Source organism: Streptosporangium sp. G12 (assembly GCF_052983175.1).
This window is the reverse complement of record NZ_JBRIQO010000007.1, coordinates 1-114,587: the sequence shown is the minus strand read 5'-3', so window position 1 is coordinate 114,587 and position 114,587 is coordinate 1. Positions and strand designations below refer to the sequence as shown.

Genomic DNA, 114,587 nt, shown 5'->3' with positions numbered 1-114,587 from the left:
CCCGAGCCGTCCGAGGTCTCCGGGCCGGACGGGCCGGACGGGCCGTCGGGCCGGCGTTCCAGCAGGGTGACGGAGGCCAGCCCGAAGATCTCCCTGAGCCGGGAGAGCAGGGACGGCAGCGCCGCCTCGCCCCGGAGCACGTATCCGGCGAGGGTCGCCAGCACCTCGGCCTCCGCGCCCGCGAGGGCGGCCTCCCTGGCGCGGCGGGCCGCCAGGTCGACGACCGCGCTCACCATGATCGCGACCAGCACGTAGACGACCAGGGCGAGCAGGTTCTCCGGTCGCGTCACGGCCAGCGAGTGGAACGGCGGCGTGAAGTACCAGTTGAGGAGGGCGAATCCGGCCACCGCGGCGGTGATCGCGGGCCACATGCCGCCGGCCAGCGCGACGCAGACCACCATCAGCAGGAACAGCAGTATCACGCTCGGCAACGTCGCGTGACCGAGGCCCAGGAGGACGGCGGTGAGCAGGGGGAGCCCGAGCAGCGCCGTCCCCCAGCCGGCGAGCCTGCGGGAGCGGGTGAGCGCGGCGCGCGACGGGCCGCGGACGCCGGACCTCCCCACCCCCTCGTGGGTGACCATGTGGACGTCGACGGTCCCCGAGGCCGCGGCCGTGGTCACCCCGACCCCCCGGGACAGGGTCCGCGCGAGCCGTCCGCGCCGGGAGACCCCCAGCACCAGTTGCGTGGCGTTCACCCGCCGGGAGAAGTCCAGCAGCGCCCGCGGCACGTCGTCGCCCACCACCTGGTGGTAGCCGCCGCCCAGGCTCTCCACCAGCGCGCGCTGCCGGGCCAGGCGCGCCGGATCGGCGTTCGCCAGGCCGTCGGCCATCGTCACGTGCACCGCCAGCAGGTCCGCCCTCGGGGACCTGGCCGCGATCCGCGCCGCCCGGCGCACCAGGGTCTCCCCCTCCGGGCCCCCCGCCAGCGCCACCACCACCCGCTCCCGGGTCTCCCGCACCCCGGCGACGCGGGGCTCGGCGCGGTAGCGGCCGAGGCTGTCGCCGACCTCTCCCGCCACCCACAGCAGCGCCAGCTCGCGCAGCGCCGTCAGGTTGCCCGGCCGGAAGTACGTCGACAGTGCCGCGTCCGCTCTCTCCGGCGCGTACACGTCGCCGTGCGCCACCCGGCGGCGCAACGCCTCCGGGGTCATGTCCACCAGCTCCACCTGCCCGGCCCGCCGCACCACCTCGTCGGGCACCGTCTCGCGCTGGACCACCCCGGTGATCTCCTCGACGGCCTCCCCGAGCGACTCCAGGTGCTGGACGTCGAGGGTGGAGACCACGTCGATCCCGGCCTCCAGGATCTCCTCCACGTCCTGCCAGCGCTTGGCGTTGCGCGAGCCCGGCACGTTGGTGTGGGCCAGCTCGTCGACCAGGACGACCTCCGGCCTCCGCGCGATGACGGCGTCCACGTCCAGCTCGCCGAACACGGCCCCGCGGTGCTCCGCCGCCACCCGCGGGACGATCTCCATCCCCTCCAGCAGCCTCTCGACGCGCTCGCGACCGTGCGTCTCCACCAGCCCGACCACCACGTCCGTGCCGCGCTCCCCGAGCCCACGCCCCTCGGCCAGCATCGCGAAGGTCTTGCCCACCCCGGGGGCCGCCCCCAGGTAGACGCGCAGCCGTCCGCGTGCCATGCAGCCCGTCCCTCACCGATCGCCGAATCCCTGCCGGATGCCGGGCCGGACCCGGCCGTTCTCCCCTGAGGCCAGGCTACGGCGGGCGGTCTCCCGGCCGATCAGGTGACCCGGTGGGCGGCGGCGGACGGCGACCGGGTCAGAGCCAGTTGCGCTTCTTGAACGCCCGGTAGAGCAGCACCGTGCCCACGATGATCAGGATCGTGGACGTCCAGAACCCGACCGACTGGGCGAAACCGGGGTAGGGCACGTTCTGCCCGTAGAAACCGGTGATCATCGTGGGCACCGCGATGATGGCCGCCCAGCTGGTGATCTTCTTCATGATGTCGTTGAGCCGGAACCCCTGCTGGTTCATGTGGGCCTCGCGGACGTTGCTCACCAGGTCCTGCAGGGACTCGCTCCACTCGGCGGTGCGCAGGGTGTGGTCGTAGATGTCCTGGTAGTACGGGGCCAGCTTGGGATCCAGGACGTCCTCCCTGCGCAACAGGCTGCCCACGACATCGCGCGTCGGCACCGCCAGCCGCCGGAAGCGCACCAGCTTCTTGTGCATGTCGTAGGTCCGGCGCTGGATGTGCGGCATGTCCCCGGGGTTGTCCTGGAAGAGATCGTCCTCCAGCTCCTCGACCCGGTCGTCCACCCCCTGGAGCACCTCGAAGTAGCCGTCCACGATGTGGTCGAGCAGGCCGTGCAGCAGGTACGGCACCCCGAACCTGACCATGCCGGCGTTGGCGTCCCAGCGCCTGATCACGTCGTCGATGTCGAGCTCGGGGTTCTCTCTCACGGTGACCAGGGCGTTCTTGGTCGCGAAGATCGAGACCTCGATGAAGTCGATCCCCGTCTCCACCAGTTTCGCCGCGTAGGCGGTGATGAACAGGTGGCTGTCGTAGGTGTCGAGCTTGGGACGCTGGTGGCTGTGCAGCGCGTCCTCGACCGCGAGGGGGTGGAGACCGAGCTCCTCGCTGATCTTCGCCAGGTCCGCCTTCGTGGGCGAGCAGAGGTCGAACCAGACGACGGCGGACTCGTCCTCCACGTGTTCGGAGATGTCGTCGATGGGAAAGCCCTCGGCCTCCAGGACGCCGTTGCGATACAGGCGGGTACGGTCCATGGGCGTCAACCCTAAACCTGCCGCGGCAGGCCCGGAATCTCCGGGAGATCCGTATTGCCGCCCTGTGGCATCTCCGGCGACGTCCTGGCTCCGGCCGTGATCCCCTACGCCGCCGCGGAGGGGACCGGCTGTCCGGAAGCGGCGGGTGCGGCGAGGAGGCGGCGAACGTGCCGCACGGCGGTACGGCCGGCGCGGTTGGCGCCGACGGTGCTGGCGGAGGGACCGTAGCCGACCAGGTGAACCCGGGGGTCGAGGAGGGCCCGGGTGTCCTCGACCCGGATGCCGCCGCCGGGCTCGCGCAGGCGCAGCGGGGCCAGGTGGCCGACGACGGGCCGGAAGCCGGTCGCCCAGAGGATCACGTCCGCCCTGACCAGGCGGGCGGGCCCACCTGGCCCGGCGTCCCAGGCCACGCCCTCGGGGGTGATCCTGTCGAACATCGGCAGCCGGTCGAGGACACCCGCCGCCATGGCCGCCTCCACCTGGGGGGTCACCGGATATCCGGTGGCCCCGACCACGCTGCCCGGTACGAGCCCGGCTCGGACGCGGGCGTCGACCCTGGCGACGGCCTCGCGGCCGAGGTTCTCGTTGAGCGGCCCCCTGACGAAGGCGGGAGGGCGCCGGGTGACCCAGGTGGTCGTGGCGACCTCCGCGATCTCCATCAGGAGCTGGACGCCCGAGGCCCCGGCGCCGACCACCACCACGCGCATGCCCGCGAACTCCTCGCGGCTCACGTAGTCGGCGGTGTGGAGCTGGCGCCCCCGGAACGTCTCCTGGCCCGGATAGCGGGGCCAGAACGGGCGGTCCCAGGTGCCGGTGGCGTTGATCAGCGCGCGTGCCGACCAGTCACCGGCCCCGGTCTCCACCAGCAGCCGCCCTTCCGCGCCCTCCCGGACGGCCCGCACCTCGACCGGGCGGCGTACCGGCAGCTCGAAGGCCCGCTCGTAGGCGGCGAAGTATTCGGAGACGACCTCGGCCGAGGGCCGGGTCGTGTCGACGGCGCCCAGCGGCAGCCCCGGCAGGTCGTGCACGTGGTGGGTGGCGCCGAGGGTGAGGGACGGCCAGCGGAACTGCCACGCGCCGCCGGGCCCGGGGGAGCGGTCGAGCACCGTGAAGTCCAGCCCGGCCCGGCGCAGGAAGTAGGCGCTGGAGAGCCCCGCCTGCCCCGCGCCGATGACGACGACGTCAATGTTCGTGGCGTTTCGCGGCAGCTCGTCCTTCACATTCCCTGGCAACCATCGGCATCCGATGAATAATCCCGCTCGCCGAGGGCAGCAGTGGCTACCACAACAGCCAAAGCCTGAGGTGGTAGCCACATGATAGTGCTGGGACTTCTCTTGATCGTACTCGCGGGTGCGACCGTGATCGCGGTCTCCTGGGACGAGACCGCAGCATCGACCACCACCGCTTCGTTCACCGTGTTCGACCGCCTGTTCCAGTTCACCCAGCTGGAGCTCTTCTTCGCGGGCGTGGCCACCGGAGCGGTCTTCCTGCTCGGCCTGGGGATGATGTTCTCCGGTATGCGGCGCTCGGCCGTGAAGCGTCGCAGCCTCCGCGCCTCGCGGATGGAGGCGCGTGACCGCGTCACCCGCCTGGAGGAGGAGAAGCGGGAGCTGGAGCGCAAGCTCGAAGAGACCCCCGCGACCGCCACGACCACGGCCACGACCCCCGCGGTCGACCGCGACCGCGACGGCGTCGACGACCGCGTCGAGGACACCGCGCCCCACCCCCGGGTCGAGGTGCCCCGTCAGCCCTCCACCGACCAGCTCGTGGCCGGTCGCCACGGACGCTCGGACCACCGCTAGTCACATCCCCTTTCAGCCGGTGCGCCCCGCAGGCCGCACCGGCTGAGGCATGCCCGGACCTCCCTCGCCCGCGTCCGCGCCCGGATCCTGCCCCTGATCCGGCACGGTCTCGCCCACCGGGGCCTCGCCCACCGGCGCCCCGTCGGCCGGGGTTCGAGCGGGTTTCCCGCGACGGTGCAGGAGCGTCATGAGCCCGCCCGCGACGAGCCCCCAGAACGCGGCGCCCACGCCCAGGAGCGTCAGTCCCGACGCGGTGACCACGAAGGTGACGACCGCGGCCTCCCTGCCCTCGGGGTCGGCGACGGCCGAGACGACGGCCGAGACGAGCGCGCCGAGCAGGGCGAGGCCGGCGACGGCCTCGACGAGCAGCGGCGGGGAGAGCAGCACGAGCGCGGTGGCCAGCCCCGAGCCGATCCCAAGGACGATCATCGAGACGCCCGAGGCGACCGAGGCGATCCACCGGCGGGCCGGATCGGGGTCGGCGTCGGGCCCGGCGGACAGCGCGGCGCTGATCGCCGCCAGGTTCACCGCGTGGCCGCCCAGCGGGGCGGCCAGCGTGCTCGCCAGGCCGGTGGAGACGAGGATCCCGCGCAGCGGGGGGCGGTAGCCGTACCCGGCGAGGACCGCCATGCCCGGCACGTTCTGCGCGGCCATGGTGACCAGGAACAGCGGGAGCGCGACGCCGACCATCGCCTGGGCGTTCCAGGAAGGGACGGTGACCTCCAGTACCGGCCGTACGTCCACCGCGCCCAGCCCGGGACCGGTCAGCGCGATGGCCACGACGGCGACGAGGAGGGCCACCGGGATCGCCCACCTGCGGGCGAACCTGCTCAGCAGCGCCCAGGTGAGCACGACGGGACCCGCCATCAGCGGTATCTCGGCGAGCGCCCTGACCGGCGCGACGCACAGGTCGAGCAGGACCCCGGCGAGCATGGCACCGGCGATCGGCGTGGGGATGGACGCGATCCACCGGCCCAGGACGGGGAAGAGACCGGCGGCGGTGAGAAGGAGTCCCGAGACCGCGAACGCCCCGACCGCGGCGGGAAAACCGCCCTGCACGGCACCGGTCGCGACCAGCAACGCCGCTCCGGGAGTGGACCAGGCGATGACGATCGGGACGCGCTGCCGCAGGCTCAGCCAGACGGCCACCACGCCGATGGCCACGCAGAGGACGAGGAGCCCCGACGCCGCCTGCCGCTGGTCGGCGCCCACCGCCCTGAGCCCTGCCAGGACCACGGCGAAGGAGCTGGCGAAACCGACCACCGCGGCCACCACTCCGGCCAGCACGGGTTGAAGCACGCGTGTCATGTTCGGTCCTCGGGGGACGGCGCCGCCCGTTCCGTAAACGGAACGGTTCTTGTGCTGCACGATAGCCCCATGGACTCCGGAGCACAAAGCCCCAGGCCCCCCAAGGACACCGGCACGCCCGACCGGCCCGCTGCCGCCACCCGTGCGGCCGGCACACCCTCGGCGGACACCGACGCGCTCGACCGGCTCTCAGGGAACGCCGGCGCACCCGGCGAACCCGCCGTGGACGGCGGCACCCCCGACATCGGGCGGCGGATCCGCCGGCTGCGCGAGGAGCGCGGCATCTCCCTGTCCGCCCTCGCCCGCGCCGCCGGTGTCGGCAAGGCCACGCTCTCCGGCCTGGAGAACGGCACCCGCAACCCCACCCTGGAGACCCTCTGGGCGATCACCGCCGAGCTCGGCGTCCCCCTGGCGATGGCCGTCGGCACCCCGCCGCCGGTGGACGCGGGCGGGAGCGGGCGAGCCCAGGTGGTCCCCGTCGTCCACGGCACGGCCGTCGAGGGGACGCTGCTCCAGGTCTTCGAGGACGAGAAGGTCACGTACGAGCTCTACCGGCTGGTGCTCCGGGCGGGGACGACGCAGGTCTCGCCCGCCCACCACGAGGGTGTCACCGAGCACGTCACCGTCTTCGCCGGAACGCTGAGCGCCGGACCGGCCGGGGCTCCCCTGCGGGCCGGTCCCGGCGAGCACATCTCCTGGCGGTCGGACGTCCCGCACGCGTACGCCGTCCTCGGGGACCGGGACGTCCACGCCAGCCTGCTCATCCGCTACCCGCGCCGCTGATCCCGGCGTCCCTCGCGGACCCGATCGCATTCCTAAAACACGTAAAAAGTAATATTTCCCCCATGACACCACGGTCCATGGCGATCCTCTTCTGGGCCACGGGCGTGGTGGCCTACGTCATCGCCGTCTTCCACCGGCAGTCACTGGGCGTGGCGGGCATCGAGGCGGCGGCGAGGCTCGACGTCGGCGCGGCGGGGCTCTCGGTCCTGGCCATGTGCCAGCTGCTGGTCTACGCGGGCATGCAGGTGCCCGTCGGAATGCTGGTCGACCGCCTCGGTTCCAAGCGCATGCTGGTCCTGGGTGCCGCGGTGATGGCCTGCGGCGAGCTCGTCTTCGCCCTGGCCGGAGGGCTGCTGCCGGGGGTCGCCGGGCGGGCGCTGATCGGGTGCGGGGACGCGATGACGTTCATCAGCGTGATCAGGCTGGTCGGCCTGTCCTTCCCCGCCCGCCGCAACCCGCTGATGGTCCAGCTCACCGGCCTGCTCGGCCAGCTCGGCGCGATCGCCTCTGCGGTCCCCCTCATCTACTCCCTGCACACGTACGGCTGGACGCCGACCTTCCTGGGCGCCGCCGTCCTGGGCCTGGTCTCCGCGTTCCTGCTGGTCACGGTGCTGCGCGACCCCCGCCCCGAGCGTACGGGGGAGCCACCGAGCCTGAAGGCCGCCTGGGCCGAGCCGGGCACCCGGCTGGGCATGTGGACCCACGCCGCCACCCAGTGCTCGGGCGCGGCGTTCCTGCTGCTGTGGGGATATCCGTTCCTGGTCCAGGGCCAGGGGCTGACCCCCGCGACGGCGGGCGTGCTGCTGACCACGCTGACCCTGTGCGGCATGGTGTGCGGGCCGCTGCTCGGCTATCTCGCCGGGCGGTTCCCCTTTCACCGCTCCCGGATGGTGCTCATCGTGATCGGCACCACCGCCGGGGCGTGGACCGCCGTGCTGGTCTGGCCGGGACGGGCGCCGTTCTGGCTGCTGGTGGCGCTCGTGGTGGTGCTGGCGGCGAACGGCCCCGGGTCGATGATCGGCTTCGACTACGCCAGGACCTTCAACCCGGCCACCCGGATCGGCGCGGCCACCGGCATCGTGAACGGCGGCGGCTTCGTCGCGTCCGTGGTGGTGATCGCCCTGATCGGCGTCACCCTCGACCTCCTGGGCGACACCGGCCTGGACTCCTTCCGGTGGGCGTTCGCCACCCAGTACCCGATCTGGGCACTGGGTGCCGTCCAGGTCGTCCGCTACCGGGGCAAGGCGCGGCGCCGCCTGCTCCCGGCCGCCGCCGTCCGGACGAGCTCCTGACGACCCCGGCTCAGACGATCCTGGTGAAGGGCTCGGCGAAGTGGGCGGTGCCGATCATCCCGCCCTCCGCCCTGACCCGGTCGAGCAGCTCCACGCGCGTGGTGGCGGCCAGCTCGGGGTCGGCGTCGTAGAGGTAGGGCACCCGCGGGTCCTCCAGCTGCACCGGATGCAGCACCACGTCGCCGGTCAGCACCAGATCGCCGACCTGCACGACCTGGTGGCCGGGAGTGTGCCCCGGGGTGAGCAGCACCCGGATGCCGGGCAGCACCTCCGCCCCGCCGTCCACCGCCTGCACCCGCTCGCCCAGCGGCCGGACGACGTGGTCGAGGACCGCCTCGCCCGCCGCGTCGATCTCGGCGCGCTGCAGGACGTGCCGGGCGTCGGCGAAGACCGGCGCCCCCGCGACCACCGCACCGCTCGCGTGGTCGCTGTGCAGGTGCGTGATGACCACCGCGTCCACCTCCTCGAGGGCCGTCCCCACCCGGGCCAGCTCCGCGCCCAGGGCGCCGGGCACCGGCGCCCAGCTCGCCGCGGGCGAGTCGCGGGGACCGATGCCGGTGTCGACCAGCACCGTGCGGCCCGCCGCGTCGCGCAGCAGGTAGCAGTGGAAGTGCAGGATCCACTCGTCCGACTCGCCGTGGCGGCCACCGGGGAACATCTGCGGCATCGGGCGCCGGATCGCGTCGCCCATCGGTCCCACCGCGTCGCACAGCGGGAACACCTCGACCCCGGCGACCGTTATGGGTTGATGTAGCATCCGCTCTCCTGTTCGGGATGGGGCAACGGTGCTACCGTGATACCGGGCGTGACGCACCGCTGGCTAGGCCGCGTGCGATGATCCGCCCCCGTTTCTCGCTTTTCTCTCTCGGCACCGCCCCTGTCCCAGGCGTGCGGTCCCGATCTCCCGATCTCCCGTGAAAGGTCATTCATGACCGCCGAACCCGTTTTCAGAGAACCCACCGTCGAAAAGATCACTGCCAAGAAGGTGCCGCGTCCCCGTGGAGGCGACTCGGGCACCATCAGGAAGGCCCCTCGGGGGAACGGCGCGACCACGGCCGGACGGTCCCCCGGACGCGACGCCCCCGCCGAGACCGTGACCGGCCTGCTCGACGTCCGCGACCGGACCGGACACCTGCGGACAGGCGGTTACCTGCCGTCCCCGCGCGACGTCCGCGTACCCCCCTCCCAGATCTCCGAGTACGGCCTGCGCCCCGGCGACCACGTCGTGGCCACCGCACGCGCCCCGTACGAGAGGCTGGAGGGGGTGGAGAGCGTGAACGGCGCCGCCGCCCGGCGGCACCGGCCCGACTTCGCGGACATGACCCCGATCCACCCGCGCGACCGGCTCCGCCTGGAGACCGGATCGCTGACCGGCAGGGTCGTCGACCTGTTCACGCCGGTCGGCAAGGGCCAGCGCGGGCTGATCGTCGCCCCGCCCAAGGCGGGCAAGACGATGGTCCTGCAGGACCTGGCCGCCGCGATCACCGCCAACCACCCGGACTGCCACCTCATGGTCGTGCTCGTCGGCGAGCGCCCCGAGGAGGTCACCGAGATGCGCGAGTCCATCCACGGCGAGGTCGCCGCGTCCACGTTCGACCGTCCCGACCGCGACCACACCGCCGTCGCCGAACTCGCCGTCGAGCGCGCCAAGCGCCTCGCCGAGGCCGGGCACGACGTCGTCCTCCTGCTCGACTCCCTCACCCGGCTCGCCCGCGCGTACAACAACCTCGCCCCCGGTGGCGGGCGCACCCTCGCCGGAGGCATCGACGCCACGGCGCTGCTCCCCCCGCGCCGCTTCTTCGGCGCCGCCCGCAACCTGCGCGACGGCGGCTCGCTCACCATCCTCGCCACCGCGCTGGTCGAGACCGGCTCACGGATGGACGACAGCCTCTTCGAGGAGTTCAAGGGCACCGGCAACATGGAACTGCGCCTCAGCCGCGCCCTCGCCGACAAGCGCCTCTACCCCGCCGTCGACCTCGACGCCTCCGGCACCCGCCGCGAGGAGATCCTCCTCGACCCTCAGGAGCGGCAGCTCACCTGGCGGTTGCGCCGCACGCTGGGCGGCCTGGAGCGGCAGCAGGCCCTGGAACTCCTCACCGGCAGGCTCAGTGAGACCCCCTCCAACGCGGCCTTCCTCCGGCAGATCCAGCAGACCGCCTGATCCGCCGTCCCCGAACCCACGAAGACCTCCGAAGACCCCGAAGACCCCGAAGACCCCCGCAGACCCCCGCGGGTCCGCGTCCGTCGGGACGATTCGGCTTCGGCGGGACGCGAGATGATGGGGAGATGCTGGACGATGTCGTCGAACACCTCGCCTGCCCGGTCTGCCGCGGCTCCCTGGAGCTCGGGGAGCGGGTCCTGCGGTGCGCCCTGGGGCACGGCTTCGACGTGGCCAGGCAGGGATACGTCAGCCTGCTGACGGGGTCCCGGGTGCCGGGAACGGCCGACAGCGCGGCCATGGTGGCGGCCAGGGACGCGTTCCTCGCCGCCGGGCACTACGCCCCGCTGGCGGAGGCGGTCGCCGGCGCCTGCCGTACCGACGCGAGGGTGGTGGCCGACGCCGGTGCCGGGACGGGCCACTACCTCGCGCGGGCGCTCGACGGGCTGCCGGAGGCCGCCGGGGTGGCGCTGGACGTCTCCAAACACGCGATCAGACGGGCCGCGCGGGCCCATCCCCGGCTGGGGGCGGTCGTGGCCGACGTGTGGAGACCGCTGCCGCTGGGAGATGACACGATAGATGTGCTTCTCAATGTGTTCGCCCCCAGAAATGGGGCAGAGTTCGCACGAGTGCTCAAGGGGGACGGTGAGCTCGTAGTGGTCACACCGACCTCGCGGCACCTATCGCCACTGGTGGAGCGGCTGGGGCTCCTGTCGGTGGACGACTCGAAGGAGCGGCGTGTGGCGGAGAGCCTGAACGAGCACTTCGTCGAGACCGGCCGGAGCACTCTCGCGTTCGAGATGGCCCTGGGGCATGATGCGGTCGAGGCGGTCGTGGGAATGGGGCCCAGCGCCTGGCATACGGACACGGAAGTTATGCGAAGAAAGATCGCAGAACTCCCAGAAATGTGCCTCGTGGAGGCTTCTTTCCGTATGTCTATCTTTAAGCACCACCTCTGAGCAAGCTGTGTGCTTGACAGCCCCTTCGGGGCACCTGTTACTGATGTGACTTTTAGTCCGAAATTCCCTGACATTACTCAAGCAATTAGCCGGTGAAGGCGACATACTGGACCGCAATCCGGCGAGCCCGCGCCTGGACGCGTGAAGCTGACACCTTGACGGAGGGAAGCGCCATATGAAGGCGGAGGAGCGCTGGCAGGCCAGGTTCCGTGCGCCGCGCGCGACGTTGCCCGTGTGGGCGAGCCAGGCTCCCAGCCGGTCCGTCTACCGCAGCAACGCCTCGGGGGCGTGGGAGGTCTACGCCTGGGACCGCGCGGGCGGCTCCGCCCGTCAGGCGACCTCGCGTCCCAAGGGCACCTCGCACGGCGCGATCGATCCCACCGGGCAGTGGATCTGGTGGTTCGACGACACCGACGGCGACGAGTGGGGCCGGTGGATGCGCCAGCCCTTCTACGGCGGCCCCGACCAGCCGGTCGACCTCGCCCCCGGATTCCCCGCCGGGCTCGGGCTCTCGGCGACGGGCGACGCGGTCGTCGGCATGGCCAGGCCCGGACAGGGTTTCACCATCCATCTCGTACGGCCGGGCGAGCCCGCGCGGACGATCTACGAGCACACCGAGGCGGCCGCCGTCTCCGCGGTCTCCCTGGACGGCTCGCTGATCGCGATCAGCCACAGCGAGCACGGCGACGCCAGGCACCCCGGGCTGCGCGTGCTCCGGCGCAACGGCGAGGTCGTCGGCGACCTGCACGACGGTCCCGGCAAGGGGGTCGTCGGCCTGCGCTTCGCCCCGCTGTCCGGGGACCGCCGCCTGCTCACCCTGCACGAGCGCAGGGGCCGCCGCGAGCCCCTCGTCTGGGACCCCGAGACCGGCGACCAGCGGGAGATCTGGCTGCGCGACCCGGGCGAGATCACCGCCGACTGGTACGACGACGGCCGCTCGCTGCTCGTCGTGCGCGGCAACCGGGGGCGCACCTATCTGACCCGCTACGACCTTCCGGGCGGCGGGCTCTTCCCGATCGAGACCCAGCACGGCGTGATCGACGCCGCCGCCCCCCGACCCGACGGCTCCGTCGAGTACTCCTGGTCCAGCGGGGCCCACCCGCCGCTGATCCGGTCGACCAGCGGCCACGTGGTGATGAACCACGGCGGCCCCACCTCGCCCCCGTCGGTCCCGGTCGAGGACGTGGACGTGGAGGGGCCGGGCGGCCGCATCCACGCCCTGGTCTCCCGCCCCGAGCGCGGCTCGGGCCCCTTCCCCACGGTCTTCATGCTGCACGGCGGGCCAACCGCCCAGGACGACGACTCCTTCGTGCCGCAGGTGGCCGCCTGGGTGGATCTCGGCTTCGCGGTCGTACGGGTCAACTACCGGGGCTCCACCGGATACGGCTCGGCCTGGCGGAACGCCCTGCACGGCGACGTCGGGCACATCGAGCTGGCCGACGTGGCCGCCGTCAGGGACACGATGGTCGACCGCGGCGTCTGCGACCCCGACCGGCTGGTGCTGTCCGGCGCCTCCTGGGGCGGCTACCTCACGCTGCTCGGCCTGGGCACCCAGCCCAAGATCTGGGCGGCGGGCATCGCCACGGTGCCGATCGCCGACCACGTCGCCACCTACGAGGAGGAGACGGAGGCGCTGCGCTCCTACCACCGCGCGCTGCTCGGCGGCTCGCCCGAGGAGCAGCCCGAGCGGTACGCGAACAGCTCGCCGATCACCTACGTCGACCAGGTCGAGGCCCCGCTGCTGATCCTCGCCGGGGAGAACGACCCGCGCTGCCCGATCGGGCAGATCGAGGCGTACGTGGCCCGGCTCGCCGAGCGCGACCACGAGCACCGGGTGTACCGCTACGACGCGGGTCACGGCTCCCTGGTCGTCTCCGAGCGGATCGCGCAGATGTCGGCCCAGCTGGATTTCGCCAGAAAGCACGTGAATACCGATATATAGCCCACATCGCCCGGTGAGAGGGTGACGGTCTCGCCCGTACGGTCCCCGGGTCGTGCGGGCGATCTCGCCCGGCAGGTGGACGGCCCCGTCAACGGCCCGTCCGGCCGGTGGGCAGCCCCGTCAACGGGCCTCCTCCCCCGGGTGGGCGACCCCGTCAGCGGGCGCGCAGGACCACGATCGCCATGTCGTCGGCGCTCGGCTCGGGGGCGAAGTCCTGGACCGCGCGGCGGATCCGCTCGGCGACCGCCCTCGCCGACAGCCCCGCGCACTCGGCCAGCAGCTTGGCCAGCCCCCCGTCGTCGTCGAGCAGCCGCCCGTCCCTGCGACGCTCGGTGACCCCGTCGGTCACCGCGAGAAGCACGTCACCGGGGTCGAGATGGACGAGCTCCGCCTTGAAGGTCGCCTCGGGGAAGACGCCCAGCAGCGACTGCGAGGTCACCACGGCCTCCACGACGCCGCTGGGCCGCAGCCGCAGCGCCTCCGGGTGCCCCGCGGAGACCATCGCCACGTCCAGGCCGGTCGGCACGGGCCTGATCTCCCCGTGCAGCAGCGTCAGGAAGCGGGCGCGCTCGCCCTCCTCCAGGATCGCCTGGTTGAGGCGGTCGAGGACGGCGGCCACCCCGTACCCCTCCCGCGAGAGCAGGCGCAGGGTGTGGCGGGCCAGGCCGGTGACCGCGGCGGCCTCGGGGCCGGTCCCGCAGACGTCGCCCACCGCGAACCGCCAGGAGCCGTCGCCGGCCGCGAAGAGGTCGTAGAAGTCCCCGCCGACCTCGTTGGTCTCCCCCGCGGGCTCGTAGACCACCGCGGGGTCCAGACCGGGGATCTCGCCGGGCTCGTCGGGAGGGAGCAGGCTGCGCTGCAGGGCCCGGTTGGCCGCCGCCTGGGTGGCGTACAGCAGGGCGTTGTCCAGGGCGAGCGCGGCACGGCGGCCGATGTCCTCGGCGTACTGGAAGACGTCCTCGGCGAACCGGTCGGGCCGCCCCAGGCACATCGCGCCCAGCGTGCGCCCGCGCGCGAGGAGCGGGATGACCAGCACCTGCGAGTCGGCGAACTGCATGGAGCCGCCGGCCTGCGGGATCTGGACGCTGGCGAGCTCCTCCCGGAGCTCGTCGATGCGCCGCTCGTCGGTGTGCCAGAGGTAGGCTGGACGCTGCGGGCCGCCGCCGTTGCTCCAGGTGTAGACGGCACACCAGGTGGCCAGCCGTGGCACCACGATCTGCGAGATGATCGCGGGCACCATGTCAGGGTCGAGGGTGCCCGCCAGCAGGTCGCTGGCGTCGGCGAGAAAACCCATCCAGATCGGCCCGCGGCTGGGTTCCTCGGCGGTCCACTCCGAGGACGGCCGCCCGGAGGAGCCGGGCAGCCGGATCCTGGCCCAGTGCGTACGCTGCTGACCGGCGAAGGTGACACCCCATTCCTCCACCGGTACGGACGGGGCGCCGGGGCTCCCGTCGGGGGCCCGCTTCTGGCGCACCTCGATCTGCAGCCCGTCGCCCAGATGGCTCCAAACGATCTCAAAAGAGGCATCGGTCACCTGTGACGACAGGTCGGCCGCCAGCCGCTCGGCGACCGCCAGAACGGACGCGGCGGCCCAGGCGGTCATCACCTCGATGGTGAACCGCCTGGCGGCAGGAACGGCCGTGTGTCCTGGGGCGAAGGTCGCCGCCAGGACGGCGCGTGGAGCACTGGTCACTGTTCCGTGACTACCACACTTCCCGTTGACATGGGGTGAATCGAAGGTGGGACTACACATTGCGCACCGTGACAGACTGGGGTGACTCACGGCTGCGCCCCCGGGAGTCAAGGAGGTCATATGACCACGGTCAACACCGTGCCCGACGTCGAGGAGCGACGTTACAGCGAATCGGATCTGCGACCAATCTTGCAGACGCTCATCACCTGGCGCGACGGTGACTTCCGCCGCCGGGTGCCGCACGCCCCGCCGGGAATCCTCAGCGAGATCCGCCTGCTGCTCAACGAGGTGGCCGATCGCCGCGAGCACCTGGCCAACGAGCTGCACCGGGTCCGCCGCGAGGTGGTGAAGGAGGGCCGCTTCGGCGAGCGCCTCACCCCCGGTCCCGGCGTGGGCTCATGGGCCGAGAGCGTCGATTCGGTCAACACGCTGATCGACGCGCTCGTGGGCCCGGTCAGCGGGGCCGCGGACGTGATCGACGCGGTGGCCAAGGGTGATCTGTCCCGCCGGATCGACCTCGACCGCGGTGCCAGGGGCGAGGTGCGCCGCCTCGGCAAGGCGATCAACGGCATGGTCGACCAGCTCTCGCTGTTCACCTCCGAGGTGACGCGGGTGGCCAGGGAGGTCGGCACCGAGGGCCGCCTGGGCGGCCGGGCGAACGTGCGCGGCATGTCGGGAAGCTGGCGCGACCTCACCGAGGCCGTCAACACCATGTCCAGCCGCGTCTCCGCGCAGGTCCGCGACATCGCCGCGGTGACCACCGGGGTCGCGCGAGGCGACCTGAGCCGCAAGGTCACCGTCGACGCGGTCGGCGAGATGTTCGAGCTGAAGAACACCGTCAACACCATGGTCGACCAGCTGCTGGCGTTCGCCGAGGAGGTCACCCGCGTCGCCCGCGAGGTCGGCACCGAGGGCCAGCTCGGCGGCCAGGCACAGGTGCGCGGGGTCTCGGGGGTCTGGAAGGACCTGACCGACAACGTCAACGTGATGGCGGGCAACCTGACCACCCAGGTCCGCGCCATCGCGGCGGTCTCCACGGCGGTGGCGCAGGGTGACCTGTCCAAGAAGATCACCGCGGACGCGCAGGGCGAGATCCTCCAGCTCAAGGACACCCTGAACACCATGGTGGACCAGCTGTCGATGTTCGCCGACGAGGTCACCCGCGTCGCCCGCGAGGTCGGCACCGAGGGCCAGCTCGGCGGCCAGGCCCGCGTACGCGGCGTCTCCGGGGTCTGGAAGGACCTCACCGACAACGTCAACTCCATGGCCAACAACCTCACCTACCAGGTCCGCAACATCGCCGAGGTCACCACCGCGGTCGCCAACGGAGACCTGACCCGCAAGATCGACGTGAACGCGCAGGGCGAGATCCTCGCGCTGAAGACCACGATCAACACCATGGTCGACCAGCTGTCGTCGTTCGCCTCCGAGGTGAGCCGCGTCGCCCGCGAGGTCGGCTCGGAGGGCCAGCTCGGCGGCCAGGCGCAGGTGCCCGGTGTCTCCGGCACCTGGAAGGACCTCACCGACAACGTCAACGTGATGGCGAACAACCTGACCACCCAGGTCCGCCAGATCGCCGCGGTGTCCACCGCCGTCGCCCAGGGCAACCTGTCCAAGAAGATCACCGCGGACGCGCAGGGCGAGATCCTCCAGCTCAAGGACACCCTGAACACCATGGTGGACCAGCTGTCGATGTTCGCCGACGAGGTCACCCGCGTCGCCCGCGAGGTCGGCACCGAGGGCCAGCTCGGCGGCCAGGCCCGCGTACGCGGCGTCTCCGGGGTCTGGAAGGACCTCACCGACAACGTCAACTCCATGGCCAACAACCTCACCTACCAGGTCCGCAACATCGCCGAGGTCACCACCGCGGTCGCCAACGGAGACCTGACCCGCAAGATCGACGTGAACGCGCAGGGCGAGATCCTCGCGCTGAAGACCACGATCAACACCATGGTCGACCAGCTGTCGTCCTTCGGTGCGGAGGTCACCCGCGTCGCCCGCGAGGTCGGCTCCGAGGGCAAGCTGGGCGGCCAGGCCCGCGTCGAGGGCGCCGAGGGCATCTGGAAGCGCCTCACCGAGAACGTCAACGAGCTCGCCGCCCGCCTGACCACCCAGGTGCGCGCCATCGCCGAGGTCACCACCGCCGTGGCCACCGGCGACCTGACCCGCTCCATCACCGTCGACGCCGAGGGCGAGATCGGCGAGCTGAAGGACAACATCAACATGATGGTGGCGGTGCTGCGCGACACCACCACCGCCAACCAGGAGCAGGACTGGCTGAAGTCCAACCTGGCGAGGATCTCCCGCCTCATGCAGGGCCACCGCGACCTGATGGAGGTCGCCAAGCTCATCATGAGCGAGCTGACCCCGCTGGTGTCGGCCCACTACGGCGCCTTCTACCTCGCCGAACCCACCGGCGACCGCGACCTGCACCTCATCGCCGGGTACGGCGCCCGCTCCGGCAACGGCCCCCGGCAGCGGTTCGCGACCGGCGAGGGAATCGTGGGACAGGCCGCGATGGAGGGCAGGGGGATCATCCTCGGCAACGTGCCCGCCCGCTACCTGACCGTCGACACCGGACTGAGCACCTCCACGCCCGCGCAGATCGTCGTGCTGCCGGTCCTGTTCGAGACGCAGGTGCTCGGCGTGCTGGAGCTGGCCTCGTTCAGCGAGTTCAGCGAGATCCACCACGACTTCCTGAACCAGCTCGTCGAGACCATCGGCGTCACGATGAACACGATCATCGCCAACTCCAGGACCGAGGACCTGCTGACCGAGTCGCAGCGCCTCACCACCGAGCTGCGGGAGCGTTCCGACGAGCTCCAGCGCCAGCAGGAGGAGCTGCGCCGCTCCAACGCCGAGCTGGAGGACAAGGCCGCGCTGCTGGCCAAGCAGAACCGGGCCATCGAGATCCAGAACTTCCAGATCGAGCAGGCCCGCCGCACGCTGGAGGAGCGCGCCGAGCAGCTCGCGGTCTCCTCCCGCTACAAGTCCGAGTTCCTCGCCAACATGTCCCACGAACTGCGCACCCCGCTGAACAGCCTCCTCGTGCTGGCCAAGCTGCTCACCGAGAACGCCGAGGGCAACCTCACCGCCCAGCAGGTGGAGTTCGCCAGGACCATCCACGGCGCCGGCTCGGCCCTGCTGCAGCTGATCAACGACATCCTCGACCTGTCGAAGGTCGAGGCGGGCCGGATGGACATCCACCCCCAGCAGATCTCCCTGCCCAAGCTCGTCGACTACTTCGAGGCCACCTTCGCGCCGCTCGCCCAGGACAAGGGCCTGTCGTTCACCGTCGAGGTCGACCCCTCGATCCCGCAGGAGCTCCGCACCGACGAGCAGCGCCTCCAGCAGGTGCTGCGCAACCTGCTCTCCAACGCGATCAAGTTCACTCCCAAGGGAGAGGTGCGGCTGCGCGTGATCCACGCCGGCCGCACCGTCTCCTTCGTGGACGACACCCTGCGCGGCGCCGACGGCATCCTCGCCTTCGAGGTGGTCGACACCGGCATCGGGATCGCCTCCGACAAGCTGGAGGTCATCTTCGAGGCGTTCCGCCAGGCCGACGGGACCACCAGCCGCAAGTACGGGGGGACGGGCCTGGGCCTGTCCATCTGCCGCGAGATCGCCCGTCTGCTCGGCGGCGAGATCCACGTGATCAGCGAGGTCGGCGAGGGCAGCACCTTCACCCTCTACCTGCCCCCGTCGTACGGCGGACCGCTGGCCTCGCGCGACGGCGGGGCGAGTACCCCCAGCGCCTCCCCCCGCAACCCGGCGCTCGTCGGCGTGCTGGAGGAGCCGGACGACCTGCCGGAGCTGACGTTCAACGACGACATGCCCCTGCCGCAGTTCCCGCAGGGCGAGGGCAAGCCGTGGAAGGGCGACGACCCGCTGACCGGGGCGAAGATCCTGATCGTGGACGACGACATCCGCAACGTGTTCGCGCTGACCAGCGTGCTCGAACGCTACGGCTCCACGGTGATCTACGCGGAGAACGGCCGCGAGGGCATCGAGCAGCTCGAGCGCAACGAGGACGTCGCCCTCGTCCTGATGGACATCATGATGCCGGAGATGGACGGTTGGGCCACCACCTCGGCGATCCGCCGGATGCCCCAGTTCGCGGATCTGCCGATCATCGCGCTAACCGCTAAGGTCATGCGAGGTGACCGGGAGAAAAGCATCGCGTCCGGCGCCTCCGACTACGTGCCCAAGCCCGTGGACGTCGACCGCCTCCTGGAGAGGTTGCGCGGCTGGCTGACCCGGGGCAAGCCGGCCGGCGACTCCAACGAAGGCGTGTGATCGATGCCGGACAGAGCCAAGATTCTCCTGGTCGACGACCGGGAGGAGAACCTGATCGCGCTCGAGGCCATTCTCAGCTCGCTCGATCTGGTACCCGTGCGGGCGAAGTCGGGTGAGGAGGCGCTGAAGGCCCTGCTCGGCACGGAGTTCGCCCTGATCCTGCTCGACGTCCGGATGCCGGGCATGGACGGGTTCGAGACGGCGGCCCACATCAAGCGCCGCGAGCGCACCCGCAACATCCCGATCATCTTCCTGACCGTGGTCGACAGCGCGCCCGACTACGCCTTCCGCAGCTACGCCGCGGGCGCCGTCGACTACCTCACCAAGCCCTTCGACCCGTGGGTGCTCCGGGCCAAGGTCGCGGTGTTCGTGGAGCTCTACAACATGAACCGCAGGCTGGCCGAGCAGGCCACCATGCTCCGCGAGCGCCTCGGCGCGGAGCTGCCGCCCGGTGAGGCGTCCGACCAGGCCGCCGTGCTGCCCGAGCTGTCCAGGCGCCTGGCCGCCGTCGAGGAGGAGCTCGGCCGGGTCGCCGAGCTGGTCCGTAAGAGCGGCGACCCCGGCCTCGCGGGACCGGTGGCCGACCTGTCCAACCGCCTCAGCCACCTGCGCGCGGGCTTCGACGCACTTACCTGACGGACCCTTCTCGCGCTGCGGTCCTGAGCGCGCTTACGCGTCTCAGCGGCGGGCGCGCTCCAGGGCGTCCCAGAAGCCGCGGCGCAGGGCGTGGCGGACCTCGTCGTGCAGGAGGAAGTCGATCGGCAGGGAGGAGCCCTGGAGCAGGCGCGCCTCCAGGTCCGAGGGCATCCGGGGCTTACGGGCGAGGACCGCCTCCAGCCACAGGGCGGGCGCGTCCTTGGCCACGGACTCGCCGAAGTCGTGGCCTTCCTTGTGGGCGGCCTGCACCGCGTCGGAGAGAGTCGTCGCGGTGCCGGTTCCGGAGCTCTGCGGGGGGACCGGGGCCGGCTGGGGGCCGGTGTAGGCGCCCATCTGCGGGGACTGGTAGCTCGGCATGCCGCCGGTGTTGCCCAGCGAGTACTGCGGCGCGGCCGGCAGCGGGCCGGTCTGGTTGCCGACGGCCGCGTGGGAGGGCGCGGAGGCGGGCGGGGACGGCGAGGAGGGCGGGGACGGCGGTGCGGCGGGAGCGACCGGGGTGATCGGCGACTCCTGGGTGTAGCTCGGGTAGGTGGAGGGCAGCGCGGGCTGGGCGTGGGCCGCGCGGGAGGTCTGGACCGCGGGGATGGGGCTGGTGGCCGGGGCGCCGTTGCTCCCGCCGGCACCGCGGGAGGTGGCGGGCTGGCCGTTGCCGGAGCCGTGCTGGTGGCCGTTGGCCACCAAGGCGGGCGTCTCGCCGCTGAGCAGGCTGACGTGGGGGCGTAGATGACCGGCGCCGATCTCGATCAGGTCGTCGCACTCCTGGCGCAGCGTGCGGGAGACGGCCCAGCTGCCGTCGGCGCTGATGTGGACCACCGTGACCCGGATGCCGAGGTCCTGGGCGTCGCAGACGACCTGCGCCAGGTCCTCGTCACCGCTGACCACGACCGCGTCGCAGACCGCGCCGTTGCGGGCCAGCGTCATCAGGTCGCGGTGGACCTGGGCGTCGACGCCCTCGCGGCGGCCGGGGCGGATGCGCGACAGGCGGAGCTTGAGGCCGGGGATGTCGGCCAGCGTGTCGTGTTCCGGGGTGCGGCGGCCCTCCACGGTCGCCTCGTACCAGTAGCAGCGCAACAGCGGCAGGCCGGTGCGCTCTCTCGACAGCTTGTTGAGCAGCTGGAGCAGCCCCGGGTAGTCCCAGGAGACGGACTCGCGGTGGCGGGTACCGTGCACCGCCATCGCGCCGTCGGCCAGCAGGTAGCCGGCGTCCACGAACAGCGCGCAACGATCCACACGACACCGCCCTTCCTACGTGGCCCGATCCTTCGGTTCAGACAAGCCTGAAAGAACCCCTAAGAGACCGGACAGACGGCCCTTCCTCAGGGTAATCAAGCAGCTGACCATCCGAGGGTGAATCCCGACGATTCCACCCGCGCTCGACCATACGCTGGATCGTTTACGCCGACCGTACCAGTTTGTCCCGTTCGTGGATCCCCCCGGCGAGGTGCCACTCGCTCGGGTTTCCCGCCGCCCCGCCCCATGTGCCCCCACACCCCGCATGACGCCTTCGCCGCACAGCGGACCCGGGCGAACGGCGCGCCCCGTCAGAAGGCGGTCTGTACGCTCACCGCCGCCGCGCCGAACAGCAGGACGTCCTGGTGCGTGCTGAGCTCCAGCACCGGGTCGCGGCCGAGGGGCGTCCGGAAGCGGTCCACGTCCGTGCCGAAGGTCGTGCCGGTGCCCCGCGCCCCGGCGGCGGACCCGTCGAAGGGATTGCGCGGGTCTTGCTCCCCGCCCGCGGGCCGCAGGGGCCGGCCGCCGAGCCTCACCCGATCGCCCATGACGCCCGCGTCACCCTCCCAGGTCACCAGGGCCAGCCTCGCGGGGGCGTCGGAGCCGGAGGGGGTGAGCCCTCCGAGCGGCATCCGCGCCGAGCGGTGCCCCCCGTCCAGCACCGTCGCGGTGTCCACGACGACGGCCTGGCTGTACGGCCGGCGCGGGTCGGCCACGATGATCACCAGGCTCCAGCCGGCATGGCGCGCCACCCCGGACCGCACCGAGGCGTCGGCAACCCAGTACGTCCCGCGGGCCGTGCCCAGCAGACGCGTCACGTCGGCGAACGCCTGGTAGCCGCGCCCCGCGGGGAGCTCCCGCTCCACCACCTGCGTGGCCCTGACCTGCCGGTACCGCTCCTCGCCCGGCACCTTGAGCTTGATCCGCTCGCTGGGGGGCGCGCTCGCCGACCAGTAGAGTCCCGCCCAGACCACCTCGCTCGCGGCCGGCACGACGAGCCGGGCGGCGCTCGAACTGCTCGTCGACGGGTCCCCGTCGCGGTCGAGGGGGCGCATCTCCCAGCTGTTGTTGTCGCGCCTGCCGCCCCGCCGCGAGTGGGCGGCCTCGCACGCGGGCTCCGAGGGCGCGCAGCTCATCAGGGTGTTGCCGATCGCGGAGACGGCCACCCTGCCGTCGGTGGCGAACCGGGCCGGGGCCCCCGTCGCCCGTACCCCGCCGCGCGACCTGGCCGCCACCCGCGTCCCCGCGGTGGAGACCGTGACCGAGGGCACCGCCCCGTAGGGCGCGTCGCCCGACACCAGGACCCTCAGGAAGACCGCCGTGGCCCGGCCCGCAGGCAGCGGGCCGCGGACGCAGCGGGCGCCCCGGCTTCTCGCCCGGCAGGACCAGCCGTCGACCGTGCCGACCGGCGTGACGCCGCCGACGGCGTTTCCCCTGCGGGACCCGGACGGCAGCGTCACGCCTCGCGGCAGGCCGACATCGGCGACGACCTCCTCGCTCCGCCCTCGGCCCGCGTTGCGGAGGCGCACCACGACGATCCCGGCCTCGGACCTGACCAGGGCGCCGAGCGCGTCGATTTTGGCCACCAGGCGGGGGGCGAGCCAGGAACCCGTCCGGCCGTCCTGTCCCGCTCCCGCCGTCCCCGGCGGCGTCCCGGCCGGGTCACCGCTCCCGGCTCCCGTTCCCCCGAGCCCTGCGCCGGGTGCCGCACCGGCACTCGCCCCACCGGATCCTGACGTCGTCCCGGTCCCGGCGGGCTCGCGGTCGGGACCCGTCGGCCGCCCGGAGAGTGACGGTACGGACGAGCCGGAGGTGTCCGGCCCGTCCGAGGACCCCCGCGGGGCGGGGGAACCGGGCGCGGGGGCCACGACGATCGGCTCGGAGGCCGTGCTCGGCCCGGGGGCGGGCTCCTCGGCCGACACCAGCACGAGGGCCGCGGCCACCGCGACCGCGGTCGCCATCGCACCGGTCGCGACGGCGCGCCGTACGGACCGGGGAGCCCGGTGCCAGCGCCCGGACAGCCCGCCGCCCGCCGTGGCGCCCATCCTGGCGAGTGCCGTCAGGTAGGCGGGGAACGCGGGACCGGCGACGAGCGGTCCGATCACCGAGCGGATGCCCTGGCCGATACCGGTCAGCTCCGCGAGCACCGCGCGGCAGCCGGAGCAGCCGTCCAGATGCCTTTCGATGATCCTGCCCTGTTCCCTGGGCAGGCCGCCGCGGGTGTAGGGACCCAGCCTGATCAGCACGGGCCGGCACTCGGGGGCGGACGTCTCGGCCAGGTGGATGCGCAGGCACGCCTGGCGCGTCCCCTCCCGTGCCCGGTGGGCGAGCGCGGCCGCGCCGTTGACCGTCAGGCCCAGCAGGAGCCCGACGTCCTCGGCCCTGAGCCTCTCGACCTCGGCGTGCCACAGGACGAACTGCCACCGCTCGGGCAGGGAGAGGAACGCCCTGGCCACCGGTGAGCGTTCCAGGCCCGCCACCGACGGGTCGACGAGAAACGCGCGCGGACCGAAAGGGGACTCTCCGTCCGCCCGCTCGTCGATCTCCCCCCGCGCCCGCTCGCCGGTCCCCCCGTCATCCCCGTCCGCCCTTTCGTCTTCGTCGGCCTCCCCGTCCGTCCCTTCGCCGATCTCTCCCTCCGCCCGCTCGCCGATCTCTCCGCCCCCTCCGCCCTCCCCGCCCGCGCTCTCTCCGTCCTCCCCCTCCGCCCGCTCACCGGTCTCCCCCGATGCCTTCCTGCCGGCTTCCGGTGCGGCGGCCGCCGGGCCGTTCCCCGTGCCGGTCGTACCGGGACGGGCGTCGGCGGTGCGGCGGAGGGCGGTGAGGAGGTGGACGCGGAACGCCTGTTCCGGCCCGTGTCCCCGGGCGATCACGTGGTGGACATCGGCGAACGTCCTCTCCACGACGCCCTCGACGTCGGCCTCGCCCGGCAGGAGCAGGCGGGCCAGGGCATGCGCCGCGGGGGCGTGCCGCTGATGGAGCACCCGGTAGGCGGCCACGTCGCCGTTCCTGGTGGCAGCCAGCAGTTCAGCATCGCCTTGAGATGTTTTCACACTCATTGTGACCTCGCCATTACCTGGAGTTGCCTGCCGGATAATCCCGCAGTACGCGCCGCGAGTAAACCCGGATCGCACTTTTGCCACCTCCGGCCCGAAACTCGCGTTACGGCGGCCCGGTTTCCCGGCGGGGTCCGATCGGACGGGTTCGGGGATCGCCCTAACCTTGTGCCATGAGCGATCGCGAGAACCTGCTGGCGGAGATCAAGGGCAAGGCCGTGGTGCACGGCAAGGTCGTGCTGTCCTCGGGCATGGAGGCCGACTTCTACGTGGACATGCGCAGGGTGACCCTTGACGGGCAGGCGGCGCCGCTGGTGGGGCGGGTCATGCTGGACATCACCGAGGGCCTCGAGTACGAGGCGGTCGGCGGCCTGACGCTGGGCGCCGACCCGGTGGCGACCGCCATGATGCACGCGGCGGCCGCGCGAGGCGGGAGGCTCGACACGTTCGTGGTCCGCAAGGCGCAGAAGACCCACGGCATGCAGCGCCGGATCGAGGGACCGGACGTGTCGGGACGGCGGGTGCTGGTGGTCGAGGACACCTCCACCACCGGCGGATCCCCGCTGACCGCCGTGGAGGCGCTGCGCGAGGCGGGCGCCGAGGTCGTGGCGGTCGCCACGATCGTGGACCGGGGGGCCGCCGCGGCGATCACCGGGGCAGGACTGCCGTACCTGACCGCCTACGACCTGGCCGACCTCGGCCTGGCCTAGAGCCGCACCCGCCGACCACTGCCCGATCCGGCCTGGAGTCCGCTCTGGCCTGGAGCCGTGCACGGAGCGCCGGAGGGCTTTGCGCGCGGGGGATCCGGAGCCGGCGGGAGAGCCGGGATCAGCCGCGGGAGACCGTGAACTCCTGGCGCTCCCCCGCCTTGCCCGGGGAACGGACGGCCCCGTTCACCTGGACGCGGACGGCGGCGGAGTCGGCCAGGACGACGTCGATCTTGGGATCGAAGGCCTGGAACTGCTCGCCGCGGGTCAGCTCCCGGTCGAGGAGCACGTCGCCCCCGGTGACCTTCAGGAAGACCGTGGGGCAGTGCTCCCGCAGGCACTCGACGAGGACCGTCGGGACGCGCTCGGGGGTGGCGGAGGGGGGCGGGGAGACGGCGGCGGACGACACGCCGGCCGAGGGGGCGGGCGACGCGACCGTGTCCGCGCCGGAGCCCAGGCTGCCGAACAGCGAGAGGACTCCGAACACGATCAGGGCGACGAGCGCCAGCACCGCCAGTCCGACGAGGACCAGGCGCGCGATACCCATGGGGTCAGACCTGTGGCGTCCCACACTGTGGAGGTTAGCGGTTCGTGAGGAGATTTCACGACCGTCCCGGCGGATCGGTCAGGAAGAACCGCGATCTGGAAGATCGTCCGTACCCGCCCAGGTCGTGCGCCCCCCGGGCTCTCCGGCCGGGGAGGGGCCGGGGATAGGTTGGAGACACGGCCGGGGCGCATCGGTACGGATCGAAGTGGTACTGGAGCTATCCGGCCGGGCATGAACCCGGGATACTGGCCCACGGGCTATGTCCTCATAGCCACGCGCCAGCTGTTCACAGCCGTCTCCAGGGAGATGACACGATGCCTATCGCTACTCCAGAGGTCTACGCCGAGATGCTCGACCGGGCCAAGACGGGCGGTTTCGCCTACCCGGCCATCAACGTGACCTCGTCACAGACCCTCAACGCGGCGCTCAGGGGGTTCGCCGAGGCGGAGAGCGACGGCATCGTCCAGGTGTCGACCGGCGGTGCCGATTTCCTCTCGGGCACCACGGTCAAGAACATGGTGACCGGCTCGGTGGCGCTCGCGGAGTACGCCCGCGTCGTCGCGGCCAACTATCCCGTGACGATCGCCCTGCACACCGACCACTGCCCCAAGGACAAGCTGGACGGTTTCGTGCGCCCGCTGCTCGACATCTCCCTCGAGCGGGTGGCCAGGGGCGAGGATCCCCTTTTCCAGTCGCACATGTGGGACGGCTCCGCCGTGCCGCTGGACGAGAACCTGGAGATCGCCAGGGAGCTCATCGAGAAGACGGCCCGCGCGCGGATCGTCCTGGAGGTGGAGATCGGCGTCGTCGGCGGCGAGGAGGACGGCGTCGTCGGCGAGATCAACGAGAAGCTCTACACCACCACCGAGGACGCCCTCGCGACCGCCGAGGCCCTTGGCCTGGGTGAGCGGGGCCGCTACATGCTCGCCGCGACCTTCGGCAACGTGCACGGCGTCTACAAGCCGGGCCACGTCAAGCTCCGCCCGAGCGTGCTCAAGGAGATCCAGGACGCGGTCAGCGCCAAGTACGGCACGGAGAAGCCGTTCGACCTGGTCTTCCACGGCGGCTCCGGCTCGCTGCTCGAGGAGATCCACGAGGCCATCTCCTACGGCGTGGTGAAGATGAACATCGACACCGACACGCAGTACGCCTTCACCCGCCCGATCGCCGACCACATGTTCAGGAACTACGACGGCGTGCTCAAGGTCGACGGCGACGTCGGCAACAAGAAGGTGTACGACCCCCGCTCCTACGGCAAGGCCGCCGAGACCTCGATGGCGGCGCGCATCGTCGAGGCGGCCCAGCACCTGAAGTCCGCGGGCACGAAGATCTCCTAAGGCCGCGAAAGCGCCACGGCGGAGATCGCGAGAGATCGGCTTCCGGAAAGACTCCGGGGGCCGATCTTGGCCTGACGCGGGTACACCGGGTAGGACTGTCGTTATGGAATCGCACGAGAACCTCCTCGCCGGCCCGCCGCCCACCCTGCTCCCGGACCTGCCCGAGGCCCGGGAGGCGCTGGAATCCGGCGCCCAAGCATCCGACGTCGCCGCGCGCTTCCCCGCGTACCCGGCCGCCTGGGCCGTACTCGCGGACGAGTACTTCGCGGCGGGGCACGCCGTGACGTCGTACGCCTTCGCCCGCACCGGCTACCACCGCGGCCTGGACCAGCTCCGCAGGGCGGGGTGGAAGGGGCACGGCCCGATTCCCTGGCAGCACCTTCCCAACCAGGGGTTCCTGCGCTGCCTGCACGCGCTGGCCCGCGCCGCCCAGAGCATCGGGGAGAAGGAGGAGGCCGAGCGGTGCTTCCAGTTCCTGAAGGACTCCAGCGCCGAGGCGTCCGAGGAGCTGACAAGCCGCTGACCAGGCGATGTCCCACCCCCGGCCCCGCGGCCGGTCCCACCCCTGATCCGCCTCGCTGAGCCGCCGGTCAGCGTCCGATCCACCCCCGGGATCTCTCACCGCACCCCCTTTCGCGAGGTGGGAGATCCCCATTTCGGACGCCGTCGGGTATTCTCTCCACGCAAGAGCCCCTGTCGCGATTGCGTCAGGGGTTTTCGTTTTTGTGGTGGGAGACTCACGATGCCGGCTGTCGTTCTCGTTGGTGCCCAGTGGGGCGATGAGGGCAAGGGTAAGGCGACCGACCTGCTCGGAGACCAGGTCGACTACGTCGTCAGATACCAGGGGGGCAACAACGCGGGCCACACGGTCGTCATCGGCGACCAGAAGTACGCGCTGCACCTGCTGCCCACGGGAGTGCTCTCCCCGAACGTCGTCCCCGTGATCGGCAACGGTGTCGTCATCGACCCGGGCGTGCTGCTGAGCGAGATCGACGGGCTCGAGGCCCGCGGGGTCTCCTCCGAGCGCCTGTTGATCTCCGCCAACGCGCACCTGATCATGCCCCACCACAAGGCCATCGACAAGGTCACCGAGCGCTACCTCGGCAAGGCCAAGATCGGCACGACCGGGCGCGGCATCGGCCCCGCGTACGGCGACAAGATCTACCGGATGGGCGTGCGGGTCCAGGACCTGCTGGACCCGGGCATCCTGCAGAAGAAGATCGAGGTCGCGCTGGGCGAGAAGAACCAGATCCTCACCAAGATCTACAACCGCCGGGCGATCGACGCGGGCAAGGTCCTGGAGGAGTATCTCGGCTACGCCGAGCGCCTCACGCCGCACATCGCCGACACCTCGCTGGTTCTCAACAGGGCGCTGGACGAGAACAAGGTCGTGCTGCTCGAGGGCGGGCAGGGCAACCTGCTCGACATCGACCACGGCACCTACCCCTTCGTCACCTCCTCCTCCCCGACGAGCGGCGGCGCCTGCTCCGGTTCCGGCATCCCGCCGACCCGGCTCACCGGCGTGATCGGCATCCTGAAGGCGTACACCACCCGCGTGGGCGCCGGCCCGTTCCCGACCGAGCTCGACGACGAGATGGGCGAGTGGCTGCGCACCACCGGCGGCGAGTACGGGGTGACCACCGGTCGCAACCGCCGCTGCGGCTGGTTCGACGCGGTCATCGCCCGCTACGCCACCCGGATCAACGGCGTCACCGACTACTTCCTCACCAAGCTGGACGTGTTGTCCGGCCTGGACACGATCCCCGTCTGCGTCGCCTACGAGGTCGACGGCGTCCGCCACGACGAGATCCCGATGACCCAGACCGACTTCCACCACGCCAGGCCGGTGTACGAGGAGTTCCCCGGCTGGAAGGAGGACATCACCGGCGCCCGGAGCTTCGATGACCTGCCCGCCAACGCGCAGGCGTACGTGAAGGCCCTGGAGGAGATGAGCGGCGCCAGGATCTCGGCCGTCGGGGTCGGCCCCGGCCGCACCGAGACGCTCCAGATCCACTCGATGCTCTAGTTTCCGCCGGTACGGCCCGCGCCCGGCGTCGCCGAGGGGCGAGCCGTACCGGACGATCGGCGCTCGGGGTGGATAAGGTCCCTGTGTGCATGCCGAGATTCACGGTCACCGCGGCGCCCGCGGGCTCCGTCCCGAGAACACCCTGCCCGGCTTCGCCCACGCCCTCGAACTGGGTGTCGACGCGCTGGAGCTCGACGTCGCGCTGACGGCCGACCGGCGGCTGGTGCTCACCCACGATCTCACCGTGTCCCCGGTGACCAGCGCCGACGTCCGTCCCGCCTTCGCGGGCGACCCCGCCTTCCCGTACGTGGGCCGGCCCGTCGGCGCGCTCACCCTGGCGCAGCTGCGCACGCTGGAGTGCGGGGTACGGGTGCCGCGCCACCCCGACGACCGTTTCGCCCCGACCCAGGTGCCGGTGCCGAACACCCGGATGCCGACCCTGGGCTCCGTGCTGGGGCTGATGGACGCGTACGGCGCCGACGGGGTGCGGGTGCACGTGGAGCTGAAATCCGACCCGACCCGGCCCGACCTGAGCGCCGACCCCGCCGAGTTCACCGAGAGGGTGGTCGCCGAGCTCGACCGGCACCACCGGCTCGACAGGGCGGCGATCCTCAGTTTCGACTGGCGCGTCCTGCGGATCGCCCGCTCGCTGGCCCCCGCGACCCGGCGGTACGCCCTGATCGAGCGCGCCACCATGGACAGCGTCTGGCTCGACGGCCTCCGCCTGGAGGACTTCGACGGCGACGTCCCGGCCGCCGCGGCCGAGGCCGGGGGCACCACGCTCTCCCCCGAGCACGTGATGGTCGACCGGGAGTTCGCCCGGCTGGCCGAGAAGGCCGACCTGCCGCTGGCCGTGTGGACCGTCAACGACCCGGGGCGGGCCGCGGAGCTGCTCGACCTCGGGGCGGCCGCGATCGTCACCGACTATCCCGACCGGATGATCGCCCTGTGGGCCGGACGGGGCATGCGCGTCCCCGGTCCGATCACCCTCGCGCACCCCCTGAGCGCCTGAGGACCGGGGTGCGGAGCCGGGGGATCACATCCAGCCGTTGCGGCGGAAGCCCCGGTAGAGCAGCGTGCAGGCGATGACCATCACGCCGATCACCAGCGGGTAGCCGAACACGGAGTCGAGCTCGGGCATGTGCTCGAAGTTCATCCCGTAGATGCCGGCGATCATCGTGGGGACGGCCATGATGGCGACCCACGAGGAGATCTTCCGCATGTCCTCGTTGGCGAGCGCGTTGGAGCGGGCGAGCGCCGCCTGCAGTATCGAGTTGCAGAGCTCGTTGGACGACTCGACCTGCTCGCAGACGCGGGCGAGGTGGTCGACGACGTCGCGGAAGTACTCGCGCATCTCGGAGGGGATCATCCGGCGCTGGGCCAGCGTGGACATCGGCGACTGGAGCGGCATGACGGACCGCTTCATCTCGATCATCTCGCGCTTGAGGTTGTAGATCCGGCCGATGTCGCGGGCGCTGACGTCGGCGAAGACCATGGCCTCGACGTCCTCCAGCTCGGCCTGCATCCGGTCGGCCACGCTGAGGTACCTGTCGACGACGTGGTCGGCGATCGCGTGCAGCACCCCGGTGGGGCCCCGGTTGAGGAGCTTGGGCTTGTCCTCGAGGCGGGCGCGCACCTCCGAGAGGGGGCAGTGGCTGCCGTGGCGCACGGTCACCACGAAGTCGGGGCCGACGAACACCATGAGCTCGCCGGTGCCGATGATCTCGCTGGTGGCGGTCAGCACGTCGTGGTCGATGTAGGCGACGGTCTTCAGGACCACGAACACCGAGTCGCCGTAGCGCTCGACCTTGGGCCGCTGGTGAGCCTTGACGGCGTCCTCGACGGCGAGCGGGTGCAGGGCGAAGACCTCCGCCAGCCACTCGACCTCGGGGGCGTCGGGCTCGTGCAGGCCGACCCAGACGAAGGCGTTGCCCCCGCCGGAGCCCCCGTCGGCGGCGGCGGCGTTGTGGGCGCGGACGATCTCCAGGGCGTCGGGGATGCCCAGGGCGTCGATCTTCTTGCCGCCCACGTAGGCGGCGTACTCGACGAGCGAGTCGCTCGGCGGGACGCAGACGCCGGTCATCCGCTCACGGAGCGAGACGGCGGGCGTGTGCGCGGCACGGATCGTACGGGTGTGCTTGATACGGGGAAAAAGAAGCGAGGAGCGCATGGCGAGCCTTTCCCGCCCAACCTGGCGGGATCCACACGCGATGCGATGTCACCCCCGGTGAGGGAGGTGATGCGTGCGGCGCCGGTCGGGCACCGAGATGGGGTGGTCGAGGGTGCGCACAGCAGGCGTGCGCGAGCACGTACTGCTGGGATCGCCAGAGGACATCCCGAACCACCTCCAATCAGCAAGAGACACGCAAAGCCACCCAAAAGTAACACGATCGGGAGGGTGTCTCTCAGTTTACTCCCAGGTTCAAGTGTTGATCATGTAGAACCAGACAAAATTCACACGCGCTTTACGGCACTTCCCCCCGCGCAGGCACCCGGAGTTGTCCACAGGCTGTGGACGACTCCGCGGATCCGCGACCGGCCCGGGCCTCCCGAAGTGCCGGCCTCCTCCGTGCGGGGACGGGAAAAGCATGGCGGACGCGGGCTCGGAAAGCCGTCCGGGGCCGCGAGACCCGGGGGTGGCGGGCGCGGGCCCGAGGGGGACGCCGGGGGGACGATAGGCTCTGACGAGTGCGCGTTCTTGTGATTGGATCCGGCGGGCGTGAGCATGCCCTGTGCCGGTCGCTGGCGGCGGACCCCCAGGTCACCGAGGTTCACTGTGCTCCCGGAAACGCGGGTATCGCGCAGGTCGCGACCCTGCACCCGGTGGCGCCCACCGACCCGGCCTCGGTCACCGGCCTGGCCGGGAGACTCCGGGCGGACCTGGTCGTGATCGGCCCCGAGGCCCCCCTGGTCGCCGGGGTCGCCGACGCCGTCAGGGAGGCCGGGATCCCCTGTTTCGGGCCCTCGCGCGAGGCGGCCCTGATCGAGGGCTCCAAGGCCTTCGCCAAGGACGTCATGGTCGCGGCGGGCGTTCCCACCGGGCGGTCGCACACCTGCGTCACGCCCGAGGAGGTCGCCGCCGCGCTCGACGAGTTCGGCACGCCGTACGTGGTCAAGGACGACGGCCTGGCCGCCGGCAAGGGCGTGGTGGTCACCGGCGACCGCGACGAGGCGCTCCGGCACGCCGCCGCCTGCGGGCGGGTCGTGATCGAGGAGTTCCTCGACGGCCCCGAGGTGTCGCTGTTCGCGCTCTGCGACGGCTCCACCGCCGTGCCGCTCCAGCCCGCCCAGGACCACAAGCGCGCCTACGATGACGACCAGGGCCCCAACACCGGCGGGATGGGCGCCTACACCCCGCTGCCGTGGGCGCCGGACGACCTCGCCGACCAGGTGATGGCCGAGACCGTCATGCCGACCGTGACCGAGCTGGCCAGGCGCGGCACACCGTACACGGGGGTGCTGTACGTGGGGCTGGCCCTCACGTCCAAGGGCCCGAAGGTGATCGAGTTCAACGCCAGGTTCGGCGACCCGGAGACCCAGGTCGTGCTGGACCGGCTGGAGACGCCCCTCGCCGGCCTGCTGCTCGCCTGCGCGAACGGGACGCTCGACCGGTTCGGGCCGCTCTCCTACCGCGACGGCGCCGCGGTGACCGTGGTGATCGCCGCGGAGAACTACCCGGCGGAGCCGGTGAAGGGCGACGTGATCGAGGGGCTGTCCGACCCGGTCGAGGACGCCTACGTGCTGCACTCGGGCACCGCCCTCGACGGCGACCGGATCGTCTCCAACGGGGGCCGGGTGCTCAGCGTGGTCGGCACCGGGCCCGACGTCCCCGCCGCCCGGGCGGCGGCCTACGAGGCCGTGGAGCGCATCCGGATGCGCGGCTCGCACCACCGCACCGACATCGCGGGCCGCGGCGCCTGAACCCGCGTTTTCCGGAGAGGCATAGCGCCTGATCGGCATGTCGCGGTAAGCCTGGGGCAGTCGGCAGTGCCCGTCCCCGGCCCGTCCCCGGCCGCTCCCTTCGGAGGAACGATGTCGCTTGACCCCGCGATCCCCCCCGAGCGGATCGGCGACACCGGCGTGCTGCGCTGGCCCGGCACCTGGCGGGTGTACGTGGCCACCCGCAGCGAGGAGATCAGGGCCGACGCCGAGCGGGCCCTCACGATGCGCGACGAGGCGGGCCAGCTGGTCTCGGTGGGCGAGGGCATCGGCACGCACCTGGCCCGCGCGGAGACGTACGCGCGCAGCAGGCACGGCGTGCGGCGCTGGCTGACCGGCCAGGCCATCGAGGGCGCCTGGTCCAACGTCAACAGCGCGACCGTGATGCTGTACGGCGTGCTGCCGACGGCGGAGCTGTGCGGGCGGGGCCCGGAGGTGGCGGCGATCGGCCGGGCGTACCTGCCCGGTGACGACCCCCGGTTGGTCCACCTCCAGGCCAGGCTCGCGGCGGGGGACCTGGGGGAGAACGACAGGCCGCTGATGCAGTCGGTGCTGCGGGCCGCGTACACCGCGCAGGCGATGGAGACCGGGCGGGTCCGCAGCTTCCGCAACCTGCTGCTCGGCGGGGTGGTCATGCTGAGCCTGATCGTGCTGGGCGTGGTGGTCATCGGCGCGATCTGGCCGAACGTCATCCCGATGTGCGGCAACCAGTCGGTGATCCGCACCCAGGGGCTGATGCCCGCCCAGATCTGCCCGACGGGTGGCCTGCAGCCCGGCCACGGCGACGTCCCGCTCGTGGCCCTGATCGGCATGCTGGGCGCGGCGCTGGCCACCGCGGCCTCGCTGTCGACCCGCTCGGAGCTGTCCACCCGCTACTCGCTGGCGGTCGTCCAGAACCTTCTCAAGGCGCCCGCGGGGGTGGCCACCTCGGTACTCGGGCTGCTGATCCTGAACTCGGGCTTCGTGCCCGGTTTCGCGGGGCTGGGCTCGCAGCCCGCGATCCTGGTCTGGGCGATGGCGTTCGGGTACGGCCAGCAGGTCGTCACCCGCTTCGTGGACCAGAGGGCCGACAACCTCCTGTCGGCCGCCTCACCGCTCACCGCCGCGGGCGGCACGAAGAGCAGATGACGCCCGCCCGTCAGGGCCGCGCCCCTCCCTGTACCGCGGCCGCCGGGCCATGAGATGATCTTCTGCGCGGTCCGGCCGCGAGCGGTGCGGGAGACATGGTCGAAGGGGCGCGGGGACACCGGGGAGCACGGGCGGGCGGGCCGCCGGCGCCCGCCGCCGCGAGGGCCGATGATTACCGGCGATCCGAGGGGTAGTTCCCCCCTGAAGTGGCCGGTTCAGGGGCATCCAACGGCTACTGTTGGCCGATAAACCTCGGCTGCCGCCCCGCGCCACATGAATCACCCGAACCACTTCAAGGAGCATGACGCATGGTCCGTTACCGCGTGCGCGGTGGCAACCCACTTCGTGGAACCGCCTTCATCCAGGGTGCCAAGAACGCCGTGCTTCCCATGATCGGCGCGGCGCTGCTGGCGTCCAGAGGCCGGACGGTCCTGCGCAACGTCCCCATCATCGAGGACGTCCGCCGCGCGGTCGAGCTGGCCGAGACGGTCGGTGCCACGGTCGAGCTCCACGAGGCGGAGCGCACGCTGGTGATCGACGCCTCGACGCTCAGCAGCCCGGTCCTGCCCGCCGAGATCGCCCGTCGCTTCCGCGGTTCCGTGTTGTTCGTGCCCGCCCTGCTGCACCGCCTCGGTGAGGCGATCATCGAGGGCGTGGGCGGCTGCAACCTGGGCAGCCGCAACCTCGACTTCCACTACCTGGGCTACAAGCGCCTGGGCGCGCTCGTGGACGAGGGCGACTCGGTCATCCACGTCAAGTCGGCGGGCCTCACCGGCGCCACCCTGTACCTGGACACCCCCTCGCACACCGGCACCGAGAACCTGATCATGGCCGCCGCCCTCGGGCGCGGCACCACCGTGATCGAGAACGCGGCGCTGGAGCCCGAGGTCCTCGACGTGATCGAGATGCTGACCCGGATGGGCGCGAAGATCAGCGGCGGCGGCACGGGGTTCATCACCGTGGAGGGCGTGGAGGAGCTCCAGGCCGTCGAGCACACCGTGATGCCGGACCGCCTCGACGCGGGCGTGTTCGCCATGGCCGCCGCCGTCACCGGCGGCGAGGTCAACCTGGTCGGCGCCGACCTGGACCACCTCGGCGTGGTCCGCTACAAGCTGGAGCAGATGGGGGTGGAGTTCGCCGACCACGGCGCGGTGCTCCACGTGCGCAGGGACCGCCCGCTGCGCCCGATCAACGTGATCACCGACACCTACCCCGGTTTCGCCACGGACCTGCAGTCGCCGATCATGACGGTCGCCTGCCTCGCCGACGGCGCCAGTTACATTCATGAACGCATCTTCGACGGGCGTTTCGCTCTGGCCTCAGAGCTGAACAAGATGGGCGCCGATATTGAAGTGAAAGAGAACAGCGCTGTCGTTCGCGGTGCCACTCCGCTCACCGGGACACAGGTGACCGCGCACGATCTGCGTTCGGGAATCGCGCTCGTGCTCGCGGGCCTGGCCGCCGAGGGGGAGACCGTGATCGAATCGGGATATCTCATCGACCGCGGGCACTCTTATCTGGCCGAGCGTATGCAGTCCCTGGGAGCCGATGTGCGGCGAGAGATTTCAGCTTCATAATCAGCAGGTTTGAGACGCTCAAAAACCGCTCTGACCTGTGTAAACGATGCCAGTCATGGCTTTAACCCGGAAGTTGCTTCCGGAATTGGCCGCAAATCGGGCGTGACATTACGGCCCTCGCGAGCGATCGTTCCAAAAGAGAGCCGAAAACAAACGGACGGCATGATGGGACGAACATTGGTCGAGCGGGCCGAAGAAGCGCCACGAGTGTCACGCCCGGGTGCCATGACACCGGACCTCACTATCGGTGTGGTGGGCCCCCATGACCTCGTCGAACGGGTGATGTTGATGGGGCATGCGGCTGCCCCGTTACCCTGCCGCCTGGTGGCGGCGGCATACCGTGACGAGCAGGAGGCAGCCGACAAGGTCACCCGGCTGGGAGCCGGGGTGGACGCATGCCTGTTCGCCAGCCCGGTCCCCTACGACCTGGCCCGGCGATCGGGGGTGCTGACGATGCCCGCGACGTATGTCCAGCTCGGCGGCGCCGCGCTGATCGCCGCGCTGGCGAGGGCCGCGCTGGACGAGCGGATAGACCCGCGCAGGGTCAGCATCGATGTCCTGGGCAGAGCGGAGGTCGAGGAGGCGTACAACGATTTGAGCCTTCCCTCAGGGGATGTGCAGAGCCGCGACGAACCGGGCGCCACCGGTACGATCGCGGCCTTCCATGAACGCCTCGCCCGCCAGGGCAGCACGAGCGGGGCGCTCACCTGTCTGCCCGCGGTCGCCGACCGCCTCCAGACCGCGGGGGTGCCCGTGGTGAGGATCCGCCCCACCTCCGCCGCGGTGCGCACGGCGCTGCACACGGCGGCCCTGCTGGGCGCGCACCACAGACTGGAGGAGTCGCAGCTCACCGTGGTCCTGGTGGAGGTGCCCACGCTGCGCGAGCCGGTCCGCCGGGCCGCGCCGCGCTACTGGCGCGACGAGCTCCGGCTGTCCCTGCACCGGTTGCTGGTGCAGGAGGCCAACCGGATCAACGCGTCGGTCACCGCGGTCGACGACCACAGCTACATGGTCACCGCGACCCGCGGGTCGGTCGCCGCGGCCACCGAGGGCTTCCGGGTCCTGCCGTTCGCCGCGCGGGTCCGCGACGAGCTGGGCCTGGCGGTCGAGGTGGGCGTCGGCATGGGCCGTACCACCCACGACGCCGAGTCGCACGCCAGGGCCGCGCTGGCGCGCACCCAGGCGGGCAAGCAGGCCCAGGGCTTCGCGGTCGACCGCGAGGGCAGGGCGCTGATCCCGGCGCCCAGGATGCCCCCTCAGGGCGCCGGACCGCTGAAGCCGAAGGGCGTGGAGGTCCTGGCCCGGCTGGCGGCCAAGCTGGAGGGTGGGGACACGGTGGTGGACGCGGAGGGCGCGGGCAAGATGCTCGGCGTCACCCCGCGTACGGCACGGCGGTTGCTGCGCACGCTGGTAGACGAGGGACTCGCGTGGCCGCTTCCGCCGAACCGGACGCCGCAGCCGGGGCGCCCCCGGCAGCTGTACCGGCTGATCGTGGAGAAGCTCGGCACCCGCTGAGCCCCGCGCACGGCCCGCACCGACCTGGAGGCTTCCGCCGCACCCGGACGGCGGAACCTCCCAGGTCACGGCGCGCCGGGCCCGGCGTGGCGTGGCGTGACCCGCCGGCTCGCGGTGTGTTCGCCGCGGCCTGTTCACCACGGTCCGCCCGGCCCGGCGTGTTCACCGTGGCTTGTTCATTCCGGCCTGTTTATTTTGGTCTGTTCACCGGACCTGTTCACGGGATCCGTTCATTCCGGCCCGGCCATTACGGCTCGCCCGTCCCGGTACGGCGAGGATTCCCGGGCCGCGATTCCCCGGAGCGCGTTCCGCCGGATCCGACCGGACGCGGTGTCGCGGAACCCGGCCGGTCACGGTCCGCCCCGACGGATCTCAAGGTCCGAAACCCGCGAGCGGATTGTCGGTTTCAGCCGCTATTGTCATGAGCTATGGGTCAAGACAGTGCTGACAGCCGCAAGGCGCTCCTCGTCTGGGGGGCGCTGGCGATCGTTTACGTGGTGTGGGGTTCCACGTACCTGGCGATCATGATCACGATCGAGACGATCCCGCCGCTGCTCAGCGGGGCTGTCCGCTTCGTCACGGCCGCGCTCGTCCTCGGCGCCGCGGTGTACCTGCTGAAGGGCCGGGACGCCTTCCGGATGACCTGGAAGGAGGCGGGCGGGGCGGCCCTGGTCGGCCTGCTGCTGCTGAACGGCGGCAACGGCATGGTCGCCGTGGCCGAGCAGCACATCTCCAGCGGCCTGGCGGCGCTGCTGGTGGCCTCGACGCCGCTCTGGCTGGTCATCTTCAGGGTCCTGTTCAGGGACCGGCCGCGGGCGCTGACGCTCGTCGGGGTGCTCATCGGGTTCGGCGGCGTGGCGGTGCTCTCGCTGGGCGGCGGGAGCAACGCGGCCGACGGCGCCGGAATCACGATCATCCTGCTGGCGTCGCTGTCGTGGGCGGCCGGTTCGTTCCTGGCGTCCCGCATCCCGATGCCCGCGAACCCCTTCTCCGCGAGCGCCGTCGAGATGGCGGCGGGTGGTGTCGGGCTCGCCCTCACCGCCGCCGTGATGGGCGAGCGCCTCGACGTCGCCACCGTCTCCGCGCGGTCGTGGACCGCACTGGCCTACCTGATCCTGATCGGGTCCCTGGTCGCCTTCACGGCGTATGTGTGGCTGCTGGGCAACGCGCCGATCTCGCTGATCTCCACCTACGCCTACGTCAACCCGGTCGTGGCGGTCGTGCTGGGCGCCCTCGTGCTGAGCGAGCCGGTCACCGGCTCGATGGTCGCGGCCGGCGTGGTGATCGTCATCGGCGTGGCCCTGGTGGTCTCCACCGAACGGCGCAGGAAGCCGGAGCCCGCACCGGAGACGAAGCCGGAGCCCGCGGCCGTGTAGCCCGCGGCCGTCCCGGCTGTGCAGCCCGCGGGCACCCGGCGCGAGGGCGGTCCGGCGCGGAGGTCGCCGGAGCGGGGGACGGCCCGGCGCGAGCGTGCCGGAGTGGAAGTCGGCCCGGCGTGCGGCCGGGCCGACGGGTCAGGGCGGGTCAGACGGGTCAGGGCGGGTCAGGCGCTCCGGAAGGCCGCCGCGGCGGCCAGGAAGGTGTCGTTGGCCTCGGGGTCGCCGATGGAGACGCGGGCGCCCTCCCCGGCGAAGGGCCGCACCGCGACACCCTCGGTCGCGCACGAACCGGCGAAGTCGAGCGTGCGCTCCCCCAGCCGGAGCCAGACGAAGTTGGCCTCGCTCACCGGCACCTCCCAGCCCTGGGCGATCAGCGCCTCGCGGACCCGGTCGCGCTCCTTGACCACGGCGTCGACCCGCTCCATCAGCTCGTCCTCGGCGGCCAGCGAGGCGACCGCGGCGACCTGGGCGAGGTGGTTGACCGCGAACGGCACGGTCGTCTTGCGGACGACGGACGCCACCGGCTCGTCGGCGATCAGGTAGCCCACCCGGAGCCCGGCCAGGCCGTACGCCTTGGAGAAGGTCCGCAGCACGGCCACGTTCGGCCGGTCGCGGTAGATGGTGAGCCCGTCGGTGACCCCGGCGTCCCTGACGTACTCGCGGTAGGCCTCGTCGAGCACGACGAGCACGCTCTCCGGCACCCGGTCGAGGAAGGCCTCCAGCTCGGCCGCGTGCACGACCGTGCCGGTGGGGTTGTTCGGGTTGCAGACGAAGATCATGCGGGTGTGCGGGGTGATCGCGTCGGCCATGGCCTCCAGGTGGTGCGTCTCCCCCAGCAGCGGGACCCGCACCGAGGTCGCCCCCGCCAGGTCGGCCAGGAGCGGGTACGCCTCGAAGGACCGCCAGGCGTAGATCACCTCGGCGCCCGGCTCGCTCACGGTCTCGAAGAGCTGCTGGGCCACCGTCACCGAGCCCGCGCCGAGGGCGACGTGCTCGGCCGGGACGCCGTACCTCTCGGCGATCGCCCCGGTCAGCTCCGTGGCCGCGGGATCGGGATAGCGGTGCATCTGGGTCGCCGCCCTGGCGACCGCCTCGACCACCGAGGGCAGCGGCTCGTAGGGGCATTCGTTCGAGGAGAGCTTGTAGGACCGGCCGTCGGCGGACACCACGGCCTTGCCCGCACGGTAGGCGGGCATCGTGTCCAGGATCGCGCGGAAACGAGGCATGGCCTTACTTTATGAGCAGCGGGCGGATGGGGCATCCTGTAACACTGGAGGTGAGAGGCGTGCCCGACCGGGAGGACGACATGAGCATCGCACCGCTGGCCGAGAGGCCGAGCGCCGAGGCGCCGAACACCGAGGCGGACGAGACGGGGTCGCCCGAGCTGGAGCCGCTGCCCAGTTGGGTGTTTCCCCCCGAAGAGGGCTTCTCGGCCGAGGACCTCGACCGGCTTCGAGGGATCCCTCCCCACACGGAACTCGTCGATGGCACTCTCGTCTTCGTGAGCCCCCAGACCAACTTCCACATGTCGACGCTCTTTCTCCTGGAGAGCGCGCTACGTCGGACCGTTCCGGCCGACCTGCGCGTTCGCAGGGAGATGACGATGACGCTCGGAAAGCGGCAACGTCCCGAGCCGGACCTCCTGGTGGTCCACGCCGAAGCCGTGAAGGATCCGAAGCAGACCACCTACCAGCCGGCCGACGTCGTCCTCGCCGTCGAGGTCGTCTCCGCCGAGTCGGAGATCCGCGACCGGGAGCGCAAGCCGGTCCTGTACGCCCAGGCGGGCATCGGCCACTTCTGGCGGATCGAGGAGAAGGACGGCCGCCCGGTCGTCTACGTCTACGAGCTGGACCCGGCCACCAAGGCCTACGCGCTCATGGGGATCCACCACGACCGGCTGAAGCTCAGCGTCCCGTTCGACGTCGACGTCGACCTGACGGAGATCGACGACCTCTGATCGGCGGCGAGGCCCCACGGCTCACGACAGCGGGGCTCCGGCGACGGCGGGGAACCGGCTACTCCTTGAGGGAGCGGAGCATCGGGGGGTGCAGCGCCACGGCGGGGCCGCGGCGGTAGAGCTTGGCGGGGCGGCCGCCGTCGCGGGTGGTGGTGCCGCCGGTGGGCACCAGGAAGCCCTCGGCCTTGGTGACCTTCCGGTGGAAGTTGCGCGGGTCGAGGGGGCGGCCCCAGACGATCTCGTAGACCCGGCGCAGCTCGGCGACGGTGAACTCCGGCGGGCAGAAGGCCGCGCCCAGCGGGGTGTACTCCAGCTTGGCGCGGGCCCGTTCGATCCCGTCGACCATGATGCGCCGGTGGTCGAAGGCCATCTCGCGCAGCAGCGCGGAGACCGGCTGCCAGCTCATGTGCGCCTCGGTGGAGGTCGGCAGGTGCGGGGCGAGACCGAGGTAGGCCACGCTCAGCACGCGCTGGCGCGGGTCGCGGTCGGGGTAGCCGTAGGTCTGGAGCTGCTCCAGGTGCACGGGGGCACCCGGCAGGCCCGCCCGTTCCGCGAGGACCCGGGCCGCGGCCGCGGGCAGGTCCTCGTCGAGCTGGATGAAACCGCCTGACAGGGCCCAGCGTCCCTCGTACGGCGGGTTGTCACGCCGCCAGACGAGCGCGCTCAGCACCTGGCGGCGCACCGTGAGGACGACAAGGTCCACGCTGACGGGAATGCGCGGCACCATGGCAGGCACGTTACACCGGTCAGACCCGCACGCGGACGTGCAGCGGCTCGGTGGCGGCGCGTCCGTCGGCCGCCGCGACCGAGACCTGGACCCAGGTGTCGTCCGGCACCTTGGACCAGTCGAACGGGATCCACGCCGTGCTCATCCGCACCGGCAGGTCCGGCGGCGGCTCGGTCAGGTTCACCCCGGCCACGTCGACGACGTGGGGCTCCTCCTGGCCCTTCCAGGTGAGCGTGATCTTGGAGCCCATGGGGATGTTGTAGCCGCGGATCTCCACGCCGTCCTGGATGTCGCGCGGCATGCGGATCGCGTCGGCCGCGATGGGCCGGTCGTGGTCGCGGGCGATCTCCTCGGCGAGGGACGGGGAGCCGCAGGTGTAGAAGTCGCTCCACATGTAGGAGACGATCTTGGAGACGTAGCGCCCGACCTGTGCCACGGCCGTGTCGAGCCGCTCCTTGTCGGTGCGCCCCCGCTCGGAACCCGCGGCGCACCGCTCCTCGCCGGTCGGCTCGAAGGCCTCGACGTTGGCCCAGAGCTGCACGTTGAAACCCTGCTCGACCATCCTGGTCCTGGCCAGGGACATCTCGCGATAGTAGTCGCGGGTCGAGCCGTGGTACGCGTCGCCGTTGGTCTTCTCGTCGACGACCGAGCGCAGCCGCTCGTCGACCTCGTCCTCGCGCTGGTCGGGCCAGAACAGCCCGACCTTGCCGGTACCCCGGCTGTCCTGCGGGGCGATGATCCCGACGCCGGTCCTGACGAGGGCCTCGAAGCCCCTGGCGACCTGCTTGGGGGTGGCGCTGAACGGCCGCTCCTTGCGGGCGTCGAGGTAGGGGCTGACGAGGACGGGCCTGCCGGGCATCTCCTGCTCGACGATCTCGTGCTGCGAGGCGTAGACCCTGAGCGTCGGGTGGTCGGCCTCGGAGTCCCCGATGTACTTCATCTCGCGCATCTGCAGCTCGAACGGCTGGTAGAAACCGCCCAGCGACTCCCGGTCCTGGAAGCGCGCCCCGTAGTCCTGCATGATCCGCCGGGTGAGCGTGGTGAGCGTGTCGGTGCCCTGCTTGGCGGCCCGGGTCTTCTGCGCCGGGTCGCGGGGGGCGAGCGGCAGCGCGGGGTAGACCTTCACCCCGAACCGGTCGCCGAGGTCGAGCAACTCGGTGAGGCTGTCCTCGTGCGCGGCCGCGACCAGGATCACGTGATAGCCGCGTCCCTTGGCCCGGATGTTCTCGCAGCTCGCGTCGTCGGTGCCGTCGTCGGTGGCGACGATCCGGTAGAAGACGGTCTTCTCCGTGACGATCTTCCGCTCGAACTCGGGGCAGCGGAACAGGTCGGGACCGAACGCCTCGTCGGTGCGGTAGACGAACGTCCAGCTCACCCGGTTGCCGGGGTTGGCGGCCTTGAGGTCGTTCTCCGCCGCCAGCGCGCACGGCACCCCGTCCTCCTCGCACGGCTCGTAGCGGGCGTCGACGTTCCCCTCGCCGTCGAGGATCCGGCCGTCGTCGTCGACGTTGCGCGCCTGCAGGCCCCAGCCGATCCGGATCACCGTGTCGCCGCCCACCTCGTGGATCGCGCCGAACTGCCGGCGCCAGGTGCAGTGGTCGGCGGTCGGGATCAGCCAGTAGCCGGTGATCGCGTACGGCCAGCGCATCGTCGTGTCGAACGTTCCACACGGGTCGGTGAACTCGGCCACCTCCGGCACCGGGACCGAGGGGGAGGCGGAGGGCGACGAGGACGACGAGGACGAGGGCGAGGCCGCGAGCGACGAGCTCCCCGCCGTCGGGGAGCCGTTCCCGACGGGGGTGGTCACCACGAACGCCGCCACCCCTGCGAGGATCGCCACGCCCAGGAAAGCGATGAGCCAGCGCACGTTCAGGACACTACCGTTCTTGTGATCAGGCAGACATAAGGAGCCGGGCGGGCGGCGGGGGACCCGCCGTACCGGAGGTCAGCTCTTGACGCCCGCCCACGCCTCCAGCTGAGAGACGAAACGGCGGGCCGAGTTGGGCCAGTGGTGGTTCGCACGAGCCGCCGCATACCCTCGGGCGCCCCGGCCATACCGCTCCCTGGCGTCGTCTCGCAGGAAGAGCACCGCCTGGGCCACGGCCTTGGGGTCCTGCCAGGGCACGACGATGCCGCTGTCGTAGCGTTCGACCAGTTCCACCGCACGAGGCGAGGGGGTGGTGATCACCGGGATGCCGTGTGCCATGTACTCCACGATCTTCGTGGGCATGGAGTGCCGGTAGTTGGGCTCGTCGTGCAGCAGGGAGAGCCCCGCCAGCGCGCCGTCGAGCCGCTTGAGAGCCTCGTCGTTCGGCATGAAGTCGCGCCACTCCAGCACGCCCTCCGCGACCGCCTCGTTCAGCGTCGGCCGCGACTGCGGGTCGGCGTAGCCGATCAGCTCGACCGCCACCCGGTACGGCTGGAGCAGCCGGGCCACCTCGATGGCCTCGCGCACCCCGCGCGCGCCCGACAGCCAGCCGAGGTAGACGACCCGGTCGTCACCCGGCGGGGTCACCTCGTCGGGCACCCAGGTCTCGTTGGGCACCACCAGGTGGGTCTGGCGGAACCGTCCGGCGTAGGCGGTCTCGGCGAGCAGCAGGTGCAGGTGCCGCTCGGCCGTGCCTTCGAGCAGGCGGGCCAGGAACCGCACCGGCGGGCGCAGGAACGCGGGCAGCCAGGGCTTCAGCGACAGCGTCGCCGGGGTGTCCTCGTGGACGTCCCAGACCACCGGGGGCCGCTTGCGCATGCCCACCACCGCGAGCAGCAGCTCAGGGTCGTGGATGACCACGAGGTCGACCTGCCCGCGCATGCGCTTGAACACCTTGCGCGCGGCGCGCACGGCCGCGAACCGCTTGCGCTCGGCGGCGCGGGGGAGGTCGACGCCGTTCACCCAGGAGCGGGCCATCACGCCCCGCGCCGTGTACGGGGCCGCATACGTGACCTCATGACCGGCGTCCACGAGCGCGCGGATCTGCCGGTGCAGGATCCGGGCGTCCTCGGGGTGATGCACCACCGTCATGACGAGCACGTGCACTGCGCGCAGCCCTCCGTCGCTAGAGCCGCTCGACGCGTTCACCCTCGGCGAGCACGCCTCGGGTGTCGAGCACGAGCTTGCCTTGGTCCTCGACGATCGACAGGTCGAAGGCGGCGTGCTGCTGCAGCAGCAGCGTCACGTCGGCTTCGGCCACTGCCGTGGCGAGGTCTTCCTCACGCGGCACCTCGACGTCGTCGACGCGCCATTCCTTGACGTACGGGTCGGCGAAGACGAGCTCCGCGCCCAGTTCCAGCAGCGCCCGCGCGACCGGCAGGGCCGGGGTCTCGCGCTCGTCGGCGATGTCGGGCTTGTACGTGACACCGAGCAGCAGCACCTTCGAGCCGCTGACGGGCTTGCGCTGCCGGTTGAGCAGGCGCTGCACGCGGGCCACCACGTACGACGGCATCCGCTCGTTGATCTCCTGGGCCAGCTCGACGAAGCGGAACGGGTAGCCCAGCTTGCGCACCGTGTAGGAGAGGTAGGACGGGTCGACGGGGATGCAGTGCCCGCCGACGCCGGGCCCGGGGAGGAACTTCTGGAACCCGAACGGCTTGGTGGCCGCGGCCTCGATCGACTCCCAGAGGTCGACGCCGAGCTCGTCACAGAAGATCGCCATCTCGTTGACGAGGGCGATGTTGACGTGGCGGTAGGTGTTCTCCAGGAGCTTGGCCATCTCGGCCTCGCGGGTGCCGCTGACCGGCACGACCTGCTCGATGAACTGCGAGTAGAACCCGACCGCGCGGTCCTTGCAGGCCGGGGTGTAGCCGCCGACGACCTTCGGGGTGTTGCGCAGGCCGTACTTGGGGTTGCCCGGGTCGATGCGCTCGGGCGAGAAGGCGAGGTGGAAGTCGGTGCCCGCGGCCAGGCCCGAGCCCTTCTCCAGGATGGGCCGCGCGACCTCGTCGGTGGTGCCGGGCCAGGTGGTGGACTCCAGGACCACCAGCGAGCCGGCCCGCAGGTTGCGGGCGACGGTGCCGGTGGCACCCTCGACCGCCGACAGGTCGGGGCGGTGGTCCTCGTCCAGCGGGGTCGGCACGCAGATGACGATGGTCCGGCTGTCGGCCAGGACCGATTCGTCCAGCGTGGCGGTGAAGCCCCCCGCCAGCATGTGCTCAAGGTCGGCGTCGGTCAGGTCGTCGATGTAGGACGTGCCCGCGTTGAGGGCCTCGACCTTGACGGGGTCGACCTCGAAGCCGACGACCCGCAGACCAGCCGCCGTGGCCTCCTTGGCCAGGGGCATGCCGACGTAGCCCAGACCGATGATGGCCAGGTCGTAGGCAGTCACTGGATGACCTTGGAACGCCGGAAACAACACTTCATGGTCGCAAAGGCTATCTCAAGTCCGAACGAGCTACGCCTAATGCGATTGAACGCATCGCAAACGACTGGGATCCCCGTTACCAACACGAGACCATCAACCAGCAATCGATCGGTAAATATCACGGTAAGTCTCCGCGATGCGGCTCCACGTACGCTTCGCCGCCACCTCGGCCCGTCCGGCCTCACCCATCTCGGCCCTTCGCTCCGGATCGTCACGCAGCCCGGCGATCGCCTTGGCCAGCGCCTCGGGGTCTCCCGCGGGCACCAGAAGCCCGGCCCCTTCGGAGCCCACGAGCTCGGAGAGGGCGGGCAGGTCGCTCAGCACGACCGGCTTGCCGAGGGCCATCGCCTCGACGGGTTTCAATGGCGTAACGAGTCGGCAGACGCGCAGGTCCTCACGGGGACAGACGAAGATGTCGATCGCCGCCTGCGCCTGCAGGGCCTCGTCGGGGCCGACCCGTCCCGGCAGGATCGCGATGTCGCCCAGTCCCAGCTCCTCGACCTGTTCGAGCAGCGCCGCCCGCTCCACGCCGTCGCCGACGAGCAGCACCCTGACCGGCGCGCCCTCGTCCCGCAGGAGCGCGGCCGCGTTGATCATGGTGGCGAAGCCCTCGTAGGCCACGATGCTCGACACCGAGCCCATCACGATCTCGCCGGGTTCGATGCCGTACGCGGCGCGGAACGCCGCACCGTCGTACTCGGCGCTGAGCAGCGAGTCGTCCACCGCGTTCGGCGCGAGATAGATCTTCTCCCTCGGTACCCCGCGCTCGACGATCTCGGTGGCCATGGTCTCCGCGAGGGTGACCACGGCGTCGGCGGAGCGCATGATGAACGCCTCGCGGTCGCGCTGGAGCACGTGCCGCTGGCTGCCGATGCGCTTGGGGTCGCGGGAGGCCCAGGTCTCCTCCAGGAAGCCCCGCACCTCGTAGACCATCGGCGTGCCGGTGCGCTCGCGCACGGCCAGCGCCACCGATCCGTTGCGGTGGTCGGTCGCGGCGTGCAGCACCTGCGGTCGCAGCGTCCTGACCAGCTCGGTCACCTCTCCGGCGCCGCGGATCATCCGCCCGTGGCTCTCGAACGGCACCTCGCCGCTCGGGATCAGCCGGTGGTAGGGGATGCCGTCGATCTCCTCGTACGGCGTCGCGTCGGCGTGCCCCTGCATCATCGGCCAGCCCCAGCTGGTCACGACGTGCGGGTCGAGCCCGGCGGCCTTCTGCGAGGTGACGATGCGGTGGGTGCGGACGGTGTATCCGGCCTGCGTGTACGGCAGCGCGTTGGTCACGCAGTGCAGCACCCGGCCCTGGAACCGCTCGCCCACGATCACCTTCGCCTTGGGCGGGATCGGGTTCGGCTGGATCGCGGCCAGCTCACCGGCGTAGTAGGCGTGCCGGCGCTTGATGAAGGGATAGCGCGTGTGGGCCTGCAGCACCGCGGCGGCCTCGCTCATCCGGCCGGAGTCGAAGTGCTCCTTCGCCTCACTCCATGGGCCCTTCACCAGGCGCATGCCGAGCTTGCGTACGACGATCTTGGCGCGTCGCGCGACGGGCCAGGCGAACCGGCCCACGACGGGGCGGACACTCGGCGGGAGCGTCTCGGCCGCCGCCTGCGCCACGCGTACCGGGTCGGACTTCACCTTGGTCGCCACGACCCGGGAGACGATGACCGGGTGCTGGACGAAGCCCCTGATCAGCCCGCGCAGTCCCGCTCTGGCCGACTTCGCCGACACCGGGGCCGCCGGAGGCGTGGACGACGCCGGGAGCGACGCGGGGACCTTCTCCTCGTCCTCGTCCGAGGGCCTCGCCGTGACCGCGGGCATGTCGGAGACCGGGACCGCGTCCGGGCCTCCGGCCGCGTCCGGGCTTCCGTGCGGGTCCGCGGCGGGAGCCGGAGTCGTCTCCGCAGCCTGGGTCGCGTCCGCGACCGGGGGCGTCTCCGCGCTCGGCGGGGGCGGCGGCTCCGTGGGCGTGTCCACGGCGGGCTCCTCCACGACCGGAGTCGTCTCCTGGACGGAGGGTGCCTCCGGCTCGGAGGGTGCCTCCGACGCGGCGGGTGTCTCCGGCTCGGAAGATGCCTTCGGCGCCGCAGGTGTCTCGGACGGCTCCGGACTCGGAGGCGTCACCGGCTCCGCGGATGCGGAAGACACGGCGGGCGGAGGGGTCACCGAAGCGGAGGGCTCGACGGCGGGGGTCTCAACGGCCGGAGGCGTCACCGAGGGGGATGGTGTCGCCGGCACCGAGGATGTCGCCGGACCCGGGGGCTTCGCCGGAACCTTCGCTGGAACCGAGGGGGAGTCTGGCCTGTTGGCATCGGATACCACGCCGTGACCGTACCATAGGCAACGTTTGCCCCACTGCCGCATGAAAGGCGAGGTCAATGAGGGACTTTGCCCGTCCGGGCGCTGCTCAGGGCCCCGATAATCCCCTCGTCCTGCACGTGCTCGGCGCGCGTCCCAACTTCGTGAAGGCCGCGCCCGTGGTGCGCGCGCTCACCGAACTCGGGGTGCGACAGGGCATCGTCCACACCGGTCAGCACTACGACGCGCTCATGTCGGACGTGTTCTTCGCCGACCTCGGTCTCCCCGAGCCGATCGCCAACCTCGGCGTCGGTTCCGGCTCGCACGCCCGCCAGACGGCGGCGCTGCTGGTCGGCCTGGAGGACGTGGTGCTCGAGCACCGTCCCACGCTGGTCGTCGTCTACGGCGACGTGAACTCGACGCTGGCCGCGATCCTCGTCTGCGCCAAGCTCCACGTGCCGACCGCGCACGTGGAGGCGGGCCTGCGTTCCTTCGACCGGGAGATGCCCGAGGAGGTGAACCGGGTCGTCACCGACGGCCTGTCCGACATCCTCTTCGCCACCTCGCCGGACGCGCTCTCCCACCTGGCCGCCGAGGGCGTCGACCCGGCCCGGGTGCACCTCGTCGGCAACCCGATGATCGACAGCCTGTTCTCCGCGCTCGACCACCTCGACCCCGTCCCGGTCCGCTCCCGGCTCGGCATTCCCGAGCGGTACGCGGTGGCCACCCTGCACCGTCCCGGCAACGTCGACGACCCGGCCTCCGCCAAGGAACTGGTCGACGCCGTGCTGTCGGTGAGCGAGCGCCTCCCGGTCGTGGTGCCGCTGCACCCGCGCGGCCGGACCCGTCTGGCGGAGGCCGGACTGGTGAACGGGGAGAACCTCCGCATCGTCGACCCGCTGGGCTACGTGGACTTCCTGTCACTGGTGCGGGGCGCGACGCTGGTCGTCACCGACTCCGGCGGCGTGCAGGAGGAGACGACCATGCTGGGCGTCCCCTGCCTCACGGTGCGGCCCAACACCGAGCGGCCGATCACCATCACGCACGGCACCAACCGGCTCGTCACCCCCGCGCAGCTGCCCGCCGCGGCCGATCGCGCGCTGGCGGACGGCGCGGCGACGCCGTCGGGCGAGCTGCCCCCGCTCTGGGACGGCAAGGCCGGTCCCCGGATCGCCCGGGTGATCGAGAGCTGGCTGCGCGGCGGCAACCTCTCACCGGCCGGACAATCGGTATCGCCCAAATCCCTTTAAAACTACTTTTTCGGTACGGCTATGGTCGTACGCTGGCACGACCCCTGACAAAGGCGATTCCCCATGAGCGATGAGACCCCAGAAGAGCCGAAGTTCCAGCGTCTCGGGCCGATCAACTGGCTGCCCGAGGAGCGCAAGGTCGTCGAGCGCCTCGAGGAGCGCGTCCAGGACCTGGAGCGGCGGCTCGCCATCGCCGAGGCGCGGGCCGACTACGCGCAGTGGAAGCTGGAGTCGACCAAGGTGCAGCGCCCCTACCGGGTGGCCGAGGCACTGACGGCGGCCAAGGGGCCGGGGGTCACCGCGCTGCCGGGCAGGCTGCGCTCCGCGATGCAGGCCCGCAAGGGCCCCAAGCCGCCCCGCCCGGTGGCCGAGGTGATCGAGGAGCTCAAGCACCAGGGGCCCGTGGTCGACGTGCCGCAGGTCAAGTGGCCCGCCGGTCCGATCGTCCGCCCCGACATGAAGGTCGCGGTCATCCTGGACGACTTCTCCCGGATGGCGTTCAAGTACGAGTGGGACCAGATCGAGTTCGGGCTCCGCGACTGGCCGGAGATCTTCGCCGAGCGCCGGCCGGAGCTGTTGTTCGTGGAGTCGGCCTGGCACGGCAACCAGGGCCGCTGGCGCTACCAGATGACCGGCACGAAGGCCCCCAAGCCCGAGCTGCTCGCCCTGATCGACTGGTGCCGCGCCGAGGGGATCCCCACGGTCTTCTGGAACAAGGAGGACCCGCCGAACTTCGACTTCTTCATCGACACGGCCAAGCTGTTCGACTACGTCTTCACCTGCGACGGCGACATGGTCCCCCGCTACCGCGAGGTGCTGGGCCACGACCGGGTCGACGTCCTGCAGTTCGCCGCGCAGCCCCGGGTGCACAACCCCATCCAGGACAAGCGCGGGCGCGTGAACGACGTGGTCTTCGCGGGGATGTACTTCAGGGACAAGCACCCCGAGCGCCGCGAGCAGATGGAAACCGTCATCGCTCCGATCCGCGAGCTCGGGCTGCACATCTTCGCCCGCAACGGCACCGTTGACGAGAAGTACGCCTGGCCGAAGGAGTACGTCCCGCACATCGTGGGCGAGCTGCCGTACGACCAGATGCTGGCCGCGTACAAGATGTACAAGGTCTTCCTCAACGTGAACTCGGTGCTCGACTCGCCGACCATGTGCGCCCGCCGCGTCTTCGAGCTGTCGGCCTGCTCGACGTCGATCGTCTCCGGCTGGTCCCGGGCCATCGAGGAGACCTTCGGGTCGCTGATCCCGATCGCCCGCGACGAGCTTGAGTCGTACAACCAGGTCCTGCACCTGATCAACAGCCCCGAGCTGCGCGCCCGCCAGGGGCACCTGGCCATGCGCGAGGTCTTCGACAAGCACCTGTTCTCGCACCGCGTGGACCAGATCCTGGGGATCCTCGGCAGGCCGGTGCAGCAGCGGACCCGGTCGATCTCGGTGGTCCTGCCCACCAACCGCGCCTCCCAGATCGAGCACGCGATCTCCTCGGTGGCCCGGCAGATACACCGGCCCGTCCAGCTCGTCATGGTCCTGCACGGCCTCGACATCGACCCCGTCGTCGTCGCCGACAAGGCCCGGATGGCCGGGATCACCGACGTCGTGGTCCTGCCCGCCGACGAGTCGCTGTCGCTGGGCGCCTGCCTCAACATGGGCATCGCCGCCACCGAGGGCGAGCTGATCGCCAAGATGGACGACGACAACCTGTACGGCGAGCACTACCTGTCCGACCTGGCCCGCGCCTTCGACTACTCCGACGCCGAGCTCGTCGGCAAGGGCGCGCACTACGCCTACTTCGAGGGCAGCAACACCACCATGCTGCGCCTGCCCGGGCTGGAGCACCGGTACGCCTTCCTGGTGCAGGGCGGCACCTTCCTCGGCAAGGCCGACATGTTCCGGCACTACGGCTTCGAGGACATCACGCGCGGCGAGGACACCCACCTGGTCCGTCGCCTCAAGGAGGACCGCGTCAAGATCTACTCCGCCGACCGCTTCAACTTCGTCTACTGGCGCAGCGGCGACAAGTCCATGCACACCTGGCAGGCCGACGACATCAAGCTCACCCGCAACGCCCAGTTCTCCTTCGCCGGGCACCCGGAAGCGCACGTCATGATCTGATGTTGTGGAGCGGTTCCCGAAAGTTTTTCTGAGGTATGGGCACGACGGCTGCTCTGCCAGGCTTCCCGGCAGGTAAGAACCGGCGCGTCAGGTGAGTTCGCGCTTCGGTGGGCGGGTGCTCCGGGCGGCCGTCGTTGGTGACCGTCCGGTGCGTCAGGCCTCCGGCCTGGCGGGCGCGCTGGTCACGGATTTTTATAAGCCGCCCGGAACACCCACCCACCTCCGCACACGACTCGTCTCGCCGTACGCCGCGTAGACCGTAGTCGCTTTCTTGCGGGCCGCCCAGTGTGCGCTGGGACGCTGAAGCAATCCGTACGGGGTCGTTCGGTGTTGTTCGCCGTAGCTGAAGCGCCGGTGCGGGAAGGAGCGCAGGGGGCGCTCGCCGGCGCTCGCTCGCCATACGGGGCTCATTCGGTCCTGAGTACGCCGTCGGTCGGCAGGTGGAACCAGACGGCGGTACCCGCCTCGGTGTCGTGGTGAACGCCCCATCCGGTGGCCATCGCCTCCACCAGGAGCAGGCCGCGTCCGCCGTCGCTGTCGGGGGCGGCCGCGCGGACGAACGGGAGGCTGGTCGCCGAGCCGTCGTCGATCACCTCGGCGTGCACCATGCCGGCGCCCAGGCCCAGGCAGACCGTTACCGACCCTCCGGGTGTGTGTCCGGAGTCGGAGTGGACGACGGAGTTGGTCACGACCTCGCTGAGCAGCAGCACCACGTCGTCGAGGGCGGTGTCGGTGACTTTTCCGTTCAGGAGGTGCCGTGCCCAGGCGCGGACGGTCGCGACCGAGCGGGGGGTTCCCGCGAACTCGGCGTGGCCCAGGGGATGCAGTACGGCCCAGCGTTCGAGGCCGTTCGCTGCCGCTCGTACCGGCAGGCCGCCTGCTTGTACGCGTTCACGCGATCGCTTCCGAGACGATGACGTCGGCCGCGTTGTCGGCCTCGGCCCACACCGCCTCACCGGGCCGCCACACCCTGGCCCACCATGGTCGCCAGACGAACACCCACCCGCAGGCGCGGCGGACGACGGTGATGCGGACGCGGGTCTCGCTGCCGGACATGACCTCCAGGACCGGTTGCCCTGTTCGAGGAAGCACCAGCGAGGTGCACAGGCCCAGACCTCGCAGGTCCCAGCCCAGCCTTACCAGGTGAGTGAACTGCTCTTGCGGATCGTGCGCGCTCATGTCGCCGTCCTCCTGTCGTAAGCCACTGCTCGACGGATTACGCTCCGCAGTCATCCTGGACCGTTTCAGTTAAAATCGCAATGCCAACTTTGGGCATTCTCTTATTGAGGTTTCAATGTCTGGTTCGCTCAGATGCCCTACGATCACAACCGGCCACAAGGAGACGCAGCCATGACCGCCAGCAGGCAGAGCCCCACCGTTCGCCGCCGTCGCCTCTCAGGCGAGTTGCGACGCCTGCGCGAAGCGGCGAACATGACCGCCGACTCGGTCGCCGAACGTCTGGAATGGTCACGGGGCAAACTCAGCCGGATCGAGACCGCCCAGTGGCAACGCCCGAACCCTCGCGACGTCCGCGACCTGCTCGATGTTTACGGCGTCACCGATCCCGGCCAACGCGAAGCGATGATCACGCTCGCCAAGGAGTCCCGCCAGCGCGGTTGGTGGACCGCCTACAAAGATGTATTGGCCGGTAGCTACGTCGACCTGGAAGCCGAAGCCTCGGCCATCTCGACCTTCGAACCTCTCGTGATCCCCGGCCTGCTACAGACTCCCGCGTACGTGGCGGAGATCACTCGTGCGGCACTGGTGCGCGACCCTGGCGAGGTCGAACGACGTGTCACGCTGAGACTGGAGCGACAGCGGCTCCTTACCCAAAAGGACTCCCCCCGTTTCTGGGTCGTCATCGACGAAGCCGCCCTCGTCCGTCCTCTCAGCTCACCGCTCGTTTTCCGCGAGCAACTTCAGCGGCTCATCGACACCGAGCCCTTGGAGCACGTCACCATCCAGGTGCTGCCACTTACCGCCGGTCTGCACGCGGGCATGGCAGGTCAGTTCGTCATCATGGAATTCCCCGAGGATCCGAAGATCGTCTACGTAGAGACCGGTACCGATGGCCTTTACCTGGAAAAGCCAGCCGAACTCGCCCGATATACACTGATTTTCCAGCACCTGTGTGCGGCAGCTCTTGCTCCCGACGCATCCCTCGCCTACCTGTCCGACATGCTCGACACGTTGAAGTGAGGTCACTTCATGGACTTCCCCCAAGCCAACTGGCGGAAGAGTTCGCGTAGTCAGGGAACAACGGACAACTGCGTCGAGGTCGCCTTTATCTCGGGCTTGGTCGCTGTCCGCGACTCTAAGGATCCCGGCGGCGCCATGCTCGTCTTCTCACCGGATGACTGGACCGTCTTCCTCGGCCGCGTCAAAACCGGGGACTTCGACACACGCCCCTGACCGCGCGACCGGCCCCTCCAAGGCATAAAGGTGGGAAAATGGCTGCGTCAACGCCACCACCTCGCAAGTCCACACATCCTGCGAGATCATCTCGCGCATGCCTCGCATTGCGGTAACTGTTCTCTAGCAAGATCACCAGCTGTCCGTGCTAGATGATCTCTCCCATCCACATGCGCCGGCCAAGGTCGTCGAGTTCCATGCGGCGCTCCTTGTATTCGGGCAGTGCCTGCCTCAGCAGCCGCCAAAAATGAGCATCGTGTCCGGGGATCCGGGCATGGGCGAGCTCGTGAGCGATTACATAGTCGATCAGGTGCATCGGGAGTTGGAAGAGAGGCCAGCCAAGGCTTATCCGGCCTGGTCCTCGATCTTCTTCCGATTGATACGTTCCCCAGCGGCTGCCTAGGTCACGTACATCCACCACCGGCTCCGGCACGGACATCCGAGCTGCCCAGGGTTGGAGTCGTCCCACCACCCAGGCGTGACCAGCCCGACAGTACCAATCGACCAGTGCGGCTCGGCCACGCGTCGTATCTTCGGCCAGTTCACAGCTCATGATCAGATGTCCGGCCACCAACCGAACCCTGTCGCTCCCTGACTCATCCTCCACGATGGCGAGCCGATACATACGACCGAGGTATCGGAAGATCTCACCCTTTATGAGGCGTTTGGAAGGACTCAGTGGTCGAGCCTGTTCTCGCAGCGCACGTCTGCTTATTAGCCAGGCCCGGTGCGTACGTACGAAATCCTCGGCGTCCGACGTCGACCGTCCTTCCGGAACGTGCAGAGTAAGAGCGGCATCTGCCTCCACCGTCAGCGCGAAGCGCCTGCGTCTGCCGCTGATGCGTACTCGCAACGTCAATCCGTCAACGGCGAGGAGACTGCCGTCCCTCAGCGCTTGCGGAGTGTAGTCGTCGGCGGGTGTGGTCACCCGCCCTATTCTCCCTGGGCCCTCCGCAGGAACTGCGAACGGTTGTCGTTGGCGTACGCCGCCAGGCTCTCCGCGACGGCCTTCAAGGGAGCCCAGTCCACACCTGCAGGTCGGAGGCCACCGCGGAGCAACTCGTTGTTAACAGCATTCGCCAGCGCGCTGATATCCTGGCTCTGGCCTTGATACGCGACACTGCCCATGACGCGTGCGGCTGTGTCGCACACCGTGTTGACCAGCTCTCGTAAGTCCGTTTCCCCGCGGACGACTCCCGGGTTCCCCTCCACCTTCTCCTCGATGAGCCGGTACAACCGCTGTTCCAGCACACTGAGCCCCGCCAGGGCGGGGTCCTCCTCGCTCTCCCTACGGGCCTGCTCGATAAGCGGCCCCAACTCCTCGACCTGCTCCTCGAAGCGTTCGGGAAGTCTTTTCAAGATCTCTTCCAGGCGCTGTGAGAGCCGGATGTACTTCTCCGGATCCTCTCGTCTGACTTGTTCCTCCAGATGGAAGCGGAGCGCGTGACCCATCTCGGCCGCGGCCTCTCGCGCCGGGATGTCCCTGACCATGTTGTCGAAGGCGTCCGAGGTGAGCGAGACCGGCGGGATGACCTGTTCGATCTGTGGACCCTCCAGGTGCGCCGCGATCATCGCCCGGACCTTTCGTCCGTAGCGGCGCAGAGTGAAGGTACCGCCGTCCGCGTCTCGATAAAGCCGCCGAATGCGCTTCTGCAACATCCCCCAACGCCGGGCGTCGGACACGTAGTCCAGGGCGTGCTCGTGGGGCAGTACGCGTTCCAGCGTGTCGAGGAACTCGTGCAGCACCTTGTCGAAGGCGAAGCGGTCCTGCTCGTCCTCGAAGGCCAGGGCCGCTCTGCCTAGCCCGTCAAAGCCGGTGAGATCCGCGTCGGTGACCCTACGACGGCGCAGGAGACCGCGGATCGCCTCGGCCGCTGGATGAAGATTCTCGATCTCCTCGGACAGGCTGCGCATGGTGTCCTCGACGTCGGCCTGCCGGTAGGCATCGAGCGCGTCGGCGAGATGCTCCAGAACACCGTAGTAGTCGACGACGTAGCCAACCTGTTTGCCCGGCATCGGCCGGTTGACCCGCGCGACGGCCTGGAGTAGCTCCGCGTCGCGAATCGGCCGGTCCAAGTAGAGCACCTGTTCACGAGGAGCGTCGAAACCGGTGAGCAACATCGACTTCACGATGAGGAAGGCGACAGGGCTGTCGGGGTGGACCGGGTCGGGGCCGACCGTAGGTTCCGGCCGCCTGGTCGCCTGACTCCGCGACCAGGGATTGTCGCCCGCCCCCCCGTTCGGCCTCTCCTGCGGCGGGTTGAAGGGAACGGCCGCCGTCCAGTCCTGGTCCAGTGGCAACTGGGGAAACGGCTGATGAAAACGGTCGATGTACGCCTTCTGTCGTCCCGCGTCGGTCCAGTGCAACCACTGGCGATACTTGCGCTCCGCTCCCGGGGATATCACCGGCACGAAGTCGACACGACGTAGCAGCGCACGGTGCCGGTAAGCCATGTAGAGATAGCGCGTCCGACTGTCCATCTTCTCCACCGGGCCGACCACCGCCTCCGGATCGAACGTGGCGAGCTCTTCCAGGAGGATGTCCCGTGCCCGCCGCAGAGCGTGGTGATACTGGACGGCCGCCTTCCGGCTGACCGCCGCGACCTGAGCCTTGAACCCGTCCGGCAGCACCCAGCTCACCCAGTGCTCCAGCATGTCCTCGGCCTTGGCCTCGATCATCGGCACAGACTCGGCGACGTCGCGCTCGCGGGGCCAGCGCTTCAGCAGGGCACTACGCTCGTCATCCGTACGGTCGCGGACCAGGTCGTCGAAGTTCCGGTCGAGACCGTCCTTGTCGAAGACCCTGCCCTCGCCGGTGCGCCCCTCGTAGCGGATGCGCACGACGACGCCGTCACGCTCGGCCTCGCTCATCCGGTACTCGTCGAGGAAGCCCCTGCCAGGACCGCCGCTGAAGATCCGCCGGGTGTCCTCCATCCTCCCGGTCATGATCGGCGTACCGGTGAAACCGATCTTCGCCGCGTTGGGAATGGCCTTACGCAGGGCTGCGTGCAGCACGCTGGTGTGCGAACGGTGTGCCTCGTCGACCAGGACCAGGATCGAGGAAGAAGTGTTGCACTCCGGAAAATTTGGCGCCGGTGGGATCGTCTCGGCCTTTCCCTCCCGCCTGGCCTGCTCGGCTGCCTCGTACTCCTCCACCAGGTCGCGATCGTCGTCGTCCTCGGCGGCTTCCGCGGCAAACGCGAGCCCGCTTCCGTACTTCTGGATCATTGCGAAGACGACCCGCCGGCCACCGTCCCGGAGCAATCCTTCCATCTGGGCACGGGTCTTGGCCGTCTGGACGTCGGACTCACTCAGTCTTAGGGTCCGGGAGAGCTGGTCCTGGAGCTGAGTGCGATCGGTGACGACCACGACCATGAATTCGCTGAGTTCGTGGTGCAGATGGATGCGGCGCACCAGGAAGGTCATGGTGAGGCTCTTGCCGGAGCCCTGCGTGTGCCAGATGACCCCGCCGCGCTCGTCGGCGTCCCGTAATCCGCTGCGGACCCGCCCGGTCCGCAACCTCCGTACGGCCTCCTCCGCGGCCCGGTACTGCTGGTGCCGTGCGACGATTTTGACTGTTCGAGGTCCGCCGGATTCGTTCTCAACTGGGAACGGGATGACATAGTGCCGTACGACGTTGAGTAGGGCGGCGGGGCGCAACACAACCCCGACCAGCTTGTGCCGCTCGTTCAACGGGCCGGTCCTGTTCGGTGTCTCCGTTTCGAGTGTCTCCCGGCGTTCCGGCTTCACGCTCCGCCACGGGTGGAAGTGGTCCGGCGTGGAGGTGACCGTGCCAAGGTGCGCGGTATCCGCGGTGGCCGCAACCAGCAGCTGAACGGTGCGAAAGAGTTCCGGGACACCGGTGGGCTCCGGACCGCTTCTGGCGTCCTCCTCATCGGGGAGTGGGTTCCCCGCGTAGTGTCGTAAATCACGCACGGCCCGATCGACGGGGTCGGCGAGATCAGGGCTCTTGCACTCGACGGCGACGAGGGGGATGCCGTTGACGAAGAGGACGAGATCGAGGACCGACACCTCCCCTGAGCGGTTCCGCACGCGAAGCTGGTCGACCACGGTGAAGTCGTTGAGCACGGTTCGGTCCTCGTGCCACTCGATGTACTGCACGGTCGCAGAGGAACCGCCGTGTGCCGCGGACGGGCCTGCCAGCACGAATCCGCTGAGGAGCAGATCGGTGGCATCGAAGTTGGCCTGGACGACACCGCGACCGAGGGAGACGGAGGACAGTTGCTCAACGGACCTCGCCACGTCGGAGTCGTCCATCCACGATCCGCAGCCGGTCGCCTTGAGATTTATCCGGCGCAGGGCGCCCTTCAGTTCCTCGACAAGGAACGGGGTGCCGGCGTCGAGCGTCCCGACCTCCGTACCGGAGGCGTGCGTCCAGCCCATCGCCTCAAGCTGAGCGACGATGGGCCGCTCCACCTCGTTACGCTCGACCTGCACCACCACGTCGTCACACCCTCCGGCCCTCGCCCGCCGCTTCGGTGATCCATTCTGCGCGTTGCGGGGGCGCAAGGGTGAGGGTTCCACCGAAATGGGACACCTGGATGAGACCTAGGGCCCTGTCCCAGCAGGAACGGCGGCGATGCTAGAGGCTCAGACGCTGACGCGACCACTCAACAGATCGTCTACGATTCCCTGCTTGACAGATCCGAGCTTGCCCAATTCTGCGTTTTTATCGCGTATCTGGGTCGAGAAGGAATCCAGGACCCTCAGCAAGTGGTTCTGCTCCTCGAATTCGGGCAATGGTATAGGTATCCCATAGACTGTTGCCGCAGATATTTTCACCATACTCTCAGAAGTACCTTGGGCAAGTGCCCGCACATGCCGACGGACGCGCGTCGACATCAAAACGGCGCCTAGAAATTCCGTCGAACAACGATTTGATGGCCGAATCCTCATCATTAGATCAGGGTAGATACACGGTGTCCCCACATCTCGATATATACCGGCCAGGCCAACGAGCTCCCGCGTATTTGCGCGACTTATAAGCAGATCTCCTTCCCTCAATGTGGCTACGTGATCCGCAGTGACCGACGACGGCGCATTCTTGAGTTGTATAGGATTGAAGCCATAAGGCGTAAGGCATCCTAGACCCAACATTCGTACTCCGGTCCATGCTTCACTCTCTATGGGAGAGTGTCCGTTTCGGATTGGCCCATCTATCGCATCAGACAAAGTGTAGTCCCATACCACCCTTTCTAGTAGAGAGTCCACCGTCGCAGAACTTATGCTGGACAGCTTCGCGATCGATGCTCGGACAGCTTCTTCCTGCCTAGACACCGCATCAATCACCTCAACGATCCGTCGCTGCTCTTCAAGTGGAGGAAGCGGAAAGAAGAAACCAGATAGGTCTTCCCGGTTCACCTTTGGAATTCCAGTGCGCCCTGACAAGCTCTCTACATAACGAGAGAATCGACCACTAAGAAGAATCGGGAGCAGGAAACTTCCAAGAATCTTCTCACTAGGCCTTAGAGGGTACATATCTGCTGAGCAGATTCCCGAGAAATCTGCCAACGCAACCTTGCGAAGAGCGGGTCGAATCTTGCTGAAGACGATATCGCCAGGCCGCACCACATACTTTCCGCTAGTCGCTCCCTGCTCCTCGGCCGTCTCGTATTTTAAGATTCTTCCAGTAGCTTGCTCCACATGGTCTGGAGCAAGCAGGATTTGACTTCGATACGGGTCAACATTTGGGTCAACTTGTCCTGTAGGGAGTGTCACCACATCAGTTAGGCAATGGATCGGCCAGTTATTCCGCATAACCTAGCTCCTTCAGGAAACCATTCAACACCGCCGCCGACCTCTCCCGCGCCGCCTCGATCTGCCGAAATGACATTGCATATTTGTTCTCCCACTTCTGATATGCCTCTGTCAGTTCCCGGCGGCGTCGTACGGTGTGCCCCTCCAGTTTATCCCCCAAATCATCACGGAGCAGATCAAGTACGACCCTGCGTTCGTCCTCCGGGCTGAGCGCCTGCCGGGCTCGGAACAGACGAGGCGGTTCCTCGCCGAGTGTGGGCGGGTCGCTCGGCCACAAGAACCAGAAGTCGGTCTCAAGACGCTTGATCATTGCGGCGGCCTTCGTCCGCGCCTTCTTCACGCGGTCGAGCTCCACTTCCTGCTCCGGGTTCAGAACCTTCTGCTCGTGAGATGAGGTCTTGTCGTTGGTCTCTTCTTCGTCCTCGGACGACTCGGAGTTCAGTTCCTTCCAGCGCGCGTCCAACTCCGCTTTACACGCCTCGGCCTTGGACAGTTCCTTCAGGAAGTCCGGGGCGATAGCGGCGACCACTTTGTGGTCATAGGCCTGGCGCCGCTCGGCGGCCGTCCGGTTGCGCAGTTTTCTCGTCCGCGGGTCCTGCTCTGGGGCGAGCATCGTCTCGACGTTCTCCACCCATCCATCCAGGACTCCCGCGAAACCATTCTCCGAGAGAGCCAGCAGGTCGTACTTCGCCTCGTACCACCAGCCGGCCACCGCGCCCGCGAGCGCGTACCGGTCCAGCAGTCCCTCCTGCCCCAGCTGCTCCACGAACGACTCAATGAGCGAACCACGGACCGCCATCAGTGCCGCTTTGCGTTCCGAGGAGGTCAGGTCGGCAAGACGCTCCGGGGTCGCGGCCACCGCTTCCAGCTGCCGGGCCTCCATCTCCCACCATTTTGCGAACGCTCTCCGCAGTTCTTCTTCGCGCGGGCGGGCCAGCTCGCCCAGCCGGACGGTGTCAGGGCGCCTTCCCTCTGGCATGAAGTCCACATAGTCCGGGTCTACCGGGTTCCGCTCGGCGAAGAGGTCGTTCAGCCCGATCCCGTACGCGTCGAGCAGTTTCTTTCTGCCTTCGATCTCCGCGCGTGGCACTCCGCCCACTAGATGAGCCCGCACATCCTGCGGCTCCGGCGGCGGCGTGTTGTCCATGTAGCGACGAATGTTGAGGTTGTCGCCGTTCTCGCGCAGCGTCTCGCGATTGACAATTCGGGAGAAACCAGGGACCTCGGCGTAGGCGTGAAAGGTTGAAGTGATCTTCTCCGCGTGTTCGGGGAGAAGCACGTTCTGCGCCCGACCCGCGTGATACTCGCGGTCGGCATTGATGAACAGGACCTTGCCCACATGCTTCGGGTCCTTCTTACCCGGCGGGCGCAGCACCAGGATGCAGGCCGGGATGCCGGTGCCATAGAACAGGTTCGGGGCCAGGCCGATGACCGCCTCGATCGCGTCCTCGTTCAAAAGCTTCGTGCGGATCTCCTGCTCGCCGCCGCCGCGGAACAGCACGCCGTGCGGCATGACGGTAGCGACCATGCCGCCGGCTCCCTCACGCTTGGCCATCCAGAGCATGTGCTGGAGGAACATCAGGTCGGCTTTGCCGCGCTCGCTCGTCTTGCCGTACGCCGCGCGCTGGCCAGGAAACATGAGGTCGGAGAGGACGTAGTCCATGGAGAACGGCGGGTTGCTGAGGATCGCGTCGTACCGGTCGGCGTCGGACTGTGGTGGGTGCGCGGGCTCGGCGAGGGTGTCACCGGTCTTCAGATCAAAGCGGCGCACTCCGTGCAGCACCATGTTCATCGTCGACATGATCCACGAGCCGCTGTTGGCGTCCTGACCGGCGAAGAACATGTCCTTGGTGTCCCCGCCATGTTCCTCCACGTACTCCTTGGCGTGGATGAGCATGCCTCCCGAGCCGACGCACGGGTCATAGATGCGCATGCCTTGCCGGGGGCGGACCAGCTCGATCATCATGCGGACCACGTCACGCGGGGTGTAGAACTCGCCGCCCTTACGGCCCGCCGAGTCCGCGAACTCCTTAATCAGGTATTCGTATGCGGCGCCGATCAGGTCGGGGAATTCGAAGTCGTCGGTCCGCAGCCGGACGCGACCGAAGTGCGCGATGAGCAGTTGGAGGCGCTGGTCGGCGAGCTTGGCCGCGGTCGCGGTCGCACCGGAGCCGCCGATGCGGTTGAAGTCGAGATGGTCGAAGAGACCTCTGAGCTTGCTGTTCTGCACTTCGAGTGCCTGGAGGGCAGGACGCAGTCGGTCTTCGTTGATGTTGTGGGTGGCTGAGGAGATCCGCTCCCAGCGGGCGTCCTTCGGGACGAACAGCACGTCACGTTCGTCATAGGGTGCAATCTCTTCTAAAAAGCTCTCTAGCTGCTCCCCGGTGAAACCGAACTCCCGGACGGCATCCTCCCGGACGCGTTCGCGGGCGGCCTCGAACTCATCGTTGGCCCGTTTCAGGAAGAGTAGGCCGAAGATGTAGTCCTTGTACTCGGATGCGTCCATCGTGCCGCGGAGGATGTCCGCTGCGGCAAACAGATGCCGCTCCAGTTGGGCGAGCGTGAGCTTGGCCACCGTACAACTCCCTACGACCCCGATATGACGTAGGAACCCTATGGTGGCAGCACGCGGAAGAGGAAACGATTGCCGCACCGGGCTTCAGTAGGAGGTGATCCCGAGGCCCTGCTCGACGAAGTGGAAGACGTCGGTGTACGGGTCGCGGTTCGGCAGGGACACGTGGTCGCCGTGCTGGGCGTTCATCCGGAGGGCGCGTCGCTTCGCCTCGGTGTAGTGGCCCATGATCTGCTCTGCGTACACCTCCTTGATCTTCCCCACCTCGTTTTTGAAGGGGAGCCTGTCGATCACCAGGCCACACACCTGGTTGAAGGTTCCGGCCACGTCCTTGTGGTGCAGGAGCCGCCACACCTCGAAACAGGGATGCGAGAAGGCGATGCGGACCTTTCCCTGGCGGGCCTGTTTGAAGGCTCGGTCGAGATCTTGGTGGTCGTCCCGGTCGAACAGGCACCAGACTTGGGGGCGGATCTCATCCCTCAGCCGGTTGCGCTCCGCCTCGCGGGTCAGCCTGTGCATGAGCGGTACCGCCGCCTCGACCAGGTCGATCGGCTTGCGCTGGGAACCCCGTGCACCGGCGTTCGCGATGTGCACCTCGACAGGCAGCCTCTGCTCGTCGAGGTGCTGTTTCATGATGTCGATGTACGAAGGCTCGGTGAGCCTGCCTTCGGTGAAGACGTGGACGACCCGGTTGCGCTTGTCGCGCCGTTGTCCGGACGGCCCCAGCGCGTCCTTCCCTCGCGTACGCGTCATTTGGCCTGCTCTGCGGTGTGCCGGTGCTTGTGCAACCGCCGAGCGAATTGTCCCTCCACAACGGAGGGAACCCCGCCGAAGGCACCGGCGAGGTAGGACTCCATCAGGTTCTCGTCCTCTCCCGGCTCGGCGGCGGTCAGGGAATACAGTTCCGTGGCGCCATCCTTGCCCTTCTCCGTCAGCCACACCTGGCCTGGTTCCAGCAGCCGCTCCCCGCTTGGGGTGATGAGCAGCGACGGGTCGTGTGAGGTGAAGACGAGTTGCGCGCCCTTGGGGTTGGCATGCGGATCGTGGAAGAGCCGGACGACCTCGGCGGCGAATCGCGGGTGCAGGCTCGCGTCCAGCTCGTCGACGAGCAGCACGGCGCCCTCATCGAGCGCCAGCAGCAGGGGACCGAGCAGCGCGAACCAGGATCGAGTGCCGAACGACTCGCTCCGCCAGTCGAGGGCAACGTCCTTGGCGGCCGACCGGTGGGTCAGCCGCACCGTCGGCCGATTCTTGCCCTCCTGGACAACCTCTGCGCCGGTGATTCCCAGATCCGCCACCCTCAGCAGTTCGTTGATCCGGCGTGCGCGGCTGCCGGAGAGCTCCTGCAGAGTGAACTCCTCCCGTTGCTCCCGTTCTTCCTCCGGGTTGATGATCCACAGATTGCGGCGGAACCAGTGGAAGAGCGCCGAAAGCTGCGGGTGGTTGTCAGTACCGGCTGTGGACAGCAGCAGCGTGTTGGAACGTGTGCGCTTGGCCAGCTGGGCCCGGTCCTTGATCCGGTTGCCCGGCCATTCGTATACCCCGGCTCGCGAGGCGTCACGGTCGAGCCACACCTGACGGTGACCTCGGGGGTAGCTGTGGATCCACTCGGCCTCGACGCGTTTTGAGCTCAGCTCGAATCCGTACGTCCAGCGCACCTCGTCTAGCACGAGGTCGGCCTCGAAGAAGCTCGGCTCACTCTCGCCTTTGGGATCGAGCGCGTAGGGCTCACGCGGGATTCCCTCGAACGAGGCCCAGCGGGCATAGGAGTTGAGGACTGCCGCACGCATATCGGTCAGCGCGGCCAGAACGTTCGACTTTCCCGAGGCGTTGGCGCCGAAAATGCCGACCAGCGGGAAGACGCCAGCGGAACGACTTCCGCCGAGTGCGGTCTCTCGCGTCACCGCGCTCAGCTCGTGTTCGGAGACGACGAAGGACAGTTCCTGCTCGTCGCGTAACGACCGCACGTTGGCGACACGGAACCGGAGCAGCACGCTGTCCCTCCTTCCACCCCATGGTTAGGGTAACTGTCCGATCTTCCAGTGGCGCGCTCCGGCAGTGATCACGCTTCGATGAATTTTGAGAAGCACGGCAGCGGTATCGGAATATCCCATGCTCACTTCACTCGGAGTCCCGCACCTGCTCAGCGAGCTCGACGAGGGATTTGCCCCGGATCGACCAGTACTTCGTCCCCTGAATCGACCCCTTCTTTCCGAGCGCCCGCAGCCTCATGTACGTGGCGAGCGTAGTCGGTGAGTAGGCTTGGCCGTCCGCTTCCCAGATCAATGGTTTCGACCTGCTGTTGGCCCATGTCGCCCGCCCCCGCCGCGGATCCTCTGCGATCCAGCTGTTCATACCGGTCTGCTCATCGCCGAAGACGCGGAACTCAAGCACCGCCCCTTCCTCGATCACCCCGGCGTCAACGAGCACCCCGACGGCCCGAGAACTCCGTTTCTTGACCTGGATCTCTGGTGGCGGTGTCTGTCCGTTGACCGACGCGATCACCGACGCGGCCAGAGATCTGCACTTCTCCGGATTTTTGAAGATGCTGACCGGGTAACCGCCGATCTCCTCCACGTGGCGTACCAACCAGGCCAGCACGGCAGCCGTTCGTTCTGGAACGGCGGACAGGACGGTGTCCTCCCAGGAAGACTGTGGATCGTTGACGCCGCTTTGATCCAGGCTCTTGAAAGTAATGTGGGTGATCAAGGATCGTCCGTGTTCCGCGACTCGGGCGGTGACCCCTTCCCGAGAAGCCTGTCCTTCATCGAGGACGGCGCCTACCCTCCGGTTGAAGACAACGGACCGCCAAACTCTATAGACGCTGATCTTCTTGGGAAAAAGCTGATCATAGGCACTTCCTGGGGTCCTTTCCCAGAAATAATCGCCGCCGGCCTTCGCCCGCACAGTCAGTTCAGGACGCGCATGTGTGCACGCGAGCGCCTCCGCCGCCTCGACATTAGTACAGCCTCGTTCTTCCTCTGGTGCATCGCCGCCCCCTTTGATGACGTATGTAAGGCGCAGCGCCCATGCGAACTCCTCCTGCAGACGGACCTGAACCTCGTCGAGAGCCGCGAGATCACGCCGCCCTACCTGGTTCTGCGTGTTGGTGGCACGGGTGATCTGGTCAGCGAAGCCCTCCGGGCAGTCCTCCAGGGCGATCAGCCGGATCCAGACTCGCGCCACCCCGGCTTTATCCGGTGCGCGTCGCAATCCTTCGCTGATCGCCGCGACCGTCTGTGCTCCGTTGACCACGCTTACGCCCTCCAGCTTAAATTCCCGAGGACCGTCGTCAGAGGTCGCATACTGCACTGTCGGACGAACCCGATCACACAAGACGGTGATCCCGTTGTTGAAGTACCAGAAGTCGAGGGGACGTGTGATCAGCGTGTCGACAAGGGAACGATTGACTCCGGTCAGACCAAGCGACTTGCGGATGTTCTGCTCGAACAGGCTGTCCTCGTGGTCGCCGTACCAGCGCGCGACCTGTCCAACGGACACCGATCCGTAGTAGGCGAGATACGGCGCCTGCAAGCGCCCGGAGCCGTCAAGCGTCACAGAGAGATCAATGCGAGCTGGCGCGAATTTCGCGCGGACCGCCTTATGGACGTCGTGAAGCCCAAGGACACGGATGTCCAAGACCTCGTCCTCGGGCTTCGGCCCGTTGAGCTTCCTGGCCGCCGCCAGCAGCGGCCTCTCAACGACGTCCTCCATCTTTGGGTTACCCAGCACGGCCAACATCAGGGTGATCTTTACGGAGGGGTCGCTCAACGCCGCGTCGACCCGCTTCTCCAGCTTCGCGAAACGGGGATTGAAGCTGCCGTACTCCCCTTCCAACAGCAGGTCAAGCCCCTCCTTGAGCTTGAGAGTGGTCTCCTTGTCGACCGTTCCCTCGCCCGTCTTGGTCCACTTCGACTGAATCAGCCACAAGTGTGGCTTGTCATCGTCGATCGCGACGGCATCGATGCCGTTGTCGTCCCGTCCGTCGATCACGAACGCTGCCGCTTCTTCAGCCGAGCATCCTGTCACCTGTTGCGCGACATACGCGGCAAGCGCACGACTCAAGAACTGGACTTCCCTCTGCGCCTGCGGTGCATTTTCGGCGACATCGGTGAGATCGATCAGCCCCTCGAAGGACGTCTTTAGCTCCCCTTCGATGTGTCGAACATGCAGAACACTCACCGAACCTCCTCAACTCGCACGCACTCACTTAACGGATCATCACATCGAGCCACCGAGGTTTTCCAACCGAGCGGATCTGTCAATCAAACGGCTCTGAAATACACGCGTCGAAACTGGAGACTTCGACACACGTCCCTGACCGCACGACCGGTCGAAGGAGATCCCCAAGCGTAAGGGATAGGAATCAAGCGTAAGGGATAGGAATACCGATGCCCCAACACACTGGTCAACGTTGCCTGATTGGCACAGCGGGTTCGGAGAGGGCGGTCACTGGCCCATCAGCTGGATAGAGATCCATAGGACACGGATGCCGACCAAGGACGAGGCCGGCCTGCTGGAGATCCCCACCAGCCTGCCCGTACTGGAGATCGTGCGCGTGGGCACCTCGGGAGGCGACGCTCAGCCCATCGAGGTGACCGAGTATGTCGTGGCCAGTGACCGCGTCGAGACCGTGCACGTTCTGCACCGTGACGAATCCGCGAAAGCACCGTGGTCCGACGACACGACGGGCGAGTGAAGGAATGTCCCTCACCGGTCGATGTGGCCTCCTCACCGGCAGGCGATCGTGTGCCGCCCCTTCCCTGGTTCACCGACTTCAGAATGTGTTCTGACTTACGGTGGCAGGGTGAACAGCAACGCCGACGCCGTCACTTTCTCGGACCTGTCGAGAAACCCCCGGGCCGCCGCCGAACGCGCCGCGCGCCTCGGTCGAGTACGCGTCACTCACCGCGATACCCCGGACTCCTCCCTGACCGCCGCCGACCGTGAGGATCAGCGCGGGGAGACGCTGGCCACAGCGTCTCGCCTGTTCCTCGCCCTCATCAAGCACGATCCGACCGCCCGCGCGCTGGTCATGGCCATGCCCGAGGTCTTTCCCTGGGTCCGCCACCTCACTTCCGCCGAACTGCGTGCCTTCACCCTCGAACTGGTGGAGGCGCTCTCCGACGCCGCGGAACCGGATGTCGACGTCACCACACAGGAGGTCATCGCAGGCTGGCGGGCGACCGCCCGGATCAAGGCCGACCCCGCCCGCCGCACCCAGGCTCGTAAGGCCACACGCGGCGACTTCGGGCCGGTGGAGGTCTCGGCGTGAGCCCGAAGCGTGGTGACCGGGTCACGGTCCAGCCCCCAGATGACGAATGGGACAGGGCGGGGAGGGCGTCGATCAGCTCTCCGACAGTGTGGCGGCGCGGTCGCCGAGGATGTCGAGGGTGAGGAGGACGAGGTTGGCGGCGAGGGCGGCGCCGATGATCGTGGCCGTCGTGCCGGGTAGGCCGTCGGCGGCGGAGAACCCCAGCCAGGCTCCGGCGAGTGCCGCGGCCGGTGCGGCGGCCAGGCCCCGGCGCCGGTGCCGAGAGGTCCGGTCGCGTCGGGTCCAGGCGCAGTAGGCGCCGTAGCCGATGGCGACACCGACGGGCGGTACGGTGACGAGCGGGTCGCCGAGGTAGGTCGCCGGCCACAGGATCGACACGGTCAGTATGGCCAGGGACCAGCCGCCGAGACCGAGGATCACCGGGGTCAGGATGCGCAGCCAGATGCCGGTTCTGGGCCCGAAGCCACCGCGGCGGCGTACTCGGCGGGTCATCCCGGCGAGCAGGACGGCGGCGGTCAGCGTGAGGCCGGTCAGGACGCCTGCGAGGATCTTGGCGATGTTCGGCATGCTGAGCGTGCCGACCCGGAAGTCGACCTTGTGGGTGGTGTATCCGGAGGTGTCGACCTGGCCGTGGTCGAAGAAGGCGGTCAGCAGCCGCCGGTTGGCCTCGGGCTGGTAGCGCCAGAAGTCGGTGGTGTGCCCGAGTTCGGCCAGGATCACCTGATGGCCGTTGGGCAGGGCGGGCAGCAGTTCCCTGGTGGCCAGTTCGGCGGGCGTGGTGAAGTCGACGGTGCCGCTGATCAGGAGCGTTTCGACGTCGGTCGGGCGCGTCCGCTGGTATCCGCGGGTGTCGGGGCCGGACGGCCACGCCTTGGTGAGGCCACCGCCGGCCCACAGCAGATCCGCGCCGGCGTTGCCGAGGATCGAGCCCGGGTCGCCCCCTCCGGCGTAGTAGCGGTCGACCGGCGCAGCGTCGATCATGGTGGTCGCGGCGGACTCTCCCCAGACGAAGGACGTCGGGATGGTCAGGTCGGCGAGAAGGGAGATGGCCCAGAGTCCGCTGGGATCGCCGTCGGCGGCGGCCAGCCAGGCGTCGAGCATCGCGGGCGCGTTGAGCGGTGCGGCGAATCGTGTGGAGTTGACCAGTCCGATCAGCGTCGCGGCGCGGACGTTGCCGCTTTTGACGGCCAGGGGTCCCCACCGGTCGGGCAGGTGCGCGGCGGTCGCCCTCATGGAGGCGGCGAGGTCTTCGGTGCGTGCGGCGCATGCGTGGTCCTGGGCGCACAGCCGGGCATATCGGGCGAGTTGGTCGTCCGTGGTGGCGGGGTCCCAGAGGAAGCGACCGGGCGGGTTCACGCCGGCCATCACCGACCGGTGGATGGACCGCGGATGGCGCCAGGCGTAGATCATGGCGGTGCGGGTTCCGACGCTCTGGCTGATCAGGTTGATCCGCCGGTAGCCCAGTGCCCTGCGGACGGTCTCCAAGTCCTCGACGCGCTGGGGTAGCGAGTAGCCGCCGAGGTCGGTGCCGTCCTCGGTCAGGCGTCTGGCACAGTCGGCGTAGGCCTGGGAGGTGCGGCGCGTCGTGTCGGGTCCGGCGAGGTCGGCGGAGTGCCGCATCGCCGTGGTCACCTCAGGACAGTCGAGGACGACGGAACCGTCGATGCCGCGGTAACCGACCAGGACGATGTCGTGCCTCTCGGAGAGGCGGCCGGCTTCCTTGAAGGTCATGTTCGTCTGGCCGGGCCCGCCCCCGAGACGGAAGATCGGCTCGGCCGGGTCGGGGCCGGTGGCCCGGATGCGGTTCACGGGCAGCGTGATCGGCCGGGAGCCGGGAACGTCGTGGTTCTCTGGGACGGTCAGGGTGCCGCAGTCCGCCGGCAGGGCTCCGGTTTCGGTCTCGTACGTGCAGGGGTTCAGAGTCAGTGTGCCGACCTTGGCCGCGGGGGACGCCGCCGGTGTCGTCGTATCCCGTGCGCCCAGGTAGCCGAGAGCAAGGATGGTGAGGGTCATGGCCGCCAGGGCGATGATTCTGGCGGGGGTCAATCCCGAGGTGTCCATGCTGACGTCTCCTGTGTGTCAGGAGCGAGTCTGGTGCGAATGGGCCGGCGGCTCGCTGACGCCTGCCGGTGTATCGGAGGTAAGGGCAGCCCTACCCCGAGCAGGCCGTCACCGGCCCTCCGGCCGTGCGCCCGAGCCGGAGTGGATGACGGAGTTCGTCACGACCTTGCTCCTACCTGCTGCTCGATGACGGTTTCAACGCCGATGGGACGGATGGATTGTTCCGTTCGGGTCGATGTGGCCTGCTTGACGGCAGGCGATCGCGTGCCGCCCCTTCCTGGTTCACCAACTTCAGAATGCGTTCTGACTCACGTGCCGTCTCCGGCGTCGGCCGTGCCCCTCTCGAGTGAGCGGCGGTGTTTTCACGATCCTCGGATTTCCGCTGTAACGACGCGGCGTATCCGGACATCTCCTCTGATGCAGACCCCCGGGGGAAGGACATCCGTGTGGCCCCGCCCGACTCGAAGCAGCGTTTTGAGGAGATGTACATGGCCAACTACCAAGCCGTGATGAGCTACGTACGGCGCCGGACCGGTTCGCCCGACGACGCCGCCGACGCGATCGCCGAGACGTTCGCGACCGCCTGGCGCAAGGTCGGCGAGATCCCTCCGGCGGACGAGACCAGGCTGTGGTTGTACGGCGTGGCGCGGCGGGTGCTGGCGAACCAGCGCCGGGGGGAGAAGCGGCAGGGCGCGCTCGCCGTACGGCTGCGCGCGGAGCTGACCGTGCTGGCCGAGTCGGCGGTGGAGCAGGACCCGGACGCGGTCCGCGCGGCGTTCGGGCGGCTGTCGCCCGACGACCGTGAGGTGTTGTCACTCGCGGGCTGGGAGGGGTTGAGCGCGACGGAGATCGCGGTCGTGCTCGGCTGCTCCCGGCCCTCCGCACGGGTGCGGCTGCACCGGGCGCGCAAACGCCTGGCCAAGGAGCTCGCCTCAGCCGGTCTCGACCTGGCCCGGTACGGCTCGCGCGCCGTGAACCTGCTGGAGGCGAAGTGATGAGGCACCGGATCGACCGCATGGTCGCCGACATCGACCCCGGCCCCGGCCCGGGTCTGACCGCCGGGGCGCTGGAACTGCTCGACGAGCTGACGGCCACCCCCTGCGAGCCCGCCACCGTCACCCGGCGATTCTCCTGGGGACCGCTCCGCCCGCGCACGGCCGCCCTGCTGGTCACCGGGTCCGCCGTCGCCGTCACGATGGTCGGCGGGCTGTTGCCGGGCGGTCTGGGCGTGACCCCCAGCCAGGCCGACGCGCTGGACATCAAGCGGCAGGGAGCCTTCTACGTCATCACCGTCAAGGACCTGTTCGCCGACCCGAAGCTGTACGAGACCCAGCTCCGCGAGCGCGGCCTCGACATCCGGCTGCGGGTCAAACCGGTGCCTCCGGCCGTCGAGGGCGGCATCTTCACCTGGGACATGAGGATGGACGGCCGGAGTATGGAGGAGATCGAGCGCAGCGAGGAATATGTCTCCGCGATCCGGAAGCCGGGAGCCTGCGCCGTCCAGTGGCAGTGCCCGATCGGGCTGAAGGTCCCTGTCGACTTCACCGGGTCGGCGACCGTGACACTCGGGCGCAAGGCCAACCGGGGTGAGCGGTATGCCGCACTGCGCCCGCTCCAGGAGGTCGGCGAGCCCATGCACTGCGTGCCCTTCCTCGGCAGGTCCGTGGATCTCGTGCGCGGGCTGTTGCGGGAACGCGGGGTGACCGTGGGCACGTACTTCGACGGCAAGGACTTCCACTCCTCGGTGCCCGGCACCTGGTACGTGCAGGAGGGCCACATGAGCGAGCCTGGCAAGGCCACCCTGTTCGTCACGCCCACGCCCACGCGGCCCGAGGTGCCCGGCCCGAGCATGGCCGGCGACCCCTGCCCGCGACCTTCCTGACCCCTCGGACGGAGCGGCGCGTTGCCGGCCTTGCGAATCGGGGAACCCCGAGGAGTCTCCATCCGAAGATGTCAGGATTCGCGCCCGCTGGTTGGCGTTCCTGGGCGGTCGGACGGTGGTGGCAGACTTCGTCCGTGAAGTCGGAGAGCATCACGGCGGCGGTGGCGGGTACGTGGAAGCTGGGCGACCTGGTCGTCAACCGGATCGGATTCGGCGCGATGCGGCTGACGGCGAACGCCGACGGCACTCCGAGCGACCGTGACCGGGCGATCGGCGTGCTGCGCCGCGCGGTCGAGCTCGGGGTGAACCACATCGACACCGCCGCGTTCTATTTCTCGTCGCTACGTTCCGCCAACGAGCTGATCAACCGGGCGTTGGCCCCGTACCCGGATGACCTGGTGATCACCACGAAGGTCGGGCCGGGCAAGGACCCTTCGGGGGCGTGGCTGCCCCTGGCCAGGCCGGAGCAGTTGCGCGGCCAGGTCGAGGAGAACCTCCGCCAGCTCGGCCGCGACCACCTCGACGTGGTGAACCTGCGCGGCCACGGGCCCGACTCGATCGCCGAGCGCTTCGGCGCGCTGGCCGAGCTGCGTGACGCCGGGCTCATCCGCCACCTGGGCGTCTCCAACGTCAGGCCCAAGCACCTCGCCGAGGCCCTGGCCATCGCCCCGGTGGTCTGCGTGCAGAACAGGTACGGCCTCGGCGCGAACCCCGAGCGCCGGGATTTCCTGCGCGCCTGCGGTGAGCAGGGCATCGCGTTCGTGCCGTTCTACGCGATCGCCGGGGAGGGGCGCGAGGCGGGCGCGGGCGGCACCGAGAACGACGAGGTCCTCGCCGTCGCGCGCGCCCACGGGGCGACGCCCGCGCAGGTCCGGCTGGCGTGGACGCTGCGGCACGGGCCGCACGTGCTGGCCATCCCGGGCACCGGCAACCCCGACCACCTGGTCGCCAACGTGGCCGCCGGTGCGCTGCGGCTCTCGGAGGACGAGGTCGCCCGCCTCGAACGGGCGACCCCGGTCACCTTCTGACTACGGATGTCCCGGAGACCCAGGGCGTGTTCGTAGTTCGGATCTTCGGGTGGACGGGAAACTTCGAGGCCATGGGATGGCGCCTCACAGGTGAAGCCCGGCGAGGTGGCTTTCCGGGGTCTTGCCGGAGCGAAAGGCCGGCCCACGCCACTCCTCACAGGACCGCGCGGGAGACGTCCCGTATCCCGCGGCGCACCGGCCTTGCGCGGCCCACTGATCGACAGGTGATGTCCGAACCCACTGACGATCAGTGTCCGTTCTCGCCTGCGACGCCCCTCAGGCCGGCCGCGCGATCTCGTCGATGAGGGCGGCCAGCCGGCGTGGCTGTGACAGGAGCGGACAGTGAGCGCTGGTGATCCGGCGAATCTCGGTGGCCTGGGCCGCCATCTGCTCCTGCAGCGCAGGTGGGATGGCCTTGTCGTGCTCGGCGACGATGTAGGTGGACGGGATGTCCCGCCAGGCGGCGGCGTCGGCCTTCTCCGCGAACGACCGGACGGTCTGCTGGACCAGTTCGCTCATCGCCTGTTCGGCCTCGGCGTCGGTCAGGTCGCCGTAGAGCGAGGTACGCGGGTCGTCGATGAGCGGGAACAGGCCGCTCATGTCGTCAGGATCGGGAGCGCCGTGGAGGGTGTACATCGACTGTCCCTTGTCCGGCATGTACGCGGCAAGGTAGATCAGCCGCACGACGTTGCCCGCTCCGGCGGCGGCCTCGGTGACCGGGATGCCCCCGTAGGAGTGACCGAGCAGCACGACCGGCCCCTCGATCGACGTCAGTTCCTCGGCCAGCACGGCGGCGTCCTCATGCATGCCCGCGGTGGGATGTTCGCCGGAACTGCGCAACGCCGGCGAACGCGTGTCATAGCCGAGGGCGTGCAACTCGGGCTCGAGCTTCGCCCAGCAGGCCGGCCGGTGCCAGGCGCCATGGACGAGCATCACGGTAGTCATGAACGGTGCTCCAAGGTTCTCGTTTGCGGAGTTCGGTCGACCCGCCCGCCAGGAAGGTCCGATGGCCGTCGGCGAACTCGATGCGGGCGCACTACGCCTTTGAACGGGTGCCAATGCATGGCATGCCCGCAACTCTAAGCTTTGAGAATTGGACTTGGAATGATCCAGAGTGCAACATAGTTGCGTGAGCATCCAGCGAGTCGATCCCCTCCACGATGTCCTCACCCTTGTCGGCACGACCAGCCGCCTGTCCGTCGGGCTGGTGGCCGGCGGCGAGTGGGCGCTGTCGTTCGAGCCGCCGTCGGCGGTCAAGTTCAACGCGGTGCGCCGCGGCCACGGCCTGCTCACCGTCGACGGCGTGCCGGAGCCGATCGATCTGGCCGAGGGCGACTGCTTCCTGCTCACCCGGCCACGCGCCTTCACCCTGGCCAGTGGGCCGGGGGTGCGGCCGGTTCCGGCCCACCCGGTCTTCGCGGCGGCCACCGACGGTGTGGCCCGGGTGGGAACCGGCGAGGACGTGGTCTTCATCGGCGGCCGATTCGACTTCGGCGAGCGGGCACAGGAACTGTTGCTCGATGTGCTGCCGCCGGTGATCCACGTGCCCGGCCGCACCGCCGAGGCAGCGACCGTGCGCTGGGCGCTCGAGCAGATCGACGCCGAGCTGCGCGATCGGCCGCTCGCCTCGACACTGGTCACCGAGCATCTCGCCATGATCATGCTGATCCATCTGCTGCGCCTGCACCTGGCCGTCGCCGGGCCGGGCGCCGTGTCCGGCTGGCTGGCCGGGCTCACCGACCCGATCGTGGCCTCGGCACTGGGGGCCATGCACGCCCGTCCGGCCCACGCCTGGACGGTGGCCCAGCTGGCCGGGGTCGCGGCGGTTTCCCGGTCGACGCTGGCCGCCCGGTTCAAGCAGGCCGTCGGGCAGGGCCCGCTGGACTACCTGACCGGTTGGCGGATCGAACTGGCCGCCCAGCGCCTGCGCCGCGGCGACGAGACGGTGGCGGCGATCGCCCGTGAGGTCGGCTACGGTTCGGAGAGCGCGCTGAGCAACGCGTTCAAGCGGGTCACCGGCGCGTCCCCGCGCGAGTACCGCCGCCGGATCAGCCCGGCCGGCGGTCAGATCGTGCACGGGGTCGGGTCCGGTCTCGGCGATCGGCCGCCGGCCTCCGCAGCCGTCATCGGGGTGCGGGGGAAAGGCTCCCGTTCGGTTGCCCGGGCGCCCACGAGGTGAGGACGCGGAGCGCGTCGTGCGACGGTGAACCCGGCTCGGCGGTGAGAACCATGAGGCGCTGTCCCGAGCCGTCGGGACTGCTCCACGTGTCGCAATCGAGGGTGAGACCGCCGACCAGCCGATGCCGGTAGCGCTTGGTGCCGTAGACGGCGTTGTTGACGCGATGCTCCGCCCACCAGGTACGGAAGTCGGCGTCCCGCACGGACAGCTCGCCGACGAGCCGGGCGAGCTCGGGGTCGCCGGGATCGGCTGCGGACTCCATGCGCAGGGCGGCGACGGCGTCGCGGGCGTCGTGCTCCCACTCCAGGTGCATGTCCCGGATGATCGGGTCGGTGAACAACAGACGCAGGTAGTTGCGCCGGTCCGCGGTGAGTTGCGAGAAGTCGGTGTACAGGGCGGCGGCGCCGGCGTTCCACTCCAGGATGTCCAGCCGTTTGCCCAGAACGACGGCGGGGGTCGCGGTGAGCTGGTCGAGCAGGCGCCCGCCAGTTCCGCCTGGGGGCCGACGGCGCCCAGGACCCGGCCGTGTTCCTCGGCATGCTGGACGCCGCGGCCCACGCCCGCACCGTTGAGGCCCGAGGCGAGGAGCCGCCGGTGCTGACCCTCTTCCCCGGCACCGTCGAGCAGGCCTATGCGCTCGGCGGAGAACACGGTGCCGAGGGCTTCGAGTACTACCGCACCGAACGTGGCCGGCACCCCCGCTCGGCGAGGTTCCTTACCTGGAACAGCATCGACAAGATGGCAGCCTTCGACGCCTTCGCGCCGATCCCGCTGATCGGGCACCGACCGCTGCTCATGATCGTCGGCAGCCGCGCCGTCACGTCCTGGATGAGCATCGAAGCCTTCCAGCGCACCACGGGCCCCAAGGAGATCCACTGGATCGACGGCGCCAGCCACGTCGACCTCTATGACAAGAAGCAGTACGTGGATCTGGCCGTCGAAAGGATCGCCGGGTTCTTCGGCGAGAACCTGAGCCAGGCGGCCTAGAGATCTCCTAGCCGGCCAGCCGGTAGACGCACACGTTCACGCCCGCGGCGCTGGTGACCGTGGAGACCAGTTCGAGCGTGCGCAGGCCACCGTCGTCGGGGAAGATCGACTTCCCGCCGCCGAGGATCACCGGCATGACCGTGAGCCGGAGCTCGTCGGCCAGGCCCTCGCTCAGGAGGGTGCGGGCGAGGGTGGGGCTTCCCATGACCACCAGGTCGCCGCCGTCGGTCTCGCGCAGCTTCCGGATGTGGGCGACGGCCTCGTCACCGGGGATGCGGGTGGTGTTGTTCCACGTGAGCTCGTCGTCGCCCAGCGTCCGGGACACGACGTACTTCGGGATGGCGTTCATCCGGTCGGCGAACGGGTCACCGGCTCGCCCGGGCCACGCCGAGGCCATGGTCTGCCACGTGCGGCGCCCGAACAGCAACGCCTCGGCCCCGCTCATCGCGCCGTCGAAGGCACCGCCGACCACTTCCGGGTCGAAGAACGGGGCCGACCAGCCGCCGTGGGCGAAGCCGCCGTCGGTGTCCTCCTGAGGTCCGCCCGGCGCCTGCACGACGCCGTCCAGGCTCATGAACTCAATGATCACGATACGCATGGGATTCGCTCCTTAAGGGGGTGTATCGGGGAGGTGAGGTACCACCACTCTGGACGAGCCGACCGGGAGAGGCCGGTCAGCCGAAGTTCGCGGCCATCCAGGTGTCCCACGCGGCCTGCTCGTCGCGGCCCGCGAAGTTCTGGTGGCCGAGGACGAGGGCGTCGCCGCGGGCGTCGCCGGAGTAGACGAACCGGTACAGGCCCTCGTCCGTCCGGACACCCAGGTTGACGGGCAGGTTCGCGTAGTAGACGACTCCGGCGGAGCCGTCGGGGAGCCGGACGTCGTCGCCCTCGCCGACGTCCGGCGTGACGCCCAGCGACTCCGTGACGATCTTCCAGACGGCGTCCGGGCCGCCCGCTCCCGGCCGGAAGGCGGCCGTGAGCGACGACGGGGTGCGGCCGGTGAAGTGGGTGAGGTACTGCCGGAGGGTCTCCAGGTAGATGGGCCAGCCGGCCTTCATCGCCTCGAACTCGGTCTCCCAGTCGTCACCGAGCATGCCGTGCTGCACGAGCCGCAGCACGGTCGTGCCGCCGCCGCGCCCCTCGACGAGATACTCCATCGCCATGAACCGGCCGTCGGGAGCCTCCGCGCCGCGGGTCGCGAGGCGGGTGCCGGGCTCGTAGGCGGTGATCGTGGCCTGCTGGGTGTGGCCCATCATCGTGAGGTGGGCCGGGCCGCCGGCGGACGTGCCGAGCTCGGTGCGTCCCATGAACCAGGAGTCGACGCCCGGCCCGGTCGCGATCGCGTCCCAGACCTGCTCGGGGGTGGCGGCGAGCTCGATCTCCTGGGTCAGCTCGAACGGGTGCGTCATCGGGTTTCCTTCACGCTCGGGTGGACGGCGACGACGATCCGGTGGTCGCGGCCCTTCTCGGCGGACTCGTCGTGGTACTTGGACACCAGGGCCGTGACCGCTCCGGCGAGCTCCTGGGCGAACGCGGCCCGGTCGGCGGCCGAGGCGAAGCGCACCTCGCCGTCGATCGCGAAGGTCGCGACGCGCTTGCGCGCCTTGGCGGCGCCGGTGATGAGCGCCCCGACGTCGCGGACCAGCCGGGCCGCGACGGCCAGCAGCCAGCTCGCCGACAGCTGGTCGGGGGAACGTGCCGGGTCGGGCTCGACCGACGCCAGCGCGGTCGGCGAGATCACGTAGGAGGCCGCGGTCGCGCGCATGATGCGCTCGTTGACGTTGCCCTTGCGCCGCTCCTCGATCAGCTCGACGAGCCCGTGCGCCTCAAGCGTCTTCAGGTGGTAGTTGACCTTCTGACGGGGCAGGCCGACCTTGGCGGCCAGCATGGTCGCGGAGCCGGGCTCGCTCAGCTCGGCCAGCAGCCGGGCCCGGATGGGGTCCAGCGAGGCCTCGGCTGCGGCCGGGTCCTCGATCACGGCGATCTCCTGCATGACCACAGACTATGGCCGACAAATTATGTTGTCAAGGAATTCTTATTTGCCGGTACCCAGGCCTGGCCGGCCGCCGGCCGGGATCGTGCGGGGGCCACGAGCACCTGGGGATGACGTCCTGAAATTTCAGGAATCAGTGGGTTCGAGCGGACAGTACATGTGTGTGGGAACGACTGTGCGCGCCCCGGCCGGGACGAGCCGGTGAACCCGGCCGGCCGGGTCACGCCGCCCGGCGCCGCGTCGTCCACCGGAGCCCGGAGCGGTGTCGCGCGTCCGCGCGGTACGGAGAACGACGACGGCCCCGTCCCGGAGAGATCCGGGACGGGGCCGTCGCAGGCGCCCAGGGTGGTGGTCTCCGGATTTCCTCGGGTTCTCCCCGCGGAAACCGGCCTCCCCGGGTCACGGGCTAACGGACGCCTCGCCTGCCGTACAGGCTCACCGCCAGGATGACGCCGACTGCGGCCAGGGCGATCTGGATGATCAGCTCGATCCAGTCGATACCGGATGTGGCGGAGACCCCCAGGGCTCCGGCGATCGCGGTGCCGATGAGTGCGGCGACGATACCGATCACGATGGTCAGCCAGATCGGGATGCCCTGCTTGCCGGGCACGACGAGCCGACCCAGGGCACCAATGATGGCGCCGATAACAATGGCGGTGATGATGCCGGTGACTGTCATGTTCCACGCTCCCTGTCTGCTCAGCTGCCAGGCGTATGCCCTGGAAAAAAGGAACAACACATAACGGGGTGCCCCGAATTAGTGGCCACCGGTCACGAGTCCGTCGCGCGGAGGTCTCAGGCCGGTCCTGACCCGCGACCGCACACGGAGGAAACCCGGTCTCACCTGCCCCGGAAGCCCCACCGCCCCCATCCGCCCTCCGGGGAGCCGCCGGAGAAATCCGCCGGAGAAATCGGGGGGAAGGGGACGAGGACAGAGGATCAGGGGGCGGGGGCGGCAGGTTTTTCGGGGGGTGTGGCCCCTTTCTCCGAGGGTGTGGCTCCATCGGTCCCACCGGTCCCACCGGGGGTGACAGCACCCGAGGTGGCCACGCCGGAGGCGGAGGTGCCGGGGGTGGCTTGGGCGGGGGCGGCGGTGTTCAGGAGGGAGCGGGCGAGTCCGAGGCCGGCGCCGCCGAGGGTGAGGGCCTTGGCGAGCATCTCCTCGACGCCCTGGGCGCCGTTGAGGACGACCATGTGGTCGACGTTGCCGAAGGCCTTCGCGCCCGCCTCGACGATCTGGGGCCACTTCTCGGCGAGCTGCTGGGCGATGACCGCCTCCTGGTTCTCGGCGAGGGCCTCGGCGCGGGCCCGGATCGCGTCGGCGGCGGCCAGGCCCTTCGCCCTGGCGGCGTCGGCCTCCGCGAGTCCCTGCGCCTTGGAGGCGTCGGCGGCGGCCAGACCGCGGGCCCTGGCGGACTCCGCCTCGCCGAAGCCGGTGACCTTCGTCGCCTCGGCGGCGGCGACACCGCGCAGCCGCACGGACTCCGCCTCGGCCGCCGCGGCCTGTTTGACCTGCGACGCCTGCGCGGCGGCGCGGAGCTCGGTCTCGCGCGCCTCGGCCTCGGCCTGGGCGATGCGGGCGTCGCGCTCGGCCCGGGAGACCGTCACGGTCTCGTACGCCCTGGCGTCCGCGGGTTTGCGGACCTGGGCCTGGAGCCGCTGCTCGGCCAGCGCGGCCTCGAGTTCGGCAGCGCGGGTCTCCTGGACGACGACCTCCTGCCGGGCGGACGCCTCGGAGAGCGGCCCCGCCTGGCGGGACCTGGCCTGGGCCTCGTCGATCTCGGCCTGGTAGACGGCCTGCTTGATCTGCGAGTCGCGCCACGCCGCGGCCTTGTTGGCGGCGGCGATCTGCTCGGCCTGGGTGGCCTCCTGGTCGCGCTGGGCCTCGGCGATGCGGGCCGCGGCGGCGATGCTCGCGGCATGCGGCTTGCCGAGGTTGGTGATGTAGCCCGTCCCGTCCTCGATCTCCTGGATCTGCAGGGAGTCGACGATCAGACCGAGTCTGATCATCTCGTCGGCGGCCGAGGCGCGGGTCTCGCCCGTCAGCCGCTCGCGGTTGAGGATGAGGTCCTCGACGGTGAGGTTGCCGATGATCGAGCGCAGGTGACCGGTGAACAGTTCGTGGATGGCGCCGTTCATCGAGTCCTGCTGGTCCAGGAAGCGCCGGGCGGAGTTGGCGATCGAGTGCAGGTCGTCGCCGACCTTGTAGATCACGACGCCCCGTACGACCACCGGGATGCCCTGCTGGGTGACGCAGGAGACCTGGAGGTTGGCGGCGCGGCTGTCCAGGCGCAGGCGGCGCGCGGTCTGGAAACCGGGGAGCACGGAGGTGCCCTTGCCGGTGACGATCCTGAACCCGAGGCTGTCGGCGTCCGTGGAGCTACCCCGGGCGCCGAGACCGGAGATGATCAGCGCCTCGTTGGGCTCCGCCACCCGCCAGACGGTCTTGAACAACAGGATCATGACGAGAAGGGCGACAAGGACTACGCCCCCTATGACGAGGTACTCCGTGGGCATCTCGGCCTCCGCGGTGTGGGGGAGAGCAGGGGAGAGTGAGGGAGAGCAAGGGAGATCGGGTTCGGGGGAGCGGGGGGTTGGAGGGCTCGGGGGAGCCGGGGCGAAAGGAGCCGGGGGGCGGGTCGCAAAGGGGTCAGGGGAGCGCGCGGGCGACGTAGATCGTGCGCGGTGGGAAGAACTCGACGACCACGACGATCGAGGACGGGGCGATCTCCTCGTCCGGGACCGTCGGATGGGCGTAGAACGCCTCGACGCCCCCGCGGACCGCCACCATCACCTCCCCGACCAGGCCCGGGCCGATCCTTCCGGTGACTCTTCCCTGCTTACCGATCACGCGGTACTCCCCGTGGCATCCGTCAAAGGGAAAAAGCGAATGCGGACGCCACCCCCGGCACGCCGCGCCTCACCGCCCGGCGACAGGAGGCGCCGGATCCATCGCGAATCCCCTGGTTTGATTTTATACGGATAACGAGCCGACTGACCATAACGTTCCGGATTATCCGGTAATCCAGATGACACACCTTCCCCGCCCCGCGAAATCCCGGGCAAGCGACACCGGAAGGGCGCGGAGCAGCGGGAACGTGGTGAGATCGACCCGAGGGCGGCGTGGGGCGCGTACCGGGCCACTCGCGGCGCGGGCTGCTTTTCCCGGATCGGATAAGCCCAGGCGGCACCGAAGCCGCATCACCCCCTCTCCCCCTTTAATTCCCAGCCACCATGACATGACTCTCATGTAGGAGATGTCACGACAGCGCGTTAATGGCCCGGGTAAAAACTTCCCGAAAACGCAGCGAGGCAGCCCCGCCGATCCATTCACATCGTGATGATCGCCCCATGACCGATCCTCACGAGATCAATCCCCGTAAGGCCCTGGAACTCGGCATGGACCGTCCCATCTCCCGTCGAGACTTCTTCGATGGGGTGATCGCGGCCACCGGGATCGCGGCGGCGTGCTCGCTGACCGGGGTCGGCGGTGGGGAGGACGCCCCTCCCGCACCCCCGGAGATTCTGGAGCTTTCACCTGACATGTCCTATCCGCCGTCCCTCACGGGACTGCGCGGCGACACCGCGGAGGCGCTCAGCGTGCCCCACGCCCTTCGCGACCAGCGGTTCTGGCCGTACGCGGGCACGCCGAAGCCCACCGGCGAGCACTACGACCTGGTCGTGGTCGGCGCGGGGATCAGCGGCCTCAGCGCGGCCCACCGGTGGCTGGAGCGCGACCCCGCCGCACGGATCCTGATCCTCGACAACCACGACGACATCGGCGGGCACGCCCTGCGCAACGAGTTCCGTCCGGCGGCCAGGAAGGGACCGCTGGTCGCGTACGGCGGCTCGCGGTCGATGGAGCACCCGTCGGCGTGGACCCCCGAGGGCAGGGACCTGCTCGCCAAGCTGGGCATCCACCCCGAGAGGCTCGGGGAACCCGCAGGACGGGGACTGTACGCGAGCATGGGGATGCACGACAGCGTCTTCTGCGACCGGGAGGCCTTCCCCGCCGGGAACGCGGAGAAGCTCGTCGTGCTCACGCCCGGCGAGAGCGCCGCCCGGTGGATCGCCGAGCTGCCCGTCGCGGAGCGGGCCAAAAAGGACCTGCTCATGCTGTACGGCGATCCGCCCGACTGGTTCCCCGGCCTGTCCGCCGAGGAGAAACAGGAGCGGCTGGCCCGGCTGACCTACTCGGATTTCCTCAGGGACGTCTGCGGGGTCCACCCGGACGTGCTGGCGTTCGTCAGGACCATGCCGAGCGACGAGTGGGCCTACGGCTCCGACGCCTTCGGCGCGATCGACGCCTGGGGCGGCGCCGACGAGCACCGGTACGCGGGGTTCCAGGGGCTCGGGCTCGACAGGTCCAAGCCCTCCAGGTACAACTCCCCGACCGTGATCAAGGAGTGGGACGCGGGCGAACCGCGCGCCTGCCGCTTCCCCGAGGGCAACCAGGCGATCGTCCGGATGATGGCCGCCCGGATGATCCCCGGCTTCGCCACGGCCGCCGGCGTGAACGACGTCACCACCGCGAGCTTCGACTACGACGTGCTCGACCGGCCGGGCAACCGGGTCCGGGTGCGCCTGTCCAGCCCGGTGGTCTCGGCCGCCAACGACGGCCTCCCCGACACGGCCACCGGCGCCACGGTCGGTTACTTCGACGGCGAGCGGGTGCGGACCGTGCGGGCGGGCGGCGTGATCCTGGCCTGCTGGAACTCGATGATCCCCTACCTGGTCGGCGACCTCCCGCCCGCGCAGCGGACGGCCCTGCGGCGGTCGGTCAAGGTGCCCCTGCTGTACGCGACGGTCCAGCTCCGCGACTGGCGGGCCTGGCGGGAGCTGGGGATCAGGCGCACCCGGTTCACCGGCGCCCGCTGGTGCGTGGCCGAGCTCGACGACCCGGCCGACCTCGGCGGCTACCGGTGCCCGAGGAGGCCCGAGGAGCCGATCGCCGTGCACATGGTCAGCACCCCCGTCACCCCCGGCGTGTCCCCCGCGCACGGCTCGGTCGCCGGACGGTACGCCCTGATCGAGACGCCGTACGAGCACCTGGAGTACAGCATCCGCGACCAGCTCACCCGGCTGCTCGGCCCGGGGGGCTTCGACGCGGCCCGCGACATCGAGGCGATCACGGTCAACCGGTGGGGACACGGCTACGCGCCCGAGTACGCCACCCCGTGGGACCTCGACTTCTACCCCGACGGGCAGCCCCCGGCGGCCGTCGCCCGCAGGCCGCACGGCCGGATCGCGATCGCCAACTCCGACTCCGTTCCCGCCGCCCGCGCCGACGCGGCCGTCACCGCCGCCTATCGCGCGGTCGCGGAGCTCCAGAGCCGGCCGCCGCGCCCCTCCGGCGGGCCGATCCGGATCTGACCGGTCCCGAGGCCGGCCGCACCCCCCGGCGGGCCGTTCCCGCTCCGGCCACCACCCCCTGGCGGTCCGATCGGCCCGGCGAATCCGGCCGGGCCGGTTCTCTCAGCTCTCTCGGCCTGGTTTTCTCAGCCTGGTGAAGGCCCAGCTCATACCGGGCTCGACCGCCCAGCGGGTGACGCGCCGCACCGGCGCCGTGCACAGCAGGGCGGCGAGCCCGACCCCGAAGAGCGCCACGGCCGCCACCCCCGGCACGGTCTGGGACCAGTCGCCGTAGAACCGCTCGGCGACCTTCACCACCAGGCCGTGGAGAAGGTAGGCGTACATGGTCGCCATGCCGAGCCCGGAGTACCAGGTGCGCCTGGACGGGGTGATCGCCAGGAACGCGGCGACGAGCAGCGTCCCCGCGGCCAGCATGCCCAGGCGGATCAGGCTGCCGGTGAGGTCGTCCACCCCGATCACGTCGTTGGCGTGCCGCCAGCGGATCCACTCGGTCTTCACGGAGGTGTGCACGGCGAGCGCCAGGGCCGCGCCGGCGGCCAGGGTGACCGCGCCCGCGACCCGGGCCCACCGCCTCCTGAGCCACTCGAAGTGCTCGGGCCGCAGCATGAGCCCGAGCACGTAGAACGGGAGCAGGCCGAGGGTGCGGTTCATCGACAGCTCGTCGGGGAGCCTGCTCATCCCCGACAGCAGCGACAGCCCGACCGCGACCACCAGCGGCCACCGCAGCTGCTGCCAGACCGGTGTGGACAGCCGCCACAGGAACAGCGACATCAGGAACCAGGTCAGGTAGTACGGGTCGAGGAGGCTGATGTCGAGCTTGCCGTACAGGAGGAGGCGGGGCAGCGAGTAGATCAGCTCGAAGATCACGTACGGGACGGCGAGGGTGCTGATCAGCTTGCGCGCCTTGCCGGACGAGAAGGTGAAGTTCCGCGACAGGTAGCCGCTGAGCACGATGAACAGCGGCATGTGGAACGTGTACACGAAGAGGTAGGCGGCGTGCGCGACCGGGACGTCCCGCAGGTCCTCGACCAGGTGGCCCGACACGACCAGGGTGATCGCCAGGAACTTGGCGTTGTCGAAGAACGGATCCCTGCCCGCGGCGGCCGGGAGGAGGACCCGCAGCGGGGTTGTGACGCTCACAGCCCCGGACGGTAACCGGACCCGCCCAACATCGGGCGAACGACCGGTGACGCGCGGGGAAATCCCCGCCGCGAACCGTGGTGCCGGGTGCCCGCGGACACCTGTGCGTATCCGTGGGCGTCCGGCGCCGGCGTCGTCACCGCTCGTCACCGCGCCGCGTGGACGGTCACGCGACGGCGGCGGCGCTCGCGTCCCAGAGGGCTCGGGCCAGCGCGGGGTCGCGCATTCCCCGGGGAACGGCCGCGGGGGCGCTCCTGGCGAAGTAGCGGCCCGGATGGGCGGCGCCGTCCGGGTGGGTGGCGAGGTGGACCAGGGTGCTCGCGCCCTCCTCGACGGTCTCGCCCATGCCGGGAACGTTCTTCACCATCCACATCATGAACGTCGACGGGGCGAACTCGGTCTTGATCACCCCGGGGTGGAAGCAGGTGGCGGTCACCCCGGTGTCCTGGAGGCGCCGGGCCAGCTCCACGGTGAACAGGGCGCCCGCCTGCTTGGAGTCCCCGTACTGGAGCCAGCCGCTCCAGCGCCGCCGCTCGCGGTCGAGGTCGGACGGGTCCAGGCGCCCGGTCTTGCCCGCGCGGGAGGTGGTGGTGATCACCCGCCCCGCGACCCGTTCGAGCAGCAGGTTCGTCAGCAGGAAGGGGGCCAGGTGGTTGACCTGGATCATCGTCTCGTGGCCGTCGCGCGTGAGCGTGCGCCTGGTCGTCATGACGCCCGCGTTGTTGACGAGGATGTCGATCCGCTCGTAGCGGGACAGCAGTTCCGCCGCCAACCTTCGCACATCATCCAAAAGGGTGTAGTCGCAGGTAAACGTATCCGGGAGTACCCCGGAGACCGCCTTCACCCTTTCCGCCACGCGCGCCGTCTTGTCGGGATTACGGCCGACCAGAACTACCTTCTGCCCGCGTCTCGCGAGTTCCACCGAGGCGGCTTCGCCAATTCCGGCACTAGCCCCGGTAATCACACTAATCATCGGATCCTCCACTGCGCAAAAACCTTATTCGGTGCTAGTCTCCTGTGCGATCTTCGGAGGCGTATCCATCCCTAACCGGCACGAGCCTCCACACGCGCAGGGGTTGGGACGAGTGGACATGAGCTCTAGAAACCGCTCGATTCGGTTCAAGATTTTCTTGCTGTTGCTCCTGCCGCTGCTGTCGCTGAGCGCGCTGTGGGGCTTCGTACTCAACCTGACCGTCGGCGACGGGGTCGCCCTGTTGAAGGCGAACGCCCTCTACCAGACGGTGGGCGTCACCTCCACCGAGCTGGGCCTTCAGCTCCAGGCCGAGCGGACGCAGTCGTCGGTGGCGATCAGCTCCCGGGTCCTCACGAGCGGGATGGGCGACCAGCGGGTCCGCACCGACCGCGCGGTCGAGGAGTTCAGGAAAGCGGCCGTCGGCGAGGATTCCGGCAGCCCGGAACTGAGTAACTCGCTGGACGAGCTGCTCCGCCAGCTCGACAAGCTCCCGAGCGTCCGCTCGGGCGTCGACAGCGGGCAGCACTCGCGGCTGGACGTGCTGTCGAACTACAACCAGATCCTCGACTCGGTCTTCCTGGTGTACGACCAGATGGCCGCGGTGCCCGATTTCTCGATCTTCCAGCAGGCCGCGGCCATGCAGGGGATGGGCAACGCCCACGAGATGATCGCCAGGGAGAACGCGCTGATCAGCGGGGCGCTGATCGACTACCGGCTGTCCGAGGCGGAGCGCAAGGCCTTCGGCGAGTACGTCGCCACCCGGCGCTTCCTGCACGCCCGCGGCGCCGCCTCGCTGGACCCCGAGCTGGGCGCGCAGTACCGCGACACCTTCGCCTCCGCCGCCTTCGGGAAGTTCACCGACCTGGAGAAGGCCATCGCCGGGTCGACCGGCGGCCGGCTGGCCTCCGAGGCGCGCTCGTGGAAGGCGACCACGAACGCGATCTCGAACTGGCTCGACCAGGTCAACCTCGCCGCCTCCAAGAAGCTGGCGGACCGGGCCCAGGACGTCGCCACCGGCGTCATGGTCCGGATCCTGATCGCCGGCGGCGTCGGCCTGATCGCGGTGGTCGCGTCGATCATCATCTCGGTCCGCTTCGGCCGCCGCCTGGCCACCGAGCTGGCCGGGCTCCGCTCGGCCGCCCTGGACCTGGCGGACGTGCGGCTCCCCCGCGTCGTGGAACGCCTGCGGCGCGGCGAGGACGTCGACGTGCGGGCCGAGGCGCCGCCGATCCAGGCGGGCGGCTCGACCGAGGTGCACGACGTGGCCCACGCGTTCGGCTCGGTGCAGCGCACCGCCGTGGAGGCCGCCGTCGGCCAGGCCAACCTGCGGCGCGGTGTCAGCCAGGTGTTCGTGAACCTGGCCCGGCGCAAGCAGAGCCTGCTCCACCGCCAGCTCACCCTGCTCGACAGCATGCAGCACCGGGCGACCGACCCCGACAGCCTCGAGGACCTGTTCCGGCTGGACCACCTGACCACCCGCATGCGGCGGCACGCCGAAGGCCTGATCATCCTGTCCGGCGCGGCGCCCGGCCGGACGTGGCGCAAGCCGGTTCCGGTGGTCGACGTGCTGCGGGCCGCGATCGCCGAGGTCGAGGACTACACCCGGGTCAACGTGGTGCCGGTGCCCGACGTCTCGCTCGACGGGGCCGCGGTCGCCGACATCACCCACCTGGTGGCCGAGCTGATCGAGAACGCGACGATCTTCTCGCCGCCGCAGACCGCGGTGACCGTGCGCGGCGACGTGGTGGCCAACGGGTTCGCCGTCGAGGTCGAGGACCGCGGCCTGGGCCTGAGCACCGCGGAGTACACGGCGATCAACGAGCGGCTGGCCAGCCCGCCGGAGTTCGACCTGGCCGACAGCGACCGGCTCGGCCTGTTCGTGGTGGGCCAGCTCGCCTCCCGGCACGGCATCCAGGTCATCCTGCGCGGCTCGCCGTACGGCGGCACCACGGCCATCGTCCTCATCCCCCGCTCGGTGATCGCCCAGCAGGACTCGCCGCTCGCCCTCACCGCGGAGCGGACGTCCTTCACCGCCGAGCGCGCCGCCGCGCGCCAGAAGGAAACGTTCGAGACCACCCCGCCGGGCACGTTCGCCCCTCCGGCCAACGGCAACGGACTCCCGCGCAGGACGAGGCAGGCCTCCCAGAACCAGCCGGGCCACCCTTTCCAGCAGGACCAGCCGGACCAGCCCGGCGCCCCGTCCCTCAGCGTGGTGACCGACCTGCCCGCCCGTACACCGTCCTCGGGTCAGGCGGGGCAGCCGCCCGCGGGCCGGGAGACGGGCTGGGGCGCGGCGGCGCGTGAGGCTCCTCCCAACGCGCCCTCCCCGGCACCGCCGCAGGGGTCGCCCCAGGCGCCCCGTGAGACCCACGAGACGCCTCGCGAAGCCCAGGCCCGGGACAAGGTCGGCAACGGCGGCCCGACGCGCCAGACGGCCGTACAGCCCCCCGCGGGGCCGGGCGGCCTGCCCCGCCGGGTCCGGCAGGCGAACCTGGCGCCTCAGCTCCGCCAGGAGTCCGAGCCGGAGCCGAGGGCGGAGCCGAGCGAGGAGCGTTCGCCGGACGAGGTCCGCGCGCTGTTCTCCGCCTTCCAGGCGGGGGCGCGGCGCGGGCGCGAGGAGCAGGACAATGACTTCGCGCACCATACGACAGGCGACAAGGGGGACAAATGACCGGCAAATTGACCAACACCGGCGAGCTGAACTGGCTCCTCGACGACCTGATCACCAGGGTGGGCGCGGTGCGCCAGGCGGTGATCCTTTCCACCGACGGGCTGGCCGTCGGATTCTCGAAGGGCCTCCTGCGCGAGGACGCCGAACATCTGTCCGCGGTCGCCGCCGGATTCCAGAGCCTGGCGCGCGGCGCGGGACGCCACTTCGGCGGTGGCGAGGTGCGCCAGACCATCGTGGAGATGGAGTCGGCGTTCCTGTTCGTCACCGCCGCGGGTCAGGGAACCTGCCTGGCCGTGCTGAGCAGTTCCGACGCCGACGTCGGCCACATCGCGTACGAGATGGCGATGCTGGTCAAGCGGGTCGGCCAGCACATCTCCACCAACCCGCGCCAGGGTCTCTCGTGAGCGAGAGAACGGAGGGCCGCGTCGTCGACGGACCGTTAGATCCCCGAGCCCGGTGCTGGAGGTCTGGATGACGAACTGGATGGACGAGGAGGCCGGACCGGTCGTCCGGCCGTACGCGCTCATCGGGGGTCGCACCCGCTCCTCCGGTGACAAGCTGGACCTGGTCGCGATGGTCACCTCGACTCGCGGCGCTCCGTCCGGGGGATTCGTCCCAGGCCCCGAACAGGAACGCATCCTCGCCATGGTCACCACTCCGACCTCGGTCGCCGACGTCGCCTCGGACCTCAACCTGCCGCTCGGCGTGGTCAGGGTCCTTCTCGGCGACCTGCAGGACCACAAGCTCATCTCGATCGGGCGCGCCTCCGCGAGCGAGCGCATTCTCAAGGAAGTGATCAATGGACTTCGGGCCCTCTGACGAACCCGTCGCCCTCAAGATTCTCATCGCGGGTGGCTTCGGGGTGGGCAAGACCACGCTGGTGGGCGCCATCAGCGAGATCCGGCCGCTCCGCACCGAGGAGGTCCTCTCCGACCGCGGTATCGGCATCGACGACGTCGACGGCGTCGAGGGCAAGACCACCACCACGGTCGCGATGGACTTCGGCCGCATCACGATCAGGGAGGGCCTGGTCGTCTACCTGTTCGGCACGCCGGGCCAGGAGCGGTTCTGGTTCATGTGGGACGAGCTGTCCTACGGCGCGCTGGGTGCGGTGGTGCTCGCCGACACCCGGCGGCTCACCGACTGCTTCCCCTCGATCGACTACTTCGAGCAGCGCGGCACGCCGTTCATCGTGGCCGTCAACTGCTTCGACGGTGCCGAGCAGCACGAGGCGGAGGACGTGCGCGTCGCCCTGGACCTCGACATGGACGTGCCGGTGCTGCTCTGCGACGTGCGACGCCGCGTCTCGGCGAAGACGGTGCTCGTGACGCTGGTGGAGCACTCCCTGAGGGTGCTGACGGCCAGCCAGAGCTAGAGGAGCGGGCCGGGGTACTCCCGGCCCCCGCCTGGGCCGGACACCGGCTCGGGCGCTACGGCCGCGGAGCGGGCGCGCCGGCCGGTGGGGTCGCGAGCCTGGGCGCAGTGCCCTCGACGCCCTCGACGCCCCCGACGCCCTTGCCCGCCGGGGTCGCGTGAGGCGTCACAGCGGGGTCGCGGGAGGCGTCACAGCGCCCGCAGGCCGCTGATCAGCTCCTTCAGGAGGCTCTCGGGGGGTATGGAGGCGGCGGGAAGCGGCGACCGCACCTGGATCAGGCCCTGGTCCAGCAGGTCGCCCAGGAGGACTTTGATCACGCCGACCGGCAGCCCCGCGTCCGAGGCGATCTCCACGATCGGGCGTGCCCGCCTGACCAGGTTGAGCAGCCGCCGGTGCTCGGAGCCCAGGTTCGCCCCGGGGCCGACCGGCGCTCCGGTCGCCACCGCCATCGCGAGCAGGTCGAACGAGGACGACGACGCCCGGGTACGCCCACCGGTCATCGCGTAGGGGCGGACAACGGGACCGGCCTCCTCGTCGACCCACTCGACGTCGTCTTTCATTGGCCGGCCACCCGTGGTCCGGTGGCCAGGTGCTGGCCGACGCGGGTGACCAGGCGGGCCATCTCGTAGGCGATCAGGCCGACGTCGGCGGCGCCGGTGGTCATGACCGACAGGCAGCTCCCCTGACCGGCGGAGGTGACGAAGAGGAACGCGGAGTCCATCTCCACCATCGTCTGGCGTACGGCACCGCCGCCGAACTGCAGGCTGGTGCCCTTGGCGAGACTCTGGAAGCCGGAGGCGACCGCGGACAGGTGTTCGGCGTCCTCCTTGCTCAGCCCTCGGGACGAGGCCATCATCAACCCGTCGTTGGACAGGATCAGCGCGTGCGAGACGTCCGCCACACTCGTGACGAAGTCATCCAGCAGCCAATACAGCTCACCCGGCACGTGGTTAAACCCCTTCCCCTCTGATGATCTCGCTGGTCGCCGGCCCCCACCGGCTCGGTGAATCCGTTCCCGCGAATCCGCTCCCACGGGTGTCGCCGGGCCGCGCGCACGGCCGCGGGCCGGACCGCGGCGAACCCGGTCCCGGGGATCCGCGGCGGCGCGCACGGTCCCGGCTCATCGCTTGGCACCGCCGTCCTCGTCGTCGCCGCGCCCGCGCCGCCACCCGGACTGCAGGGAGCTCATCAGCGCCCTCGCCTCCTCGGGCGACCGTCCCCCGACCTCGGCCTCGGGCGAGCGGGACTCCTGGGCCTGGCGCGGCGGCATGTTCGCCTGCCGCACCCGGCGGGGCAGGCCGTCCCCACCGCGCCGCAGCGGCTTCCACAGGTCAGCGGGGATCGGGACCTCACCGGAGTCGCCCGGCCGGTCCACCCGCTCCACGAGGGTCTCCGCCCGCTGCTCCGCGGACTCGGGCCGGACGCTGATGACGGTGAGCACCGGCGGTTCCAGCGGCTGCTCGACGGGCTCGGGGTCTCCGAGCAGTTTCTCGGGAATGAGGACGACCACCCCGGTACCGCCGTACGGCGAGGCGCGCAGCACCACCTCGACCCCGTACCTGGCCGCCAGCAGCCCGACCACGGCGAAGCCGAGCCGGTCGGTGTCGGCCGGGTCGAACTCCGGCGGGCTGGCCAGGCGCTCGTTGATCGCGGCGCGCTTGTCGTCGGTCAGCCCGAGTCCCCTGTCCTCGATCTCGACCGCGAAGCCCCGCCCGACGAGCTCGCCCCGGACCGAGACCTGGCTGCCCGGCGGGGAGAAGACGGTGGCGTTCTCGAAGATCTCGGCGAACAGGTGCATCATGTCGGCGACGGCGTTGCCGACCAGGGTGGTGCCGCCCGTCGGGTGGATCCGCACCCGGGCGTAGTCCTCGACCTGGGCGGCGGCCCCGCGCAGCACGTCCTCCATCGGCACCGACGAGCGCCACTTGCGGCCCGCCGCCCCGCCGGACAGGATCACCAGGCCCTCGGCGTGGCGGCGCATGCGGGTGGTGAGGTGGTCGAGCTTGAAGAGGTTGTCCAGCGCCGCGGGATCCTCCGCCTGCTTCTGCATGCCGTCGAGCATCTTGAGCTGGCGCTGCAGCAGCGACTGGCTCCGGCGGGCGAGGTTGCGGAAGGCCTGGGAGACGCCCTCGCGCAGCCTGGCCTGCTCCACGGCGGCGTCGATGGCGCTGCGCTGGACGCTGTTGAAGGCGTCGGCGACGTCGTGGATCTCGGCCGTGCTGCCCGGCGGCCTGAGCGCGGGCGCCTCGGCCTCCACGTCCACCATGTCGCCGCGGCGCAGCTTCTCCATGACCCTCGGGAGCCGCGCCTGCGCGAGCTCGGCGGCGGCCCGCCGCACGGCGGCGAGCTCCTTGGTGATCCCGCTGCCGACCCGGTAGGAGACCAGCAGCGACGCGACGACCGCGATGAGGCCGAGCACGCCGATCACACCGGCGCGGACGAAGACGCTGACGGCCGCGGGCGTGGCCTGCTCGATGAGCGCGGGGGCGACCGCCGTCAGGGACCGCTGGTAGACGGCGTCCAGCGCGTCACCGGCGGCGCGCCAGTCGGTGGACCGCACCTCGGCGCCGGTCAGCAGGTGGTTCTCCAGGGTGATGAAGCGGGCGTACGTCGAGGAGGCGATCATGTCCGAGAAGGGGGCGCGCAGCTCGGGATCCAGCTCGGGGAGCGCCTGCTCCATGAGGAAGATCCGGTTGGCGGAGAGCCGGGTGAACAGCCGCATCTCGCTCGGCGTCATCGGGCTCCTGAGCGCCAGCGAGCCCGCGGCGAGTGCCCGCTCGCGGCTGAGCAGGTCCATGGCATGGTTGATCGTCGTGATGGCGCGCGACTGGCGGTAGAGCGAGAGGTCGTTGCTGAGGCTCAGGGTGTTGAAGAGCCGGCGCAGGGCGTCCGGCAGCCGGGAGAACTCCTCGGAGAGGCCCACCGGGCCGATCCGCCCGGAGTCGACCCTGGCGCGGATCGCGTCGAGCGCGCCCACCTGACGCATCAGCTCGTCGTGGTGCGTCCTCATCTCCTCGGACATCGCCGCCTGCGCCGCGTCCCCGGTCGTCTGCCGGCGCAGCCGGGCACGGGCCTGGTCGGTGACCGAGCGCTGCCCCACGAGGGTGTCGCGGTCCGCGTCCGAGCGGGTGGCCAGGTACTCGGCCGACAGGATGTGCTCGCGCTGGACCGCGGTGCCGAGGTCTCCGGCGGGCTTGGCGACGGTGTCGTACAGCGTGCCGACGGAGAGCAGGCTCATCGAGTCGCCGACCGTCACGACCGTCGCGAAAGCCCACAGTGCCACCAGTGAGGCGAGCGGGATGACCAGCAGCACCGAGACCTTGAAGCGGATGGACCTGCTCGCTGCCATGTCACCTCAACGGCTCGCTCTCGGAGCGCCGGGGGGAGCCCCGGACGATCTCTAGATCGCCGACGAGAATAGCACTGGCGGCTCCTGCTATTTGTAGCCTATTTGTGACATGTCATGAAAGAGTTTTCAAAAGTGAGTCCGTCAGCCGAGAGCGGCGCGTGAGGCGGGAGCGGTTCCCCGCGCCCATGTCAGTCTCGCGAGCCGGACGGCCAGCACTCCGACCAGCGCGATCTCGGTGCCGAGCAGGGTCCACTCGACGAGACCGGCGAGCACCCCGCCCCCGGGAAGCGTCACGTAGGTGAGCGCCAGCAGCCCGAAACCCCCGGCCAGCGTGAGCCACTCCAGCGGCCTGGCCACCGGCCGCCACCGCTCGTCCTCGCCGAACCGCGCCACCGTCAGGCCGCCCGCCGCGGGCACCGCGGCCAGCACGGCGATCGACACGTAGCGGTACGTCTGGGAGATCAGGTCCGTCCCCGTACCGGGAAGAGCCGCGGGCACCACCGCGAGCACGATGAGCCCCACGCCCCAGGCCAGCATCAGCCGCTCGGCCAGGACACCCACCGGCGCCCCCACGGCCCGCAGCCCGGCGACCACCGCGAAGGCCGCGATCCCCAGCGCCGCCATCGCGAGCCCGGTGGCTCCGGCGCGATCCAGCGCGGCGTACTCACTGATCGTCAGATCGAGCGGGTTCGCGTAGGGAACCGGGTCGGCCTGTCCGGCGGCCGCGGCCGCGACGGCCACGACGAGCCCGGCACAGGCGATCAGGGGGTAGAGCCTCTTCGACGCGAGCATGCGCTAAGACTGTCCGCCAGAGGACGTTTCAGACATCCGGCGGCACCCCTGATCCAACCCTGAGCCGCCCCTGAGACGACCCACCCCGGCGCGCGCCCCGGCGGGAGCACGCGCCGGGGCGCCCGCGGCTCAGCGGAGGCCGCGGACCTCGGCGTAGCGGGCCCTGACCTCCGGTGCGGGATCGGCCTCGTAGTGCTCGACCTTGCCCGCCTCCCAGGCCGGCGGCTCGGCGTCGCCGCCGAGCAGCCAGGCGGCCTGCCTCGCCGCCCCGTCGGCGACGTACTCGCCGGGCTCGGGAACGACCACCGGCCGCCCGAAGACCGCGGGGGCGATCCGCCGTACGGCCTCCGACCTGGCGCCTCCTCCGATGAGCAGCACCCTGGCCGGGTCGAGCCCGAGCGCGTCGAAGGCGTCGGCGAGATGGCAGAGCATGCCCTCCACCGCCGCCCTGGCGAGGTGCGCCGGGGTGGAGGTGCCGAGTGTCAGCCCGTGCAGCGAGCCGGTGGCGGTGGGCAGGTTCGGGGTGCGCTCGCCCTCCAGGTACGGGACGTGGACGAGCCCTCCGGCCCCCGAGGGCGCCTCCAGGGCCAGCCTGCCGAGTTCGTCGAGGCCGACCCCGAGCATCCGCGCGGCGGCGTCGAGCACCCTGGCCGCGTTGAGCGTGGCCACCAGCGGGAGGAACCGCCCCGTGGCGTCCGCGAACCCGGCCACGGAACCGGTCGGGTCCGCGCTCGGGACGGCGGCGACCGCGAAGGCCGTCCCCGACGTCCCGATCGACACCACCACGTCTCCGGGCAGGGCGCCGACCCCGAGGGCCGCCGCCATGTTGTCGCCCGTACCCGGCGCGAGCCGCACCGCGCCCGCGCCGGAGACGCCGGCTGCGGGCCGCACCTCGCCCGCGGAGTCTCGGGGTCCCAGCACCTCGGGGAGCCCGGGTACGGCGCCGAAGGCCGTCCGGAGGAGGTCGGTCCGGTAGGCCCCGGTCGCGGGCGACCAGTACCCGGTACCCGACGCGTCGCCCCTGTCGGTGACGAACTCCCCGCCCAGCCGCCAGGTGAGCCAGTCGTGCGGCAGGCACACCCTCGCCGTGCGACGGGCGGAGTCGGGCTCGTGCTCGGCCAGCCAGCGGAGCTTGGTCACCGTGAACGACGCGACCGGCACGCTGCCGACCGCCTCGGCCCAGACCTCGGGACCGCCCAGCTCCTTCACCAGGTCGGCGGCGGCTCCGGCGGAACGGGTGTCGTTCCACAGCAGCGCCTTCCTGACGACCTCGCCGGACTCGTCCAGGCAGACCATGCCGTGCTGCTGCGCGCCGACGCTCATCGCCTCGACGCCGTCCAGCCCGCCCGCCCGCGCGATCGCCTCCTGGAGCGCCTCCCACCAGGCTCCGGGGTCGACCTCGGTGCCCTCGGGGTGGGTCGCGCGCCCCTGGCGGACCAGGGCGCCCGTACGGGCGTCCCTGATCACCACCTTGCAGCTCTGGGTCGACGAGTCGACCCCGGCCACCAGCGTCATCCGCGGACTCCGAGGAGGTAGTCCATGGCGAGCTGGTTGAGGCGCGTGAAGTGGAAGCCGCGCGCCGCCACCGCGTCGAGGTCGAACTCGTCGCGGTTCAGGTCGGCGATCGTCTCGCCGGGGGCGAGCGTGGGCTCGGAGAGCTCGGCGACCCTGCTCGCGGCGAGCGCCTCGGCGACCTCGGGGTCGGCGCGGAACGCCGCGACCTTCTCCTTCAGGATCAGGTACGTGCGCATGTTGGCCGCGGCGGAGACCCAGACGTCCTCGGAGTCCTCGGTGCGCAGCGGCTTGTAGTCGAAGTGCCTGGGGCCGTCGTAGCCGCCGTTCTCCAGCAGGTCGACCAGGAAGAAGGCGTTCTTCACGTCGCCGTGACCGAAGATCAGGTCCTGGTCGTAGCGGGGGCCGTGCTGGCCGTTCAGGTCGATGTGGAAGAGCTTGCCGTGCCAGAGCGCCTGCGCGATGCCGTGCGCGAAGTTGAGCCCGGCCATCTCCTCGTGGCCCACCTCGGGGTTGAGGCCGACGCGCTCGGAGTGCTCCAACTCGTTGATGAACGCGAGCGCGTGACCGATGGTCGGGAGAAGGATGTCGCCCCGGGGCTCGTTCGGCTTGGGCTCGATGGCGAACCTGATGTCGTAGCCCTGCTCGATCACGTACGAGGTGAGCAGGTCCATGCCCTCCTTGTAGCGGCTGAGCGCGGCCCTGATGTCCTTGGCGGCCCCGGACTCCGCTCCCTCGCGCCCGCCCCAGCAGACGTAGGTGGTCGCGCCGAGCTCGGCGGCCAGGTCGACGTTGCGGATGACCTTGCGCAGCGCGTAGCGGCGGACGTCGCGGTCGTTGCTGGTGAACCCGCCGTCCTTGAAGACGGGGTGGGTGAACAGGTTCGTGGTGGCCATCGGGACCTTGAGCCCGGTCTCGGCCAGCGCCTTCTTGAAGTTGGCGATGGCCCTGTCACGGTCGGACTCGACGGCGAGCAGGTCGTCGTCGTGGAAGGTGACGCCGTACGCGCCGAGCTCGGCGAGCCGGTGGACGCTCTCCACCGGGTCCAGCGGGGCCCGCGAGGCGTCCCCGAAGGGGTCGCGGGCCTGCCAGCCGACGGTCCACAACCCGAAAGTGAAGCGGTCTTCGGGCTTGGGGGTGTAGGCGCTCATTTGCGTTCCTCCGATTTAATCCACTTTATGGACTTAATATGGATCGAGGTGGTGGGATCGTCAAGAGGTGGGTGCTCCATGACACAGGCCGTACGCCACAATTCGATGCGCGCCCGCAACCTCGGTGTGGTCCTCGGCGAGGTCCGCAGGAGCGGCCCGATCACCCGGGCGGCGCTGGCCGAGATCACCGGACTGACCAAGACGACGGTGTCGAAGATGGTCGGCGACCTGATCGAGGCGGGCATGGTCACCGAGTCGGGCGCGCTCAGGGACGGCGAGCGGGGACGGCCCGGCACGGCCGTCGCGCTCAGCGGGCGGCGGGTCGCCGCGCTCGGCCTGGAGATCAACGTCGACTACCTGTCCGCCTGCGTGGTCGACCTCACCCTGGCGGTGCGGCTCAGATATGCACAGGCTGTGGACAACCGTACGTCCTCGCCTGTGGAAACCCTGTCCCACCTGGAAGAACTCGCCCACAGGGCTGTGGACGAAGCGCGCGGGGAAGGCCTCTCCATCGCCGGATCGACCCTCGCGGTGCCCGGCCCCGTGGACGGCGGGCTGGTCCACACGGCCCCCAACCTCGGCTGGCACGACGTCCGCGTCTCCGACCTGCTGGACTTCCCCGTCGAGGTGGACAACGAGGCCAACCTCGCGGCCCTGGGCGAGCTCTGGTTCGGCTCGGTGCCCGGCGACTTCCTGCACGTGTCGGGGGAGATCGGCATCGGCGCGGGCCTGGTGGTCGGGGGCGCCCTGTTCCGCGGCGCCCGCGGCCTCGCCGGGGAGCTGGGACACGTGGTCGTCTCCCCCGACGGCCCGGCCTGCCGCTGCGGCGGCCGGGGCTGCCTGGAGCAGTACGCCGGGCAGGACGCGCTCCTGAGGGCCGCCGGGCTCGCCGGCGTTCCCGACGGCGTGGCCACGCTGCTGGCACGCCTCCACGCGGGCGAGCGGGACTCCCTGGAGGCCTGCGAGCGCGCCGGTCAGGCACTCGGCGTCGCCCTCACCTCCGCGGTGCACCTGATGGACCCGGGGACCATCGTGCTGGGCGGGGTCTTCGCCCCGCTGTTCCCGTGGATCCGGGGTCCGGCGCACGAGACGATGACCTCCCGGCTGGGCGTGATGCGCCGGGCCGTCCCCGAACTGACCGTCTCGCGGCTCGGCGGCGACGCCGCGACCCTGGGCGCCGCCGGGCAGGTCATCCACCGGGTCATCGCCGACCCCTGGAGCCACCTCTAGTAGCCGTCCGTGGCCACCTGACCCGTGGACACCCCTGTGTCCTTCGTGGTCACCCGTGGGTGCCTGCGGTCGCCCGTGGCCACCAGGGAAGGGCGGCGCCGGCGCGTCCGCGGCGAGGCCGCTCAGGCACGGACGGGAAGGCCCGCTCAGGCTCAGGAGGGAAGGCCGGGGCCGGGCCTGGCGAGGATGGCGGCGCAGATCTCGGCCAGCTGGACGAGCTGCTCGGGGTCGAGACGGTCGAACAGGGTCTGCCGTACCGCCTCGACGTGGCCGGGGGCGGCGGCGGTGAGGACCGCGAGGCCCTGGTCGGTGAGGATCGCCCAGCTCACGCGCTTGTCCGCGGCGCACGGCTCGCGCCGCACCCAGCCGCGCTCCTCCAGCCGCTTCACCGCGTGCGACAGGCGGCTCTGCGAGGAGTTGACCTCCGCCGCCAGCTCGCTCATCCGCATCATGCGCCCGGGCGCCTCGGAGAGCTTCACCAGCACGGCGTAGTAGGCGTGCGGCATGCCGGAGTCGCGCTGCAGCTGCCGGTCCAGCTCCTCCTGGACGAGCTGCGAGGCGGCCAGGAACGCACGCCAGGTGCGCTGCTCGTCATCGTCCAGCCATCGCGTCACGGGCCCAGCTTACTTGAACTCTCAAGAAAGTGGGGGTAATGTACTTGAGAGTTCAAGTTTTAGGAGGAACCATGCCGGTTCAGCGGCTCAACCACGCCGTTCTCTTCGTCCGCGACGTGGAGCGCAGCGTCGCCTTCTACCGGGAGGCACTCGGCTTCAGGGTGGTCATGGGCATGCCGGGCGCCGCGTTCCTCCAGGCCTCGGGGTCCAGCAACGACCACGACCTGGGCCTCTTCGAGGTCGGCGCGCAGGCGGGTCCCTCGGAGGCCGGGCGCTCGGCCGTCGGCCTCTACCACCTGGCCTGGGAGGTCGACACCCTCCAGGAGCTGGAGCGGATCGCCCTCAAGCTCGGCGAGCTCGACGCCCTCGTCGGCGCCTCCGACCACTCCACCACCAAGGCCCTGTACGCCAAGGACCCCGACGGGCTGGAGTTCGAGGTCTCCTGGCTGGTCCCCGCCGACCTGCTCACCGAGGAGGTGCTGAACGGGCGCTCCGGCATCAAGCCCCTCGACATCGCCAGGGAGAAGGAGCGGTACGGCGCCGAGACCCGCGGCGGCCTCGGGGTCTCGATCCCCGTCTGATCGTTCCGGCCCGTCCGGCCGCTCCGCGGCCCGGCACCCCGTGACGGGCGCCGGGCGGGGAGGGGGTGATCCGGCGAAGGCCTCCCCAGCCCTTCGCCGGATCACGGACTCCACCGACGTGCCCGCACAGCTCGGCGATACTCCCCTTCTCGCGGTTTTTACCTATCCGCACATCGCCTCACGGCGCGTCAGACCTGCCGAACCGGCGTCAGAGCCTGTCGAACCAGTCGCGTACGGCGTCGATCCCGCCGGTCCCGAGGGCGACCATCAGCGCGCACCGCGCCTTCGAGGGCGCCAGGCCCCGGGCTCCGATCGCACCGACACTCGCGGCGAGCCCCGCGCCGAAGCGCATCTCGCCGAGCGGGACCGCGCCGGTACGGCACCTCGACGCGACGACCACCGGGATCCCCCACTCCGTCAGCTCGGCGATCGCCACGAAGAGCCCGACCGGCACGTTGCCCATGCCGGTCGCCTCCAGCACGACGCCCTGGGCCCCGGCGTCCACGACGGCGGTGAGCAGCACGGGTTCGATCCCCGGATAGGTCTTGATCAGGGCGACGTCCGACGCCGGGTCCCCTCCGAACGCGGGCGGCCGGGGCGGTGGGGCGGACAGCGTCTCGACCCGGCCGCCGGTCACCCGGCCCAGCACGGCGAAGGGGGCCGACGAGAACGCCGCGACGCTCGTGGCGTCGACCTTGGCGACCCAGCGGGCCGCGTGGACCTCGTCGTTGACGCACACGACGGCCCCGGCACCGCGCAGCGCGCCGTCGGCGGCCACCACGAGCGAGGAGGCGAGGTTGCGCGGGCCGTCCGAGGACAGCTCGTCCAGGGAGCGGACGGCGCCGGTCAGCACGATGGTGCCGCGCTCCGCCGCCCGGCCCGCGAGGAGGTCCACGAGGTACGCCGTCTCCTCGATCGTGTCGGTGCCGTGAGTGATCACGACGCCGTCGAATCCGCGATCCAGGATGGCCGAGCGCGCCCTGCGGGCCAGTTCCAGCATGGTCGAGGGCGACATGTCCCAGCTGGGCTCCGCCATCACGTCCTCGGCCACCACGTCCACCGCGTCCGCCGCGATCGTGCCGGGCGGGAGCGCCCTCAGCAGTTCGGCCCCCGACGCGACTCCCGGGCGGCCCGGGGCGTAGGAGTGGGCGATGGCGTCACCGGTCGCCAGCAGCAGCACGCGCTTCAAGGAGACGATCCCTTCGTTGGCCGCTTTCAGGTCTCCCTCTATTTATAACCCACGACTAACCCCATTGGGGTTACCTGAAAGCCGAAGCGGTCGGTGCGGCCTCCGGCCAGGAGTGCCGGTGCCGTTCGCGGTCTGGGACGCGTGACAGCTCTCCGGCGAGCCCGGCTCCGGGGTCGGCGAGCCCGTCGCTCCGGAACAGCGCGTGGGCCGCCTCCCGCGTCCCGTCGTCCCGCCGCGCCCTGGTCACGAACTCCTCGGGTGTCCACCCGAACAGGCGCCGCAGCTTCGCGGAGCGCGCCAGCAGGTGCCCGATCAGCTCCGGCTGGGGCGCGAGCCGCAGCGGCTCGCCCTCCTCGTCCACCAGGCATCCGTGCCTGCCCGCGTAGATGTGGCACGACGGGAGGGTCTCCCCCGAGGAGAGGCGCACCGGAAAGGAGTTCGGGGGCAGCGGGAGCCGGAGGTAGTTCGGCTCGGTCGCGTCCAGCGCGGCGAGCTGGGCGTCGTCCACCCACACGACGAACAGGAGTGACGCCCCCGCCACCCTGACGGGCGCGGCGGGCAGGTAGGCGTTCCGGCTGACGTGCGCCGACACCCCCGGGGCGACGCCGTGCGCGGTGGCCGGGGTCAGCGGGACGACGGGCCGGATCCCGGCGGCGGTGAACTTGCGGTGCAGCTGGCCCGGCGCGGCGTTGGACCCCACCGCGACCACCGGGTGGCGGGCCTCCATCGGCCCCGCGCCGAGGCTCGCCAGGTGGTCGGCGAGCCGCACGACCCGGCTGCCGGACCGGACCCGCCGGTCGCCGAGGGCGCCGGCATCCTCGGACATCGGCAGGAAACGGTCGTCGGCCAGCAGTCCGGCTCCCGAGGGGAGGCGGCCCGGGTAGGTCAGGGGCTCGGACATCGGGTCGTCGACGAGGAGCCGGGAAGGATCGGCGGCGCCGGAGAGGCCGGGGAGTACGGGGAGCACGGGGAACATGGGTAGACCTGGGAGTGCGGAGAGGGCGGGGATATGGGGATACGGGGAGGCCGGGGGCACGGGGGCACGGGGGTGCGGGGGTGCGGGGGTACGGCCCGAGCGGGAGGCGACCGGTCCGTCGCCCCTCCCGCGCCATGCCGTTCGACATGCTCGCGGGAGCCCGTTCCTCAAGGTTAGGTGAAGCCTGCAAATGATGTCTTTACCCTACGAAGAGGGCGAACCATACGGTTGTGACACCGGGGGTACCCCGTGAAGAGAACTCCGGGCCGGCCGTGAAGGTGGGGTTTACCCCACCTTTTTCCGGGATGCCTCGCCCCTGTGCCCCGGCCGTGGCGGTCCTTACGGTGGTCACATGACCGGCATCGAGATGACCACCCCCTGGGAGAGGATCAGCGCCCACTGGTCCGCGCGGGCCTGGCTCCGCACCGCGCATCTGGTGACGGGCGTGCCGATCGCCCTGCTGGGCACGGCGGTGATCGCGGCGCTGGTGATGGCGTCGTTGCTGCTGATGTGGACCGTGGTGGTCCCGGTGATCGCGCTGCTGCTGTTCTTCTGGGTCGTCCGGCTGCTCACCCTGGCGCAGCGGTCCCGGTTCGCCGCCTTCCTCGACATCGACATCCCGCCGGTCGCGCGCCGCCCCATGAGCATGAACCCGTTCAGGCGGCTGCTCCAGGAGGCCAGGACGCGGAGCACCTGGCGCCGGCTCGGGTACCACCTGCTGACCCCGCTGATCAGCGGGGTCGGTGCCGTCTCGGTCGTCGGGGCGTGGGCGGGCGGCCTGGTCACCGCCGCGCTCGCCGTGCGGTACTGGGCGGTGGAGGAGAGCTGGCCGAGCGTGGCGTTCGTCCTCGTCTCGGGGACCCTGTTCGTCGCGGCCCCCTGGGTCGCCCGCGGGTTCGCCGTACTGGACGTGATCGCCGCCGAGGCCCTGCTCGGCCCCAGCCTGAGCGACCAGCTGGTCCAGCGGGTCGAGACGTTGCGGGAGAGCCGCGCCGAGGTGGTCGACGCCGCGGACGCCGAGCGCCGCCGCATCGAGCGGGATCTGCACGACGGCACCCAGCAGCGGCTGGTGTCGCTGGCGATGAACCTGGGCATGGCCCGCGCCACCCTCACCGACCTGCCGGAACCCGCCCGCGAGGTGATCGTGCAGGCGCACGAGGAGGCCAAGCAGGCCCTGAAGGAGCTGCGCGACTTCGTCCGGGGGCTGCACCCGGCCGTACTCAACGACCAGGGCCTGGACGCGGCGCTGTCCGGTCTGGCCGCGCGGGCGCCGTTCCCCGTACGGCTGGACGTCGACATCTTCGAGCGGGTCTCCCCCACGGTCGAGGCGGTGGCGTTCTTCGTCGTGTCCGAGGCGCTGACCAACATCACCAAGCACGCGGAGGCGTTCGGCGCCGAGGTCGCCGTCCACCGCCTCGACGACCGCCTCCACGTGGCCGTCAGCGACGACGGCCGCGGCGGCGCCGATCCCGACCGGGGGACCGGCCTGCGCGGCCTGGCCCGCCGGGTCGGCTCCGTGGACGGCATCCTGTACGTCGACAGCCCGCTCGGCGGGCCGACGACGATCAGAGTGGAGCTGCCGTGCGCGTAGTGCTCGCCGAGGACTCCGTCCTGCTGAGGGAGGGGCTCGTCCGCCTGCTCGGCTCGGCGGGCATCGAGGTCGTGGCCGCCGTGTCCGACGCGGAGGGGCTGCTGCGCGCCGTGGACGAGCACGTCCCCGACCTCGTCGTCACCGACGTCCGGATGCCCCCCTCGCACACCGACGAGGGCCTGCGCGCGGCGCTCGTCCTGCGCCGCCAGCGGCCGACGCTCGCGATCCTCGTGCTCTCCCAGTACGTCGAGGAACGCTACGCCACCCAGCTGCTGTCCACCGCCACCAGCGGGATCGGCTACCTGCTCAAGGACCGGGTGGCCGACGTCGAGGAGTTCCTCGACGCGCTGCGCCGGATCGCCGCCGGAGGCACCGCCCTGGATCCCGAGGTGGTCGCCCAGCTGCTGCTGCGCCGGCACAGCGACCCGCTGGACCGGCTGACCCGCCGGGAGCACGAGGTGCTCGCGCTGATCGCGGAGGGCCGCTCCAACACCGGGATCGCCGAGGCCCTGGTGGTGTCCGAGAGCGCGGTCGGCAAGCACATCAACAACATCTTCACCAAGCTCGACCTCTCCGGCGCCGACAAGGACCACCGCCGGGTGCTCGCCGTCCTGCGATTCCTGAAGGTTTGAGAGAGCATGCCGACACGAAACAACGCCCGCACCGCCTGGCTGGCCGCCGGTGGGACGCTCACCGCGCTCACCGTGGCCTTCACCGCCCTGGCGGCGTGGGCCGAGATCACGATGGTCCGCCCGCACACCGAGACCGCGCTGCAGTCCCGGGCGCTCACCTCACCGAAGATCGTCGTGGAGGCCACCGGCCACGTCAACATCTCGTTCGTGCCGGGCTCGGCGAAGCGGCTGGACCTGGAACGGACGCTCCTGTGGACCCGGGACCGGCCCGTGGTCACCGAGGAGTGGGACGGGCGGACGCTCCGGCTCGACGTCCGCTGCCCCGGCGGCGACCGTCCCGGCGGCCCCGCCTGCCAGGCCGACTACGTCCTGGGCGTGCCCGCGGACACCGACGTCGAGGCGGCGTCCCGCCGCTTCGGACACGTCTCGGTGAGCGGGATCCAGGGCGACCTGCGCCTCTCTACCGCCATGGGCGACGTGGTCGCGGACGGCACGGGGGGCGCGCTGCTGGTGCGGGCGCAGACGGGGAACGTGATCGGCACCGGCCTCAGGTCCGCCGGGACCGACGTCGAGACCGGTACGGGAGACGTCGACCTGAGGTTCGCGGCCCCGCCGGACGACGTCAGCGCCGTGGTGAGAACGTCCGGGGACGTGAAGGTCAGGGTGCCGGACGGCCAGGAGTACGAGGAGGGCTACGACGTGCGGACCGGCACCGAGCACGCGAGCGTCGGGGTGCGGCGCGACCCGGCCGCCCCGCGGCGGATCACCACCCTGACCGGGTCGGGCGAGCTGAGCGTCCTCCCGTCCTGACCCGCGGTCTCCCGCCCCACGAGCCCCACGCCTCTCGGCGCGGGCGGGACGGAGCATCGCGCACACAGGTTTGACCAGGTCAAAACCAACGCCAGGGCGTCTTCACCCGTGCGGAGGACTTGAATCGAATCATGATTCCCGCCGACGACCCGCAGAGCCGAGCGGTCATCGACATCGCGGCGCGGCTCTTCGCGGCGTTCGGTCACGACGGCACGTCACTGCAGGGGATAGCGGAGGCGGCCGGGCAGAACCTGACGTGGGTGCAGCAACGGTTCGGCGACAAACACGATCTCTACCTCGCCGTCATCGACCACGCCGGCCGGGCGGAACAGGCCCTCGTGGAGGACGTGCTCAGCGCGCTCCCCGCCGCCGGCCCCGAGGAATTCGCCGCCGTCATGTACGAACTCTCCGAGCGCTACCTGGAGTTCTGCCTCGACAATCCGCAGATCCCCGCGCTGTGGATGCACCGCTGGCTCGGCGACGCCGCCGATCTTCCCGACCTGGAGCAGATCTACTCGATCCCTCTCATCAACCTCACCCGCGACGCGATGCGCTCCGCCGCCAGGGCCGGGCTGATCGACGACCAGGTGGACCTGAGCCTGTTTCTGCGTACGCTGATCTGGAGCGTGTACGGGTTCCTGCACGGCGAGGCGATCGCCGAGGCGGAACACTCCGTCTCCACCGACCCTCGGGCGCGGCGACGCCTCCTGGCCCATCACCGCCAGTTGCTCGATCGCATGCTGAAACTCCCCGGAGCCTGAGAACGGCCTCCTGGAGGTCCTCTTCGCCCCGGAGAACGGCGTGCCCGCTGTCGGTGGCATCGGTTACTGTTTCGTCGATCATGAAAGCGGGCAGGGTGGGAGCGTTCCCACGCGGGTCGGGAAATCCTCTCGACGCCGGGCCGCGATCGTCCCATGATGTCGGTAGGCCACTTCCACCGGCCGGGACGACGGCGACCCCGCCACCGCCTCGCGCGTCCTGGCAGTCGCGAGAACCAACGGGGGTTTTCGAAGGATGACCGCAACGACCATCTCGACCCGGGGCGAGACCCTGGCCTTTCCCGAGGGCTTCGTCTGGGGGGCCGCCACCGCCGCGTACCAGATCGAGGGCGCCGCGCGAGACGGGGGGCGTGGCCCGTCGATCTGGGACACCTTCTCCCACACGCCGGGCAGGACCGCCGACGGCCACACCGGCGACGTGGCCTGCGACCACTACCACCGCTACGCCGGCGACGTCCGCATGATGGCGGAGCTGGGCCTCGGGGCCTACCGGTTCTCGGTGGCGTGGCCCAGGATCCAGCCGTCGGGCTCGGGGCCCGCCGTCGCCGCCGGGCTCGACTTCTACGACCGGCTGGTGGACGAGCTGCTGGCGGCCGACATCACGCCCTACGTGACGCTCTACCACTGGGACCTCCCCCAGGCGCTGGAGGACCTGGGCGGGTGGACCAACCGCGACACTGCCCACCGCTTCGCCGACTTCACCCGAATCATGTACGACCGGCTCGGCGACCGCGTCGGGACGTGGATGACCGTCAACGAGCCGTGGGTGGCCGCGGTGCTGGGGTACGGCATCGGCATCCACGCGCCGGGCCGCGCCTCGGCGGCGGAGGCCTTCCGCGCCTCCCACCACCTCCTGCTGGCCCACGGCCTGGGCGCCCGGGTGCTGCGCGACGCGGGCGCCCGCGAGATCGCCCTCACCCTGAACCTCACGCCGGTGATGACGCCCGGCCAGCTGAGCGACCCCGACCTCGTACCGTCCGCCGAGGACGCCGAGGCGGTGAACCTGATCGACTGCCTCATCAACCGGCAGTTCCTCGACCCCGTCCTGCGCGGGAAGCATCCCGAGCCGGTGCTCGCCATCATGGAGCGCATGGGCGGGACCGACCACATTCACGACGGCGACCTCGAAACGATCAACCAGCCCATCGACCTGCTCGGGATCAACTACTACACCCCCTGCGTCGTGCGGTCCGAGCCGGGCGAGCCGGCCAATGCCGCCTACCCCGGCAGCGAGGGCATCCGGTTCAGCGGCACCCACGCCCCGACGACGGCGATGGGCTGGGCGATCGTGCCGACCGGGCTCTCCCAGCTGCTCACGCGGCTCTCGCGCGACTACCCCGAGGTCGGCCTGATCGTCACCGAGAACGGCGCCGCGTTCGACGACGTGGTGGCGGGCGACCGCGTGCACGACGCCGACAGGACCGCCTTCTTCGAGGGCCACCTGAGGGCCGCGCACGCCGCGATCGAGGCCGGTGCCGACCTGCGCGGCTTTCTGGTGTGGTCGCTGCTGGACAATTTCGAGTGGGCCGAGGGCTACCACAAGCGCTTCGGGATCGTGCACGTCGACTTCGAGACGCAGCGGCGGCTGCCCAAGGACAGCGCGCTGTGGTACCGCGAGGTGATCCGGCACAACGGGCTGCGCCGCGAGCGCGCCAAGCGCCCCACCCTGGAGGCGGTCGCCGCCCGCGCGGGCGTGTCGAGGTCGACCGTCTCCCGGGTGATCAACGGTGAGGACACGGTCAGCGACGAGTTCCGCGCGATCGTCATGCACGCCGTCAACGAGCTGGGCTACGTCCCCAACTCGGCGGCCCGCAGCCTGGTGACCCGGCGCACCGACTCGATCGCGCTGGTCGTCTCGGGCTCCCCCTCCGGAGTCCGCTCCGACGACCCGCTGTTCTCGGCGACCGTCCGCTCGGCCACCCGGGAGCTGGAGGAGTCGGGCAAGCGCGTCACCCTCATGCTCGCCGACTCGACGGCCGGCCGGCTCCGGGTGGAGCAGTACGCCGCCTCGGGGCACGTGGACGGGGTGGTGCTCGTATCGACGCAGGGCACCGACCCGCTGCCCGCCGCGCTGGCCCGTACGGGCATCCCGGTCGTGTCACTGGGCAGGCCCGCGGTGGCGACGCACGCCGCGTACGCCGACGTCGACAACGCGGGCGGCGCCGCCTCGGCGGTCGCGCACCTGCTCGCCAGGGGACGGCGGCGGATCGCCGCGATCGCCGGGCCCCCGGACGCGGTCGCCGCGCAGGACCGGCTCAGGGGCTACCGCGAGGCCCTGCGCGACACCGGGCACCGGTCGATCATCGCCGTCGGCGATCTCACCCTCGCCTCGGGCGCGGACGCGATGCGCCAGCTCCTGCGCGACGACCCGGCGCTCGACGCGGTCTTCGCGGCCGGCGACCTGATGGCGATCGGTGCCCTGCGGGTGCTGAGCGAGTCGGGGCGGCGGGTGCCGGACGACGTCGCGATCGCGGGATTCGACGACATCGAGGCCGCCTCCTACGCCGTGCCCGCGCTCACCACGGTGCGCGCGCCCCGGGAGGACCAGGCGCGGGCGGCGGTGCGCCTGCTTCTCCGCCAGATCGACGGCGGTCCCGTGTCGTCGACGATCCTGCCCACGGAGCTCGTCGTCCGGGAGTCCACCTGACGGGGTGACCGCGCCTCGACCGGCCTCGACCGGCGAAGAACTCGCGAAGGCGCGGGCGGAGAACTCCACGAAGGCGCGGGCGCGAAACGTGAAGGGCCCGCCGGGGCGACGGCGGGCCCTTCACGTTTCGCGCCCCGGGCGGGGCGATCCTCACGGTCTCGCCGGCGGGCTCGCCCGCGTCGCGGGCCGGCACGCCGTGCCCGCCGCCTCCGGCCCGGACTCCCGGGTTCCCGGGTTCCCGGAGGTCCGGGGATCCGGCCTCATGGACGCGCTCGTTCACGTCCCCCCGAGTTGCGCTCGTTCACATTCCTTCGGTCCGGCTCAGTCGCGCGCCTTCTTCCCGTCCGCGTCGACCGCGTACCACTCGTCGCCGAAGCCGTCGACGTCGTGCCCCTTGACGTCACCGGCCTTGGTGTCCTTGGCGAAGTAGTAGAGGGGATGGCGGTTGTAGGTCACCTGCGTCGTGCCGTCGTCCCGCTCGGTGGTGTCGAGCAGGTCCTCCTTGACGCCCTGGCCCGCTTCGGGCTTCCCGTCCGTGACGTACGGCGGCCACGCCCGCGCGCAGGCGTCGGAACACGACGACTTCCCGTCCTTGTCCTTCTCGAAGAGGTAGAGCGTGCGTCCTCCCTCTCCGACCAGGACCTTTCCGATACTCGTCTCTCCCAGCTCGACCTTGGCCCTGGTCGCCGGCGAGGACGAGGTGGGGGTTTCTGGCGAGGTGGGCGACGCCTTGACCTGGTCCGCGACCATCGGCTCGGTCGTGCTCCCGTCGTCGGCGCCGCCGCATCCGGCTGCGAGCACGCCGAGCGCGAGCACGCCGGCATGAAGCAACTTCCTCATCTCCGACCCTCCAGGTAAGCAGTGCCATTACTGCTGGACAGCAGACACGCTGCGGCACCGGTTGGGGGCCACGACACGGATCGCTTGGACATGCCTTTGCCCGCCCTTGCGAGACCCGTCTCACGCCCGGTACGCCTGAACCCACTCCGACCCGCCCGAACCGCCAGATCGCTTGTCCGCGGCCCATGAACGTCCGCGGACGGGGACGAGCCGGGGCGGGAAACCGGGCCCACGGGCCTGGCAGGCGCGTGCGATGGCCAGGGTGTCGTCGGCGACGGCGGGAGGCCCGCCGCCGTAGCGTCCCTGGGCGTCCGCGGCGGCGAGGCCGTCCATGGTGCGTTCGTGGCTGAGGCCGCGTTCCATATGGTGTGCTGCACGCCGGGCCCGCGGGATCGCGGAGCGGCGGGGGCTCGGGAGAGGGCTTCTCCAGGGGCCAAATCGCGAAAGTGCTGACCTAGGTGAACCGGCGCGTGCGGGCCGTGCGATAGACACACCGTGAGACCGTTCCCTTTCCGGCGGCGCGAGCCCCCCGATGTCACCGTGGACAGCACCGACGCCGAGCTCGTCACTGCCGTCGCCGCGCGGAGCGGTGAAGACGCCGCCGTCCCACACGGCGGCCGGAGCCTGGTCCAGGCCGGCGCGGTTGCGGCGGGTGGTGCCGGAGAACCCGCGGTCGAGGTGGATCCGGTCTTGCGGCACGCCGGGGGCCAGGAGCGGCTCGGTCTGGATGATCACACCTTGTTCGTCGGTGGAGCAGCGGGCGTAGCCGACACGGGCTCCGTTCACGCGTTCAAGTGTTCCGAATAGGGGACCTTCACCGGAACAGTTCGCGGAACACCTATACGGAACACGCCGACCTGGGGGTCTATCCGGCTTGAGTGGTGTTCCGTTGAGGGATCCCCTTACGGAACACCACTCTGATCACCCGTGGTCACTTGAGGTGGGGGTACCGAGCTTGAATGCTCGCCCCGCAACTCTTCAGGAATCACTGAGCGTTGTATTCCTTTGGTGTACGGGCCGGGCGACGGGCCTTCACAGTCGCCGTAGTCGCACTGTCTTGTCGGAGCTACCGGTGGCCGGCCCGGCGTCCAGCCGACCCGACCTTCCGCTCGCGTGACAGCACTGCATACCCGCAGCGCTGCCACCCATTGTGATTGGCATGTCACACAGTGAGCAGAGAGAGGGTTCTAGTCGTCGGCGGTGAGACCTTCGGCGATCTTGGTCAGCTCGCGGTCGACGGCCTTGGCGTTGGGGAATTCCTTCGCGTACGTGGGGCTGAACATGATCTCGGCCCGCCGCTGCTCCCCCATGTTCAGGATGAGCGTGGGGGTGCCCTTCATGCCGTCCTCGCCGACGTTTGCGATGACCGAATAGCCGGTCCGGTCGCCGACGGTCACCTCTTCGCCCTCCCCCTCGTCGCGGTGCCACTGCACACGGTCGTCGACCTCCTGGACGGCCTCACCCTCGTACACGAAGATCTGCACGCAGTAGAAGCCGTGCTTGTCGCCGTCGAAGTTCCACGAGGTCGAGTAGCTGTCGCCGTGGTCCACCGACCAGTGGCTCCACTGCAGGCCCTCGGGCAGGTAACCCACCTTGAGGTGCTTGAGCGTCTTCCCGTCGCCCAGGTCCCCGAGGCTGGGGGGGGCGGACGGCACGGGCGGGGTGTCGTCGATGGCGGGCGGCCCCTGCGTCTCGGAGACGGCCGGCGTCTCCGACACAGCGGGCGTCTGCGTGGCGCCCGGGGCCACCGTCAGGTAGAGGGGGCCTGCCGCGAGGACGGCCACCGACGTGGCCAGGGCCGCGACCCTGCCCCGCGTCCTCGTCCGCCTCGTGGACCGGATGACCCGGTCCGCCAAGTCGGGCGCGGCGTGCAGCCTCGCGGTCTCGTCCGCCATGACCTGGCGGAGGCGTTCCTCAAGCGTGAGCATTGTCGATCACTCCTTCCACGGATGCCTCGCCGAGCGCTGCACGCAGCTTGGCCATCGCCTTCGACGTCTGACTTTTCACCGTGCCGACCGTGCAGCCGAGCACTTCCGCGGTCTGCGCCTCGCTGAGGTCCTCCCAGTACCGCAGGACCACCACCGCGCGCTGCCGGGGAGGCAGGCCACGCAGCGCGTCCATGAGCAGGTGGCGCAGATCGACGTTGGTCGAACGCGCCGCCCTCTCCGGCAGGATGCGCATCGGGATGATGCTCAGGATTGCCCGGCGGCGGGCCCGGCTGATGGCGGTGTTGATGATGACGCGGCGCACGTAGGGCTCGGGGCTGTCGTGCCGCACCCTGTCCCAGTTCCTGTAGGTACGCTCCAGCGCCGTCTGCAGCAGGTCCTCTGCCTCCGCCTCGTTCCCGCAGGCGAGGTAGGCGACCCGCAGCAGGGTGGAGGCCCTTGCGGCTACAAATGCGCCGAAGTCGTGCTCCGCGCCGCTCACGTCTGTCTGTCCCGTTTCACGCCTCCTAATACGCCTCGCATCCTCCAACAGTTGCCCGGGGGTCGCAGGCAACCTTGTGAGGCGCTCAGGCGTATTGGGGGACATCACTTCGAACCTTTGGAGGAAACACATGAAGCTCGCGACCGCACCGGTCCGGCCGCTGATCGCCGTCGGCACCGGCCTGGCCGCCGCCGTGGGCGCCGTCGCCCTGCTGGGCCTGCCGAGCGTCATGAAGGCACCGGAGACACGGCTCGCGGCCACCGAGTCGGCTCCGCCGGAAGGCGCCTACTGGCATACGAGGGTGCTGACCCAGCACACCGGTCCCCGCCAGATGGGCAGCGGCGCGAATCGCTACTGGGTGGTGGAGCAGAGGCTCAGCGAGACGTGGACCGCGCCCGACGGCAAGGCCTGGTTCGGATACCGGAAGGCGGGGGCGTACCCGAAGAGCGCGGCGGACCGGAAGGCGTGGCGCCGCGACGGCTCGCCGGCCAAGTGGACCCGCACGGCCGACGGCCAGGTCGTGAAGCTGTCGACCGAGCCGGACAAGGGCCACGTCGGGCCCGTACGTGGCAACGACGACAAGTTCTTTCTGGCCGGGCAGCGGCTGACATACGACGAGGTCCAGCGACTGCCCGCGGACCCGAACGTGTTGAAGTCCTGGCTCTCCGAGGCCGCGCGGGTCCAACGGGTCAAGCAGAACGACGTGGACCAGTACGTCACCGGGGCGCTGCCGGGGATGCTCTCTCAGCTTCCGGCGCCCAAGAACGTCCGCGCCGCGGCCTACCAGGCCTTGCTGACGATGCCCGCTGTCCGTTCGCGGGGAGAGTCCAAGGACAGCATGGGCAGAGCCGGCGCGGCCCTGTCGATCGACCACCCGAAGGCCGTTCAGAAAGACGGACTGACGATCAAGGACACGACCTACTTGATCGTGGACACCGGCACGATGCTTCTGCTGTCCGAGAGCCAGACGACCAAGATCAGTGGCAAGCTGTCCCTCAACGAGACCCGCACCCGGACCATGCTCGAGGCCGGCTGGACCAACACCGCGCCGGCTGTGCCCGCCCTGCCGTAGCGGCGCACTTGGGTGAGCTTGTCACCCCTCGCTCTTTCGCCAAGCCCGGGGCCGTGCCCGGCGGGAGCCGACCCGACCCGACGCCGGCCGCGATCGCCCGCAGCGCCGACGACCTGCGCGCCCGTGCGGAGGCGGAGTTCTCCGCCTCCGGGACTCCGCTGGAGCGGATCAGCGCCTATCCGGGCCGGGAGCGGGACGCCCCGCGGGGTGCCCGGTGGGCCGCCTCACCCAGGACCCGGACATGATGGCCGATCCCGAGCCGCGTTCCCGTACTCAGGCCTCATAGGGGTGTGCGGCCCTGGCCTCGCGCAGCGCGCGGGCCCACCATGTCAGCTGGTCCAGGGTGGTCTTGACGGTGGCGTCGCACTCCGCGTTCGCCCGGGGCCAGCTGCCGTCGGGGGCGAACCGCTCCCAGTAGCGGGGCAGCGCGACACCGTCGCGGATGGCCACCGCGTGCAGCTCCGCGAACACCTCGCGCAGCTGCGCGGCGGCGAGCAGGCCGCCGGAGTCGTTGCCGTAGGAGACGACCGCGACCGGCTTGGCCTGCCACTCCCGGTGGAACCAGTCGATGGCGTTCTTGAGCGGAGCCGGGAAGCTCCGGTTGTACTCGGGAGTCACCACCACGAACGCGTCGGCACCCGCCAGGCGCGGCGCCAGCGCGACCACCGGCGCGGGCAGCGCCTCGTCCTGGTCCGTGAGCGTCTGCGGCAGGGCGGCGTCGGCCAGATCGATCAGGTCGATCTCCAGATCCACCCGCCTGCGAGCCCGCCCCGCGAACCAGGCCGCGACCGTGGGACCGAACCGGCCGTTGCGGGTGCTGCCGACGATGACCGCCACCCGCAACCGGTCGCCGTCCTGCGTCTTCGACATCCCCGGCCTCCTTCGCTCCTCCGTGATGTGTCCCACCCTGCCGAAGGGCGTTTACGGCATGTTTACGCTCGGCTTCCGGTCACCACCCGAATCTGGCCGTACGGCATGGGTCCGGTCCTCTCGCACGGAGGCCTCGGCAGACGCGTACGGCCCGGCCTCGCGACGCCGTGCCGCGTTATGGTGGCGTCCATGCGTTTCGGGGTGCTGGGACCGCTGGCGGTGTGGACGACGGACGGCAGGCCTGTCGCCGTCCCCGGGCTGAAGGTTCGCGCCCTCCTCGCCGACCTGCTCATCCACGAGGGGCGCCCGGTGCCCGCCGATCGGCTGGTCGACGACCTGTGGGGCGAGGACCTGCCGGGCAACCCGGCGGGGGCGCTGTCGGCCAAGGTCTCGCAGCTGCGCCGAACCCTGGAGGACGCCGAGCCCGGCGCCAGGAAGCTGGTGGTGTCGCCCCCTCCGGGATACGTGCTGCGCGTCGACGCCGACGCGGTCGACGCGCGGCGGTTCCTCTCCCTGACCGCCGAGGCGGGGCGGACCGGCGACCCGCGCGCCAGGGCGGCGCTGCTGGCCGACGCGTCGCCCTGTGGCGCGGTCCCGCGCTGGCCGACTTCACCGACGAGCCCTTCGCCCAAGCGATGATCACCCACCTGCACGAGCAGCGGCTCACCGCCCACGAGGACCACGCCGAGGCCCGCCTCGCCCTCGGCGAGCACACCCGGCTCGCGGCCGAGCTGGGCGACCTGCCGGCCCGGCACCCCCTCAGGGAGAGGCTGCGCGCCGCCCACATGCTCGCCCTCTACCGTTCCGGACGGCAGACCGAGGCGCTCCACGGCTACGAGGAGCTCCGCGCCCATCTCGCCGACGAGCTCGGCCTCGACCCGGGTGCCGAGCTGATCGCCCTGCACCGGGCGATCCTCGCCCGGGATCCGGCACTCGACCCGCCCGCCGTACCGGCCTCTCCCCCCGCCAGGCCCGCCACGAACCTGCCCGCGCCCCTCACCGGCATGGTCGGCAGGGACGACGCGATCGCCGAGATCGACGCCCTGCTGCGCGCCGACCGCCTGGTGACCCTCACCGGTCCCGGCGGGGTGGGCAAGACCCGCCTCGCCGTCGAGACCGCGTGGCGGCTGACGGACGCCTTCCCCGACGGCGTGTGGCTGGTCGAGCTGGCCGCGCTCGACCGGGCGGGCGCTCCGACGACGGACTCGCTGGTCGACGCGGTCGCGACGGTGCTGGACATCCACGACAGCGCCGGTCCGGGGGAGCCCGTGGACCGGCTGGTCGGCGCGCTCCGTCCCCGGCGGCTGCTGCTGGTGCTCGACAACTGCGAGCATCTCGTCGAGCCCGTCGCCGAACTGGCGGAACTCCTCTTGCGAGCCGTTCCCGGCCTGCGCGTCCTGGCCACCAGCCAGGAGCCCCTCGCCCTGACCGGTGAGGTGGTCTGGAACGTCCCGCCCCTGGAGACGCCGGACGCCGACGCCGACCTCGACGCGCTGGAACGGACCGGCTCGGTACGGCTGTTCGTCACCCGCGCCCGCGCGACGACCCGCGGGTTCACCCTCGACGCGGACACCGCCCCGGCGGTCGCCACGCTCTGCCGCCGCCTGGACGGCATCCCGCTGGCCCTGGAGCTGGCCGCCACCAGGGTGCGCGCGCTGGGCGTGCACGGCCTCGTCGACCGCCTGGACGACCGTTTCCGTCTCCTGGCCACCGGGCATCGCGGTGCCCCGCCCCGCCAGCGGACGCTGCACGCGATGATCGACTGGAGCTGGGATCTCCTGACCGGTCCCGAGCGCCTCGCCCTGCGCCGCCTCGCCGTCCACGCCGGTGGCTGCACCCTGTCCGCCGCCGAGGCCGTCTGCGGCGCGGACGACCTCCCGTCCGCCGACGTGCTCGACCTGCTGGCACGCCTGCTCGACCGCTCCCTGGTCACCGTCACCCACACCGCCGACGGCCCCCGCTACCGCCTTCTGGAGTCCGTGACCGCCTACTGCGTCGAACGCGTCCACGAGGCGGGTGAGTTCGAGCCGCTGCGGCGGCGTCACCGGCGCTACTACACCGAGCTCGCCGAGGAGGCCGAGCGGCACCTGTACGGGCACGACCAGCGGCGGTGGCTGCGCCGCCTCGACGCGGAGGCCGCCAATCTCCGCGCCGCGCTCGACGGCGCGGTGGCCGACCGGGACCCGGGAGTCGGGCGAGCGGGCGGCGCGGCTGGCCGCGGAACAGGGCCACCAGGCCAGGCAGATCTTCGCCGAGACGGTGCTCGCCTACGCCGCCAGGAGGGCGGGCGGGCTCGACCTCGCGGAGACGCACCTGCGCAACATCCTGGAGTGGACCCCGAAGCGGGAGGGCGGCGAGACGGACCACCTCGTGCACCTGCCGATGATCCTGGTCGAGCTCGGTTTCGTCTTCGAGGAGCGCGGCGACGCCGCGACGGCACGGGCCATGCACCTGGAGAGCTTCGCCGTCGCCCGGGAGCTCGACGCCTTCCGTGACGTGATACGCGCCATGGAGGGCCTGGCCGGGGCGCTGTCCCTCGCCGGGGAGCACGGCCACGCCGCCCTGTTACTGGGAGCGGCGGCCTCGGCCCGCCTGGCGACGGCGATGCCCCCGGCGCCCGCCGAGCGCGGTGACATCGACAGGATCACGGCGAGAGCACGCGACGCGCTGGGTGGGGACGACTTCGCGTCCTGCTTCGAACACGGCGGCGACCTGACGCCCGAGGAGGCCAGATCGCTCGTCGACCAGGTGGCCGTGCCCTGACGCGCACCGGGCGGACCGGTGCGCGGGGCCCTCGTCCCCGATCGTTTCCGGCCGGCGGCCGACGTCTCCGCGCAGTCCCCGATCGCCCCGGGCCGGCGGCCGACGTCCTCGCGCGGCACGAATCCCCGGACAGCACGAAGCCGGCCCCCTGGGGAGCCGGCCGGGTTCGAGCGGGGGAGACCGATCGGGTCGGTGTCGGGTCGGTGTGCGGGAGGGGGTTAGAAGGCGTCGCCCCAGCGGCCGCAGTCGTCGAACTTGTCGGTGCCCTCGCAGACGCGGATCTTGAAG

Annotated in this window: 97 protein-coding genes and 1 pseudogene (1 of these 98 running past the window's edge); 47 read left to right on the top strand and 51 right to left on the bottom strand. The window is 70.4% G+C overall.

The window, feature by feature from the left end:
* The 3 genes from ACVCAG_RS12830 to ACVCAG_RS12820 form a co-directional block, all read right to left on the bottom strand.
* Positions 1-1,637 carry the 5' portion of a DUF4118 domain-containing protein gene (locus tag ACVCAG_RS12830; RefSeq protein ID WP_447189868.1) on the bottom strand. Its footprint begins 988 nt before the window's first position, so the window shows 1,637 of its 2,625 coding nt (coding positions 1-1,637); the start codon lies at positions 1,635-1,637; the stop codon falls past the left edge of the window.
* 139 nt (positions 1,638-1,776) lie between these two features.
* Positions 1,777-2,742, bottom strand: a complete 966-nt coding sequence (locus ACVCAG_RS12825; RefSeq protein WP_447189867.1) for a magnesium transporter CorA family protein — start codon at positions 2,740-2,742, stop codon at positions 1,777-1,779.
* Positions 2,743-2,846: 104 nt separating this feature from the next.
* On the bottom strand, positions 2,847-3,962 hold the full coding sequence (locus ACVCAG_RS12820) for an FAD-dependent oxidoreductase (protein ID WP_440083797.1): 1,116 nt from the start codon (positions 3,960-3,962) through the stop codon (positions 2,847-2,849).
* Positions 3,963-4,076: 114 nt separating this feature from the next.
* Here ACVCAG_RS12820 and ACVCAG_RS12815 point away from each other — a divergent pair, with 114 nt between their 5' ends.
* Positions 4,077-4,544, top strand: a complete 468-nt coding sequence (locus ACVCAG_RS12815) for a hypothetical protein (RefSeq protein WP_440083796.1) — start codon at positions 4,077-4,079, stop codon at positions 4,542-4,544.
* 12 nt (positions 4,545-4,556) lie between these two features.
* On the opposite strand, the gene ACVCAG_RS12810 is transcribed toward ACVCAG_RS12815, so the two are convergent.
* A complete protein-coding gene (locus ACVCAG_RS12810; protein WP_440083795.1) occupies positions 4,557-5,852 on the bottom strand; it encodes a benzoate/H(+) symporter BenE family transporter in 1,296 nt (431 codons plus the stop codon).
* A 69-nt stretch (positions 5,853-5,921) separates the two neighbouring features.
* Between ACVCAG_RS12810 and ACVCAG_RS12805 the strand changes: the two genes are divergently transcribed.
* Complete coding sequence (locus tag ACVCAG_RS12805) at positions 5,922-6,635, top strand: helix-turn-helix domain-containing protein (RefSeq protein ID WP_447189866.1); 714 nt, start codon at positions 5,922-5,924, stop codon at positions 6,633-6,635.
* A 62-nt stretch (positions 6,636-6,697) separates the two neighbouring features.
* Positions 6,698-7,927, top strand: a complete 1,230-nt coding sequence (locus ACVCAG_RS12800; RefSeq protein WP_440083793.1) for an MFS transporter — start codon at positions 6,698-6,700, stop codon at positions 7,925-7,927.
* A 10-nt stretch (positions 7,928-7,937) separates the two neighbouring features.
* On the opposite strand, the gene ACVCAG_RS12795 is transcribed toward ACVCAG_RS12800, so the two are convergent.
* Positions 7,938-8,684 carry an MBL fold metallo-hydrolase gene (locus ACVCAG_RS12795; RefSeq protein WP_447189865.1) on the bottom strand — a complete coding sequence of 249 codons (747 nt, stop codon included), beginning with the start codon at positions 8,682-8,684 and terminating at the stop codon, positions 7,938-7,940.
* A 171-nt stretch (positions 8,685-8,855) separates the two neighbouring features.
* On the opposite strand from ACVCAG_RS12795, the gene rho reads away from it, so the two are divergent.
* The 3 genes from rho (at position 8,856) to ACVCAG_RS12780 (ending at position 12,986) form a co-directional block, all read left to right on the top strand.
* Positions 8,856-10,088 carry a transcription termination factor Rho gene (gene rho / locus ACVCAG_RS12790; RefSeq protein ID WP_440083791.1) on the top strand — a complete coding sequence of 411 codons (1,233 nt, stop codon included), beginning with the start codon at positions 8,856-8,858 and terminating at the stop codon, positions 10,086-10,088.
* Positions 10,089-10,213: 125 nt separating this feature from the next.
* Positions 10,214-11,044 (top strand): putative RNA methyltransferase, encoded by an 831-nt coding sequence (locus tag ACVCAG_RS12785; RefSeq protein ID WP_440083790.1) that lies wholly within the window; start codon positions 10,214-10,216, stop codon positions 11,042-11,044.
* A 175-nt stretch (positions 11,045-11,219) separates the two neighbouring features.
* Positions 11,220-12,986, top strand: a complete 1,767-nt coding sequence (locus tag ACVCAG_RS12780) for a prolyl oligopeptidase family serine peptidase (RefSeq protein WP_440083789.1) — start codon at positions 11,220-11,222, stop codon at positions 12,984-12,986.
* A gap of 154 nt (positions 12,987-13,140) precedes the next feature.
* Here ACVCAG_RS12780 and ACVCAG_RS12775 read toward each other — a convergent pair whose 3' ends face one another.
* On the bottom strand, positions 13,141-14,679 hold the full coding sequence (locus ACVCAG_RS12775) for a SpoIIE family protein phosphatase (RefSeq protein ID WP_440083788.1): 1,539 nt from the start codon (positions 14,677-14,679) through the stop codon (positions 13,141-13,143).
* A 120-nt stretch (positions 14,680-14,799) separates the two neighbouring features.
* On the opposite strand from ACVCAG_RS12775, the gene ACVCAG_RS12770 reads away from it, so the two are divergent.
* The gene (locus tag ACVCAG_RS12770; protein WP_447189864.1) at positions 14,800-18,975 is read left to right on the top strand and encodes a HAMP domain-containing protein; all 4,176 of its coding nucleotides are present in this window, start codon (positions 14,800-14,802) and stop codon (positions 18,973-18,975) included.
* A 3-nt stretch (positions 18,976-18,978) separates the two neighbouring features.
* Positions 18,979-19,611, top strand: coding sequence for a response regulator (locus ACVCAG_RS12765; RefSeq protein ID WP_440083786.1), 633 nt, complete (start codon positions 18,979-18,981; stop codon positions 19,609-19,611).
* 42 nt (positions 19,612-19,653) lie between these two features.
* On the opposite strand, the gene ACVCAG_RS12760 is transcribed toward ACVCAG_RS12765, so the two are convergent.
* Positions 19,654-20,862, bottom strand: coding sequence for an NYN domain-containing protein (locus ACVCAG_RS12760; RefSeq protein ID WP_440083785.1), 1,209 nt, complete (start codon positions 20,860-20,862; stop codon positions 19,654-19,656).
* Between the two features lie 311 nt (positions 20,863-21,173).
* Positions 21,174-23,915 (bottom strand): zf-HC2 domain-containing protein, encoded by a 2,742-nt coding sequence (locus ACVCAG_RS12755; protein WP_447189863.1) that lies wholly within the window; start codon positions 23,913-23,915, stop codon positions 21,174-21,176.
* 176 nt (positions 23,916-24,091) lie between these two features.
* Here ACVCAG_RS12755 and pyrE point away from each other — a divergent pair, with 176 nt between their 5' ends.
* Positions 24,092-24,628 carry an orotate phosphoribosyltransferase gene (gene pyrE / locus ACVCAG_RS12750; RefSeq protein WP_440083783.1) on the top strand — a complete coding sequence of 179 codons (537 nt, stop codon included), beginning with the start codon at positions 24,092-24,094 and terminating at the stop codon, positions 24,626-24,628.
* 118 nt (positions 24,629-24,746) lie between these two features.
* Here pyrE and ACVCAG_RS12745 read toward each other — a convergent pair whose 3' ends face one another.
* Positions 24,747-25,172 carry a hypothetical protein gene (locus ACVCAG_RS12745; RefSeq protein ID WP_440083782.1) on the bottom strand — a complete coding sequence of 142 codons (426 nt, stop codon included), beginning with the start codon at positions 25,170-25,172 and terminating at the stop codon, positions 24,747-24,749.
* Positions 25,173-25,486: 314 nt separating this feature from the next.
* Between ACVCAG_RS12745 and fbaA the strand changes: the two genes are divergently transcribed.
* The 4 genes from fbaA to ACVCAG_RS12725 all read left to right on the top strand — a co-directional run bounded on the left by fbaA (position 25,487) and on the right by ACVCAG_RS12725 (position 29,547).
* On the top strand, positions 25,487-26,509 hold the full coding sequence (gene fbaA / locus ACVCAG_RS12740; RefSeq protein ID WP_440083781.1) for a class II fructose-bisphosphate aldolase: 1,023 nt from the start codon (positions 25,487-25,489) through the stop codon (positions 26,507-26,509).
* A 103-nt stretch (positions 26,510-26,612) separates the two neighbouring features.
* Positions 26,613-27,032, top strand: coding sequence for a DUF3151 domain-containing protein (locus ACVCAG_RS12735; RefSeq protein WP_362689791.1), 420 nt, complete (start codon positions 26,613-26,615; stop codon positions 27,030-27,032).
* 219 nt (positions 27,033-27,251) lie between these two features.
* Positions 27,252-28,535 (top strand): adenylosuccinate synthase, encoded by a 1,284-nt coding sequence (locus ACVCAG_RS12730; protein ID WP_440083780.1) that lies wholly within the window; start codon positions 27,252-27,254, stop codon positions 28,533-28,535.
* A gap of 85 nt (positions 28,536-28,620) precedes the next feature.
* Positions 28,621-29,547 (top strand): glycerophosphodiester phosphodiesterase family protein, encoded by a 927-nt coding sequence (locus ACVCAG_RS12725; protein WP_440083779.1) that lies wholly within the window; start codon positions 28,621-28,623, stop codon positions 29,545-29,547.
* A gap of 24 nt (positions 29,548-29,571) precedes the next feature.
* Here ACVCAG_RS12725 and corA read toward each other — a convergent pair whose 3' ends face one another.
* Positions 29,572-30,705: a magnesium/cobalt transporter CorA gene (corA, locus tag ACVCAG_RS12720; protein ID WP_447189862.1), complete on the bottom strand. Its 1,134-nt coding sequence runs from the start codon at positions 30,703-30,705 to the stop codon at positions 29,572-29,574.
* A 518-nt stretch (positions 30,706-31,223) separates the two neighbouring features.
* On the opposite strand from corA, the gene purD reads away from it, so the two are divergent.
* The 5 genes from purD to ACVCAG_RS12695 all read left to right on the top strand — a co-directional run bounded on the left by purD (position 31,224) and on the right by ACVCAG_RS12695 (position 38,070).
* On the top strand, positions 31,224-32,456 hold the full coding sequence (gene purD, locus ACVCAG_RS12715) for a phosphoribosylamine--glycine ligase (RefSeq protein ID WP_440083777.1): 1,233 nt from the start codon (positions 31,224-31,226) through the stop codon (positions 32,454-32,456).
* 111 nt (positions 32,457-32,567) lie between these two features.
* Positions 32,568-33,602: a hypothetical protein gene (locus tag ACVCAG_RS12710; protein ID WP_440067715.1), complete on the top strand. Its 1,035-nt coding sequence runs from the start codon at positions 32,568-32,570 to the stop codon at positions 33,600-33,602.
* Between the two features lie 308 nt (positions 33,603-33,910).
* On the top strand, positions 33,911-35,179 hold the full coding sequence (gene murA / locus ACVCAG_RS12705; RefSeq protein ID WP_362689773.1) for a UDP-N-acetylglucosamine 1-carboxyvinyltransferase: 1,269 nt from the start codon (positions 33,911-33,913) through the stop codon (positions 35,177-35,179).
* Positions 35,180-35,404: 225 nt separating this feature from the next.
* A complete protein-coding gene (locus ACVCAG_RS12700; RefSeq protein WP_344746819.1) occupies positions 35,405-36,694 on the top strand; it encodes a GTP cyclohydrolase IIa in 1,290 nt (429 codons plus the stop codon).
* 428 nt (positions 36,695-37,122) lie between these two features.
* On the top strand, positions 37,123-38,070 hold the full coding sequence (locus tag ACVCAG_RS12695) for an EamA family transporter (protein ID WP_440083776.1): 948 nt from the start codon (positions 37,123-37,125) through the stop codon (positions 38,068-38,070).
* 167 nt (positions 38,071-38,237) lie between these two features.
* Here the strand turns inward: ACVCAG_RS12695 and hisC are convergent, their stop codons facing one another.
* Positions 38,238-39,299, bottom strand: coding sequence for a histidinol-phosphate transaminase (hisC, locus tag ACVCAG_RS12690; protein WP_447189861.1), 1,062 nt, complete (start codon positions 39,297-39,299; stop codon positions 38,238-38,240).
* 80 nt (positions 39,300-39,379) lie between these two features.
* On the opposite strand from hisC, the gene ACVCAG_RS12685 reads away from it, so the two are divergent.
* Complete coding sequence (locus ACVCAG_RS12685; RefSeq protein WP_447189860.1) at positions 39,380-40,030, top strand: Uma2 family endonuclease; 651 nt, start codon at positions 39,380-39,382, stop codon at positions 40,028-40,030.
* Between the two features lie 58 nt (positions 40,031-40,088).
* Here the strand turns inward: ACVCAG_RS12685 and ACVCAG_RS12680 are convergent, their stop codons facing one another.
* The 5 genes from ACVCAG_RS12680 to ACVCAG_RS12660 all read right to left on the bottom strand — a co-directional run bounded on the left by ACVCAG_RS12680 (position 40,089) and on the right by ACVCAG_RS12660 (position 47,083).
* Positions 40,089-40,757: an NUDIX hydrolase gene (locus tag ACVCAG_RS12680; protein ID WP_362834754.1), complete on the bottom strand. Its 669-nt coding sequence runs from the start codon at positions 40,755-40,757 to the stop codon at positions 40,089-40,091.
* Between the two features lie 19 nt (positions 40,758-40,776).
* The gene (locus tag ACVCAG_RS12675; RefSeq protein ID WP_440083773.1) at positions 40,777-42,624 is read right to left on the bottom strand and encodes a DUF4434 domain-containing protein; all 1,848 of its coding nucleotides are present in this window, start codon (positions 42,622-42,624) and stop codon (positions 40,777-40,779) included.
* Between the two features lie 78 nt (positions 42,625-42,702).
* Entirely contained in the window at positions 42,703-43,791 is a 1,089-nt protein-coding gene (locus tag ACVCAG_RS12670) for a glycosyltransferase (protein ID WP_440083772.1), read from the bottom strand.
* Positions 43,792-43,810: 19 nt separating this feature from the next.
* Complete coding sequence (locus ACVCAG_RS12665; RefSeq protein ID WP_447189859.1) at positions 43,811-45,076, bottom strand: nucleotide sugar dehydrogenase; 1,266 nt, start codon at positions 45,074-45,076, stop codon at positions 43,811-43,813.
* A 129-nt stretch (positions 45,077-45,205) separates the two neighbouring features.
* Positions 45,206-47,083, bottom strand: coding sequence for a glycosyltransferase (locus ACVCAG_RS12660; protein WP_440083770.1), 1,878 nt, complete (start codon positions 47,081-47,083; stop codon positions 45,206-45,208).
* A gap of 401 nt (positions 47,084-47,484) precedes the next feature.
* On the opposite strand from ACVCAG_RS12660, the gene wecB reads away from it, so the two are divergent.
* Positions 47,485-48,654, top strand: coding sequence for a non-hydrolyzing UDP-N-acetylglucosamine 2-epimerase (gene wecB / locus ACVCAG_RS12655; protein ID WP_447189858.1), 1,170 nt, complete (start codon positions 47,485-47,487; stop codon positions 48,652-48,654).
* A gap of 63 nt (positions 48,655-48,717) precedes the next feature.
* Positions 48,718-50,775: a glycosyltransferase family protein gene (locus ACVCAG_RS12650; protein ID WP_447189857.1), complete on the top strand. Its 2,058-nt coding sequence runs from the start codon at positions 48,718-48,720 to the stop codon at positions 50,773-50,775.
* Positions 50,776-51,182: 407 nt separating this feature from the next.
* Here ACVCAG_RS12650 and ACVCAG_RS12645 read toward each other — a convergent pair whose 3' ends face one another.
* Positions 51,183-51,731, bottom strand: a complete 549-nt coding sequence (locus ACVCAG_RS12645; protein ID WP_447189856.1) for an ATP-binding protein — start codon at positions 51,729-51,731, stop codon at positions 51,183-51,185.
* Positions 51,667-51,954: a hypothetical protein gene (locus tag ACVCAG_RS12640; protein WP_447189855.1), complete on the bottom strand. Its 288-nt coding sequence runs from the start codon at positions 51,952-51,954 to the stop codon at positions 51,667-51,669. The genes ACVCAG_RS12645 and ACVCAG_RS12640 overlap by 65 nt, the downstream gene beginning before the upstream one ends.
* 171 nt (positions 51,955-52,125) lie before the next feature.
* Between ACVCAG_RS12640 and ACVCAG_RS12635 the strand changes: the two genes are divergently transcribed.
* Entirely contained in the window at positions 52,126-52,974 is an 849-nt protein-coding gene (locus ACVCAG_RS12635; RefSeq protein ID WP_447189854.1) for a helix-turn-helix domain-containing protein, read from the top strand.
* Positions 52,975-52,983: 9 nt separating this feature from the next.
* Positions 52,984-53,187 (top strand): DUF397 domain-containing protein, encoded by a 204-nt coding sequence (locus ACVCAG_RS12630; RefSeq protein ID WP_447189853.1) that lies wholly within the window; start codon positions 52,984-52,986, stop codon positions 53,185-53,187.
* A gap of 148 nt (positions 53,188-53,335) precedes the next feature.
* Here ACVCAG_RS12630 and ACVCAG_RS12625 read toward each other — a convergent pair whose 3' ends face one another.
* The 7 genes from ACVCAG_RS12625 to ACVCAG_RS12595 all read right to left on the bottom strand — a co-directional run bounded on the left by ACVCAG_RS12625 (position 53,336) and on the right by ACVCAG_RS12595 (position 65,719).
* On the bottom strand, positions 53,336-54,115 hold the full coding sequence (locus ACVCAG_RS12625) for a M48 family metallopeptidase (RefSeq protein WP_447189852.1): 780 nt from the start codon (positions 54,113-54,115) through the stop codon (positions 53,336-53,338).
* Between the two features lie 5 nt (positions 54,116-54,120).
* Positions 54,121-57,651, bottom strand: coding sequence for a type I restriction endonuclease subunit R (locus ACVCAG_RS12620; protein ID WP_447189851.1), 3,531 nt, complete (start codon positions 57,649-57,651; stop codon positions 54,121-54,123).
* Between the two features lie 147 nt (positions 57,652-57,798).
* Positions 57,799-58,965: a restriction endonuclease subunit S gene (locus ACVCAG_RS12615; protein ID WP_447189850.1), complete on the bottom strand. Its 1,167-nt coding sequence runs from the start codon at positions 58,963-58,965 to the stop codon at positions 57,799-57,801.
* On the bottom strand, positions 58,955-61,540 hold the full coding sequence (locus ACVCAG_RS12610) for an N-6 DNA methylase (RefSeq protein WP_447189849.1): 2,586 nt from the start codon (positions 61,538-61,540) through the stop codon (positions 58,955-58,957). The genes ACVCAG_RS12615 and ACVCAG_RS12610 overlap by 11 nt, the downstream gene beginning before the upstream one ends.
* Before the next feature lie 84 nt (positions 61,541-61,624).
* Positions 61,625-62,290 carry an RloB family protein gene (locus ACVCAG_RS12605; protein WP_447189848.1) on the bottom strand — a complete coding sequence of 222 codons (666 nt, stop codon included), beginning with the start codon at positions 62,288-62,290 and terminating at the stop codon, positions 61,625-61,627.
* Positions 62,287-63,531: an AAA family ATPase gene (locus ACVCAG_RS12600; RefSeq protein ID WP_447189847.1), complete on the bottom strand. Its 1,245-nt coding sequence runs from the start codon at positions 63,529-63,531 to the stop codon at positions 62,287-62,289. Before ACVCAG_RS12600 ends, ACVCAG_RS12605 begins: the two co-directional genes overlap by 4 nt.
* A 127-nt stretch (positions 63,532-63,658) precedes the next feature.
* On the bottom strand, positions 63,659-65,719 hold the full coding sequence (locus tag ACVCAG_RS12595; RefSeq protein ID WP_447189846.1) for an AIPR family protein: 2,061 nt from the start codon (positions 65,717-65,719) through the stop codon (positions 63,659-63,661).
* A 307-nt stretch (positions 65,720-66,026) separates the two neighbouring features.
* Here ACVCAG_RS12595 and ACVCAG_RS12590 point away from each other — a divergent pair, with 307 nt between their 5' ends.
* Complete coding sequence (locus ACVCAG_RS12590; protein WP_447189845.1) at positions 66,027-66,236, top strand: hypothetical protein; 210 nt, start codon at positions 66,027-66,029, stop codon at positions 66,234-66,236.
* A 108-nt stretch (positions 66,237-66,344) separates the two neighbouring features.
* Positions 66,345-66,812 carry a hypothetical protein gene (locus ACVCAG_RS12585; RefSeq protein ID WP_447189844.1) on the top strand — a complete coding sequence of 156 codons (468 nt, stop codon included), beginning with the start codon at positions 66,345-66,347 and terminating at the stop codon, positions 66,810-66,812.
* 72 nt (positions 66,813-66,884) lie between these two features.
* Here the strand turns inward: ACVCAG_RS12585 and ACVCAG_RS12580 are convergent, their stop codons facing one another.
* A complete protein-coding gene (locus tag ACVCAG_RS12580; protein ID WP_447189843.1) occupies positions 66,885-68,873 on the bottom strand; it encodes an alpha/beta hydrolase in 1,989 nt (662 codons plus the stop codon).
* A gap of 482 nt (positions 68,874-69,355) precedes the next feature.
* Between ACVCAG_RS12580 and ACVCAG_RS12575 the strand changes: the two genes are divergently transcribed.
* From ACVCAG_RS12575 to ACVCAG_RS12565, 3 genes are all read left to right on the top strand, one after another.
* Positions 69,356-69,868 (top strand): sigma-70 family RNA polymerase sigma factor, encoded by a 513-nt coding sequence (locus ACVCAG_RS12575; protein ID WP_440083983.1) that lies wholly within the window; start codon positions 69,356-69,358, stop codon positions 69,866-69,868.
* Entirely contained in the window at positions 69,868-70,755 is an 888-nt protein-coding gene (locus ACVCAG_RS12570) for a hypothetical protein (RefSeq protein ID WP_440083765.1), read from the top strand. Before ACVCAG_RS12575 ends, ACVCAG_RS12570 begins: the two co-directional genes overlap by 1 nt.
* 134 nt (positions 70,756-70,889) lie before the next feature.
* The gene (locus ACVCAG_RS12565; RefSeq protein WP_440083764.1) at positions 70,890-71,783 is read left to right on the top strand and encodes an aldo/keto reductase; all 894 of its coding nucleotides are present in this window, start codon (positions 70,890-70,892) and stop codon (positions 71,781-71,783) included.
* Between the two features lie 276 nt (positions 71,784-72,059).
* Here the strand turns inward: ACVCAG_RS12565 and ACVCAG_RS12560 are convergent, their stop codons facing one another.
* Positions 72,060-72,728, bottom strand: coding sequence for an alpha/beta fold hydrolase (locus ACVCAG_RS12560; RefSeq protein ID WP_440083763.1), 669 nt, complete (start codon positions 72,726-72,728; stop codon positions 72,060-72,062).
* Positions 72,729-72,912: 184 nt separating this feature from the next.
* Here ACVCAG_RS12560 and ACVCAG_RS12555 point away from each other — a divergent pair, with 184 nt between their 5' ends.
* Positions 72,913-73,962 (top strand): cupin domain-containing protein, encoded by a 1,050-nt coding sequence (locus ACVCAG_RS12555; RefSeq protein WP_440083762.1) that lies wholly within the window; start codon positions 72,913-72,915, stop codon positions 73,960-73,962.
* On the opposite strand, the gene ACVCAG_RS12550 is transcribed toward ACVCAG_RS12555, so the two are convergent.
* Entirely contained in the window at positions 73,907-74,440 is a 534-nt protein-coding gene (locus ACVCAG_RS12550; RefSeq protein ID WP_440083982.1) for an MmyB family transcriptional regulator, read from the bottom strand. The genes ACVCAG_RS12555 and ACVCAG_RS12550 overlap by 56 nt on opposite strands.
* A 47-nt stretch (positions 74,441-74,487) precedes the next feature.
* Between ACVCAG_RS12550 and ACVCAG_RS12545 the strand changes: the two genes are divergently transcribed.
* The gene (locus ACVCAG_RS12545) at positions 74,488-74,949 is read left to right on the top strand and encodes an alpha/beta hydrolase (RefSeq protein ID WP_440083761.1); all 462 of its coding nucleotides are present in this window, start codon (positions 74,488-74,490) and stop codon (positions 74,947-74,949) included.
* A gap of 7 nt (positions 74,950-74,956) precedes the next feature.
* Here the strand turns inward: ACVCAG_RS12545 and ACVCAG_RS12540 are convergent, their stop codons facing one another.
* The 6 genes from ACVCAG_RS12540 to ACVCAG_RS12515 all read right to left on the bottom strand — a co-directional run bounded on the left by ACVCAG_RS12540 (position 74,957) and on the right by ACVCAG_RS12515 (position 79,793).
* On the bottom strand, positions 74,957-75,547 hold the full coding sequence (locus ACVCAG_RS12540) for a dihydrofolate reductase family protein (RefSeq protein WP_440083760.1): 591 nt from the start codon (positions 75,545-75,547) through the stop codon (positions 74,957-74,959).
* A gap of 76 nt (positions 75,548-75,623) precedes the next feature.
* Complete coding sequence (locus tag ACVCAG_RS12535; RefSeq protein ID WP_440083759.1) at positions 75,624-76,358, bottom strand: SRPBCC domain-containing protein; 735 nt, start codon at positions 76,356-76,358, stop codon at positions 75,624-75,626.
* Positions 76,355-76,942 carry a helix-turn-helix domain-containing protein gene (locus tag ACVCAG_RS12530; protein WP_440083758.1) on the bottom strand — a complete coding sequence of 196 codons (588 nt, stop codon included), beginning with the start codon at positions 76,940-76,942 and terminating at the stop codon, positions 76,355-76,357. Before ACVCAG_RS12530 ends, ACVCAG_RS12535 begins: the two co-directional genes overlap by 4 nt.
* A 406-nt stretch (positions 76,943-77,348) precedes the next feature.
* Positions 77,349-77,621: a GlsB/YeaQ/YmgE family stress response membrane protein gene (locus tag ACVCAG_RS12525; RefSeq protein WP_329088698.1), complete on the bottom strand. Its 273-nt coding sequence runs from the start codon at positions 77,619-77,621 to the stop codon at positions 77,349-77,351.
* 260 nt (positions 77,622-77,881) lie between these two features.
* Positions 77,882-79,459, bottom strand: coding sequence for an SPFH domain-containing protein (locus tag ACVCAG_RS12520; protein ID WP_447189842.1), 1,578 nt, complete (start codon positions 79,457-79,459; stop codon positions 77,882-77,884).
* 133 nt (positions 79,460-79,592) lie between these two features.
* Entirely contained in the window at positions 79,593-79,793 is a 201-nt protein-coding gene (locus ACVCAG_RS12515; protein ID WP_362689711.1) for a hypothetical protein, read from the bottom strand.
* Positions 79,794-80,293: 500 nt separating this feature from the next.
* Between ACVCAG_RS12515 and ACVCAG_RS12510 the strand changes: the two genes are divergently transcribed.
* Positions 80,294-82,315, top strand: coding sequence for an NAD(P)-binding protein (locus ACVCAG_RS12510; protein ID WP_447189841.1), 2,022 nt, complete (start codon positions 80,294-80,296; stop codon positions 82,313-82,315).
* Positions 82,316-82,417: 102 nt separating this feature from the next.
* Here ACVCAG_RS12510 and ACVCAG_RS12505 read toward each other — a convergent pair whose 3' ends face one another.
* Together ACVCAG_RS12505 and ACVCAG_RS12500 are read right to left on the bottom strand one after the other, a co-directional pair.
* Positions 82,418-83,455 (bottom strand): acyltransferase family protein, encoded by a 1,038-nt coding sequence (locus tag ACVCAG_RS12505; protein WP_447189840.1) that lies wholly within the window; start codon positions 83,453-83,455, stop codon positions 82,418-82,420.
* Between the two features lie 166 nt (positions 83,456-83,621).
* Positions 83,622-84,428, bottom strand: coding sequence for an SDR family NAD(P)-dependent oxidoreductase (locus tag ACVCAG_RS12500; RefSeq protein ID WP_440083981.1), 807 nt, complete (start codon positions 84,426-84,428; stop codon positions 83,622-83,624).
* 157 nt (positions 84,429-84,585) lie between these two features.
* Here ACVCAG_RS12500 and ACVCAG_RS12495 point away from each other — a divergent pair, with 157 nt between their 5' ends.
* The 4 genes from ACVCAG_RS12495 to ACVCAG_RS12480 all read left to right on the top strand — a co-directional run bounded on the left by ACVCAG_RS12495 (position 84,586) and on the right by ACVCAG_RS12480 (position 88,474).
* A complete protein-coding gene (locus ACVCAG_RS12495; protein ID WP_440083754.1) occupies positions 84,586-87,099 on the top strand; it encodes a nitrate- and nitrite sensing domain-containing protein in 2,514 nt (837 codons plus the stop codon).
* Positions 87,096-87,503, top strand: a complete 408-nt coding sequence (locus tag ACVCAG_RS12490; RefSeq protein WP_440067665.1) for a roadblock/LC7 domain-containing protein — start codon at positions 87,096-87,098, stop codon at positions 87,501-87,503. The genes ACVCAG_RS12495 and ACVCAG_RS12490 overlap by 4 nt, the downstream gene beginning before the upstream one ends.
* A 67-nt stretch (positions 87,504-87,570) precedes the next feature.
* Positions 87,571-87,918, top strand: coding sequence for a DUF742 domain-containing protein (locus tag ACVCAG_RS12485; protein ID WP_362689693.1), 348 nt, complete (start codon positions 87,571-87,573; stop codon positions 87,916-87,918).
* A complete protein-coding gene (locus ACVCAG_RS12480) occupies positions 87,899-88,474 on the top strand; it encodes a GTP-binding protein (RefSeq protein WP_362689690.1) in 576 nt (191 codons plus the stop codon). Before ACVCAG_RS12485 ends, ACVCAG_RS12480 begins: the two co-directional genes overlap by 20 nt.
* A 188-nt stretch (positions 88,475-88,662) precedes the next feature.
* Here the strand turns inward: ACVCAG_RS12480 and ACVCAG_RS12475 are convergent, their stop codons facing one another.
* The 6 genes from ACVCAG_RS12475 to xylA all read right to left on the bottom strand — a co-directional run bounded on the left by ACVCAG_RS12475 (position 88,663) and on the right by xylA (position 95,278).
* A complete protein-coding gene (locus ACVCAG_RS12475) occupies positions 88,663-89,034 on the bottom strand; it encodes a DUF742 domain-containing protein (RefSeq protein ID WP_440067661.1) in 372 nt (123 codons plus the stop codon).
* Positions 89,031-89,420, bottom strand: a complete 390-nt coding sequence (locus tag ACVCAG_RS12470) for a roadblock/LC7 domain-containing protein (RefSeq protein WP_344745811.1) — start codon at positions 89,418-89,420, stop codon at positions 89,031-89,033. Before ACVCAG_RS12470 ends, ACVCAG_RS12475 begins: the two co-directional genes overlap by 4 nt.
* Before the next feature lie 174 nt (positions 89,421-89,594).
* Positions 89,595-91,823 (bottom strand): nitrate- and nitrite sensing domain-containing protein, encoded by a 2,229-nt coding sequence (locus tag ACVCAG_RS12465; protein ID WP_440083753.1) that lies wholly within the window; start codon positions 91,821-91,823, stop codon positions 89,595-89,597.
* A 141-nt stretch (positions 91,824-91,964) separates the two neighbouring features.
* On the bottom strand, positions 91,965-92,615 hold the full coding sequence (locus tag ACVCAG_RS12460) for a DUF998 domain-containing protein (protein WP_447189839.1): 651 nt from the start codon (positions 92,613-92,615) through the stop codon (positions 91,965-91,967).
* 129 nt (positions 92,616-92,744) lie between these two features.
* Positions 92,745-94,130, bottom strand: coding sequence for a xylulokinase (gene xylB, locus ACVCAG_RS12455; protein WP_440083751.1), 1,386 nt, complete (start codon positions 94,128-94,130; stop codon positions 92,745-92,747).
* Complete coding sequence (gene xylA / locus ACVCAG_RS12450) at positions 94,127-95,278, bottom strand: xylose isomerase (RefSeq protein WP_362689672.1); 1,152 nt, start codon at positions 95,276-95,278, stop codon at positions 94,127-94,129. The genes xylB and xylA overlap by 4 nt, the downstream gene beginning before the upstream one ends.
* Positions 95,279-95,356: 78 nt before the next feature.
* On the opposite strand from xylA, the gene ACVCAG_RS12445 reads away from it, so the two are divergent.
* On the top strand, positions 95,357-96,508 hold the full coding sequence (locus ACVCAG_RS12445; protein ID WP_440083750.1) for an ROK family protein: 1,152 nt from the start codon (positions 95,357-95,359) through the stop codon (positions 96,506-96,508).
* Between the two features lie 152 nt (positions 96,509-96,660).
* Here ACVCAG_RS12445 and ACVCAG_RS12440 read toward each other — a convergent pair whose 3' ends face one another.
* Entirely contained in the window at positions 96,661-97,122 is a 462-nt protein-coding gene (locus ACVCAG_RS12440) for a MarR family transcriptional regulator (RefSeq protein ID WP_440083749.1), read from the bottom strand.
* 71 nt (positions 97,123-97,193) lie between these two features.
* Here ACVCAG_RS12440 and ACVCAG_RS12435 point away from each other — a divergent pair, with 71 nt between their 5' ends.
* A complete protein-coding gene (locus ACVCAG_RS12435) occupies positions 97,194-97,703 on the top strand; it encodes a VOC family protein (RefSeq protein ID WP_440083748.1) in 510 nt (169 codons plus the stop codon).
* A gap of 208 nt (positions 97,704-97,911) precedes the next feature.
* On the opposite strand, the gene ACVCAG_RS12430 is transcribed toward ACVCAG_RS12435, so the two are convergent.
* Positions 97,912-98,883: an asparaginase domain-containing protein gene (locus ACVCAG_RS12430; protein ID WP_440083980.1), complete on the bottom strand. Its 972-nt coding sequence runs from the start codon at positions 98,881-98,883 to the stop codon at positions 97,912-97,914.
* Positions 98,884-98,962: 79 nt separating this feature from the next.
* Entirely contained in the window at positions 98,963-99,868 is a 906-nt protein-coding gene (locus ACVCAG_RS12425; protein WP_440083747.1) for a hypothetical protein, read from the bottom strand.
* A 352-nt stretch (positions 99,869-100,220) separates the two neighbouring features.
* On the opposite strand from ACVCAG_RS12425, the gene ACVCAG_RS12420 reads away from it, so the two are divergent.
* From ACVCAG_RS12420 to ACVCAG_RS12400, 5 genes are all read left to right on the top strand, one after another.
* Positions 100,221-101,459, top strand: a complete 1,239-nt coding sequence (locus ACVCAG_RS12420; protein WP_447189838.1) for a sensor histidine kinase — start codon at positions 100,221-100,223, stop codon at positions 101,457-101,459.
* Positions 101,450-102,091 (top strand): response regulator transcription factor, encoded by a 642-nt coding sequence (locus ACVCAG_RS12415; RefSeq protein ID WP_362689643.1) that lies wholly within the window; start codon positions 101,450-101,452, stop codon positions 102,089-102,091. Before ACVCAG_RS12420 ends, ACVCAG_RS12415 begins: the two co-directional genes overlap by 10 nt.
* 6 nt (positions 102,092-102,097) lie before the next feature.
* A complete protein-coding gene (locus ACVCAG_RS12410) occupies positions 102,098-102,901 on the top strand; it encodes a hypothetical protein (protein WP_440083745.1) in 804 nt (267 codons plus the stop codon).
* Between the two features lie 131 nt (positions 102,902-103,032).
* Positions 103,033-103,662: a TetR family transcriptional regulator gene (locus tag ACVCAG_RS12405; RefSeq protein ID WP_440083744.1), complete on the top strand. Its 630-nt coding sequence runs from the start codon at positions 103,033-103,035 to the stop codon at positions 103,660-103,662.
* A gap of 253 nt (positions 103,663-103,915) precedes the next feature.
* Entirely contained in the window at positions 103,916-106,327 is a 2,412-nt protein-coding gene (locus ACVCAG_RS12400) for a GH1 family beta-glucosidase (RefSeq protein WP_440083743.1), read from the top strand.
* 321 nt (positions 106,328-106,648) lie between these two features.
* On the opposite strand, the gene ACVCAG_RS12395 is transcribed toward ACVCAG_RS12400, so the two are convergent.
* From ACVCAG_RS12395 to ACVCAG_RS12375, 5 genes and pseudogenes are all read right to left on the bottom strand, one after another.
* Positions 106,649-107,167: a COG4315 family predicted lipoprotein gene (locus tag ACVCAG_RS12395; RefSeq protein WP_440083742.1), complete on the bottom strand. Its 519-nt coding sequence runs from the start codon at positions 107,165-107,167 to the stop codon at positions 106,649-106,651.
* A 120-nt stretch (positions 107,168-107,287) separates the two neighbouring features.
* Positions 107,288-107,530, bottom strand: coding sequence for a hypothetical protein (locus ACVCAG_RS12390; RefSeq protein WP_447189911.1), 243 nt, complete (start codon positions 107,528-107,530; stop codon positions 107,288-107,290).
* Between the two features lie 306 nt (positions 107,531-107,836).
* Positions 107,837-107,902 (bottom strand): annotated as a pseudogene (locus ACVCAG_RS12385) (hypothetical protein); the annotation flags it as partial.
* 452 nt (positions 107,903-108,354) lie between these two features.
* Positions 108,355-109,095 carry a hypothetical protein gene (locus ACVCAG_RS12380; protein WP_440083741.1) on the bottom strand — a complete coding sequence of 247 codons (741 nt, stop codon included), beginning with the start codon at positions 109,093-109,095 and terminating at the stop codon, positions 108,355-108,357.
* Positions 109,082-109,594 (bottom strand): SigE family RNA polymerase sigma factor, encoded by a 513-nt coding sequence (locus ACVCAG_RS12375; protein WP_440083740.1) that lies wholly within the window; start codon positions 109,592-109,594, stop codon positions 109,082-109,084. The genes ACVCAG_RS12380 and ACVCAG_RS12375 overlap by 14 nt, the downstream gene beginning before the upstream one ends.
* A gap of 130 nt (positions 109,595-109,724) precedes the next feature.
* Between ACVCAG_RS12375 and ACVCAG_RS12370 the strand changes: the two genes are divergently transcribed.
* Positions 109,725-110,666: a hypothetical protein gene (locus ACVCAG_RS12370; RefSeq protein ID WP_440083739.1), complete on the top strand. Its 942-nt coding sequence runs from the start codon at positions 109,725-109,727 to the stop codon at positions 110,664-110,666.
* A gap of 8 nt (positions 110,667-110,674) precedes the next feature.
* Positions 110,675-110,911: a hypothetical protein gene (locus tag ACVCAG_RS12365; protein WP_447189837.1), complete on the top strand. Its 237-nt coding sequence runs from the start codon at positions 110,675-110,677 to the stop codon at positions 110,909-110,911.
* 28 nt (positions 110,912-110,939) lie between these two features.
* Here the strand turns inward: ACVCAG_RS12365 and ACVCAG_RS12360 are convergent, their stop codons facing one another.
* A complete protein-coding gene (locus ACVCAG_RS12360; protein WP_440083737.1) occupies positions 110,940-111,536 on the bottom strand; it encodes an NAD(P)H-dependent oxidoreductase in 597 nt (198 codons plus the stop codon).
* Between the two features lie 189 nt (positions 111,537-111,725).
* Here ACVCAG_RS12360 and ACVCAG_RS12355 point away from each other — a divergent pair, with 189 nt between their 5' ends.
* The 3 genes from ACVCAG_RS12355 to ACVCAG_RS12345 are packed head-to-tail and all read left to right on the top strand — an operon-like array spanning position 111,726 to position 114,299.
* Positions 111,726-112,175 carry an AfsR/SARP family transcriptional regulator gene (locus ACVCAG_RS12355; RefSeq protein ID WP_447189836.1) on the top strand — a complete coding sequence of 150 codons (450 nt, stop codon included), beginning with the start codon at positions 111,726-111,728 and terminating at the stop codon, positions 112,173-112,175.
* Positions 112,118-114,031 carry an ATP-binding protein gene (locus tag ACVCAG_RS12350; RefSeq protein WP_447189908.1) on the top strand — a complete coding sequence of 638 codons (1,914 nt, stop codon included), beginning with the start codon at positions 112,118-112,120 and terminating at the stop codon, positions 114,029-114,031. The genes ACVCAG_RS12355 and ACVCAG_RS12350 overlap by 58 nt, the downstream gene beginning before the upstream one ends.
* Positions 113,982-114,299, top strand: coding sequence for a hypothetical protein (locus tag ACVCAG_RS12345; RefSeq protein ID WP_440083735.1), 318 nt, complete (start codon positions 113,982-113,984; stop codon positions 114,297-114,299). The genes ACVCAG_RS12350 and ACVCAG_RS12345 overlap by 50 nt, the downstream gene beginning before the upstream one ends.
* The last annotated feature ends 288 nt before the right edge of the window (positions 114,300-114,587 follow it).

What these genes read in the sequence shown, in the direction of transcription:
- ACVCAG_RS12825 (WP_447189867.1), bottom strand. Translation starts at nt 2,742, where the DNA reads ATGGACCGTACCCGCCTGTATCGCAACGGCGTCCTGGAGGCCGAGGGC.
- ACVCAG_RS12810 (WP_440083795.1), bottom strand. Translation starts at nt 5,852, where the DNA reads ATGACACGCGTGCTTCAACCCGTGCTGGCCGGAGTGGTGGCCGCGGTG.
- ACVCAG_RS12805 (WP_447189866.1), top strand. Translation starts at nt 5,922, where the DNA reads ATGGACTCCGGAGCACAAAGCCCCAGGCCCCCCAAGGACACCGGCACG.
- ACVCAG_RS12800 (WP_440083793.1), top strand. Translation starts at nt 6,698, where the DNA reads ATGACACCACGGTCCATGGCGATCCTCTTCTGGGCCACGGGCGTGGTG.
- ACVCAG_RS12795 (WP_447189865.1), bottom strand. Translation starts at nt 8,684, where the DNA reads ATGCTACATCAACCCATAACGGTCGCCGGGGTCGAGGTGTTCCCGCTG.
- rho (WP_440083791.1), top strand. Translation starts at nt 8,856, where the DNA reads ATGACCGCCGAACCCGTTTTCAGAGAACCCACCGTCGAAAAGATCACT.
- ACVCAG_RS12785 (WP_440083790.1), top strand. Translation starts at nt 10,214, where the DNA reads ATGCTGGACGATGTCGTCGAACACCTCGCCTGCCCGGTCTGCCGCGGC.
- ACVCAG_RS12780 (WP_440083789.1), top strand. Translation starts at nt 11,220, where the DNA reads ATGAAGGCGGAGGAGCGCTGGCAGGCCAGGTTCCGTGCGCCGCGCGCG.
- ACVCAG_RS12770 (WP_447189864.1), top strand. Translation starts at nt 14,800, where the DNA reads ATGACCACGGTCAACACCGTGCCCGACGTCGAGGAGCGACGTTACAGC.
- ACVCAG_RS12765 (WP_440083786.1), top strand. Translation starts at nt 18,979, where the DNA reads ATGCCGGACAGAGCCAAGATTCTCCTGGTCGACGACCGGGAGGAGAAC.
- pyrE (WP_440083783.1), top strand. Translation starts at nt 24,092, where the DNA reads ATGAGCGATCGCGAGAACCTGCTGGCGGAGATCAAGGGCAAGGCCGTG.
- ACVCAG_RS12745 (WP_440083782.1), bottom strand. Translation starts at nt 25,172, where the DNA reads ATGGGTATCGCGCGCCTGGTCCTCGTCGGACTGGCGGTGCTGGCGCTC.
- fbaA (WP_440083781.1), top strand. Translation starts at nt 25,487, where the DNA reads ATGCCTATCGCTACTCCAGAGGTCTACGCCGAGATGCTCGACCGGGCC.
- ACVCAG_RS12735 (WP_362689791.1), top strand. Translation starts at nt 26,613, where the DNA reads ATGGAATCGCACGAGAACCTCCTCGCCGGCCCGCCGCCCACCCTGCTC.
- ACVCAG_RS12730 (WP_440083780.1), top strand. Translation starts at nt 27,252, where the DNA reads ATGCCGGCTGTCGTTCTCGTTGGTGCCCAGTGGGGCGATGAGGGCAAG.
- corA (WP_447189862.1), bottom strand. Translation starts at nt 30,705, where the DNA reads ATGCGCTCCTCGCTTCTTTTTCCCCGTATCAAGCACACCCGTACGATC.
- ACVCAG_RS12710 (WP_440067715.1), top strand. Translation starts at nt 32,568, where the DNA reads ATGTCGCTTGACCCCGCGATCCCCCCCGAGCGGATCGGCGACACCGGC.
- murA (WP_362689773.1), top strand. Translation starts at nt 33,911, where the DNA reads ATGGTCCGTTACCGCGTGCGCGGTGGCAACCCACTTCGTGGAACCGCC.
- ACVCAG_RS12700 (WP_344746819.1), top strand. Translation starts at nt 35,405, where the DNA reads ATGACACCGGACCTCACTATCGGTGTGGTGGGCCCCCATGACCTCGTC.
- ACVCAG_RS12695 (WP_440083776.1), top strand. Translation starts at nt 37,123, where the DNA reads ATGGGTCAAGACAGTGCTGACAGCCGCAAGGCGCTCCTCGTCTGGGGG.
- hisC (WP_447189861.1), bottom strand. Translation starts at nt 39,299, where the DNA reads ATGCCTCGTTTCCGCGCGATCCTGGACACGATGCCCGCCTACCGTGCG.
- ACVCAG_RS12685 (WP_447189860.1), top strand. Translation starts at nt 39,380, where the DNA reads ATGAGCATCGCACCGCTGGCCGAGAGGCCGAGCGCCGAGGCGCCGAAC.
- ACVCAG_RS12680 (WP_362834754.1), bottom strand. Translation starts at nt 40,757, where the DNA reads ATGGTGCCGCGCATTCCCGTCAGCGTGGACCTTGTCGTCCTCACGGTG.
- wecB (WP_447189858.1), top strand. Translation starts at nt 47,485, where the DNA reads ATGAGGGACTTTGCCCGTCCGGGCGCTGCTCAGGGCCCCGATAATCCC.
- ACVCAG_RS12650 (WP_447189857.1), top strand. Translation starts at nt 48,718, where the DNA reads ATGAGCGATGAGACCCCAGAAGAGCCGAAGTTCCAGCGTCTCGGGCCG.
- ACVCAG_RS12640 (WP_447189855.1), bottom strand. Translation starts at nt 51,954, where the DNA reads ATGAGCGCGCACGATCCGCAAGAGCAGTTCACTCACCTGGTAAGGCTG.
- ACVCAG_RS12635 (WP_447189854.1), top strand. Translation starts at nt 52,126, where the DNA reads ATGACCGCCAGCAGGCAGAGCCCCACCGTTCGCCGCCGTCGCCTCTCA.
- ACVCAG_RS12630 (WP_447189853.1), top strand. Translation starts at nt 52,984, where the DNA reads ATGGACTTCCCCCAAGCCAACTGGCGGAAGAGTTCGCGTAGTCAGGGA.
- ACVCAG_RS12615 (WP_447189850.1), bottom strand. Translation starts at nt 58,965, where the DNA reads ATGCGGAATAACTGGCCGATCCATTGCCTAACTGATGTGGTGACACTC.
- ACVCAG_RS12605 (WP_447189848.1), bottom strand. Translation starts at nt 62,290, where the DNA reads ATGACGCGTACGCGAGGGAAGGACGCGCTGGGGCCGTCCGGACAACGG.
- ACVCAG_RS12590 (WP_447189845.1), top strand. Translation starts at nt 66,027, where the DNA reads ATGCCGACCAAGGACGAGGCCGGCCTGCTGGAGATCCCCACCAGCCTG.
- ACVCAG_RS12580 (WP_447189843.1), bottom strand. Translation starts at nt 68,873, where the DNA reads ATGGACACCTCGGGATTGACCCCCGCCAGAATCATCGCCCTGGCGGCC.
- ACVCAG_RS12575 (WP_440083983.1), top strand. Translation starts at nt 69,356, where the DNA reads ATGTACATGGCCAACTACCAAGCCGTGATGAGCTACGTACGGCGCCGG.
- ACVCAG_RS12570 (WP_440083765.1), top strand. Translation starts at nt 69,868, where the DNA reads ATGAGGCACCGGATCGACCGCATGGTCGCCGACATCGACCCCGGCCCC.
- ACVCAG_RS12560 (WP_440083763.1), bottom strand. Translation starts at nt 72,728, where the DNA reads ATGACTACCGTGATGCTCGTCCATGGCGCCTGGCACCGGCCGGCCTGC.
- ACVCAG_RS12540 (WP_440083760.1), bottom strand. Translation starts at nt 75,547, where the DNA reads ATGCGTATCGTGATCATTGAGTTCATGAGCCTGGACGGCGTCGTGCAG.
- ACVCAG_RS12535 (WP_440083759.1), bottom strand. Translation starts at nt 76,358, where the DNA reads ATGACGCACCCGTTCGAGCTGACCCAGGAGATCGAGCTCGCCGCCACC.
- ACVCAG_RS12530 (WP_440083758.1), bottom strand. Translation starts at nt 76,942, where the DNA reads ATGCAGGAGATCGCCGTGATCGAGGACCCGGCCGCAGCCGAGGCCTCG.
- ACVCAG_RS12525 (WP_329088698.1), bottom strand. Translation starts at nt 77,621, where the DNA reads ATGACAGTCACCGGCATCATCACCGCCATTGTTATCGGCGCCATCATT.
- ACVCAG_RS12520 (WP_447189842.1), bottom strand. Translation starts at nt 79,459, where the DNA reads ATGCCCACGGAGTACCTCGTCATAGGGGGCGTAGTCCTTGTCGCCCTT.
- ACVCAG_RS12510 (WP_447189841.1), top strand. Translation starts at nt 80,294, where the DNA reads ATGACCGATCCTCACGAGATCAATCCCCGTAAGGCCCTGGAACTCGGC.
- ACVCAG_RS12500 (WP_440083981.1), bottom strand. Translation starts at nt 84,428, where the DNA reads ATGATTAGTGTGATTACCGGGGCTAGTGCCGGAATTGGCGAAGCCGCC.
- ACVCAG_RS12490 (WP_440067665.1), top strand. Translation starts at nt 87,096, where the DNA reads ATGACCGGCAAATTGACCAACACCGGCGAGCTGAACTGGCTCCTCGAC.
- ACVCAG_RS12485 (WP_362689693.1), top strand. Translation starts at nt 87,571, where the DNA reads ATGACGAACTGGATGGACGAGGAGGCCGGACCGGTCGTCCGGCCGTAC.
- ACVCAG_RS12480 (WP_362689690.1), top strand. Translation starts at nt 87,899, where the DNA reads ATGGACTTCGGGCCCTCTGACGAACCCGTCGCCCTCAAGATTCTCATC.
- ACVCAG_RS12475 (WP_440067661.1), bottom strand. Translation starts at nt 89,034, where the DNA reads ATGAAAGACGACGTCGAGTGGGTCGACGAGGAGGCCGGTCCCGTTGTC.
- ACVCAG_RS12465 (WP_440083753.1), bottom strand. Translation starts at nt 91,823, where the DNA reads ATGGCAGCGAGCAGGTCCATCCGCTTCAAGGTCTCGGTGCTGCTGGTC.
- ACVCAG_RS12460 (WP_447189839.1), bottom strand. Translation starts at nt 92,615, where the DNA reads ATGCTCGCGTCGAAGAGGCTCTACCCCCTGATCGCCTGTGCCGGGCTC.
- xylB (WP_440083751.1), bottom strand. Translation starts at nt 94,130, where the DNA reads ATGACGCTGGTGGCCGGGGTCGACTCGTCGACCCAGAGCTGCAAGGTG.
- xylA (WP_362689672.1), bottom strand. Translation starts at nt 95,278, where the DNA reads ATGAGCGCCTACACCCCCAAGCCCGAAGACCGCTTCACTTTCGGGTTG.
- ACVCAG_RS12445 (WP_440083750.1), top strand. Translation starts at nt 95,357, where the DNA reads ATGACACAGGCCGTACGCCACAATTCGATGCGCGCCCGCAACCTCGGT.
- ACVCAG_RS12435 (WP_440083748.1), top strand. Translation starts at nt 97,194, where the DNA reads ATGCCGGTTCAGCGGCTCAACCACGCCGTTCTCTTCGTCCGCGACGTG.
- ACVCAG_RS12425 (WP_440083747.1), bottom strand. Translation starts at nt 99,868, where the DNA reads ATGTTCCCCGTGCTCCCCGTACTCCCCGGCCTCTCCGGCGCCGCCGAT.
- ACVCAG_RS12420 (WP_447189838.1), top strand. Translation starts at nt 100,221, where the DNA reads ATGACCGGCATCGAGATGACCACCCCCTGGGAGAGGATCAGCGCCCAC.
- ACVCAG_RS12410 (WP_440083745.1), top strand. Translation starts at nt 102,098, where the DNA reads ATGCCGACACGAAACAACGCCCGCACCGCCTGGCTGGCCGCCGGTGGG.
- ACVCAG_RS12405 (WP_440083744.1), top strand. Translation starts at nt 103,033, where the DNA reads ATGATTCCCGCCGACGACCCGCAGAGCCGAGCGGTCATCGACATCGCG.
- ACVCAG_RS12400 (WP_440083743.1), top strand. Translation starts at nt 103,916, where the DNA reads ATGACCGCAACGACCATCTCGACCCGGGGCGAGACCCTGGCCTTTCCC.
- ACVCAG_RS12395 (WP_440083742.1), bottom strand. Translation starts at nt 107,167, where the DNA reads ATGAGGAAGTTGCTTCATGCCGGCGTGCTCGCGCTCGGCGTGCTCGCA.
- ACVCAG_RS12390 (WP_447189911.1), bottom strand. Translation starts at nt 107,530, where the DNA reads ATGGAACGCGGCCTCAGCCACGAACGCACCATGGACGGCCTCGCCGCC.
- ACVCAG_RS12380 (WP_440083741.1), bottom strand. Translation starts at nt 109,095, where the DNA reads ATGCTCACGCTTGAGGAACGCCTCCGCCAGGTCATGGCGGACGAGACC.
- ACVCAG_RS12370 (WP_440083739.1), top strand. Translation starts at nt 109,725, where the DNA reads ATGAAGCTCGCGACCGCACCGGTCCGGCCGCTGATCGCCGTCGGCACC.
- ACVCAG_RS12360 (WP_440083737.1), bottom strand. Translation starts at nt 111,536, where the DNA reads ATGTCGAAGACGCAGGACGGCGACCGGTTGCGGGTGGCGGTCATCGTC.
- ACVCAG_RS12355 (WP_447189836.1), top strand. Translation starts at nt 111,726, where the DNA reads ATGCGTTTCGGGGTGCTGGGACCGCTGGCGGTGTGGACGACGGACGGC.
- ACVCAG_RS12345 (WP_440083735.1), top strand. Translation starts at nt 113,982, where the DNA reads ATGCACCTGGAGAGCTTCGCCGTCGCCCGGGAGCTCGACGCCTTCCGT.